This is a genomic window from Enterobacter sp. KB-280D8 (assembly GCF_041399405.1).
Lineage (GTDB): Bacteria > Pseudomonadota > Gammaproteobacteria > Enterobacterales > Enterobacteriaceae > Enterobacter > Enterobacter cloacae_N.
Genome location: NZ_JBGKEC010000004.1, coordinates 230,687 through 343,941 on the forward strand (window position 1 = coordinate 230,687; position 113,255 = coordinate 343,941).

Sequence of the window (113,255 nt, forward strand, 5' to 3'; positions counted from 1 at the left end):
TTGCCGCTATCAAACAGACGGGCGGCGGTATCCATGGCCAGCGGCATCTGGCTGGAGGTCGACTCCAGAAGCCAGTCGAGATCGATCAGGTTGCCGCCGCGCACGAAGCGCACCGGGTTAAAAAATTCTTTCGCCGTGGTGTAGCGCATGATTACTTTTCGCGCGTAGCCGGGCTGGTTACAGACATAGGCAGAGAGATTCTGCGCCCCGGCGGACGTACCGAAGTAGAGGTCAAACGGGTTGAACTGCGCGCGCATAAATTCATCCAGCACGCCGGCGGTGAAAATGCCGCGCTGTCCTCCCCCCTCACAAACCAGTGCGAGTTGACCCGCGCGAAACGGTTTTAACGTCAGCGGCGCAATATTGCCGAGCGTAACGGGAATTCGTTGCCCCACCTCTGCTTTCCTGTTTTGATTATTTTATCACTCCACAGTAACGCACCCGACCTGTAACGCAAATAAGAAAAAGCCAGTCGCAGGGACTGGCTTTATTTTGTTGAAGAAATATTGCGTTTGCTATGGACGTCGACGCCCCGTAAACAGGCTGACCAGGAACAGAATAATACCGACGACGAAGACAATTTTAGCTGCCCATGCCGCTGTACCTGCCAGACCACCAAAGCCCAATGCGGCGGCAATTAACGCGATAACCAGAAATATAATGCCCCAACGAAACATAAGCTTCTCCTTTACCATAGTTAATGTCGGCCGCTAAACGTGAGCGCTCAGGTCACTCACCGGCGTTTTTCCAGAGTCGTTCTTATTTCGCCCGCAGGATTTAGCCCGGCGGGCGAATGGTCCAGAATTACTTCGTTTTCAGATCGTTTTTAACGCTTTTCACACCATCAATGGCTTTCGCAATTGACTCGGCACGTTCACTTTGCGCCTGGGAATCAACCGTACCGGAAAGCTGAACCACACCATCTGTGGTTTCTACTTTCACCTTACGAGACGGCACGATGTCATCTGCTAAAAGTTTAGCTTTGATTTCGCTGGTGGTTGCCGCATCCCCGGCATAACCTTTCACCGACGCGTTTTTACCGTCGCGAACGTGCAGTTTATCGCTCACGGAGGCCACACCTTCGACACCCTTAGCGACTTTCACCGCCTCTTCTGCCTGCGCCTGGCTTTCCACGAAGCCACTCAGGGTGACCACTTTCTTGTCGGTCTTAACGGAAATATCGGTGCTCTTGATGGCTTCATCATCCACCAGCGCGGCTTTCACTTTTGCTGTGATAGAGCTGTCGTCCATGAAATTACCGACTTTATTCATAGAGCTATCGATTTTTTGCCCCGCAGTATCGGCCGTGGACTGTGCTTTATCCATGGTGCTGCTTTCCGCCAGGGCGGAACCGCTAACCAGAACGCTACCCAGTGTTACAGCCAGCAGAGTTTTAGAAATCTTCAGTCTTGTCATATTCATCGATTTATTCCTGTGTTTTACCCGCTATTCGGGCTACATACTTCCTTAGTAGTTTTATATATTGCGAATAAACACACGGGTGAAATGGAGAACCAATCGACATGCATTGAACAGTTAATTCATCCACACCCGGTGCTAAACACTGAGTTAAATATAGATCACTCTCACAATGCCGCTTTCAGAATTGAGTAAAAAACGCGCGAATAGCGTGAATTAGCGGTGAATTAAGAACATTCCGCAAGGGATTAATAAGACTGGAATAAAAGAAGAGCACGGCGATTGCCGTGCTCTGAGAAGGGATTAGTGTTCGCGCGTTTTGCGGAACTGTACGTCAGGATAACGTTCCTGCGTCAGGTTCAGGTTGACCATCGTTGGCGCGATATAGGTCAGGTTGTCGCCGCCATCCAGCGCCAGCTGAATTTCGTTCTTACGCTTAAATTCTTCGAATTTCTTCACGTCTGAACACTCAACCCAGCGCGCGGTCGCCACGTTGACCGATTCGTAAATCGCTTCCACGTTGTACTCGCTCTTCAGACGCGCAACCACCACGTCGAACTGCAGCACACCCACCGCGCCGACAATCAGATCGTTGTTGGCGATTGGACGGAACACCTGCACGGCGCCCTCTTCGGAGAGCTGAACCAGGCCTTTCAGCAGCTGCTTCTGCTTCAGCGGATCGCGCAGGCGAATACGACGGAACAGCTCTGGTGCGAAGTTCGGAATCCCGGTGAACTTCATCATTTCGCCCTGGGTGAAGGTATCGCCAATCTGGATCGTACCGTGGTTGTGCAGACCGATGATGTCGCCCGGATACGCTTCCTCAACGTGCGAGCGGTCACCCGCCATAAAGGTCAGCGCGTCGGAGATCACCACATCTTTGCCAATACGCACCTGGCGCAGCTTCATGCCCTTCTCATACTTACCGGACACCACGCGCATAAAGGCCACGCGGTCGCGGTGTTTCGGGTCCATGTTGGCCTGAATTTTGAAGACGAAACCGGTGAATTTCTCTTCTTTCGCTTCCACTTCGCGAGTGTCGGTTTTACGCGGCATTGGCTGCGGAGCCCACTCCACCAGACCGTCCAGCATGTGGTCTACTCCAAAGTTACCCAGTGCGGTACCGAAGAAGACCGGGGTAATTTCACCGCTCAGGAACAGCTCTTTGTCGAACTCGTGAGACGCACCCTTCACCAGCTCCAGCTCGTCACGCAACTGCGCGGCCAGCTCTTCGCCAACCGCGGCATCCAGATCCGGGTTGTCCAGACCCTTCACAATGCGCACTTCCTGAATGGTGTGGCCTTTACCGGTCTGGTACAGATAAGTTTCGTCTTTATAGAGGTGGTAAACGCCTTTGAACAGCTTACCGCAGCCAATTGGCCAGGTAATTGGCGCACAGGCGATCTTCAGCTCGTTTTCCACTTCATCCATCAGCTCCATCGGGTCACGGATGTCACGGTCGAGTTTGTTCATAAAGGTGAGGATCGGCGTATCGCGCAGGCGGGTAACTTCCATCAGCTTGCGGGTACGATCTTCTACACCCTTCGCGGCGTCGATCACCATCAGACAGCAGTCCACCGCCGTCAGGGTACGGTAGGTATCTTCGGAGAAGTCTTCGTGGCCCGGGGTGTCCAGCAGGTTTACCAGGCAGTCGTGATACGGGAACTGCATCACGGAGGTGGTAATCGAAATACCACGCTGCTTTTCCATCTCCATCCAGTCAGATTTTGCATGCTGGCTGGAGCCACGGCCTTTAACGGTACCCGCAGTCTGGATCGCCTGTCCGAACAGCAACACCTTTTCGGTGATGGTCGTTTTACCGGCATCCGGGTGCGAGATAATGGCAAAAGTACGGCGCTTGGCCACCTCTTGCAGATAAGGAGACAACGTCATAATTAAATCTTCTTTTATAAGCGCGGCAGCACGCCACGCATCATGGAATACAGAATTGCGGCTATTTTACCCATCAACGGGGGGCAGGCAATCATTGTTTACACAGGAGTTGCTCCAGTTCGGTCAATGACGTCACGGTCCAGGTTGGCTCGATGCCTTCAGGCTTCACGCGGCCATGCGCATTTAGCCAGACGGTCGACAAACCTGACTTCATACCGCCAAGAATATCAGACTCTGCGGTATCCCCCACCATCAGCACGCGATCGCGGTCGGGATTACCGGCCTGCGCCAGCGCATAATCGAAAATCCGCGGATCCGGTTTCGGCACCCCCACCTCTTCGGAGATCACCAGCGCGTCAAAATGATCGCGCAGGCCGGTGCGCTCCAGACGGATTTGCTGCAGCGCGGTGAAGCCGTTAGTGATGATTCCCAGTTTCACTTTGCCTTTCAACGCATTCAACAGAGAAACCGCGCCCGGCAGTGGCGCGCAAATATCCGCCATCGCATTGAGAAAAGCATCATTCAGCGAGCCCGGACTCACATTTAAGCGCTCCGCCCAGACGTCAAAACGCTGATGCTGAAGCTGTAACGCAGTGATGGCACCATTCTGGTAATCCACCCACAGCGGCTTGTTCACCGCCTGATAGTCCTGAAAATCTTCAGCGGTGAAGGTCACGCTATAGTCGAGAAACATCCGCTGTAGGCCGCCAAACGAGTCAAACGTAAACAGCGTTTCGTCGGCATCAAAGAAAATCCAGTCCCATTTCATCGTTACAACCTTATCTTCGTTATCCAATCGGCAGAGCCATTATGATGGCGTCTTCACGTCCCTCTGCGGTGGGGTAGTAGTTACGGCGGACTGTCGCCTCGTTAAAGCCTAAGCTTTCATAGAGCGCGATGGCGGCGACATTCGATGCGCGCACCTCCAGCCACAGGGTGAAAACGTCACGGGTTTCGAGCTCACGAATGAGATGCTCAAGCAGTTCTCTTCCCAGCCCACGGCGCTGAAACGCCGGGTCGACGGCGATGTTAAACAGCGTCGCTTCGTCAAGAACGACCTGCGTGATGGCAAACGCGGCCATGGTGCCGTCAACGTCCAGACGGTAGTTCAGATAGCGCTCGCCCTGATTGCTGGCAAACGTTTTCTCGCTCCACGGAAAGGTGTGGGCGCGTGTTTCAATCGCGAACGCTGCGGTCAGGTCAGGCGTCGTGAGGGAAGAAATCGTGTTCATATTCGCAGATTTGTTGCCATAGCGCGCTGCGCGCCTTTGGATTGGCTTTCAGCTCGTCCAGCACTGGCGAGCTGATTTTGCTCCCCTGAAGAGAGATGTCGCTAGTCTCTCCGATGCGCCAGCTGTTACAGCGGCTATCAGGAGGAAGCATGGCAACCCGTTCAGGCGTCAGCTGTAAGACCTGGTCGGGCGTCAGCTTCAGGCTGCGAAGGACATCACCGATCAGGGGTTCATTCAGGGCAGGCAGTTCTTCCGCTACCATCACCAGCCGAACGTGCGCAGGGATGGAGATGGCGATTTCGCCCTGCAACGCCGTCGGGCGACGCAAGGCCCACTGGGTAATGCCCAGCTGCTGCAACTGCCAGTCTCGTCGGGATGTCATAGGGATAACTCCTGTCTCTCAGGCGCGCAAATATAGCAAATGTGTCGAAAGTGCGCCATCTACCTACTATAATCCCCGCCTGAGTTTATTGAGGAACAATTCATGTCTGCATTTACCCCGGCAAGTGAAGTCTTGCTGCGTCACAGTGATGATTTCGAAGAAAGCCGTATTCTGTTTGCCGGAGATATGCAGGATGACCTGCCCGCGCGTTTCGACTGTGCTGAAAGCCGTGCCCACACCCAATACTACCACCACTGGCAGGTGTTGAGCCGCCAGATGGGCGAGCGCGCACGCTTCAGCCTGGTGGCGGAGCAGAGCGATATTGCCGACTGCGATACGCTGATCTACTACTGGCCGAAGAACAAGCCGGAAGCCCAGTTCCAGCTGATGAACCTGCTCTCCCTGCTGCCGGTTGGCTGTGATATTTTCGTGGTCGGTGAAAACCGCAGCGGCGTCCGTAGCGCCGAGCAGATGCTGGAAGCCTACGCGCCGCTGACCAAAGTCGACAGCGCGCGTCGCTGCGGTCTGTATCATGGCCGTCTGGAAAAGCAGACAACGTTCGATGCCAACACCTTCTGGGACGAATACCAGCTTGACGGCCTGACCATCAAAACCCTGCCGGGCGTCTTCAGCCGTGACGCGCTGGATACGGGCAGCAAGCTGCTGCTCTCCACCCTGACACCGCACACCAAAGGCAAAGTGCTGGACGTGGGCTGCGGCGCGGGCGTGCTTTCAACGGTGCTTGCCAGCCATTCACCAAAAGTGCGTTTAACCCTGTGTGACGTAAGCGCCCCGGCGGTTGAAGCCAGCCGCGCAACGCTTGCCGCAAACGGCATTGAAGGCGACGTGATTGCCAGCAACGTCTTCTCTGACGTGACCGGCCGCTTTGACATGATTATCTCTAACCCGCCGTTCCACGACGGCATGGAGACCAGCCTCGAAGCTGCGCAAACGCTGATCCGTGGCGCGACTCGCCACCTCAACAGCGGCGGCGAGTTGCGCATCGTGGCGAACGCCTTCCTGGCGTACCCGAAAGTGCTGGACGAAACCTTCGGCTTCCACGAAGTGATCGCCCAGACTGGCCGCTTTAAGGTCTACCGCACCGTGATGACGCGTCAGGCAAAGAAATAATTTGCCATACAATGCAGGCCGGATAAGCGCCAGCGCCATCCGGCAAGCAGGTGTATCAATTCCGTCCATTTTTGCAGCAATCAATAAAAGGCGCGCAATTTTCAGTTGACGTAAAGCTGAAAACATCTAGAATGCGCCTCCGTGGTTACGATACTTTTACAGTATCGATGGTATGCGAAGGTGGCGGAATTGGTAGACGCGCTAGCTTCAGGTGTTAGTGTCCTTACGGATGTGGGGGTTCGAGTCCCCCCCCTCGCACCATAAATCACGTTGATATTGCTCGCACTGGGCGAAGGTGGCGGAATTGGTAGACGCGCTAGCTTCAGGTGTTAGTGTCCTTACGGATGTGGGGGTTCGAGTCCCCCCCCTCGCACCAACGAGGCGATATCAAAAAAAGTAAGATGACTGTGCGAAGGTGGCGGAATTGGTAGACGCGCTAGCTTCAGGTGTTAGTGTCCTTAGGATGTGGGGGTTCGAGTCCCCCCCCTCGCACCAATTATCTTACATCCCTTCTGTAACTCCTCTTGTTTTCCCTGTTATTTCAAACTCATCAGTATTACCAGAATTCCACTGATCAATGCGACACACGATGGCAGTAAAACAAAGTGACGAAGTTGCTTATGCCATATCATGCCTGACGTAACCAGCAATCCTGACACAATGATGGCCTTCCAGATATTGATGGAGAGATCGGCAAACATCAACACGCCAAGGATTACGCCCGGCAACAATACTCCCCATGCACTTCCCAGCGCCCTGTTCAACATACATCGCCCTTTCATAACGATAATGATAAACAATATCATATGATAAAAATTATCATTTGTCGCGCAGTGAAGCAAAAAAGATCGGCCTTTACCCTTATGTAGAATGACAGAAATTTCCTAAGGTGATAAATTGCTCACCTGTTAACTACACATAAAGTTTTTCTTATAATTACGCTTTGAGTTTTTTGCATATTTTAGTGCGAAACCACACCTACTTATCTGTTTTAATTAAATTTTAATAAAAACGCACGACTATGACATCACAATCCTGGCGGTCTTTGGTTCAAAGAAAATATCAATTATCGTTACGTTTATTTTTATTTCTGAACGCAACTTCAGCCGTGTTCTCGGTAACAAACCCGCTCTATTCTGTACGCGTGTTTTCTGCCCCTCTGATTGCAATTTTCGCGATCAGTACTGGCCTGTTCGTCTGGCACTGGAAAAAGCGCGCGCGGAAGATAAATATTCCTGCCGTTTCAGCAATCTTTGGTATTTTGTGGGCCTGGCAAATTGATTCGAAATTTTCGCTAATTACCCATGACCAGGCTATGTATTTGATAATAGCCTTACTCACGGTGCTTTTTATCGGAACGCTGGCCTTCGCCAGTAATATCAAAGCATTTACGCTGCACTCGCTCCCCGCCTTTATTGTCTGCCTGTGGTTAAGCGACCAAGATATATGGCTAAGAATGTCCTATTCTTTCGCACTTCCTGTGGTGGCTATTGCTATTCATAACATTTTGCAAAGGCGCAACGATCGCTTCGCCCAGGAGCTGCTCTCTCGCCTGCTGGAAGAACGGGAAACGCTGACCGATCTCAGCATGATGGATCCTCTAACCGGGCTCTATAATCGTCGCGGCCTGCAGAGCCGTCTGGAGAACCTGCCAGCGGTAGAAAACGGCGAACACTTTGTCCTTCTGATGGATATCGACCACTTCAAAGCCTATAACGACCATTATGGCCATATGATGGGCGACCAGGCACTGAAACGCGTCTCTGCGGCCATCCGTGATGCCGTCCGTTCACGCGATATTGTGGCGCGTTTCGGTGGGGAAGAGTTCATGGTGCTGCTGACGAATATTTCCCTTGAACACGCCCGCCATACGGCAGAGCGGATCCGTCAGAAAGTCTATGATTTGAAAATCCCTCATCTTTTCAACGAAAGTGTCGCCACCAACGTCACCATCAGCATCGGTATTGCCATTTTCGAAAATGAAGACGTTGAAGGCGCGCTGGAGAGAGCAGACAGAGCGCTCTATGAAGCAAAGCATTTAGGTCGCAATAACATTCTGCTAAGTGAAGAGCTACAAACCGCTTAAGCGCGTAAGCGGTTAATCAGGACAAAAGTCTTGCCATTGGTATGAGCAATAGTTAGGATTGGCAATCATTATCATTTAGATTCCTATCTCAACTATGGCTACGCAAACCGCACACATCGTTGAACCACTCCTCTGGCGAGCGCCGCTCACCAGCCGGGATGCGTCGCTTGCGGATGCCATACGGGATAAGATTGCACAGACGCGCGCCCACCTTCTGGACTTTATCAGGCTTGATGAAGCGCCCCCGCATCACGCCATGACGCTCGCTCAGTGGCAGCAACCCTCTACGCTGCAGTCGCTACTTGCAACCTATTCCGACCATATCTATCGCAATCAGCCGACCCTAACGCGGGAAAATAAACCGCTGCTTTCCCTGTGGGCACAATGGTATATCGGGCTGATGGTTCCCCCGCTCATGCTGGCGGTGTTAACCCAAAAGAGCATGCTGGCGCTCTCCCCGGATCATTTTCACGTCGAGTTCCACGAAACTGGCCGAGCAGCCTGTTTCTGGATTGACCTGCACGAAGATCGCGGCGCAGAGCAGTTCTCTGCTCAGGAACGTCTGGAACAGCTTGTCATCCAGGCCCTGATCCCAGTGGTGGAGGCACTTGAAGCAACGGGCGAGATCAACGGGAAGCTTATCTGGAGTAATACCGGATATTTAATCCATTGGTATTTAACGGAAATGAAACCGCTGATCGGCGATGAGAAAGTGGAGGCCCTGCGTCAGTCCTGCTTCTTTGCAAAACAACTTTCCGATGGCCGCGATAACCCATTATTCCGTACCGTTGTGCTCCGTGACGGGCTTCTGGTGCGTCGTACCTGCTGCCAGCGCTATCGCCTGCCGGACGTCAAGCAGTGCGGGGATTGCACGCTGAAATAATCGGGTGCGGCCTGATGCCCTCACCCTCTCCCACGGGGCTGAGGGAACAAACACTAAAAACGGCAACCTGAAAGTTGCCGTTTTGCTTTTACCTAGGCCACCTGCTGGTTGTCCTCTTCCGCATTACGCTGCGCTTCTTCCGCTTCCTGCTCCAGCAGCTGTTTCTCGTACACTTTAAAGAACGGGAAGTAGATGATTGCCGATACGCAGGCCAGAACGACCACCAGAATAGCGGCACGGAAATCCCAGCCCAGCGCCCATGCTGCGCCTATCGGCGCCGGTGCCGTCCAGGGTACTACGGAAATAACACGGCCAATCAGATCAAACGTCATCGCCGCCCAGGCCAGCACGGCGTTAACCATCGGGGCCAGCAGGAACGGAATAAAGAACACCGGGTTCATCACGATCGGCGTACCGAAGATAACTGGTTCGTTGATGTTAAAGAAGCTGGGCACCACGCTCAATCGGCCGATAGAGCGTAAATGCGCTGAGCGACTGCGCAGATAGCAAATCACCAGCCCCATCGTCGCACCCGACCCCCCAATCACGATAAAGAACGTCCAGAAGGCTTCCATAAAAATATGTGGCAGGGGATGACCGGCGGCCAGAGCGGTCTGGTTAGCCCCGAGGTTAGTCAGCCAGAACATCTGTAGCATCCCGGAGACGATGGCCGCCCCGTGGATCCCGGCGAACCACAGCAGATGCCCAATCAACACCGCCAGCAGGATTGCGGGCAGTGAGTCCGCCGCGGAAACCAGGGGCTTGAAGATGGACATAATTGCCTGCGGAATCAGCATGTCAAACTGAGACTGAATCAACAGGCTTAGCGGATAAAGCGTTAACACCACCACCAGCACCGGGATCAGCAGGTCAAAGGAGTTTTTGATCATCGGCGGCACCTGGTCTGGCAGGCGAATACCGATGTTATGCGCTTTCAGGAAACGCATCATCTCAACGCAGTAAATCGCCACCAGAATGGCGGTAAAAATACCCGTTCCACCCAGGCTGTCAACGGGAAGCGTGCCTTTAGTTTTAGGGGCTGCAACCAGCAGAAACGCCATCAGAGACAGCATGGCGCACATGAACGGATCCAGCTGGTGCGTTTTGACATAATGTTTGCCAAGGTTATAGGCGATGGCCGCGCAGATATAAATGGACATAATGCCCATCGTCATATCAAACGGCGTCAGGATCTGGCCTTCAAACTGCTTTGCCATATCCAGCCAGGCGCGCGCAAAACCCCAGGTGGTATCAGGCGAAAACGGTGGGTAAGCAAACACTAATAAAAATGAACCTACAATCATGAACGGCATCGCGGAGATAAACCCATCACGGATAGCCATGACATGACGCTGGGACGAGATACGCCCGGCAATCGGGCTCACGTAATTTTCAACGAAACGGAATATCAGATTAAACGCAGCATGGTTGGCAGACATGGTTGATCTCCTGTCAGACGTTTATTACGGGCGCACTCGCGCCGCACGTTGTTCCATAAATCAGCTTCACAACCTTGCTGGCTTGCGTACCAGCGGTACTGCTCAGACGAAATGGTTTCATAATTGGCTCTTATTATTGGATACAGGGGACGTTACATACTCAGTATTAATCTACGCATCACGCTCTGCAACCGGTTACTGTAACCGGTTTCTGTGATTGTGAAGAGGATCCAGAAATCAGCCATCCTGGATATTTGTTACTTAAGAGATATTTACAGAGCATAAATTCTTATGACAGATTACGCAGGATATTTGTCAGGAGGAAACAATGAGTTTGCAGTCCGTACAGCAGTTTTTTGCCGACAACGCGCCGGAGATAGAGGTAATAGAACTTAGCCAGAGTACGGCTACCGTTGCGCTGGCTGCTGCCGCCCACCGTGTAGAGCCGGGACAAATTGCCAAAACCTTATCGTTGAAGGTTAAAAATGAGGTGATTCTGGTCGTGGCGAAGGGTGATGCGCGTCTGGATAACAAAAAACTGAAAGACACGTTTGGCGCGAAAGCACGCATGCTCAGCAGCGATGAAGTGGTTACCGTTACTGGTCATCCCGTTGGTGGCGTCTGCCCGTTCGGGCTGGAAAACCCGCTCGCGGTTTACTGCGATATCTCGTTAAAACAATACGCTGAAGTGCTCCCTGCCGCTGGCGCAATTCATAGTGCCGTGCGTATTTCTCCAGACAGAATGGCAGAGCTGACATCCGCAAAGTGGGTTGATGTGTGCATCTGAATGATGCGCCAGAGCGTATCTGGCGCGCAAAAGGCAGGTTACAAAAATGTCGGTTTGCTTAGCCCCGCAGTTCGCGGTTCTCTAACCGGGAGATGGGTAAGAATATCCGCTGCGTCAAGCAACCCTACGTCAGAGTTCACCCCCAGCTTCACCATCGCATTAAACTTATGCGCGCGAATAGTCTTGATATTGCGCTCAAGCTGCGCCGCGATTTCGGGGATGGAATACCCGCATGACATATAACGCAAAATCGCTCTTTCCGTTGGGCTTAACATCCGGTTCTGACTGCAGTACCAGTGGTTAAGCATATTGTCATTAATGCGCAGCGTTTCGCTCAACAACACCATGAATTCCTTCATCAGGTGTTCGAGGGTCACCGATTTACTGACCACACCGTGCAGACGTGAAGGCGAAAGATGGCTAATCAACCGCGCTTCCATCTCATCCGAGACCAGGATAATGCGTTGGATATGGCTATGCGTAAACGCAAGATCCCGCAGATGCGCAAGGCAGTTACGGCGCTCTTCTCGCGCATCGGAAAGCGAATAGATCAGCGAGAAAAAATTCACGTGATGCAGTGCTTTCTTAAAGCCATCAAAATCATTAAACAGGTGCAGTTGATATTGGCTGAGTTCAGACTGCGTAAAAAGATGCTGCAGCCCGACCGCACTCATCGCGCAATTTTCGATGATGGCGATATGTCTTGTTGAATCGGTTTTTTCCATTCCTCGAACTCTCCATAGGCTGACATTAAACTCAGCTCTCTCATTCCCTGTGTACTGTTGATCCAGGCGTACATGTCGGCATTACTCCGCAATGAGAGCCTTCGCATCGCACTGTTTTTCTGCGCACTGATCGTTTTATTGCTCTTTTTAAGCAATGTAGCGATTTGGTTAATCCCCCACCCTTTGCCTAACAGGCGAAGCACCTTACGTTCAGAGTGCGTGAGCGCAATAAAGTGTTCGTCATTATCCTCACTTTCCTGAGGTTCTGGGGTTAATAACGTCTGGCTTATCCGCTCCGCGCGTTCACTCCCTGCCCGGATAGCGTTAACAACACCTTCAATAGGTTCCATATCAGAAAGCAGCGTGCTTTCCGGCCGCATAAGCAACTCAACGGCAATAGGGTAAAACGGCCGGGAGACCAAAAAGATCCAGTGGATTTCCCGGTACTGGTTCAGTAAGCGGTAATACTCTTCGAGCGTACCCCGTGGGTTCCTGTATTCGCCTGAAACATCGGCGATAATCACGTCTGCGCGGCGCAACTGAAGCAGGGTTAACTCCTGTAGTGAGCGGCAGTAGGTCAATTCAAAATCGGGGAAATGACGCGCCATTACGTCCCCTAGCCCATTCTGCATTACGGGTATTCGGCTAATGACAACGCCATGCTTACCAGGCAGTGACAACATAGACCCTCCGTGTCCATTTTTCATTTGATGAGTAACCTTAAACGCATCAATGTATAAGTATTTTCGTCCCTGAGTGTAAAACGGATTAATACAAGCAGAAGATGAGATATGTTCTTGGTTTAAGAAACGCCTAAAACAGCGCTAATATCTCACAAAGCGCAAATAAATTTAATTACGTAGTCATTAAAATAACGACAATATAAAATTAGAATAACTAAATACAAATATCTTATATTTCCAAAATAATAATTCACCGCATTGATAAATTAATACAAAAAACCTTTCGTGGCGGGAGTCGCAACTGTTTGCATAAACCTTGATCTGATCCACAGCAAAGGTCACCGCACTTTGTGCTAAAAGTAGGCATTATGGGCCAATCGGCAACTATCCACTTTCTCTTCGGGACACGACATGCAGGCAGATCGGTCAACGCAGCGTGCTATCACGCGGCTCTGTATTCAGTGCGGTCTTTTTCTGCTCCAGCACGGCGCGGAAAGCGCGCTGGTCGAAGAGCTTTCAACCCGGCTGGGACTGGCGCTGGGAATGGACAGCGTTGAAAGCGCTATCTCATCCAACGCCATTGTGCTGACCACCATTAAAGACGGGCAGTGTCTGACGTCCACCCGTAAAAACCACGACCGCGGCATTAATATGCACGTTGTAACTGAGGTCCAGCACATCGTCATCCTGGCTGAGCATAAGCTTCTCGATCTCAAGGAGATTGAAAAACGGTTTAACCAAATCAAGCCATTACGTTATCCACGCTGGCTGGTCGTGCTCATGGTAGGGCTGTCGTGCGCCTGTTTTTGCAAGCTCAATAAAGGCGGCTGGGACGGCGCGATCGTCACCTTTTTCGCCAGCAGCATCGCCATGTACGTGCGCCAGATGCTGACGCACCGGCAGCTGCACCCACAAATTAATTTCTGCATCACCGCGTTTGTTGCCACCACGGTGTCTGGCCTGCTGCTGCGCCTGCCGCAGTTTGCCGCTACCCCAACGATTGCGATGGCCGCCAGCGTGCTTCTGCTGGTGCCGGGCTTCCCGCTGATTAACGCCGTCGCCGACATGTTTAAAGGGCACATCAATACCGGCCTGGCACGCTGGGCCATCGCCAGCCTGCTGACGCTGGCGACCTGCATCGGCGTGGTGATGGCGATGACGTTGTGGGGGCTACGCGGATGGGCGTGATAGATTTTCTGCTGGCGCTGGCACAGGACATGCTCCTGGCCGCCATTCCTGCCGTCGGCTTTGCGATGGTATTTAACGTTCCGCAACGCGCGCTGCCGTGGTGTGCCCTGCTGGGCGCAATCGGTCATGGCTCACGAATGGTGATGATGACGGCGGGCTTTAACATCGAATGGTCGACGTTTATCGCCTCTATGCTGGTCGGCAGCATCGGTATTCAGTGGTCGCGCTGGTATCTGGCGCATCCGAAAGTGTTCACCGTCGCCGCCGTTATTCCGATGTTCCCCGGCATATCTGCCTATACGGCGATGATTTCCGCGGTGAAAATCAGCCATTTTGGCTACACCGAGCCGCAGATGATTCTTCTCCTGAGCAACTTTCTTAAGGCGTCCTCCATCGTCGGCGCGCTCTCTATCGGGCTGTCGATACCCGGGCTATGGCTCTACCGCAAGCGCCCGCGCGTTTGATATTTGTGTTATTTCGCTGCCGTGGAGATAATCTTTCTGGTCCGTTTGGTAAAAATAAGGAAAGGATGTGGCTAACCCTGGCAGCGAACACCCCGAGCACAGTGAAGAATCGAGCCTGAAAGAGAAAATTTTTCAGAGCGCTATCGCGCTGTTTGCCGAATTTGGACTGAACGGTGCCCGCATGGAGCAGATCGCCGAGAAAGCGGGTACCACCAAACGCATGGTGGTTTACCATTTTAAAAACAAAGAAAATCTCTACCTGCTTGTCCTGGAATACGTTTACACCCAAATTCGCGCCAGTGAAAAAGCGCTCAGCCTGGCGGATATGCCCCCTGTCGAAGCGCTGGTCCACCTGGTTGAAGCCACTTTTGACTATCACGCCGACCACTCGGATTACATCCGCATAATCTGCATGGAAAACATGCAGCGCGGCCGCTTTATGCAGCAGTCAAACTATCTTCGCCAGGTCAACCGCAGCGCGCTCGACCTGCTGGAAGGCATCCTGCGCCGGGGCAAAGAAAAGCTCCTATTCAGCCAGACGGTTGACGCCCGCGATCTTCACCGTCTGATCAGCAGCTTCAGCTTTCACTACGTTGCCAACAGCTACACCTTCACCCTGCTGTTTGAAGAGGGTGCAGACGAACAGGCCCAGCGCCAGCACTACCGTAAAATGGCTGTTCAGGTGGCGCTGCGTTATACCTGCCCATAATATTGCTTGCAATTAAATCGCACACAATCTATATTCATTTCATGAACGCAAAAACGAACGACACGACCGCTGCACTCCTGCTGGATAACCAGCTCTGTTTTGCCCTCTATTCGGCAAATCTGGCGCTTAATAAGCTGTACCGGCAACTGCTGGCACCGCTGAACCTGACTTACCCGCAATATCTGGTGATGCTGGTGCTGTGGGAGCAGGATGACGTGACGGTGTCGGACATCGGTGAACGGTTGTTCCTTGACTCCGCAACGTTGACGCCGCTCCTGAAGCGTCTGGAAAGCGCAGGGCTCATCAACCGCCACCGCTCTCGTAAAGATGAACGTCAGGTCGCCGTCACGCTGACTGAAGCCGGACGTGAACTTCAGCAGCAGGCATTGGGTATCCCACATGCGGTGGGATGCGCCGCACAGTGTGATACCGACACCATGCTGGCGCTCAAGCAACAGCTGGAACTTTTGCGACAACAGATTCAACGCGCGTGAGGCTATACTTTACGCGTCTTAGTTTACCCATATATATCGCACGCTATTAAATAGCACATACAAAAGTAAGATGAGGAACCTGCCATGTCTTTAGAAAAAGTTGTTTATACCGCCAAAGCAAAAGCAACCGGGGGCCGTGACGGCCGCGCGACCTCTTCCGATGGCGTACTGGATGTCAAACTGGGCGTACCAAAAGAGATGGGCGGCATGGGGGGAGAAGTCACGAACCCTGAGCAGCTGTTTGCCGCGGGTTACTCTGCCTGCTTCCTGGGCGCGATGAAGTTTGTGGCGGCTCGCGACAAATTTACCCTGCCAAAAGATGCGTTTATTGAAGGCGAAGTGGGTATCGGCCCGCTGCCAACCGGTTTTGGTATCGAAGCAAAACTGAATATCCACGTAGAAGGTATGGATCCTGCTGAAGCTAAAAAACTGGTCGATGCGGCGCACATTGTTTGCCCTTACTCTAACGCGACCCGCGGCAATATTGACGTCACGCTGAATATCATCGCGTAATCGGTTCTGTTCCCTCTCCCGCCGGGAGAGGGCCAGGATGAGGGCACCAGCCTGCACTTCCCCCTCCTTTCCTTCCCCCTCTCTGTGCTACCATAAGCCCATATCACGCCCGTAGTAATCAGTTGAGTAAGCGTTATGTCCTCCAGAATTCTGACCACCAGCATTGCTGGCATTGATGCCTTTATGCGCGACCCACGCGGTGTGTTGACCCACGCCGAAGGCGGCACGGTTGCGGTTTTTGCCGACAACGCGCCGGCGTTTTACGCAATCACGCCGGAACGTCTGGCACAGCTTCTGGAGATCGAGGCGCAATTGTCACGCCCGGAGAGCGACGTCACGCTGGATAACCAGTTCTTTGATGAACCGGTTAATGCCCCACTGGCTGTTCCTATGGGTAAATTTGCCCTGTACGCGGGCTGGCAGCCTGACGCGGATTTTCAGCGGCAGGCTGCACTGTGGGGCATTGCGTTAACCCAACCCGCCACCGCGGAAGAGCTCGCCGCGTTTACCGCCTGGTGGCAGGCGGAAGGCAAAGTGTTCACCCACATCCAGTGGCAGCAAAAGCTCGCGCGTCATCTTCAAATAACCCGCGCCAGCAACAATGACCGGCCAAAGCGCGATATCAACGCGTTTTCAGAACCGGATAAACAGATCCCAAGCGGATTCCGAGGTGCGAAATGAAGAACGTCGGCGACCTGATGAAACGTCTGCAAAAAATGATGCCTGCCAACGTGAAGCCCGCTTTCACCACGGGTGAAGAGCTGCTGGCGTGGCAAAAGGAACAAGGTGAAATTCGTGCCGCCGCGCTCGCCCGCGAAAACCGGGCGATGAAAATGCAGCGCACCTTTAACCGCTCCGGTATTCGTCCCCTGCATCAGAACTGCTCGTTTGATAACTATAAAATTGAGACCACCGGGCAGATGAACGCGCTTGCCGCCGCACGTCAGTACGTGGATGAATTCGACGGCAATATCGCGAGCTTCATTTTTAGCGGCAAGCCCGGGACCGGAAAAAACCACCTCGCAGCCGCCATCTGCAACGAGCTGCTTCTGCGCGGTAAATCGGTCCTCATCATCACCGTGGCCGATATCATGTCCGCCATGAAAGACACCTTCAGCAACCGTGAAACCAGCGAAGAACAGCTGCTTAACGATCTAAGCAATGTGGATCTCCTGGTCATCGACGAGATAGGCGTTCAGACGGAATCCCGTTATGAAAAGGTCATCATTAACCAGATTGTCGATCGCCGCTCCTCCTCCAAACGCCCCACCGGTATGCTGACGAACCACAACATTGACGAGATGACCCGTTTACTGGGTGAACGCGTCATGGACCGCATGAAGCTGGGCAACAGTTTGTATGTCATCTTCGACTGGGACAGTTACCGCAGCCGCGTCACCGGCAAAGAGTATTAAGACAGTTCCAGGAATCACCAGCAGGGCGCAGGTATATACTGGAACCCCTTCCGGCCCAAAACGGACCTTTTTGAGAAAGCCATTATGAAAAAACAGATTCTTATCAGCACCTTTTTAGGCGCGCTGCTGGTTACCGGCGCAGCGCAAGCGGCTTCCTGGCAGGATTCCCTGTCAAGCGCAGCAAATGAGCTGACCAAAGAGGGCAGCAGCGCCCAGGGCGGGCTCTCGGCCTCTTCTCTCACCAGCCTGCTGAGCAACAGCTCCCAGAGCCTGAGCGCGGGCACGATGAACAACGCGGCGGGGATTCTGGAATATTGCGCGAAGCAGAAGCTGGCGTCCGTGACCGACGCGCAAAACGTGAAAAACCAGGTGCTGGGCAAACTGGGTCTCGATACGCAGGAACAGAAAGCAGATACCAGCTATATGGACGGCATTCAGGGCCTGCTTAACGCGCAAAACGGCCAGCAGCTTAACCTGAGCACCCTCGGCAACTCCTCTCTGGCAAAACAGGTGAAAACCAAAGCCTGCGATCTGGTGCTGAAACAAGGCGTTAATTTCATCTCCTGATCCGCCCCATTTTCTGCCACAACACGCCGCGTTTAATGCGATAGGCTTGCATCGCGGCGTTAAACGAGCGTTTTTCCTACCTGCCACCGTCTCAGCGTCCGTTTGTCAGGATGCGACCGCCTTCATAAAAACGATTTTATAAACCAAATCCTAACAACAGCACACTTTCGTGACACTAAAATTGCAGCTAAACGACATCGCCATTACATTGTCTTACCAAAAATAAACAGTTAGCCAGCGAAGCACCTGGTGTCATGAGGATATGCTGTTGTCAGAATTTATCTCTCTTATCCTTTTTCTGGCTTCCGTCGGCGTTTATGCCTGGAAAGCCGGCCGTAACACCTGGTGGTTTATCGCCACGCTGGTGGTGCTCGGCATTTTTATCATTTTAAACATTACCTTATACGCCAGCGATTACTTCACCGGCGACGGCATTAACGATGCTGTGCTCTACACCCTGACGAACAGCCTGACGGGCGCGGGGGTGGGTAAGTACATCCTTCCGGGGCTGGGACTGATCGTGGCGCTGGTGACGATTTTCGGCGCGCTCGCCTGGGTGCTGCGCCGCCGTCGCCATCTCCCTCACCATCATGGCTACAGCCTGCTGGCGCTGTTCCTGGCGCTGGCCTCCGTTGATGCCAGCCCGGCGTTTCATCAAATTACCGAGCTTGTGAAATCCCAGTCGCGTGACGGCGATCCGGACTTCGTGGCCTATTACAAAGAGCCGTCGAAAACGATCGCCAACCCGAAGCTCAACCTTGTCTACATCTACGGTGAAAGCCTGGAGCGTACCTACTTTGATAACGACGCGTTCCCTAACCTGACGCCGGACCTGGGCGCGCTGAAAAATGAAGGTCTCGACTTCAGCCACACCATGCAACTGCCCGGCACGGATTACACTATCGCCGGAATGGTGGCTTCCCAGTGCGGTATCCCGCTCTTCGCGCCTTTTGAAGGCAACGCCTCCGCTTCAATGTCGACGTTCTTCCCGCAGAATATTTGCCTGGGCGATATTCTGAAAAACTCCGGCTATGAAAACTACTTTATGCAGGGAGCAAACCTGCGCTTTGCCGGAAAAGATGTGTTTCTGAAATCCCACGGTTTTGACCACCTGTATGGCTCGGAAGAGTTAAAAACGACGGTTGCCGATCCGACCTACCGCAACGACTGGGGCTTCTATGACGATACGGTGCTGGACGAAACCTGGAAGAAATTTGAGGAACTGTCCCGCGCCGGGAAGCGTTTTTCTCTATTTGCGCTGACGGTGGATACCCACCATCCGGACGGGTTCGTCTCGCGCACCTGTAAGCGCAAAAGCTATGACGTGGACGGCAAAAACAATAAGTCTTTCAGCGCCGTGACCTGTAGCCAGGAGCACATCGCCGCGCTGGTCGAGAAAATCAAAACCTCGCCCTGGTTTAAAAACACCGTCATCGTCGTCTCGTCCGATCATCTGGCGATGAAAAACAGCGCGTGGGATCAGCTCAACAAGCAGGACCGCAGCAATCTGTTCTTCGTCCTGCGCGGCGACAAGCCGCAGCAGGAGACGATCGCCACCAAGCGCAACTCCATGGATAACGGCGCGACGGTGCTGGACATTCTGGGCGGCGACAACTTTATTGGCCTTGGGCGCAGCACGCTGTCCGGACAATCCCTGTCGGAGGTCTTCCTCAACATGAAGGAGAAAATTCTCGCCTGGAAGCCCGACATCATCCGCCTGTGGAACTTCCCGAAAGAGATGAAAGACTTCACCATCGATCGGGATAAAAACACCGTCGCCTTCTCCGGCAGCAATTTCCGTCTGCCGCTGCTGGTACGCGTGTCGGATAGCCGCGTTGAACCGCTGCCGGAAAGTGAGTACTCCGCGCCGCTGCGTTTCCAGCTGGCCGATTTCGCCCCTCGCGATAACTTCGTCTGGATCGACCGGTGTTACAAAATGGGCCAGCTCTGGTCACAGCCGCTGGCGCTTTCTACCGACTGGTGCGTCTCTCAGGGGCAGCTTGGCGGAGAACAAAACGTGCAGCATGTTGACAAAGCCCAGTGGAAAGGCAAAACCGCCTTTAAAGATACGGTGATTGATACGGCTCGCTATCAGCACAACATCGACATGCTTAAAATCGTCGACAACGACATTCGTTATAAAGCGGACAGCTTCATCTTTAACGTGGCCGGCGCGCCTGAAGAAGTGAAGCAGTTTAGCGGCATCTCCCGTCCGGAGTCCTGGGGGCGGTGGTCGAACGCGCAGCTGGGCAACGAGGTGAAAATTGAGTACACCCATCCGCTGCCGGAACAGTTCGACCTGGTGATCACAGCCAGAGCTTACGGGCCCAACGCGAATAAGCCCGTGCCGGTGCGCGTGGGCGATGAAGAGCAGACGCTGACGCTTGGTAACGACGTAAGCACTCACACGCTGCATTTCACCAATCCATCGCGCAGCAATACTTTAGTCATTGTGCCGCCAGATCCGCAGTCCACCAATGAAGGGAATATTCTCGGCCACTCACCGCGCCAGCTCGGGATTGGCATGGTCGAAATCAAAATTGTCAGCAAGCAAGGCTAACGCATGCCCCGCCCGGCATTCCGCCGGGCGGTTATGAAAATAAATAATTCTATATAAAGTTTATAAATCAGATAAAAACTCTTTATATAATCCAATTTTATTTATAAATATCCCGCAAAAATCCACCACCATAGAATGTACAGCTCCTGAAATCACTACGGAGCGGTACACACTTTTATCATGCTAACCGGCTATAAGTTCGAGTCCATCCGGGCATTGCGCAGTGAAAATGTCATTGCCTGGGAGGTATTGTCCACGGCAAAGCCCCACGTCAATCTTGAAGACTACTTTAGCTCAATGCCCTCTGCGCAGCGTAAAGAACACTTCTTTGCGCAGCTTCGCCATACCCTGTCTTGCGAAGAAGGCGACAAGTATTACCTCAATGCGACATCGGATTTGCTGCTGGAACCGGACTTCCTCGACAGGCTGAAAGAAGAAACCTCCTGCCCGGAGAGGCTGGCTATCGAAGTTACCGATCTCCATACGATGGTACAACTCGACGATATGCAAAGCCGGTCCCTGCGAACAGGTATCGCGATGCTCCATCAGTGGGGCGTTGAAGTGTGGGCCGACGACGTCTGCGAAGACATTCTTCCCGAGCTGCTTGCCAGCCAGATCCGCTTCTGCGGCGTCAAAATTGACAAACATACCTTCTGGATCGGACGTACCGAGCAGGCTAAGTTCCTGCACCTTACCCGCCAGTACAAGCGTGTCGCCAGTAAGGTACTGATAGAAGGCATCGAAACCGCGGGTGATTTCGCGCTGGCCCGCGCCAGCGTGGCCGACTACGGCCAGGGTTATCTGTGGGGCATGAAATGACGCCTTTCATCCCGAATGCCGGCTATCAGGTCATCGTTCTGAGCAGCAATGCGTTTTTGTGGCTCGGCCTCCATTCGATAGTATCGACGGCCGTGTCCCCCCGTCCTGAGGCGTACTGGATCAACAACGTTACTCCAGAAGCGCTTCTGCGTTTGCAGGAGCTGCTCAGCACGCACACCGGGCAGAGCTGGCTGTTATTTACGGATACGGCCAGGGTCAACGACATTAACGCCCTGCCAGGCAATGAGCGGATCAGAGTGGTCCCGGGAAATGTGTCCCTTGCCCAACTAAGCCACTGCTTTAGCGACATGACCTTCTCTTTAGAAAATACCGCCACGCTCACGTACCAGGAAATGCGGGTTTGCATGCTGCTTCAAAAAGGCTTCAGCCCGGTGCGTATCGCACAAATCCTTAATAAGTCACCGAAAACGATCTACACCCACAAGCGTAACGCGATGAACAAATTTTGCTGTCAGAACCTGGCAGAATTCCATCGAAAACTCTGCCTGCTGGACGCTCTGGCCACTTCTCTGTAATTGCACTGTTATTCACGTCAGGAAATAAGATCATGAAAATTATCTCCACTGCTGTATGTTGTTCCGCTCTCCTGCTTCCTGCCGCTGCGATCGCCGCAGACAGCACCGCAAGCGCGACGATGCACGTTTCACTTGAGGTGGTAAAATCCTGCACCCTCAAAGCCAACGACCTCAATTTCTCACGCCACGGGTCGGATGAATCAAGCGAAATTCAGGCCAAAACGCAGGTCGATATTGTGTGTACCAACGGTACGCCGTTCACGCTCTCTGCCACCAGCAACGATAGCAGCGAAAACGGCACCTTCTGGCTGAAGCCGGAAAACGGTGAAACGGGCGCACAGAAGATAGCGTGGAAACTTTTTGCCGATGAGAGCAAACAGACGCAAATCACCAGCACCGATGGGCTTACCGATACCGGCAACGGCATGGCGCAGGAAGAGACGCTGTATGGCGTTATTGACGCAGGGGCGCTGACGACCGCGCAGGCGGGCGCCTACAGCGATGATGTCACCTTAAATCTGGTGTATTGATCATGCGGCGCTGTCTTCCCTGCATCATTCTGTGGCTCCTGATGCTGACGCTGCTGTCTCGCTACGCGCTGGCCGCCACGCTTCAGGTGGCCCCCGTGACGCTCGATCTCCAGAGCGGTCAAAGAGCATCCGCGGTTTACCTCACGAACAGCGGCAAAGCGGCCATCCATGCTCAGATACGGGTTTACGAATGGACCCAGCAAAACGGCAAAGATGTGTTAACGGCCACCGACGAGGTGGTCAGTAGCCCGGCGATGACCTCTCTGGCCCCGGGCCAGCAGCAGCTGGTGCGCATCATCGTTATGGAGCCCGGCATCCGTGAACAGGAGCAAAGTTACCGCCTGGTCATTGATGAGCTGCCGGATGAAACGTCCCGTGCGGCCAACCCCAACGCGGTGCACTTTCTGCTGCGCTACTCGATTCCCGTCTTTATTGCCGGAAACCAGAATATGCCCGTCAGCCGAGATGCCCTGAGCTGCGAACAGGCGGAGCCCCCGGGAACGATCCGCTGCTATAACGCCGGGAACAGCCATATTCGCCTGAGCCACCTGCAGGCCCTGACGGCCAGCGGGCAGGTTGTGGGATCGGTGAAAGGGCTGGCGGGCTATGTGCTACCGGGACAGACCGCGCTTGTGACACTTAAGCAGGCTTCACACCACACGCTCAGCGCACTGCGCGCCTATCTCAATGATGAACACCATGCCAGCCAGATCCCCCTGCGCCCGCTCGCTACTCGCGCTCCTGCTTTGGCTACCGCTCACGCTGTCAGCCCGGGTTGAACCCGCCGCCGACACCGTACAATGGCTGGCCATCACGGTGAATCACGCTCCTCGAGGGGAGCTGTGGGCCTGCCGGGTCGTGGGTGAGGCGCTGTGGATTGACCGCGGCGACCTCAAAAAGCTGGGGCTTCGCGCCCCGGATGACCACAGCGAATGGGTTGAACTGACGTCCCTGCCTGGCCTGAAGGTCAGTCTCGACTTACACGCTCAGCAGGTCTCCCTTACCGCCGACGCAGAGGCGCTCGACGGCCAGCAGCACCTGACTATCGAGAGGCCGACCGCGCAGTATCGCTATCCCGAGGCGCAGCCCATCAGCGCGTTTACGCTCGGGTATGCCCTTTATGCCAGCGACTCCCAGGGGAACCGCCAGCTTAACGCGCAGACCTCGTTGACCGCATCCGGGGCGCTTCCCGGCACCTTCAGCAGCAGCTTTTCAAGCCATGCGGGGGAGGAAAACAGCGCTGGGCGGCCCAGCCACACGCGTCTTGAAACCCGCTGGCAGTGGGACAACGCAGACTCGCTGACCAGCCTGGCGCTGGGCGACAACATCACCACGGGCACCCGCTGGAGCCGGCAGGTACGTTTTGGCGGCCTGCACTGGGCGCGGAATTTTGAGCTTAATCCGCAGCTCAACACCGAACCGCGCAGCCGCTACAGCGACACTGCCGTCCTGCCTTCAACGGTCGATCTTTACATCGACGGGCTTAAGCAGAGCAGCGAGCACGTGACACCGGGGGATTTTCTGCTGGATACCCTGCCCTCCTTCACCGGAAGCGGACAGGCGCAGGTGGTCATTACCGACATCAACGGTCAGCGTCGCACCGTACAGCTCGATCTCTACGGCGCGCCGGGGATGCTGGCGGAAGGGCTCAGCAGCGGCTCGCTGGATATCGGCTGGATGCGGCAAAACTACGCCCTGCGATCGAATGACTATGCCCCCGATCCCGTGCTCGACGCGGGCTGGCGCTATGGGGTAAGTAACCGGCTGACGCTGGCGCTGCACACGGAACAGCAGAGCAAACTGCGCAATGTCGGGACAGGCGTCGACTGGCTGATCTCGCCCGACATCGGGATTGTTAGCCAACATGTTGCCCTGAGCGACAGCCCCTATGGCCAGGGAAAACAGTGGGGCCTTGGCTGGCAATGGAACGGCAGCGGGACGGGCTTCTCTGCCAGCACCGTCCGTACCGATGCCGACTTTGCCGATAACGCCCGCACGATCGGCGCCCTGCCGGTCAGACGCAGCGATAGCGTCTGGCTAAGCCACTCTGTTCCTCATTTTGGTACCGTAGGCGCAGGCTGGGTACAGCAAAACATTCAGGGCAACAAACAGCGCTACCTCAACGCCTCCTGGTCCGTCTCGCTGCCGGCCCATCTCTCCACCACGCTGAGCTATACCCGTTCGTTTACGGATGCGTCGAGTAACGTTCAGCTTATGCTCTCGGTCCCGTTAGGCCGTGCGGATACTCTCTCCGTTCAGACCAGCCGCGAGACGTCACGCATGGATTATCGCCACCAGCCGGACGATCGACTCGGCGGCTGGTCATGGCAGCTGGGACAAAGCGTTGGTGAGCGCCGGGATATCTATGCGGACGTGGGCTATCTGGGTCATGCAGGCGAGTGGCACGTCGGGCTGGAGCAAGGCGCCAGGCTGGGCAACCAGTACGCCTCAGCCGAAGGCAGCCTGACGCTGCTGGATGGCAGCCTTCATGCCCTGCGCTACAGCCAACAGGGTCTGGCGCTGGTCTCCACCCACGGCGTTGGACACGTGCCAGTAATGCTGGAAAACCGCCCTGCAGGCGAAACCGATGAAAACGGCTATCTGCTGCTGACCGACCTGCCGCAATACCACAGCAGCAAGGTCAGCATCAATCCGCTGGATCTCCCTGCCGATGTTATGGCCCCCGTCACCGACATGGATGCCAGACCGGGCAACGGCAGCGCGGTAAAGGTCGATTTTAATGTCCATCACGCCGTGACGGTTCAGGCCCGGCTGGTCGACAGCCGCCACAAGCCGCTCCCGCTGGGCAGCATCGTTTCAACGCCACGCGGCGCGACCATCGTCGGACGCGACGGTTTTATCTGGCTTGAAGATCCGCCCCTGCCGGGTGAACTGGTGGTGAAAACCGGCGAGGGGGAGTGTCGGGTCACGCTTCCGGCCCCGCGCACCGCGTCATCAATACAGAATATTGGAGAACAACTGTGTCATTAAAAACACCGTTATTGCTGCTGCTCGTGCTGTCCATGAAGGCGATGGCGGCAGCGTGCTGGATAACCTCACCCGCCGCCATCAACTTTGGCAGCGTCGTGGCGGGAAATGCCGCCTCGACCAACACCGAGGTTAAATTTAGCTGTCAGGCCGACAATAACGGCACGATGGAATATATCAACGTCTGCCTGAGCAGCATTGATGCTCCACCCTTTCAGATGCTCTCGAACGGGGACCAGGAGGGGAAACAGTACACCCTGCTCTTCCGCCTGCTTAACGGCATCGCGCGCTCTCAGGAGCTGGGCCCCGCCAGCGGCGGGGATCTCATTCAGCAGACCCTGACTGCACAAAGCAATACCAGCATCAGCGGTAGCTTTCCGCTTATCGCCACCCTCCCGCCGGGGCAAAACCAACTGCCGGCGTACCACTATTACAACTACAACATGAATCTGCGCATCGCCTGGCACAGCGCCACCCGTCAGGATGCGCTGCAAAATTGCTCGGACGGCTCCGCGGAGGGCGAGCAGGTGCAGGGCGGCACCAGCGCGCAGGCCGAAATCAGCCAGGGGTGCTACATAGAACGCGTCACCCCGCTTAACTTCGGCACGCTGAGCAGCACCGCCACGCTGCGCCCGACGCGTTCCACGGCAACACTCACCACGCGATGTCCGGCCGGCACGGCGTTTACCCTTGCCATGGGCAACGGCAACCATGCCAGCGGCAATCAGCGGCAGCTTTGCAACGACGAAGGCCAGTGCCTGCGCTATGCGCTCTGGCAGGATGCCGCTGCCACGCAACGCTGGGGCGATTCGCGCAGCGGGGATGCGCTGGTCGTCACCCATCCCGCAGGCGGCACCCAAAGCTTCACCGTTTACGGAGAAGTCCCGGCCCAGCCTCTGAGCGGTACGGGGGAATTTATTGACGACGTGATAATTACGCTGACTTATTAAACCACTCAAAAAACCGTCTGGATCAATGTTATCGGTAACAATGGCGTTAAAATAGCCAGCAGCTCTGCTTAGAAGATGTAAACACCTTCTCTTTTTTTTCATTATCTCTGTCTGTTTTACAACAACTTATGAAATACCTGCTTGCTGATGCCATCGTCTACAACGACGAGGACGGTTCTGTTTCTCTTATCAATGCGCCGGATGAGGATGCGCAGATCCTCACCTGCACGGCCAATACCATCCTGAAGCTGCTGGTCCAGCATCATGGCAACGTGATTGAACGGGACACCTTTCTCCATGAGGTCTGGGATCGGCGAGGGCTACAGGGATCGAACAACTCGTTAAACCAGTACATCAGTATTTTGCGCAAAATGCTGGCAAGCCTGCTTCCCGACGCGCTGTTTATCGTCACGGTCCCTAAGACGGGCTTTATGCTCAGCGCCGACGTCACGGTAACGCCCCAGGAGGAGGCGCCCCCGGCCGCCAAAATGGCGAAACCGGCATGGCGCGCTCGACCGGAACGACTGTTCTGCGGCGCGCTTACTCTGGCGATCGTGACGCTGTGCCTCTGGATAACGGCGATCAAACCAGTAAACCCGCAGAGGGAAATCCATCTGCTGACCCATATCGGCTCCTGTCCGGTCTACACCTTTACGCCGCTGGCGGATGTGTTTCACGAGAAGGCGATTGCCCTGGCGCAAACCCTTCAGCAGGACGGCCATCTCCCGTGTCTGAAAAATTCCATTTTCTATATGCACATCCAGAGAACGCTTTTTTACGGCCACGAAGGGCGGCTGGTGCTTTCCCAGTGTTCCCTCACGCGGGATAAAGCGAGCGCCTGCCGTACGCTTTACTATTACGAGTGGTGATATGCGACAGATAAAAATTTGGCTCATTCTGATCTTTAACCTGATGCTCATCGGCGCCGCGCTGGCGTGGTACTTCTACACGCCCCCGCTGGCGGTGGCCTGCGACGGTAACCTGACCTTCTCCGACAGACGCGACAATCACGATTTCACCTTTGATGGGGAAATCATCATGCGGTTCCACCCCGACAAAACCGGGTACATCACCCTAAACGGCAACGTCGAGAACGCCCCGCAAAATTGGGAAGTGTCGCGGCAGGAGATGTTTAAGTGGCGGCACGTGGAGGGGGAACTCTATGAAATCATCATTCAAAAAGTGGAGCGTTTTAGCCACGATGCGATGCCGCCCGGCGTATTTGAAAAATACGTGGCAGGCCTGACGCTGGGGAAAAAAAGGCTCCTGACGATAGAGCGCACGCCGCATGATGCGCTGGTGATTAGCAACTTTTACTCGCCGGTGCTGGTCTGCTCGAAATAATGTCGGAAGGTCAGGCTATACTTCCCGCCATGAACATTTACATTCGCCCCACCACCAGCGACGACGTTGCCGCCCTGCCCGCCCTTGAACGCGCGGCGGGCGAACGTTTTCGTGACGACCCGGATCTCGCCTGGCTTGCCGAGGGTGAGGTCATTTCCGCTGAACAGCACCTCGGCTATGCCGAACGGGGGCTAAGCTGGCTGGCGCTGGCGAACGAGCGTCCCGTGGGGTTTCTCCTTGCAGAGGCACACCCTTCGGCACTGTATATTGTGGAGCTCTCGGTCGATCTGGCCTGGCAGGGAAAAGGAATTGGCCGGCAGCTCATCGCCCGTGCGGCTGACCATGCCCGCAAAGTGGGGCTGACATCGCTGACGCTGACGACGTTCCGGGACGTTCCGTGGAATGCGCCCTTCTATGCAAAGCTGGGGTTTGAATACGTCACTGAACTCACGCCTGAACTGCGTGAAAAACGTGAAGAAGAAGCAGCGCACGGCTTAGCGTATAACTCCCGCTGCGCCATGCGTCTGCCGCTTTGATATCGCCCGGTGGCGCTTCGCTTACCGGGCCTACAACACCTTTCCGTAGGCCGGGCAGGGCGCAGCCGCCACCCGGCACAACGCGCAGGATTAGAACGTTTCCCAGTTATCGCCCGCGTCCGCCGTCGCGGCCTTACGCGATATCACCGGCGCGGCAACGCTTTTCGCGGCAGCAAACTCGCGCGCCTTCATCTGCTCCTGCTGAATGCGGAACACCGCCACGGCCTGCGTCAGGCGGCTCGCCTGCTCTTCCAGAGCCGCCGCTGCTGCGGCAGACTCTTCCACCAGCGAGGCGTTCTGCTGGGTCACGCGGTCCATCTCTGCTACCGCCAGACCCACCTGGTCGATACCGCGGCTCTGCTCGTCAGAGGCAGACGCAATCTCGCCCATGATGTCGGTCACGCGGGTCACCGCGTTCACGATCTCACCCATGGTTTCACCGGCGCTTTCTACCAGCGTTGAGCCCACTTCCACGCGGCCCACAGAGTCTTCAATCAGGCTCTTAATTTCACGAGCTGCCTGGGCGCTGCGCTGGGCCAGGTTACGCACTTCCCCTGCCACCACCGCAAAACCACGGCCCTGCTCGCCCGCACGCGCCGCTTCTACCGCCGCGTTCAGTGCCAGGATGTTGGTCTGGAAGGCAATGCCGTCGATCACGCTGATAATGTCGGCAATCTTCTGTGAACTACCGGCAATGTCTCGCATGGTTTGCACCACGTTGTCCACCACTTTACCGCCTTTCTGCGCGGTTTCAGACGCGCTCAGCGCCAGATGGCTCGCCTGACGGGCGTTCTCGGCGTTCTGCTTAACGGTTGCCGTCAGCTGCTCCATGCTGGCAGCGGTCTCTTCCAGGGAAGCGGCCTGCTGTTCAGTACGGGAAGAGAGATCGTTATTGCCCATCGCGATTTCGCTCGCGCCGCTGTAGATCGCATTCGCGCCGTTACGCACGTCGCCCACGGTACGCACCAGCTCACTCTGCATATGACGCAGCGAGTCAGCCAGTTCACCCATCTCGTTGGACCCTTCCACGTCAATGCGCTTCACCAGGTCGCCGCTGGCGATATGGCGAATATTGTCGATCAGACGCGTCAGCGGAGAGATCAGCGCCTGCTTGATACCCAGCCAGACAGCCACGATCACCACCAGCACGGCAACCAGCACGCTTATCAACACCCAGATCGCCTGGCTGAAGGAGCTGTTGCTGTCTTCAACCGCCATCTGGTACAGCTTGTCGTTCTGCTGCAGGTAGCTCACGTACTGCTTCTCAAAACCATCCTGGTAGCTCTGGGTCGGCTGGTCGAAGAAGGCGTTGATTTTACCTGCCCCCAGCAGCTGAATCAGCTCTGCCAGCGCACCGTGGTAGATATCGTAGTTACGCTTAATCTCCAGCGCAGCGGCGTCGCTTTGACGCGGGTCGCGCGGCAGGGCTTCATAGTCAGCCCAGTTTTTTTCCGCCTGTTTCAGCGAGGCAGACGCAATTTGCATCAGATCGTTAACGGTCGCGCCGCTGCCGATATTGCTCTGATCCATCATGTAGCGGATGCCCGCGCGGTTAAGGGTATTACGGGTTTGCAGCAGCGCAACCCAACTCCCGTTCAGGGTGGATTGTTGCTGACGAATGGTTTGCAGGACGGTGAAATTCTCTTTGTCATTCTTCAGAGCATTAAAGAAAAGACCACCGGATGTGAGTTGTAACAGGCCAAATATAGCTAAAACCAGCATTAAGCTGGTGACAATCTTGATACGGTTTAACATGTTTTCTCTTTCCTCAGACAGATACAGAATTTTCGGCCTGGAAAGGGAAAACTTTACGAAAATCATCCTGGAATTTGTGGTTTTTACTCTTCTTCCCGCGCTGCGTTATGGCGGTTTCCGAGTTCAATAAACTCTTCCAGCAGCGCCGTCAGCTGCTTCATCTTCTCCGGCGTGTATTCCGCCTCAATCTGCTGATACGCCTCTTCCACCTGCGCCTGGGCGTGCTCGTACAGCGCATTGCCCTCTTTGGTCAGCGACACGTACAGCTTGCGCTGGTCGTTCACCGGCTTCAGGCGCAGCACCAGGCCGTCGCGCTCCATGCGCGTCAGAATGCCGGTCAGGCTCGGGCGCAAAATGCAGGTGCGAAACGCCAGGTCGTGAAAATCCATCGACGGATGCTCAGCCAGCACGCGCACGATACGCCACTGCTGCTCGGTGAGGTTATGGCGCTTCACAATCGGTCGGAAGTAGGACATCGCCGCTTCCCGCGCCTGCAATAGCGCGATGGTTAATGAATCATGCATAGCCTCTCCCCTTCACATCATTAACAAGTAAACAATTCATAAAAGATGTTTTTATAAACAACACGTTTTCCGTCAAAAAGTCTAACAGAAACCAGTCAATTTATTTAACCATATGATTTTAATAGATATAAAAATCAATATGTAAATTTATTGTTATTCATGTCACAAATTCTTCACTTCTGATTGCGAAATGAACAGCAAAAGCATAAAACCAGATCATTAACATATTAATGAATATCATAACCCGGGCCGTCGGGGTAAGGAGTATGTGAATGAAAGGTACCGTTTTTGCCGTCGCGCTGAACCATTACAGCCAGCGTGAAGCCTGGCGTGAGGCATTTGAAAAAGCCCCCTACAACACGCCGCCGAAAACGCCGGTGTGGTTTATCAAACCGCATAACACCGTGATTCGCGCGGGCGAACCGATCCCCTTCCCACAGGGGGAAACGGTGCTGAGCGGCGCGACGGTGGCACTGGTGGTGGGTAAAACCGCCAGCAGGGTGCGCGTGGAGGAGGCCGCGGAATACATCGCGGGGTATGCGCTGGCCAACGAGGTGAGCCTGCCGGAGGAGAGCTTCTACCGCCCGGCCATCAAGGCCAAATGCCGGGACGGATTTTGCCCGCTCGGCGAACCTGTCGCCGTTGATAACGTCGACAACCTGACCATTATCACCGAGATCAACGGCCGCGAAGCGGACCACTGGAACACAGCCGATCTTCAGCGCAACGCCGCCGAGCTGCTGAGTGCCCTGAGCGAGTTCGCCACCCTTAATCCCGGCGATGCAATATTGCTCGGCACCCCGCAAAGCCGCGTTGAGATCCGCCCGGGGGATCGCGTGCGTATTCTGGCGGAAGGGTTTCCGCCGCTGGAAAACCCGGTGGTGGATGAGCGTAGCGTCGCTATTGCTCACAGCACGCCGCCGCAGGCCACGCTGTTTGCCCTCGGCCTGAACTATGCCGACCACGCCAGCGAGCTGGACTTCAAGCCCCCCACCGAGCCGCTGGTGTTTATCAAAGCGCCAAACACCTTTAATGGCGACGGCCAGACCTCGGTGCGCCCGAACAATATCGAATACATGCATTACGAAGCGGAGCTGGTGGTGGTCATCGGTAAAACCGCGCGTAAGGTCAGCGAAGCCGAGGCGATGGAGTATGTTGCGGGCTATACGGTCTGCAACGACTACGCCATCCGCGACTACCTGGAAAACTACTACCGCCCGAACTTGCGGGTCAAAAGCCGCGACGGGCTTACGCCCATTAGCCCGAACATCGTGCCGAAAGCGGCCATCCCCGACCCGCACAACCTTCGTCTTCGCACCTTCGTCAACGGCGAGCTGCGTCAGGAAGGGACCACCGCCGATCTCATTTTCAGCATCCCGTTCCTGATCGCGTACCTGAGCGATTTTATGACCCTGCAGCCGGGCGACATGATTGCCACCGGCACGCCAAAAGGGCTGTCCGATGTGGTGCCGGGGGATGAAGTGGTGGTGGAAGTGGAAGGCGTAGGCCGCCTGGTAAACCGGATTGTCAGCGAGGAAACTGCAAAATGAAAAAGATTAACCACTGGATCAACGGTAAAAACGTCGCCGGAAGCGAGTACTTCCACACCACCAACCCGGCCTCCGGCGAGGTATTAGCGGAAGTCGCCTCCGGCGGAGAAGCTGAAATTCACCAGGCCGTCGCCGCCGCCAAAGAGGCATTCCCGAAGTGGGCTAACCTGCCGATGAAGGAGCGCGCGCGCCTGATGCGTCGCCTGGGGGATCTGATCGACCAGAACGTGCCTGAGATCGCCGCGATGGAAACCGCCGACACCGGCCTGCCGATCCACCAGACAAAAAACGTGCTCATTCCGCGCGCCTCGCACAACTTCGAGTTCTTCGCCGAGGTGTGCCAGCAGATGAACGGCAAAACCTACCCGGTCGACGACAAGATGCTCAACTACACCCTGGTGCAGCCGGTGGGCGTCTGCGCGCTGGTGTCGCCGTGGAACGTGCCGTTTATGACCGCCACCTGGAAGGTTGCGCCGTGCCTGGCACTCGGAAACACCGCGGTGCTGAAGATGTCTGAACTCTCCCCGCTAACCGCCGACCGTCTGGGCGAGCTGGCGCTGGAGGCGGGCATTCCGGCGGGCGTGCTGAACGTAGTGCAGGGCTACGGCGCAACGGCAGGCGACGCGCTGGTGCGCCACCACGACGTGCGCGCCGTCTCCTTCACCGGCGGCACCGCCACCGGGCGTAACATCATGAAAAACGCCGGGCTGAAGAAATACTCCATGGAGCTGGGCGGCAAATCCCCGGTGCTGATTTTTGAAGATGCCGACATCGAGCGCGCGCTGGACGCCGCCCTGTTCACCATCTTCTCGATCAACGGCGAGCGCTGCACCGCGGGCTCGCGCATCTTCATTCAGCAGAGCATCTACCCGGAGTTCGTCAAGCGCTTTGCCGAGCGCGCCAACCGCCTGCGCGTTGGGGATCCAAACGATCCGAATACCCAGATTGGCGCGCTCATCAGCCAGCAGCACTGGGAGAAAGTCTCCGGCTACATCCGCCTCGGCATTGAAGAGGGTGCAACCCTGCTGGCGGGCGGCCCGGACAAACCGACCGATCTGCCCGCGCACCTGAAAGGCGGCAACTTCCTGCGCCCGACGGTGCTGGCGGACGTCGACAACCGCATGCGCGTGGCGCAGGAGGAAATCTTCGGGCCGGTGGCCTGCCTGCTGCCGTTTAAGGACGAAGCGGAGGGCCTGCGCCTGGCGAACGACGTGGAGTACGGCCTGGCGTCATACATCTGGACCCAGGACGTCAGCAAAGTGCTGCGCCTGGCGCGCAGCATCGAAGCGGGGATGGTTTTCGTCAACACCCAAAACGTGCGCGACCTGCGCCAGCCGTTTGGCGGCGTGAAGGCATCCGGCACCGGCCGCGAGGGCGGCGAGTACAGCTTCGAAGTGTTCGCCGAGATGAAGAACGTCTGCATCTCGATGGGCGACCACCCGATTCCAAAATGGGGGATCTGATCATGGGTAAACTGGCGTTAGCGGCAAAAATCACCCACGTGCCGTCGATGTACCTCTCCGAGCTGCCGGGCAAAAACCACGGCTGCCGACAGTCGGCCATCGACGGACATAAAGAAATCAGCAAGCGCTGCCGCGAGCTGGGCGTGGACACCATCATCGTGTTCGACACCCACTGGCTGGTGAACAGCGCGTACCACATTAACTGTGCGGACCATTTCTCGGGCGTCTACACCAGCAACGAGCTGCCGCACTTTATCCGCGACATGACCTACGACTACGACGGCAACCCGGCGCTCGGCCAGCTGATTGCCGACGAGGCGGTGAAGCTGGGCGTGCGCGCCAAAGCGCACAACATCCCGAGCCTCAAGCTGGAGTACGGCACGCTGGTGCCGATGCGCTACATGAACGCGGATAAGCACTTCAAAGTGGTCTCCATCTCGGCGTTCTGCACGGTTCACGACTTCGCCGACAGCCGCCGGCTGGGCGAGGCCATCGTCAGCGCCATCGAGAAATACGACGGCACCGTGGCGGTGCTCGCCAGCGGCTCGCTGTCACACCGCTTTATCGACGACCAGCGCGCGGAAGAGGGAATGAACAGCTACACCCGCGAGTTCGACCGCCAGATGGACGAGCGCGTGGTGAAGCTGTGGCGCGAAGGCCAGTTCAAAGAGTTTTGCAGCATGCTGCCGGAGTACGCCGACTACTGCTACGGCGAGGGCAACATGCACGACACGGTGATGCTGCTGGGGATGCTCGGCTGGGACAAATACGACGGCAGGGTGGAGTTCCTCACCGAGCTGTTCGCCAGCTCCGGCACCGGCCAGGTTAACGCCGTTTTCCCGCTGCCCGCGTAAGGAGCCACCATGCCGCACTTTATTGCCGAATGTACCGACAACATCCGCGAGCAGGCCGACCTGCCAGGGCTGTTCGCCAAAGTGAACGAGGCACTCGCCGCCACGGGCATCTTCCCCATCGGCGGTATCCGCAGTCGCGCCCACTGGCTGGATACCTGGCAGATGGCCGACGGCAAGCACGATTACGCCTTTGTGCATATGACGCTGAAAATCGGCGCCGGGCGCAGTCTGGAGAGCCGGGAAGCCGTGGGGGAGATGCTGTTTGCACTGATCAAAACGCATTTTGCAGATCTGATGGCGAGCCGCTATCTGGCGCTGTCGTTCGAGCTCGACGAGCTACACCCGACGCTGAATTTTAAGCAGAACAACGTGCACGCGTTGTTTAAGTAATACCGCACGGACTGTCCCCTCTCCCTTTGGGAGAGGGAGAAAACAAACGTATAACAGGATATCGCCATGCTCGACAAACATACCCATACCCTGATCGCCCATCGCCTGCATCAGGCGGAGCAGTCCCGGGAGCAGATCCGTGCGATCTCCCTTGAGTACCCGGAGATTACGATTGAAGACGCCTATGCCGTCCAGCGCGAATGGGTGAGCCTGAAAATCGCCGAAGGCCGCGTGCTGAAAGGCCACAAGATCGGCCTCACCTCCAAAGCGATGCAGGCCAGCTCGCAGATCAGCGAGCCGGATTACGGCGCGCTGCTGGACGACATGTTCTTCCACGACGGCAGCGACATCCCCGTCGATCGCTTCATCGTCCCGCGCATCGAAGTGGAGCTGGCCTTCGTACTGGCAAAACCGCTGCGCGGCCCGAACTGCACGATCTTCGACGTCTACAACGCCACGGACTACGTCATCCCCGCGCTGGAGCTGATCGATGCCCGCTGCCACAACGTCGACCCGGAAACCCAGCGCCCGCGCAAGGTGTTCGACACTATCTCCGATAACGCCGCCAACGCGGGGGTGATCCTCGGCGGCCGCCCGATTAAGCCCGACGAGCTGGATCTGCGCTGGATCTCCGCCCTGCTCTACCGCAACGGCGTGATCGAAGAGACCGGCGTTGCCGCAGGCGTGCTTAACCACCCGGCGAACGGCGTAGCGTGGCTGGCGAACAAGCTTGCGCCATACGACGTGCAGCTTGAGCCGGGACAAATCATCCTCGGCGGCTCGTTTACCCGCCCGGTGCCGGCCAGCAGAGGCGACACCTTCCACGTCGACTACGGCAATATGGGCTCCATCAGCTGCCGCTTTGTGTAAGGAGACAAACATGCAAAACGCATTCAAGGCGGCGCTGCAGGCGGGCCGCCCGCAAATCGGGTTATGGCTGGGGCTGACCAGCAGCTACAGCGCCGAGCTGCTGGCGGGGGCAGGCTTCGACTGGCTGCTGATCGACGGCGAGCACGCGCCGAACAGCGTGCAAACCGTCTTAACCCAGCTGCAGGCTATCGCGCCGTACGCCAGCCAGCCGGTAGTGCGCCCGTCGTGGAACGACCCGGTGCAGATCAAACAGCTGCTGGACGTGGGGGCGCAAACCCTGCTGGTGCCGATGGTGCAAAACGCCGACGAAGCGCGGCTGGCGGTACGTGCGACCCGCTACCCGCCCGCGGGCATTCGCGGCGTCGGCAGCGCCCTGGCAAGAGCGTCGCGCTGGAACCGCATCCCGGACTACCTGCAGCAGGCCAACGATGCCATGTGCGTGCTGGTGCAGATTGAAACCCGCGAGGCGCTGAAAAACCTGCCGCAGATCCTGGACGTGGAAGGGGTCGACGGTGTGTTTATCGGCCCGGCGGATCTGAGCGCCGACATGGGCTTTGCCGGCAACCCACAGCACCCGGAAGTGCAGGCCGCCATCGAGCAGGCGATCGCGCAGATCCGTGCGGCGGGCAAAGCCCCCGGCATTCTGATGGCGAACGAGCAGCTGGCGAAACGCTACCTTGAACTCGGCGCGCTGTTTGTCGCCGTCGGCGTCGACACCACCCTGCTCGCCCGCGGCGCCGAAGCGCTGGCGGCGCGCTTTATCGAACAACCGGTTACGTCAGTGAATAACAATAAATCCGTCTACTAAACGTAAGATCTGGAGCGCAGCATGACGACCTCTACCCTGCAAGATATGAAAGCTATAGAACATCGCGCGATCAACAAGCTGTTCCGTCGTTTGATCGTGTTTCTCTTTATCCTGTTTGTCTTTTCGTTCCTTGACCGCATCAACATCGGCTTTGCCGGGCTGACGATGGGTAAAGATCTGGGCCTTACGTCGACCATGTTTGGCCTGGCCGCGACGCTGTTTTACGTCACCTACGTGCTGTGCGGGATCCCGAGCAACATCATGCTGGCGAAAATCGGCGCGCGCCGCTGGATCGCCGGGATCATGGTGGTGTGGGGCATCGCCTCCACCTGCACCATGTTCGCCACCAGCCCCGAAACGCTCTACGTCCTGCGCATGCTGGTGGGCATCGCCGAAGCTGGCTTCCTGCCGGGGATCCTGGTCTATCTCACCTGGTGGTTCCCGGCCTATCACCGCGCCCGCGCCAACGCGCTGTTTATGATCGCCATGCCGGTGACCATGATGCTTGGCTCGATCCTCTCCGGCTACATTCTGGCGATGGACGGGCTATGGAACCTGAAGGGCTGGCAGTGGCTGTTCCTGCTGGAGGGGCTGCCGTCGGTGGTGCTCGGCGTGGTGACCTGGTTTTACCTCAACGACACGCCGGATCAGGCCACCTGGCTGGACGATGACGAAAAGCGGGCGCTGAAAGCGATGATCGCCCGCGAGCAGGAGGTCGCCATTGCCCAATCCGTCACGCCGCGATCGACGCTGCGCGAGGTGCTGACGCCTGCGGTGCTGCTCTACACGCTGGCCTACTTCTGCCTGACCAACACCCTGAGCGCCATTAACATCTGGACGCCACAGATCCTGCAAAGCTTCAACACGGGCAGCAGCAACATCGTCATCGGCCTGCTGGCGGCGATCCCGCAGTTTTGCACCATCCTCGGGATGATCTGGTGGAGCCGCCGCTCCGACAAGCTGAAAGAGCGAAAAAAGCACACCATCCTGCCGTACCTGTTCGCCGCGGCGGGATGGATGCTGGCCTCAGCCACCGATCACAGCCTGATCCAGCTGCTTGGCATCATTATGGCCTCAACCGGATCGTTTACCGCCATGGCGATATTCTGGACCACGCCGGACCAGGTTATTAGCCTGCAGTCCCGCGCGGTGGCGCTGGCGGTGATCAACGCCATCGGCAACGTCGGATCCGCCGTCAGCCCATTGCTGATTGGGATCCTGCGCGACGCGACCGGCAGCTTCAGCTCCGGGCTGTGGTTTGTGGCCGGGCTGCTGGTGGTCGGCGCGCTGGTGCTGACGCGCATTCCGATGACGCAGCGGGATCAACAGAGGAACGAGCATGTGCCAGAGCCCTATCGCCAACATTGATATCAGCAAGGAGTACGACGAAAGTCTGGGCACCGACGATGTGCACTACCAGTCGTTCGCCCGCATGGCGGCCTTTTTTGGCCGCGACATGCAGGCGCATCGTCATGATCAGTATTTTCAGATGCACTTTCTCGATACCGGGCAAATTGAGCTCCAGCTCGACGATCACCGCTACTCGGTGCAGGCCCCGCTGTTTGTCCTCACGCCGCCGTCGGTGCCGCACGCGTTTATCACCGAATCCGACAGCGACGGCCACGTGCTGACGGTACGCGAAGATCTGATCTGGCCGCTGCTGGAGGTGCTCTACCCCGGCACCCGGGAAGCCTTCGGCCTGCCGGGGATCTGCCTCTCGCTGGCCGACAGGCCGGACGAGCTGGCGGCGCTGAAGCATTACTGGCAGCTGATTGCCCGGGAATCCACGGAACAGCTGCCGGGGCGCGAGCACACGCTGGTCCTGCTGGCGCAGGCGGTCTTTACCCTGCTGCTGCGCAACGCAAAGCTCGACGACCACGCTTCGGGCGGTATGCGCGGCGAGCTGAAGCTGTTCCAGCGCTTTACCCAGCTGATTGATGCGCACTACCACCAGCACTGGACGGTGCCGGAATACGCTGGCGAGCTGCACCTCACCGAATCCCGCCTGACCGATATCTGCCGCCGCTTTGCCAACCGCCCGCCGAAGCGGCTGATCTTCGACCGCCAGCTGCGCGAAGCCAGACGGCTGCTGCTCTTCTCCGACAACGCGGTCAGCGAGATTGCCTGGCAGCTGGGGTTTAAGGATCCTGCCTATTTTGCCCGGTTTTTTAACCGATTAGTGGGGTGCTCACCGAGCGCGTATCGGGCGCAGAAAGTGCCGGTGTCGCCTGTTCCCCTCACCCCTGCCCTCTCCCAAAGGGAGAGGGAGTAACCGTCCCCTCTCCCTTTGGGAGAGGGTTAGGGTGAGGGAAATCACACTCTGCGATCTCTCGCGAAAAGTACCCGCCGTTGTCCCAATCGTCCCTTCACGTCTCGCCCCTCTCAGGCTTCAATTAAACAACAAAAACAAAACATAAATTTAACAACTCTATTCCGATACGAGGTCCCTATGAAGCCTGAAGATTTTCGCGCAGACGCCAAACGTCCGTTAACCGGCGAAGAGTATTTAAAAAGCCTGCAGGACGGCCGTGAGATTTACATCTACGGCGAACGCGTTAAAGACGTCACCACCCATCCGGCGTTTCGCAACGCGGCGGCCTCCATCGCGCAGATGTACGACGCCCTGCACAAGCCGGACATGCAGGACACGCTGTGCTGGGGGACCGACACCGGCAGCGGCGGCTATACCCACAAGTTCTTCCGCGTGGCGAAAAGCGCCGACGACCTGCGCCAGCAGCGCGACGCCATCGCCGAGTGGTCGCGCCTGAGCTACGGCTGGATGGGACGTACGCCGGACTACAAGGCCGCGTTCGGCTGCGCGCTCGGCGCCAACCCGGCCTTCTACGGCCAGTTCGAACAGAACGCCCGCAACTGGTACACCCGCATTCAGGAAACCGGCCTGTACTTCAACCACGCCATCGTTAACCCGCCGATCGACCGCCACAAGCCTGCGGACGAGGTGAAAGACGTCTACATCAAGCTGGAGAAAGAGACCGACGCCGGGATTATCGTCAGCGGTGCGAAAGTGGTGGCAACCAACTCGGCGCTGACCCACTACAACATGATCGGCTTCGGCTCCGCGCAGGTGATGGGTGAAAACCCGGACTTCGCACTGATGTTCGTCGCGCCGATGGACGCCGAAGGCGTGAAGCTGATCTCCCGCGCCTCTTACGAGATGGTGGCAGGCGCTACCGGCTCCCCGTACGACTACCCGCTCTCCAGCCGCTTCGATGAGAACGACGCGATCCTGGTGATGGATAACGTGCTGATCCCGTGGGAAAACGTGCTGATCTACCGCGATTTCGACCGCTGCCGTCGCTGGACAATGGAGGGCGGCTTTGCACGCATGTACCCGCTGCAGGCCTGCGTGCGCCTGGCGGTGAAGCTCGACTTCATCACTGCCCTGCTGAAGAAATCCCTGGAGTGCACCGGTACCCTGGAGTTCCGCGGCGTACAGGCGGATCTCGGCGAAGTGGTGGCCTGGCGCAATATGTTCTGGGCGCTGAGCGACTCCATGTGTTCCGAAGCCACCCCGTGGGTAAACGGCGCGTATCTGCCGGATCACGCCGCGCTGCAAACCTACCGCGTCATGGCCCCGATGGCCTACGCGAAGATCAAGAACATCATCGAGCGTAACGTGACGTCCGGGCTGATCTACCTGCCGTCCAGCGCCCGGGATCTGAACAACCCGCAGATCGACCAGTATCTGGCGAAATACGTGCGCGGCTCCAACGGTATGGACCACGTTGAACGCATCAAGATTTTAAAACTGATGTGGGACGCCATCGGCAGTGAGTTTGGCGGCCGCCACGAGCTGTACGAAATCAACTACTCCGGCAGCCAGGATGAGATCCGCCTGCAGTGCCTGCGTCAGGCGCAGAGCTCCGGGAATATGGACAAGATGATGGCAATGGTCGACCGCTGCATGTCCGAGTACGACCAGCACGGCTGGACCGTGCCGCACCTGCACAACAACAGCGATATCAACATGCTCGACAAGCTGCTGAAATAGCGCAGCGGGAGGTTACAATGCATTCAGATGAACAACGCCTGCGTTTTCGCGACGCAATGAGCAGCCTGTCGGCGGCGGTCAATGTGGTCACCACCGAGGGCGAGGCGGGCCGCTGCGGCATTACCGCCACCGCCGTCTGCTCGGTGACGGACACCCCACCGTCGGTGATGGTGTGCATCAACGCCAACAGCGCCATGAACCCGGTATTTCAGGGCAACGGCAGGCTGTGCGTTAACGTGCTGAACCACGAGCAGGAGATCATGGCCCGCCACTTCGCCGGAATGACCGCCATGACAATGGAGGAGCGCTTCGCCCTTTCCTGCTGGCAGAAAGGCCCGCTGGCGCAGCCGGTGCTGAAAGGCGCGCTGGCCAGCCTCGAAGGCGAGATTATTCAGGTGCAAACCATCGGCACGCATCTGGTTTATCTTGTCGAAGTGAAAAACATTATCCTGAGTGACGCGGGACACGGCCTGATCTACTTCAGGCGTCGTTTCCATCCGGTCATGATGGAGGCGGAAGCCGCCGTGTGATCCCCCCTCGCGCTGGCCTTTTTTCGGGCCAGCGCCGCTTTCTACAAAAATTCCTAAGGTTTCCGCTAAATCACGCCGTTATATATCCATAAGAGAAATTTTCTGTGCCTGAATACTGACATCTCCGGTCAGTGCTTTTTGCATTGTTCAGCGCATACCCAATATACAGGAAGACCTTATGGCTAAAACGACGCGGAGCCGCTCGGCTGAACGTCTGGTCGATATTCTCCTTGAGCTACATTTACATGGCGTGGTAAACCGCAGTGCGCTAATGGAGAAATTTAAAATTACCGAGCGTACCGTCTACCGGGATTTAAATGCGCTCTCGCCCATTGTTGAACATACCGGTAACGGGCTATATCGGCTGATCCACTCCGCCCAATCTCCCGGCGGGCAGGGATTACATCACGCTCTGGCTAACTTCCTGAATGCCGATAATTTTTTCCCTGAAAGAAATACGGACTTCTGGCAAAAACTGGAGGCGCGCGTCGACGAAAACCATATTCTCATCCTCGGTAATGACGCAGAGCACACGGTACAGCGTGATATCCGCCGCCATTTAGCAAAAATCGAGAAATCGATTAAGAACCATAATGTTTGTCAGATCGTTTATAAGGGTAAAACCCGTCTGATTAATCCCTATAAACTCATTAACAAAAAAAATATATGGTATTTACAAGCTACCGAAAATAGCCGGTTGAAATCCTTTTCATTAAGCCAGATTAGCTGGTTTGATATTCAAAAAAACGTTTTTACCTCTGATGAAAATGTGCGGGCATTGCTGGAAAAAAGCCTCGACCCGTGGGTTTCCGAAACTACTTTCACCGTGAAAATATTCATTAAGGATAATATTTCACATTACTTCCTGCGCCGCGATCTCCTGCCGGAACAAGAGCTGCTGGAGCAACAACGCGGCGGCGTCACGCTTCGCTGCCAGGCAGCACACGAAAACCAGATCCTGCCGCTGCTGTTCTACTGGCTGCCGAATATTCAGATCCTGGAGCCGAGCTGGCTGAAGGAGAAGCTCATCAAGACGCTGGAAAACTACCTGTCGATGGAGCGCAGCCCGGAAAACCACGTGATCTCAATCACATAATTTCCCCCGCCAGCGGCGAGCCTTAACCACTCGCCGCGTTCTTTGACCGCTCACCCGTCACTTTCAACCACTCACGCATTTACCGCCCTTTACGCGCGCGCGGATCTGGCACGATCGCTCCAGCATTATCAATACCTCCTCACAACGAACCCTGACCCTTTTTTCATTACATAAAAAACCAGGTCTTACTATGGATACTAAAAAACTACTTAAGCACGTGCCCTGGGCCTTACTCGGGATCCTCGGTGCTTTCTGTCTGGCGGTTGTCGCATTGCGCCGGGGCGAACACGTAAGCGCCCTGTGGATCGTGGTCGCGTCTGTCTCCGTCTATCTTGTGGCTTATCGCTACTACAGCTTGTACATCGCGCAGAAGGTCATGAAGCTCGACCCGACCCGCGCCACCCCGGCGGTCATTAACAACGACGGCCTGAACTACGTGCCAACCAACCGCTACGTGCTGTTTGGTCACCACTTTGCCGCCATTGCAGGCGCGGGCCCGCTGGTCGGCCCGGTGCTGGCCGCGCAGATGGGCTACCTGCCGGGTACGCTCTGGCTGCTGGCGGGCGTGGTGCTGGCGGGGGCGGTGCAGGACTTTATGGTGCTGTTTATCTCCTCACGCCGTAACGGCTCGTCGCTGGGCGAGATGATCAAAGAAGAGATGGGCCGCGTGCCGGGCACGATCGCTCTCTTCGGCTGCTTCCTGATTATGATCATCATCCTGGCGGTGCTGGCGCTGATCGTGGTGAAAGCACTGGCCGAAAGTCCGTGGGGCGTCTTCACCGTCTGCTCTACCGTACCGATTGCGCTGTTCATGGGCATCTACATGCGCTTCCTGCGCCCTGGCCGCGTGGGCGAAGTGTCGGTCATCGGTATCGTGCTGCTGGTCGCCTCCATCTACTTCGGCGGCGTGATTGCGCACGACCCGTACTGGGGCCCGGCGCTGACCTTCAAAGACACCACCATCACCTTCGCGCTGATCGGTTACGCGTTCGTTTCCGCCCTGCTGCCGGTGTGGCTGATTCTGGCTCCGCGCGACTACCTGGCGACCTTCCTGAAGATCGGCGTGATCGTAGGGCTGGCGATCGGGATTGTGATCATCAACCCTGAGCTGAAAATGCCGGCGGTGACCCAGTACATTGACGGCACCGGTCCGCTGTGGAAAGGCGCCCTGTTCCCGTTCCTGTTTATCACCATCGCCTGCGGTGCCGTGTCTGGCTTCCACGCGCTGATCTCCTCCGGCACCACGCCGAAGCTGATGGCCAACGAAACCGACGCGCGCTTCATCGGTTACGGCGCAATGCTGATGGAGTCCTTCGTGGCGATTATGGCGCTGGTCGCGGCGTCTATCATCGAGCCAGGTCTGTACTTCGCGATGAACACCCCGCCGGCGGGTCTGGGCATCACCATGCCAAACCTGCACGAGATGGGTGGCGAAAATACCGCGCTGATCATGGCGCAGCTGAAAGACGCCAGCGCACACGCGGCGGCAACCGTCAGCTCCTGGGGCTTCGTGATTTCGCCTGAGCAGATCATGCAGACCGCGAAAGACATCGGCGAGCCGTCAGTGCTGAACCGTGCAGGCGGTGCGCCGACGCTGGCAGTGGGTATCGCACACGTATTCCACAAAGTGCTGCCGTGGGCGGACATGGGTTTCTGGTACCACTTCGGTATTCTGTTTGAAGCGCTGTTCATCCTCACCGCGCTGGATGCAGGTACCCGTGCGGGCCGCTTCATGCTGCAGGATCTGCTCGGCAACTTCGTGCCGTTCCTGAAGAAAACCGACTCTCTGGTAGCGGGTGTTCTGGGTACTGCCGGCTGCGTAGGTCTGTGGGGTTATCTGCTGTATCAGGGCGTTGTTGACCCGCTCGGCGGCGTGAAGAGCCTGTGGCCGCTGTTCGGTATCTCTAACCAGATGCTGGCAGCCGTAGCCCTGGTGCTGGGCACCGTTGTCCTCGTGAAGATGAAACGCACCAAATACATCTGGGTGACCGTCGTTCCCGCGCTGTGGCTGCTGCTCTGCACCACCTGGGCGCTGGGCCTGAAGCTGTTCAGCACCAACCCACAGCTGGAAGGCTTCTTCTTCATGGCTAACCAGTACAAAGAGAAGATTGCCGCAGGCGGCGCGGATCTGACCGCCCAGCAGATTGCCAACATGAACCATATCGTGGTGAACAACTACACCAACGCGGGTCTGAGCATTCTGTTCCTGGTGGTGGTGTACAGCATTATCTTCTACGGCATCAAAACCTGGATGAAAGTGCGCAACACCGAAGGCCGTACGGATAAAGAAACCCCGTACGTGCCGGTACCGGAAGGCGGCGTGAAAACCTCTTCACATCATTAATAGGCCATCAAGCCCTGCGAATGCAGGGCTTGATTCTTATCAGGATTTGCGATGTTTGGTAACTTAGGACAAGCGAAAAAATACCTCGGTCAGGCGGCGAAAATGCTGATTGGCATTCCGGACTATGACAACTATGTTGAGCATATGAAGACCAATCATCCGGACAAGCCGTACATGACCTACACCGAATTCTTCCGCGAGCGTCAGGAAGCGCGCTACGGCGGAAGTGGAGAAGGCGGCGTCCGCTGCTGCTAAAGGAGAGACCATGACCCCGATTGCCGTTACCCTGCTGACCGGTTTCCTCGGCGCCGGTAAAACCACCCTGCTGCGCCACATCCTGAACGAGCAGCACGGCTTCAAAATCGCCGTCATCGAAAACGAATTTGGCGAAGTCTCGGTTGACGATCAGCTGATTGGCGATCGCGCCACTCAGATCAAAACCCTCACCAACGGCTGCATCTGCTGCACCCGCTCTAATGAATTAGAAGACGCCCTGCTGGACCTGCTCGACAGCCGCGATCGTGGCGACATCGACTTTGACCGTCTGGTGATCGAGTGCACCGGCATGGCCGACCCCGGCCCGATCATTCAGACCTTTTTCTCCCATGAGATTCTTTGCCAGCGCTACCTGCTGGACGGCGTGATTGCCCTGGTGGATGCGGTTCACGCCGACGAGCAGATGAACCAGTTCACCATCGCCCAGTCTCAGGTGGGCTACGCCGACCGCATCCTGCTGACCAAAACCGACGTGGCGGGACCCAGCGAAAAACTGCGCGAGCGGCTGACGCGCATTAATTCCCGCGCGCCGATTTACACGGTGACGCATGGCGACATCGATCTGTCTCAGCTGTTCAACACCAACGGCTTTATGCTGGAGGAGAACGTCACTGCGAAACCGCGCTTCCACTTTATGTCCGACAAGCAAAACGACGTGGCGTCGATTGTGGTGGAGCTGGACTACCCGGTGGACATCAGCGAGGTCTCCCGCGTGATGGAAAACCTGCTGCTGTCGTTTGCCGACAAGCTGCTGCGCTACAAAGGGATGCTGTGGATCGACGGTGAGCCGAACCGCCTGCTGTTCCAGGGCGTACAGCGCCTGTACAGCGCCGACTGGGATCGCCCGTGGGTCGATGAACCACCGCACAGCGTGATGGTGTTTATTGGCATACAGCTGCCGGAAGAAGAGATTCGGGCGGCGTTTGCGGGTCTGAAGAAATAACCGCACCAAACAATCCCCTCTCCCCTGCGGGGAGAGGGTTAGGGTGAGGGGTAACGCCTGGTATTATTTCAACGCCTCCGGCAGCGTCACAATCCACAGTTCGCTGTCCGATTCCGGCTTCTTCAGCGGCTTCACGCTGAGCGTGGTTTCCACCGGTTTATCATCCAGCGTCAGCTTGCCTTCCGCGTTCACTCGATAATCCTTGAGCTTTTTGCCCTCGACCGGGTGCTGCATCGCCACCTTCACGCCAAAGTCGTTATCGTTCGCCACCGCAAGCCGTTTGCTGTCGATCAGCGCCAGCCCTTCGGCCTTCTCCTGCTGCCAACCCAGCGCGCGCAGATCGACGACCTGCGTTTTTGCAGCAAGAGTAATGCCGCGCTGCACCAGGGTTTTCTCATCATCAAACTCCGGGTACTCGCCCGGCTTGTCGAAGGCGGTCAGGTCGCTCGCCTTGCTCAGATCCACCTTGTAGATAAGGTTACGCATCGCGTCGTTTTTATCCTCACCCTGCTCAATCAGCAGGATGTGCTGGTCATCCAGTGCCACGATGTCGCCGATTTTAGCATCGCTGTTTTTGCTGTAGGTCGCGCTGTCGATGGGGTAGCCGTACATCGCCGTTTTCCCGGTCGCCGGGTCGAAGCTGACCAGACGCGTAAACAATGCCTGCTTTTTGCTCTTACCGTCGATATCCAGCGTGCTTTGCACGGCGGCGATAATACGCCCGTCCGGCATCCGGGTCAGGCCTTCAAAGCCACGGTTCGGCTGGCGCCATTTGATAACGTTTGGCAGACCGCCCGCGATGGATTTTTCCCCTTCCGCGGCCTGCGGCCCGTGGATCGCCAGAATTTTCCCTTTACCGTCGACGTTAATCAGGAACGGGCCATACTCGTCGCACAGCCAGAAGCCGCCTTTGCCGTCCGGGGTGATGCCTTCCGTGTCCAGACCGCGGTTGTCACCCTTCAGAATTTTGAGGGTATCGCTGAACGCTACTTCATTGGTGGAGCCAATCACGCCGCTTTGCAGCGGCAGGCCGTTAATCTCGCCTTTATCATCATGCAGCGGGCGGGCATCCGTTGCCTCAGCTTTGCCGTTCTGAACGCGGATAGTCATCAGTAGCGGCGCGAAATCCGGAGTGACAAAAATTTTGGCTTCGTTTTTGCCCATTTTGGGCGCATCGGCGTTGGGACCGCGATCGGTCACGGTCGCGAAGGTAAGGGCATCGCCCTGCTTGCCCGTAAACAGCAGGCCAGAACCAATCCCCACCGGGAGTCCATTCGGAAACGCGTCGGCAAACGCGCCGTTGTATTTTACGTGTGAGCCGTCAGGGAAGCTGACGACATAGCGCTCCGCCGTGGGCTGCGCCGCCAGGCCAGAGAAAGAGAGCGCACAACCGATAAGCACAGGAATAATTTTTCTTTTCATATTGTTAGTATCCAGAAAGTGAAGCCCACAACGTAATGAACAAACGTGTCAGAAAAATGACATAGAACGAAAACGTGGCCGGGCATCTGAACGAATATTGACCACAAAGATGTAAAAAATTGTTTTTTTATATGATTTTAGAAATGGAATTGGAAATTATTAGAATCCCAATTAATTCATCTCAAATTACTATCCCCGGCTTGTTCAGATTTCGTTTAGTCACAAAATTAAACTGTTCCTCAACGCCTGAAATTTGTGCGTTGACACACCAACAACCCAACCTTGGCGTTACAAATAAAGATAAAAAAATTAACAATACCAGCATTAAAAGTCGATTTGCATCACATTTGCAGTCATAAACATCGCTTGTTAAGGTGCCCCCAGATTAATTTGATGATGAGGCACGAAACATGAAAAAAATGAATATCCTTCTTCTTTCTGCTCTGGCTGCCGTATCAGGTTCCGCACTGGCAATGGGCGGCAGCATTGAACAGGGTAAAAACTTTACCAACCTCAATCTGGAAATGGGGAAATCCTCATCCGGTGTTTATCTCGAAAGTAACTGGCTGAAAAACACCGACGACGGTACCCAGACTGGCGGCGTGGGCGCAGGGTACAACCTGGAAGTGGGCCCGGTGATGCTGAACGCGGGCGCAAAAGCCATCTACATCGGCCCGAAAAAAGGCGATAACGGCGTTGCTTTCCCGATTGGCGGCGGCGTAAACGTTGCGCTGACCGACAGCATCCACGTGTACGGTGAAGGCTATGCGGCACCAGAAGGCCTGAACAACAGCGTGAAAAATTACGTGGAAGCCAACGGCGGCGTAAGCTGGACCCCAATCAAACCGGTTACGCTGAAAGTGGGCTACCGCCACGTGAGCGTTGACGGCAAAGATGGTCGTCCAAACCACACCCTGATTGACGGCGCATATGTCGGCGGTGGAGTCAGCTTCTGATGAAACACCGCATCACCGCGCTTTGCGTTTTGAGCCTCACGCTGATGCTCACCGGGTGCGTCCAGTACAAATGGGTAAAACCGGGCGTGAGCGATACTGAGATGAATAAAAAGCTCACGGAATGCGAAGCACAGGCCCTGATCGATCTGCCCCCGGATAACGTAGTGACCGGTTCGAGCTCGGAAAAAACGGACAAAAAGAACAAGAAAAAGGATATTTCCACGAGCTACACGGTAGAAGACGCGAATGAATATCGCCGGGATACGTTAGTCGACAGCTGCATGTTTAAAAGCGGCTGGGACAAGATCGAAGTGCAATAATCCCTTTAAAAAAAACCTGCCGTCTGGCAGGTTTTTTATTACCTCTTACTTACGCACCACCACCAGCTTCTGGTTCACAAACTCTTTGATACCCAGATCCGACAGCTCGCGCCCGTAGCCGGAGCGCTTCACGCCGCCGAACGGCAGCTCTGGCGCGGTATCGGTGAGCCAGTTGATATACACCATCCCGGTCTCGATCCGCGACGCCATTTTCTTCGCGCGCTCGATATCCTGGCTGAACACCGCCCCGCCCAGGCCGTAGTGGGAGTCGTTCGCCAGCGCGACCGCCTCGTCGTCGTTTTTCACCACGTACATCTGCGCCACCGGGCCGAAGAACTCTTCAAAGTACGCCGGGTTGTCGCGGGAGATATTCGTCAGGATCGTCGGTTCGAAGAAGCTCCCGTCGCGCTGCACCGGCTTGCCACCATAGTGCAGTGTGGCACCGTTTTTCACCGCCTCGTTAACCTGTCTGGTGAGCGTTTCCAGCGCATCTTTAGACGACAGCGGCCCCAGCGTGGTGCTCTCGTCCAGCGGATCGCCAATTTTCACCTGCTTAAACGCTTCGGTGAATTTGCTCAGGAAGGCATCCGCAATCTTCTCATGCAGGATAAAGCGCTTCGCCGCGGTGCAGACCTGCCCGGCGTTGTTGAGTCGCGCATTCACGCCAATTTTGACGGCCTTCTCCAGGTCTGCATCATCCAGCACGACGAAGACGTCGTTACCGCCCAGTTCCAGCGTAGATTTTTTGATGTGCTTCGCCGCCTGCGCGGCCACCACGCTGCCGGCCTTTTCAGAGCCGGTCAGCGCTGCGCCCTGTACGCGATCGTCGGCAATGATGTTCGCCACCTGCTCGGACGAGATAAACAGGTTGGTCCACGCCCCTTCCGGCGCCCCCGCCTCGCGCACCAGGTGCGCAAACGTCTCGGCGCAGTGCGGCACGATGCTGGCATGCTTGGCGATGACGGGGTTCCCCGCCGCCAGGTTCGGCGCCAGAACGCGCATCAGCTGGTAATAAGGGAAGTTCCACGGCTCAACGGCCATCAGCACGCCGATGGGGTGATGCTCCACCCACGCTTCCCCGAGTTCAGAGTCATACTTCACCGGGGCCAGGAACTGCTTCGCGTTGTCGGCGTAGTAGCGGGCGATCTGCGCGCACAGCTTCACCTCGCCGCGGCTCTGTTCGATGAGCTTACCCATCTCCTGGCTGGCGATTTTCGCCAGATCCTCCACGCGCTCGTCGATCAGGTCGGCGAGCTTATGCAGCACCGGCAGGCGCTGGTTGATGTCGCCTTTCGCCCACTCGGAATGATAAAGCGCATCGGCCGCCCTGAGCGCCGCTTCGATATCCGCGTCGGTATGTGAGGGGTATTCTTTGATGAGCTGGTTAGTGGCAGGATTTACTGTCTGATAAGCCATGTCGAATCTCCTTGTTTTACCGCTTAGGGTATTAAGGGTAGTCAACATGACTGGCGATGGACGTAAAGTTGGGTATATCCGGAAGGTTCTTAATGAAGCGCTGCCAGACGGTTCGCTGACGTGGTATAAAAAACCTCCAGAAGGAGTTTCCATGACCGATACCCGACACGTTCGCCAGACTTTTCACCGCACCCAGGGCCTTGAGCTGCGCAGCACCTGGCAGAGCACGCAGGCGTACAAACGCCATAGTCACCCTCAGCTCTCCATCGGCGCGATTGTGGAAGGCCAGACCTGCTGCGTGTGTCATGACAGAGAGTACATCCTTCATCCCGGGGACCTCATTGTGATCCCGGCCTCTGCGCCGCACAGCTGCAACCCCGTCGCCGGGCAGCCGCGCAGCTACCATATGCTCTATATCGACACCGAGCTTCCGCTGGCGCTACAGGTGATTCGCGACCCTACGCTCTTTAGGCACTACCTTGATATTGTTGAGACGATGTCGCCTGCATCCCTGGACACGCTGCTTTCTGCCCTTCCCCGCTGCGCGTATAACGCAGACGCGCTTCGCTCAACCAGCCAGCAGGTTCAGCAGGCATTTCTTTGCGATCTCACCTGCCCGCCCTCTCTCGAAGAGCTTGCACAACGCTTCTCGCTGCGCAAGGAGACGCTGATCCGCACCTTCCGGCAGGACACCGGCCTGACGCCGGGCAGCTTTCTCAACGTCTCCCGCGTGGAGTTCGCCAAAGCGCGGCTGCGCGCCGGGGACGACATCGCCGACGTCGGCTACCAGAGCGGCTTTGCCGACCAGAGCCATTTTCATAAGACCTTCGTCAGCTATACCGCCGCCACGCCGCGCCAGTACGCCACGGGCCGATCAATATCAGACAATAAATAGGTTCTGCAGCACCGTACTCTTACCTCAGATTGTTAACTGAGGTCGCTATGGAACTGTTCTTCCCTTCCGCTTTTCTCGCCCTGGCGCTGGCGCATTTTGTTGCGCTGTTGAGCCCGGGCCCGGATTTTTTCCTGCTTGTGGGCTACGCGGCGCGCTATCGGCTGCGTGGCAGCGCCGGGCTGTGCGTCGGCATCGCCGCGGGTAACGCGCTCTATATTGTTCTGGTGATTATCGGCTGGAGCGCGCTGCGCCAGTTTACGTGGCTGTTTACGCTGATCGAGCTTTGCGGGGCGCTGTATCTGCTGTGGATCGGCTCGCATCTGGTGCGCAGCCGACCACAGGCGCTGGCGCTGAATGAAACCCACCAGCGCTGCCCTTCGCTGCGCAAGCAGATCCTGCTGGGGCTCGGTTCGGCGCTGCTTAATCCGAAGAACGCGCTTTTCTATCTGGCGCTAATGACGGCGCTGCTGGGGCCGGACGTCACGCTGCTTCAGCAGGCGACCTGCGGCGTCTGGATGGTGATGGTGGTGCTGGTGTGGGATCTGGCGCTGGTATCGCTGATGGGGCTATCGGCGGTTCAACAGAAACTCAGCCGTTCGCTGTGGTGGATTGAGCGCACGGCGGGGGTGGTGTTGATGGGGTTTGGCGGGTGGGTGTTGTGGCGGCTGGCTATGGAGTAGTGTTTTGCCCGCATAGAAAACCTATAAAGCCATTATTACCTTACAAAATAAGTGACTTAGTTATTAGTATTTCTTCCCTGACGTGGCAAGCTAAAGCCACAGCAATCGTTAAGGGAACAACGTGAAAAATTACAAAGTCATCACGCCACTTTTTCCAACCTATGCGCAGGTTCAGGCAATGATGAAAGCCGTCTCCGGTTACTCAGTGAATTCTGTACGTAACATGATCAGTGCGATTCAGGAACAAACCGGCACGCCGCAAAACCCGGTCGACTGGTCCGAACCTGATATGTGGATCAACGAACGCCTGCAAGGCGAAGACGCTGAGATCGCATTGCGGATCTGGAACCAGGATAACCACATTCTCAATCCCCGACATAGCTACGGTAGCTATTTGTTTCTTAACTCTTCTGTCTTCGAACTGATGGAAACGACCCCGAAAGATACCTGGGTACCCACCCAGCGCGGGCAACAATTCCTGAATAATGACGATGCCACGTTACACGCGCTCGACGATAAAGAAGGGTTACTGCAACTTCTTGAACTGTTGGCTGGACGTGAAATGTCCCGTCGTGCTGACTTACTCCCTGAATGGCAGGCTTTCTTACACCAGCATTCAAAATTCGCTTCTACCAGCTCCATCAAAAGCACGCTCTACTCGCGACTCTATAACCTGATCGACCGCGATATGGTCGCCCGGGAAGGGATGAGTTACTACATCACCGATAAAGGCCGCGCATGGTTAGCAAATGCCCTACCGGCCCGAAAAGCCGACCCACGAAAAGAACTTCTGGACGCGGTGAAGCGCTATAACCACCAGCAAAAAGAGCAGCTTCGCGAACAAATCAGCACCATGAATCCCTACAAGTTCGAGCATTTGATTGGTCAACTTCTGGAGGCGATGGGTTATGAACAGGTGGAAGTGACTAAAGCGTCGGGCGATAAGGGAGTCGATGTCGTCGGCAGAGTACAGGTGGGCATTACCACCATCACGGAAGTGGTACAGGTTAAGCGTATGCAGAGCAATATCACCCGTCCTGTTATCGACCAGTTACGAGGTGCGTTGCCTTATCACAGCGCGATCCGGGGCACACTGATTACCACGGGGCGTTTTGCCGGGAACTGTGAAAAAGCTGCTCTGCATCCCGGTGCGGCTCCTATTACCTTGATAGATGGTGACCGGCTGCTAGAACTGCTTATTGAAAATAATGTCGGCATTAGACGCAGCAACGCGGTCGAGCTGCTGGATGTGGATTTACAGCTTTTTGATGAGCTGGAAGAGGGATTAAAAGGCGAAATTTAACGTCATCGCGCTCTGTCTCCGGGAAACCTTCCGTCTCCCGGAGACACTTAATCAGGCCCCTAACCGATAATCCCAGTCATCCGAATGAATAACGTTGCCGTCTCGGTAATGCCAGGTAATCTTTTCATAACGAAGCAAAACAAGCTCAAGATGGCCCTGTTTTTCATGGTAAGTCTCTTTCACGTCATGCATCAGTGAAAAAACCGTGACGACCTTCACCGCTTCCAGCGTTATCGTGAAATAGATTTCTTCCTGGCCTGCATCATTGATCCTGTACAGGTCTACAGTCGCTTTCCTGAGCGTACCGCCCGTGCTGAGTGCTTTATAAAGAAAAACGCTGGAGGCATCAATTTCCTTTTCAATGAGAAAAGGGCGATGCTGGCGTTTGCTCAATGCTCTGCCATTATGCAGATCAGAGTTATAGCTTACATTATGATAGAGCCCTAAAACCTCAATCTGGTTTTCACGGTCTTTAATTCTCACACTCCCTTTTATGATCTTACCCGAATCGTCAGTTAATGACATATATCCCGGAATGGCCATTTAATTATCCTTATCGAATGGAACAGAGTGTTCAACGGTGGCGATCATAACCGCGAGACATCTTTTACCCGCCGGACTTTTAACCTTAAACATCTCCCTGATTGAATCGACATAAAGCTTATTACTCTCTGCTTCCGTCTCAGGGAAATTGGCAAAAGCACAAATTTGTTCAATAGTGAGCAACGGTTTTTCGTCATTTAAGATTGCTAAAACACCCGAAGGGTTATGCGGGATAGCATTTGAAAGCGCCGCCTTTAGATCTTCAGCCGTACTGGCGTCTACACCGGGTTCAAGGGCACTCGCTACGGCTAACCATGCCTGAGTTCCTTTACTTATCTCTGGAATGACATGATTCCACCATTCCGACTCACCGCTATCATTAGCATACAATGCTGCTACAACACGCCTTACACCTTTATCGTTTATCATCTGAATAATCTGCGCCGGAGTGTGGTTTTTGGCAAAGAGAGCCATCGGAGCACATAAGAAGAGTAGCGCAATCATATATTTCATTATCGCACCACCAGTATTGTGTCACCTGAATCATAAATCATATGACGCTTGTCCTGGCCGTTCATAATGATGCAACCTGCTGATGCCGAGCCTGGCGGTTGACCTTTTTTATCCCCATGAATCTGAAAATGATCTCGCCCAAACGTATTGGTGCCCGCTATAGGTTCAAGAATAAGTGCTTCTGCGCTTTTATGATTGTTCCACCCTGCGATAAAATAAATACCCCGTGGAATAGGGCCTTTGTTCCTTTGCCGCTCACACTCGGGTTTATCTTTCGATTCACCCGCACCGCTGTAGCACTTTGCGATAAACTCGCCATTATGACTCAATACTCCCGTTGACACTTTATATTCCCATGTCATAAATCACTTCCTTTCCATGTAAAGCCCTCATCTTATTAAAAATAAGAAAATCAAAATAACAATGTCCATCACAAAATATTCAACCAGGACTTAAATAAGCACAGAAAATTTAGAAAAGACAATGATGGATGAATTCAAACCATATATTTTTTCGATAACAAATATTCGTTCACGCACGAAGTTTTTGCACGGTCCTTAAGCCCTCTTTGCATTTTTGGTTCACTTCCCTCTATCCTTAACCCATGGAAAAAATCGCTGAACTCAAACGCGCCAAGCTTCTTGCGCTGTCGCTGCTGCTGGTTGCCGCCGCGGCGTTTATCACCACCCTGTTCCTGCCGCAGACCTTCTGGGTGCGCGGCGTGAAGGCCATTGCCGAGGCGGCGATGGTCGGCGCGCTGGCGGACTGGTTTGCCGTCGTCGCGCTGTTCCGCCGGGTGCCCATTCCGTTTATTTCGCGTCATACGGCAATTATTCCGCGCAATAAAGACCGGATCGGCGACAATCTCGGCCAGTTCGTGCAGGAGAAGTTTCTCGATACCCAGTCGCTGGTTGCTTTGATCCGCCGCTATGAACCCGCGCAAATGATTGGCGCCTGGTTCAGCAAGCCCGACAACGCCCAGCGCGTCGGGCTGCATCTGATGCAGGTGATGAGCGGTTTTCTCGAACTGACCGATGACGGACGCATTCAGCGCCTGCTTAAACGGGCGGTGCATAAGGCCATCGACAAGGTGGATTTCACCGAGACCAGCGCCGTGATGCTGGAGAGCATGACCAAAAACAACCGCCACCAGGTGCTGCTGGACGCCATCATCAACCGCCTGATTACCCTGATTCAGCGGGAAAGCACGCGAGAGTTTATCTCTGACCAGATCGTCCACTGGCTGAAGACCGAACACCCGCGCAAGGCGATGGTGCTGCCCACCGAGTGGCTGGGCGATCAAAGCGCGGAGATGGTGTCAAAGGCGGTGAATACCCTGCTGGACGATATTAGCCACGATCGCACGCACCAGATCCGTCAGGCGTTTGACCGCGCCACGCTGAAGCTTATCGACAATCTGAAAAACGACCCGGAGATGGCGGCCAAAGCCGACAACATCAAGCACTACCTGAAAAACGACGAGGCGTTTAACCGCTATCTGGGGGAGATGTGGGCCGACCTGCGCCAGTGGCTGAAGGCGGATATGCAGAGCGAGGACTCCCGCGTGAAGCAACGCATCGCCAACGCCGGGCTGTGGTTTGGCGAAACGCTGTCTAACGACGCCAGCCTGCGGGCGTCGCTGAACGAGCATCTGGAGCAGGCCGCGCACCGCCTTGCGCCGGATTTCGCCGCGTTTCTGACCCGCCACATCAGCGACACGGTCAAAAGCTGGGACGCCAAAGACATGTCCCGCCAGATTGAGCTTAACATCGGCAAAGACCTGCAGTTTATTCGCGTCAACGGCACGCTGGTGGGCGGGACGATTGGCCTGATCCTGTTTTTACTCTCGCAGTTGCCTGCCGTGCTGGGGCATTAATCTACTTTGGGCGGCGCGATGACGTAGCGCGTTGCCTCGAAGCGGTTGAGGATCAGGTGCACCAGGAAGACCATCGTCAGCGTCGCCACCAGCGAAAATGTCACGGAGGTGATGCGGTAGAGATCGCTGAACACCAGATCGCTGTCCGGGTGCATGTTCTGCCCGAACATAATGCCGATAGTGGTGATGCTGGAAAAACCCACGCCCGCGCCCACTTTCTCCATCACGTGCAGACGCGCGCCAAACGCCAGCCCGAGGCCAATCAGCGGCATCATCAGCAGCATATGGCTGCTGTGATCGTAGAGGATAAGCTGCACCACCAGAATATAGAGGCAGCCCAGCACCACCCCGGCCACGCGCCAGATGGAGCTCATCACCGCGCCGCGATAGTGCATCGGGAACAGGATCAGAATCCCTGCCATCAGCGCAGAGAGCGAATCGCTTAAGTCGCTAATCTGAAACACCACGAAAATCATCGTCGCGACGCTGCCGGAGAGCAGCGACTCGTGGCGCACGCGGGCGTCGTCTTTCTCAATCAGCGGCGGCGGCTTGCGGGGCTCAACGTCTGGCAGCAGGTAGTTCATCAGCGCGCTCAGGCACACCGCCATCACGCTCGCTTCGATGTTGGAAAACAGCAGCGTGTGCCAGTTGGTGGTGGGGTAGCTCATAAAGTTGAGCATTACGCTCTGGCACACCACGCCCATCGAGCCAAACAGGAACAGCGGCCCTTTGCTCATAAAGCGAAAACGCATCACGTACAGGGCAAACACCACCAGCGTCATGATAACCGGCCATTGCGACAGATAGCCGATGATAATCACCATTTCGATGCAGTTTAGCGATGCGCTGAAGATAAACTGCTTCGCCACGTGGCGGTTAAACACCGGCACCAGCGACAGCAGCATGATCGGGTAGACCACGAAAAACACGCCATAGCTGGTGTTGTAGAAGCTCGATATGCTCAGGGCAATCATCCCGGCAAAGACGATGCGCAGGGTCTGGCGAAAGTCGTTTGCCGTATAGACGATGTTGCCGTGCGGGGTAAACACCCGCGCCAGCGTATTAATAGACATAGTGCAACAGGCTCACCAGGTGGATCTGCATCCCTGAGAAGAAGCGCGCAAACGGCCCTTCGCTGTTATAGAGCTGCACGGTTGCCCGCGCGCCGGTTGGCAGCGGCTTCGGCAGCGAATCATCCAGCGTGACGTGAATGCGCATGCGCTGGGCGTCTCGTACCCAGCGGTTAGAGGTCTCCGGCTGGGAGAGCTGGCCGTTAACCGCCTCCTGGCCTGCGAGGATCCCCGCGTCACTGCTGGCCACGTGGGCGCGGAACACCTGCCCCGGGAAGGCGTCAAACACCACGGCGGCATCGGTGCCCTGATGGGTATGGCGCAGGCTCTTCTCGCGGAAATCGGCCACGATATCGGTCTGGTTGTTTACCAGCGCCAGCGCGGCGGAGCCGGATGAGGCGTAAAAACCAGGGCTTAACTGCAGGTTACTGACCGTGCCGTCCGCCTGGGCGTAGACCTTTGTCCAGCCGAGGTTCAGCTCTGCTTCATCCAGCGCGTTGCGGTATTTTTGCAGCGTCACGTTGCGGTGCTCTTCGCGCTCGCCGCGCTGGATGCGCAGGTTCCGGATGTTGGCCTGAATGGAGCTGACGGACTGCTCGCTGCTCTGCCAGGCGGTGCGAACTTTATCCAGATCTGCCTGCGAAACGTTCTGTAACGTGCTCAGTTTCTGGTAGCGGTCAAAGGTCACTTTGTCGTTCCGCGCCGTCAGCACCGCGGTTTTCAGGCTGGCCTGCGCGGCGGCGATCTGCGCGTCCAGCTGTTCGTTGGACAGGCGTGCCTGCTCCAGCGCGATTTGCGCCGCTTCCACTTTATTGCGAAACGGCGTGTCGTCGAGCTCAAACAGCAGATCGCCTTTCTTCACCTGGCTGTTGTTGTGGACATGTACCGCCGCCACGTAGCCGGAGACGCGCGGAGAAACCGGCGTCACTACGCGCATCACGGTGGAGTCCGGCGTCAGCGGGATCCAGATATCCGCGACGACAAAATAGATAAACATCAGCAGGAAAGAGGCAATACTCACCCTTACCCAGCGGGCAAACTTTTGTTCAGGGGTCATTATTTTTCGGTCTTGTTGTCTTCTTCGCGGATTGTCCGCAAATTGCAGGCGATTTGATTCAACGTAGCGCTGAAAATCTCGATATGTTCCGGCGCGATGTGTTGCGATACGCGCGCCTGATAGGTCTCAATCACCTGAGTGAGCCTTTTTAATATGGCTTTTCCCTCAGGCGTCAGCGTCAGAAGCCGGATGCGCTTGTCATAAGGCGATGTGGTGCGCAGCAGGTAACCCTGTTTTTCCAGCTGTGTCAGGGTGCGCATCAGCGGCGGCAGTTCAATACCCTGCACCTCCGCCAGCTCACTCATTGAAACGTTATCCCCGAGCTGATGAAGCTGCATCATCACCGTCCAGCTCGACTGGGTTAACCCGGTATCGAGAATGGCGTCATCGATCACCGCACGCCACTGGCGCACGATCATCGCCATCCGCATGCCCATCGGCCTGCGGCTAAACAGTTCTTCTTCACTCATGGGGAAACCTCTCGTCACACGCAGGCAAGATAATAGTTATCAGGGTAAGTATCAAGAAACGAGAGGTAAAAGCGCAGGAATTGCGAAAAGGATGTTCCCGCTCTCCCTGTGGGCTGAGGGCTCCCCACAAAAGAATGCCAGCACGGACGCCCCCCTCTCCCTTGAGGGAGAGGGCTGGGGTGAGGGGGAACATACGGCTCTGGTGGTCATTCCGTTCACCTTATGTTCCTTGCTACTCTTTGATTCCTGTATCGGTGAACGTGCCAGGGCGGCTCAATCGCCGCCGCCCTGGCGACCCGGGCTCCCGGCGGTAAATCGCCGCTTCGCGGTGCCCTCGGCTTATTCCTTTCGGCTTATCGGGGACGGGCGGAGGCAACGTCCATGTAAAGCCCGCCCTCTCGGCGCATCCCTGCGCCTCGCCCCGGCCTGCAGGAAACGCCTCAGCGATTTACAGCCGGACCAGGGCGTCGCTGAAAGCCATTCATTTTCCTGAAGCAACATCCATCGCTTCAGGTAGAGAAATTACTGGGGATTCCTCAGCCCGCAGAGGAATTTAGCGGCTAAAATACTTCCTGACGGCAACCTTCCCCGTCGCCGTCACCACTACCTCCCTGTACCCCGGCACCCGCTGTATCCACCCTTTGCTTTCCAGATGAATAAGCAGCGCCGCACCCGCCTCGCCGCCAAGGTGAAACCGCCGCTCGCTCCAGTCCAGACAGGCGCAGCAGGCCTTGCGACGGGATTGAGAATTTATCGGAATCCCAAGCTTCATAAACTGCTCCCGGCCATGCAGTGTGAGCGCTGAACCGTCTGACTCCAGCCAGCCTTCTGCCTGCATGAAATCATAGATTTGCACCGCGACCGTTCCGGCAAGATGGTCGTAGCAGGTTCGCGCTTCCCGCATGGCCTTCGGCGCGGTGGTTTCCGGCGGCGCAATGCGGCTCCAGGAGAGCCCCATCATCTGTTCGACCAACTCCGCCACGTCGTGCCCCGCCAGACGATAGTAGCGGTGCCGCCCCTGAGACAGGCAGGTAATCAACTTTCCCTCCACCAGCCGGGCGAGATGCCCGCTGGCGGTCGACGGGGCGACGTCTGCCGCGGTGCTCAGTTCGGTGGCGGTCCATGCTCGCCCGTCCATCAGCGCGCACAGCATCTTCACCCGCGACGGATCGGCCATTGCCGCCGCCACCGCCGCGATGGCCTGTTCCAGCGCCACGCTGTTATCAGTCGGTAAGCTTGTCTTTAACATGTGCCGCCCAGGGTTCGGTGATCTCTGCGGCCAGCTTATCATCATCCGTCAGCAGAATAAGGTGATTTGCATGGTCGCTGTACTGGGTAAGAACAGACACACCGCGTGCCGCCAGCGCCGCCGCAATTTCACCCAGCTCGCCGGGCCGCTCCTGTTTGAGTTTTCTGATAACCGGCCTGCACACCGCCTGCACGATAAACCCGGCCTCCATCAGCACGCGGCGGGCTTTTTCCCCGTCCTCCACCAGGAAATGGGCATCGGTACCGAATACGCCGCCGCCCTCAAGCCCCACGCCGTTGCGCCCCAACAGCTCTCCAAAGCGCGCCAGCTCGCCGGGCCTGTCGCTGAAAATCACGTGAACGTCATACATCCGCGTGCCCTCCGGTTTCGGAACTGTATTCCCGCACCAGCTGCGCCACCCGAATACGGTAGAAAGTAAAAATCGACTCCCGCCCTTCGGCCTGCGCCGCCTGATGGAAAACGTTCTGCTTCCAGCGGCGGACGGCCTCTTCATCCCGCCACCAGGAAAGGGACAGGATTTTGCCGTCGGTCGTCAGGCTCTGGAACCGTTCGATATCAATAAAGCCGTCGATGTCGGCCAGCAAAGGCTTAAGCTCTGCGGCAAGCTGCAGGTAGCGCGCCTGATGGGCAGGCGCGGCTTTGGCTTCGAAAATGACTGCGATCATGAGGGTCTCTCCGCTGTGATGTTGAGGAGAGAATGCGGGATGGAAAAGCACAATGCTTCGGTAAAGAGCGAAGTTTTAGCCCAGAACCGACCTCGGCTCCATAAACGCCCTAATCCCCCACTCGCCCATCTCGCGCCCCACGCCGGAGTACTTAAACCCGCCGAACGGCGCTTTCGGTTCATGGGCAAGGGTGTTCACCAGCACGCGACCGGAGACAATCTGCTGCGCTACGCGGCGCGCGCGCTCCGCATCGCCGCCCAGCACCATCGCGCTCAGGCCGTAGTCCGTGTCGTTGGCAATCGCAACAGCCTCCGCCTCGTCACGATAGGGGATGACGCACAGCACCGGGCCAAAAATCTCGTCACGGGCAATCGTCATCCGGTTGTTCACGTTGGTAAACAGCGTCGGGCGCACAAACCAGCCGTCTCGCGTCCCGTCCGGTCTCCCTTCACCACCCGCCAGCAGATGCGCCCCCTCTTCGATGCCTTTACGGATATAGCCCTGCACCCGCAGCCACTGCTTTTCGCTGACCATAGGGCCGACGTCCGTCGCGCTGTCGCGCGGGTCGCCGGATTTCACCGCCGCCACGGCCTGCGCCAGCGCGGTTTCAATCTCCGCCTTACGCGCCTGCGGCACCAGAATGCGCGTTCCGGCCACGCACGCCTGCCCGCTGTTCATAAACCCGGCCTGAATCACCAGCGGGATCGCCTGCGCCAGATCCACATCATCCAGCAGGATGGTCGGCGATTTACCGCCTAACTCCAGCGTTACGCGCTTAAAGCTCTCCGCCGCATTGCGCAGGATCGCTTTGCCGGTATTCGTGGAGCCGGTAAACGAGATTTTTGCCACGTCCGGATGGCGGCTGATGGTCTCACCTACCGTCTCGCCGCGTCCGGTGACGATGTTAAACACGCCCGGCGGCAGTGCGGCGTCGCGCAGCGCTTCGGTGACAATCTGCGTTTGCAGGGCGCTCATTTCGCTCGGCTTGATGACCGCCGTGCAGCCCGCCGCCAGCGCGGCCGCCAGCTTGCCGCAGATAAACCCGGCGTCGCTGTTCCAGGGTGTGATAAGCCCGGCCACCCCAAGCGGCGTCATCTGCACCGTTGCCGCGCCTGCGGAGGTGACGAACTCAAACGCCTCCAGCGCCTCGATGGCCTGAGCAATCACCTCCGCCGGATAGCTGGCCATCCACGCCGAGCGCGAGGCGGGCGCGCCGTACTCTTCAACGATCGCGTCGAGCAGATCGTCGTGGCGAGCGGCCACGGCGGCGTGCATGCGCTTCAGCACCGCGATGCGTTCCTGCTTTGTGGTCTTCGACCACGCCGGAAACGCCGCTTTCGCCGCCGCAACGGCGCGCTCTGCGTCAACCTCATCCGCCAGACGTACCTGCCCTATAACCTGCGCCGTCGCCGGGTTGTACAAATCAAACCACTCGGTGCCGTGCGGGGTAACAAATTCGCCGTTAATAAAGATCTGTTCGATGGTGTGCATATAAACCTCCTCAGGCTGTGTGAGCACAGTCTGGCACGGCTTCTCCGTTGCGATAATCCACGCTATGCTGCAAGGGTTGTTTCGATTTTCAGGATAATCTATGCATCGTTCAGGTCTGACAGAGCTGGAAGTGGTCATGGCGGTGGTGCGGCGCGGCAGCTTTCGCGGCGTGGCGCAGGAGCTGGGCATGTCCGCCACGGCGGTAAGCAACGCCATCGCCGGGCTGGAGAGCCGCCTTGATACCCGCCTCTTTAACCGCACCACCCGCAGCGTGGCGCTCACCGACGCCGGACAGCGATACGTGGCGCGTATCGGCCCGGCCCTGCAGGAGATCCGTCTCGCCGGCGAGGAGATCCACAGCGACACCGGGGAACCCGCCGGCACGCTGCGTCTGAACGTGCCGAACCATATCGGCACCCTGTTTCTGGACCAACTGCTGATCGACTTTATGATCCGCTATCCGAAGATGCGCGTGGAAACGGTGAGCGAAGCGAGGATGATCGACATCGTCGCGGAAGGCTATGACGCGGGGATCCGCCTCGAAGAGTCCGTGCCGCAGGATATGATCGCCGTGCCGCTGACCGGGGAGATCCGCCAGCTGGTCACCGCCACGCCGGACTATTTTGCCCGTCACGGCATTCCGCAGACGCCGGACGATCTGCTTTCACATCAGGGGATCGGCATGCGCATGGCCCACGGCGGGATCTACCGCTGGGAGCTGGCGCGTCGGGGGGAAACGTACGCCCTTGCCGTACCGCCGCGCTTTGCGACATCCGATCTTTTTGCCTCGATCCGCGCCGTAAAGGCGGGATTAGGGGTAGGATTTTTGCCGGAACTGTATATCCGGGAAGAACTTGAGAATGGAGAGCTGGTGAGCGTTTTAAACGACTGGGCGCAGCCCTTTGCCGGGCTGCGCCTCTATTACCCCGGCCATCGCCACGTCCCGCCGGGATTACGGGCGCTGGTGGCGATGATCCGCGAGCGCGGAACTATTCCAGGTTAGCCTTATTCAGCCCGTAAGCCGCGTCCAGCGAGCCCGGCGCCATGCGGGAGGTGATCCCCAGACGGTTCCAGGCGTTGATCGCCACGATGGCGAAGTTCAGCTCTGAAATCTCCACGTCCGAGAAGTGCTCCGCCACGCTGCGGTACAGCGCGTCGCTCACGCCGTGAACGCCAATCTGGGTCAGCGCTTCGGTGAAGGCCAGCGCGGCTTTCTCCCGGGCGCTGAACAGCGGGGACTCGCGCCAGGCCGCCAGATGGTACAGGCGCAGCTCGCGCTCGCCGGCAATTTTGGCCTCTTTCGAGTGCATATCCAGGCAGAAGGTACAGCCGTTCAGCTGCGATACGCGAATGTCGATCAGATGCTTCAGCGCCGGGTCGATGGAGGTTTTTGCCACCTCCATGCTCAGGGCAGACAGCGCGTTGGCGAGGGCAGGTGTAACTTTATGGTGGTTAACGCGAGTGCTCATTGTCTTTCCTCTTTTTGTGCGGCATGTGTCATGCGATGAGGCAAATCTACGCCGTTCATGACATAGTAAAAAGATACAAAAAGCGTGAAATGAGGTAGGACATGAAGCCGGGCTATCACGAGATTTATACCCGCTATCGCGACAACATCACGCGCGGGGTGCTGAAGCCGGGCGATAAGGTGCCTGCCATCCGCGTGCTGGCGGAAGAGTTGAAGGTGGCGCGTAAAACCGTCGAAACGGCGTATGCCATTCTGACGGGTGAAGGGTATCTGGTGAGCCAGGGCGCGCGCGGCACGCGGGTTAACCCCGATTTACTGCTGCCAGATAAGCCTGCACCTGCGGAACAGCCCACCGGAGCGCTTCCGGCATCGCTCATCAGCCAGCGAGAGCGGGCGGGGTTTCTGCGCCCCGGCATCCCCGCCCTCGACAGCTTCCCGTATAAAAAATGGCTGCTGCTGGCGGGCCAGGCGACGCGCGCCATGCGTCAGGAAGAGATGCTCAACCCGCCGGTGCTGGGCTGGTATCCGCTGCGCCAGGCCATCGCCAGCTATCTCAACATTTCACGTGGGCTGTCCTGCAGCGCCGAACAGGTGCTGATCACCAGCGGCTACAGCGGCAGCCTGCGGCTGATCCTCGACACCCTCGCCAGCCGTAGCGACAAGGTGGTGTTTGAGGATCCGGGCTATTTTATGGGCCAGCAACTGCTCAAGCGGATCGTGCCGCGCCTGCACACGGTGCCGGTCGATCGTTCGGGTATCGATACCGAGTACCTGCTCCGTCACCATCGCGACGCGCGTTTTGCCATCGTCACCCCGTCGCACCAGAGCCCGCTGGCGGTGACGCTCTCGCTGCCGCGCAAGCAGCAGTTGCTCGACTGGGCCAGCCAGAACGAAGCGTGGATTATCGAAGATGATTATGACGGAGAGTTTCACTACACCCGCAAGGTGCTGCCGTCGCTGAAAAGCCTCGACCGGCATGACCGGGTGATTTTTATGGGCACCTTCAGTAAAACCATCATGCCGTCGCTGCGCATGGGCTACGTGGTGATGCCCGCCAGCACCGTCGGGGCTTTTACCGACTGCGCGGACATTACCACAAGCGGCCAGCCGGTGCTGACGCAAAAGATCCTCACCGCGTTTCTCAACGAAGGGCATTTTTTCCGTCATTTGAAAAAGATGCGCGCGCTGTATCAGACCCGCCGCGACTGGATGATTGCCGCCCTGCGCGAGGTGTATGGCGATCTGTTTTTCACCGAGCAAAACGACGGCGGAATGCATGTTGTGGCGTTCCTGACCAAAGGAAGCTGTGACCGGGAAGTGGCGCGCTGCTGGCAGGAACAGCAGCTGCAGGTGAACGCGCTTTCGGAGTGGTATCGCGGGTCGGGCAAACGCTACGGGCTGGTGATGGGCTATAACAACGTGCGGTCGTATCAGGAGGCGCTGGATTTGCTGGAAAGGCCGAAGCGGCAGACGCTTGCGCTGTTGAGCTGAACGTCGCCGGGTGGCGGCTACGCCTTACCCGGCCTGCGGTTTAAATATCATTGCGGGATAACCCAACGTCCTTGAGCTGCTCGTCGCTCATCTGGCTCAGGATGCGGCGGGTGCGGTTGATGCGATACCAGCTGCAGATCGTTTTGCCGATCCAGACAAACACAATAAACGGACGTTTTGAACGGTTTTCGTAGAATTCCATGATGCTCTCCTCGCTGTGCCAGTAGGGTTATCATCCTGGAAATCGGCCCGTGCAATACAGACTCAAAAACAACTTTTTTTTAACATACAGATCCGCTAAAACAGTATCTGCATGCCAATTTTTACGGCAATCTGTACTGGTTTTATAATCTGTATGGTGAAAACAAAGGATACAGCATGACGCGCTATCAACATCTGGCCAACCTTCTGGCAGAACGCATTGAACAAGGGCTGTACCGCAGCGGCGAACGTCTGCCGTCGGTGCGCGCGCTGAGCCAGGAGCACGGCGTGAGCATCAGCACCATACAGCAGGCCTACCAGATCCTCGAAAACCTCCAGCTCATCACACCCCAGCCGCGCTCCGGCTATTTTGTCTCGCAGCGCAAGGCCCAGCCGCCTGTCCCGGCCATGACCCGCCCGGTTCAGCGCCCGGTGGACGTCACCCAGTGGGACGAGGTGATGATGCTGCTGGACGCCCGCGCCGACAAAGAGATGATCTCCTTCGGCGGCGGCTCGCCGGACGTGAATCAGCCGAGCCTGAAGCCCCTGTGGCGCGAGATGAGCCGCATCGCGCAGCATAACCCGAGCGAGATGCTGAGCTATGACGTGCTCGACGGGCGCCTGGAGCTGCGCGAGCAGATCGCCCGCCTGATGCTGGACAGCGGCTCTACCGTGGCGGCGAACGAGATTGTCATCACCAACGGCTGCCACGGCGCGCTGTCGATCGCCCTGCTCTCGGTATGTAAACCGGGGGACATCGTGGCGGTAGAATCGCCGTCTTTCCACGGCACCATGCAGATGCTGCGCGGGTTTGACATCAAGGCGATTGAAATTCCTACCGATCCCGAGACCGGGATCAGCATCGAGGCGCTCGAGCTGGCGCTGGAGCAGTGGCCGATCAAGGCGGTGATCCTGGTGCCCAACTGCAATAACCCGCTCGGCTTTATCATGCCCGAAGCGCGGAAAAAGCAGGTGTTAGCCCTCGCCCAGCGGCACGATATCGTGATTGTGGAGGATGACATTTACGGCGAGCTGGCGGCGGAGTACCCGCGCCCTCGCACTATTCATTCGATGGATATCGACGGCCGCGTGATCCTCTGCAGCTCGTTTACCAAAACCGTGGCGCCGGGCCTGCGCGTCGGCTGGATTGTGCCGGGGCGCTATTACGACCGGGTGATGCACATGAAATACGCCGCGGGCGGGTTTAACGTGCCGGGCACCCAGATGGCGGTGGCGGCGTTTATTCGCGACGGGCATTACCATCGCCACGTGCGCCGTATGCGCCAGATTTATCAGCAGAATATGGAAACCTACACCTGCTGGGTGCGGCAGTATTTTCCGGCAGAGATTTGCGTCACGCGCCCGCAGGGTAGCTTCCTGCTGTGGATTGAGCTGCCGGAGAAGGTCGACATGGTGTGCGTCAGCAAGCAGCTGTGTCGGCTGAAGATCCAGGCCGCGGCCGGGTCGCTGTTTTCCGCCTCCGGGAAGTACCGCAACTGTCTGCGGATCAACGTGGCGCTGCCGCCGACGGAGAAAAATCGCGAGGCATTGAAGAAGATGGGCGAGGCGATTGTGATTGCGATGGAGGAGGGCTAGTGCGGCCTGGTGCCCTCACCCCGGCCCTCTCCCACAGGGAGAGGGATCCCCACAAAATAATGCCAGCACGGACGACCCCCTCTCCCTTGAGGGAGAGGGCTGGGGTGAGGGGGAACATACAGCTTTGGTGGTCATTCCGTTCACTTTATGTTCCTTGCTACTCTGTAACGACATGACCGGTGAACGTGCCAGGGTGGCTCAGTCGCCACCACCCTGGCGACCCGGGCTCCCGGCGGTAAATCGCCGCTTCGCGGTGCCCTCGGCTTATTCCTTCCGGCTTATCGGGTACGGGCGGAGGTAACATCCCTGTAAAGCCCGCCCTCTCGGCGCATCCCTGCGCCTCGCCCCGGCCGGAAGGCAAACGCCTCAGCGATTTACAGCCGGACCAGGGCGTCGCTGTAAGTCTTCAATCTTTCTGAAACAACGTTATTGCTTCTGTTTAATCATTACTGGGGATTCCTCAGCCCACAGGGAGAGGGAGAAAACCGTGCCGTACTACTCGTCGAAGTACCAGTACCCCTGGTTAATCAGCCCGGTGAGCTCTTCGACAAACGCCGGGTTATTCAGCGCATCGCCCAGCTCGGCCTGCCCGAGTTCGGTGTAACGGCACAGCGCATCCGCCGCCTTCGCGTCCACCGTATCCAGCTGCTCGCTGTTGATGAAGAAGCTGCCGTTGACGTTCAGCACGCGCAGGCCGCTCAGGCGAGACAGCGTTTCGCCGCCCTGCAGCGCGTCCAGCACCTCTTCCGGCGCGTACGGCGGCTCGGCGGCAGCAATGTCCAGCTCGTGGCGCGGCGTGGAGACAAAGCTGCCGAACCATTTTGTGAAATCATCCGGCTTGCCGATCATGTCGATCATCATCTGACGAATGCGATCGAGCTCGTACTGCTCCACGCGGCCCGGATGTTCGCGACAGGTCAGATCCGGATCGCTGTAGTGCTCGCCGCCCAGATCGTTTTCCAGTGCGTAATCGGCGAAGCTGCTGATCAGATCGCGACCGTTCGGCCCGCGGAAGCCAACGGAGTAGTTGAGCGCCGTCTCATGGGTAAAGCCGTCGTGCGGGAATCCAGGCGGGATGTAGAGGATATCGCCCGGGGCCAGATCTTCGTCAATAATCGGCTCAAACGGATCGACATGCAGCAGCGCCGGATGCGGGCAGAACTGACGCATCGGCAGCTTGTCGCCCACGCGCCAGCGGCGGCTGCCCATCCCCTGAATGATAAACACGTCGTACTGATCGATATGCGGACCCACGCCGCCGCCCGGCACGGAGAAGGAGATCATCAGATCGTCCAGACGCCAGTCCGGCAGGACGCGGAACGGACGCACCAGCTCCGCCGCGGGCATATGCCAGTGGTTCACCGCCTGCGCCAGCAGCGACCAGCCGGTTTCGCCCAGATCGTCAAAGTGCTCAAACGGACCATTGCTGGCCTGCCACTTGCCGTTGAAATGGCTCACCAGGCGACTATCGACTTCCGGCTCCATCGCCAGGCCAGCCAGCTCGTCCGGGGTAATCGGGTCGACAAAATTTGGGAAGGCATTTTTCAGCACTACGGGTTGTTTTTGCCAGTATTTCTCAAGAAATTCCGGCCAGTTCAGGTTCAGTTGATACGCCATGGGTAGCACCAGTGAGAGGGGAAACAGGCGCGATTATAGGCAAGAAGGCAGAGGGGGAACTTGTCATGGGTCAAACGAGGGCGTGTAGGTCGGGTATCACCCGACCTACACGCCGCGAAAACTTAATCCAGGTTCAGCTCGTCATAATGGGTAATCAGTTTACCCACGATGCCGTAGTCCAGCGCTTCTGCCGGAGACATCCAGAAGTTGCGGTCGGTGTCTTTTTTCACTTTTTCCAGCGGCTGGCCGGTGGCGTCGGCGATCAGCTTGTTCACGCGATCCAGCATGCGGATGATCTCGCGCGCTTCGATCTCAATATCCGTTGCCTGACCGCGCACGCCGCCCAGCGGCTGATGGATCATAAAGCGGGTATTCGGCAGCGAGTAGCGGTGCTCTTTTTTCGCCGCAAGGAAGATGGTGATCCCGGCGCTCGCCACCCAGCCGGTGCCTATGACATGCACTTCCGGGCGAATGAATTTGATGAAGTCGTGGATGGTATCGCCCGCTTCCACGTGGCCGCCCTGGCTGTTGATGTACAGCTTGATTGGATCGTTGCTGACACTTTGCAGCAGGATCATCTGGGTGATCACTTTCTGCGCCAGCTCCTGGTTGATCTCACCGGAGATAACAATCGAACGGGACTCCAGCAGTTTTTGCTGCAGAGCGCCCGCGCCGCTTGACCCTTCCGCTTTATCCTTGTCGCTTTCTTTCAGTGTGTAGTGCATTGTTACGTCCTCAGCATTTAGCGCTCAAAACCAGAGTGTAGCCTGTTTTACCCGTGAAAGTCCTCAGGCGCACACAATGCGAACACCCTGCGCCGCCAGCGCGTCAAAAACGCCCTGCTCCATCCCCTCTTCCACCACCAGCACGTCAATGTCGCGGCACTTCGCTACCACAAAGCGCGCGACGCCAGGAAGCTTGTCTGCGGTCAGGGCCACAATGGTCTGGGTGCTCCGGGCAATCACGGCTTTTTTAAACTCGCAGTCGGCAAAATCAAACCCCGTAAGCCCCGCCTCAGGATCCATCGCACAACCGCCGATAAAGGCCTGATCGAAGATAATGTCCTGAATCTGGCTCGCCGCCGTGGCGCCAACCGTTCCGCCGGACGCTCGCTGGACCTGCCCGCCGGTGACAATCACCTCGCACAGAGGATGAAGCAGCAGCTCTGCAGCAATCGCCGGAGAATTGGTCACCACCGTGACGTTAAGATCCGCCGGAAGGGCTTTTGCCAGCGCCAGGTTTGTTGTCCCTGCGTCGATAAAAATGCACCCACCTGTCTGAACCAGCGTTGCTGCTTTCTGCGCGATTGTGTGCTTTTCTGCACTTATTTTCTGCTCACGGCTGAAAAAACTGCCCGCATCCGGAAGCTGAAGCACCGCGCCGCCGTAGACCTTTTTACAATAGCCCTCTTTGCTAAGTTCATGTAAATCACGGCGAATAGTGTGCTCGGACACGTTCATCTGGCTCGCCAGCTCGGTACAGACCACCCTTCCGCTCTCCTGAAGGATCTGTCGGATCCGCTCTTGTCGCTGTTCAGGAAAAGCTGCACAATCGAGCATTTAAAGTCCTTTGAAAAGTCTAATCGAGTATCAATGCGCATAATGTTGCATAACCGCGCAACACAAACAACGAGGGTAACTATGAATATTGCACATGTCGCACTCTGGACCCGCAGCCTGAACGCACAGGTTCAGTTCTGGGAAACGGTTTTTAATGGCCGCAGCAACGAACGCTACGTCAGTAAAAATCGCCCCGGTTTCGAATCACACTTTATTACCCTGGATGACGGGCCGACCATCGAGCTGATGACGCTGCCGGACCTGCCGGACGCCCCCGCGCACCCGGAGTTTATCGGCTGGGCGCATATCGCCATCAACGTCGGCAGCAAAGCGCAGGTGGACCGCATGGCAGCGCAGGCGCAGGCAAACGGCACGCTGCTCAGCGCCCCGCGCATGACCGGAGACGGCTTTTATGAAGCGGTGATCGCGGACCCGGACGGCAACCGCATTGAGCTTGTCGGTGCATAAAAACAGCGTTTCGCTCCTTCACCGCCCCTGCCCCGGCTCGCTATACTTCATATGGTTATCATATTGTTAAATGATAATGATAGTTAATGTGTTAAGATGAAAGGCAGCATAAACAGTCCCTTACGTACCCACCGGGACGGTTTGCATCCTCGACATTTAAATCAGCACCGGGGCGGTGAATGGAACACATTGTGTATGTGGTTGATGACGATGACGCAGTCAGGCAGTCCGTAATCGGGCTGCTGGAATCAGCGGGCCTGAACGCCGTCGGCTTTTCATCGGCAGAAGCGTTTCTTCAGCATCGCTTTGAGGATCTGCCGTCGTGCGTGATCCTCGACATGCAAATGCCCGCCATCTCGGGCTTTGAGGTGGCTGACGCGCTCAAGGACAGCGGGCGCGAGATCCCGATTATTTTTCTCACCGGCCACGGCACTATTCCGATGTCGGTGCGCGCCATTAAAGGCGGCGCGTACGAATTTCTCACCAAGCCCGTCGAATCCACTGCGCTTATCGACGCCATTGAATCCGCGCTTCAGCTGGCGGAACACAACGCCGCGCGCAATAAAGAGCACTACGCCCTGAAGCAGCGCCATCTGTCCCTCACGCCGCGCGAGCACGAGGTGCTTGAGCTTGCCATCACCGGCAAGCTCAACAAGCAGATTGCCGCCGAGCTGGGCGTCAGCGAGATCACGGTGAAGGTGCACCGCCGCCGCGTGATGGAAAAAATGCAGGTACGCTCCGTGGCGGAACTGGTCAGGGCCGTTGAGCGCCTGACCAAAAGCCAGCCCGCGGAGTAACGTTTACCCTTCCTGCGCCGCCAGCGGCAGCGCAAAGGTAAACACCGTGCCGTGCGGCTCCCGGCGGCGCGCGCTCAGCTTCCCGCAGTGGCGCTCGATGATGCTGGCGCTGATGGTCAGCCCCATCCCCATCCCTTGCGGCTTGGTGGAGTAGAACGAGTCAAAAATCTGCTCCAGCCGCTCGGGCTCAATGCCGCTGCCGGTGTCAGCGATCTCGACGATCACTTTTCCGTCCGCGTTGCCGGTGCTGAGGGTAATGGTGCTGGCGCGATCCTTCACCTCGGCCATCGCCTCCACCGCGTTCATCACCAGATTCAGCAGCACCTGCTGGATCTGCACGCTGTCGCCGGTGATAAAGCTGTCCTGCGCCTTTAACAGATAATCAACGCTAATGTGTCGCTGCTCCAGCTCGCTGCGGGAGAGCGTGAGGATATGGCGGATCAGGTAGTGCATGTCGATGCGCGAGAAGGTGGGATCCTGCTTGCGCGTCAGGGACTGGATGCTGCGAATGATCTCCCCCGCCCGCGCGCCTTCCGCGGCGATCTCCTCCAGCCCTTCACGTACTTTATCCAGCCGGGCGGGCTCGCGGCTGAGCCAGCGCAGGCTCGCCCCGGCGTTCGAGACGATGGACATCAGCGGCTGGTTGATCTCGTGGGCGATGGAGGAGGTCAGCTGTCCGACGGTGGTGGCCCGGGAAACGCGCGCCAGATCCGCCTGCGCGACCCGCATGGCATCCTCCGCGGCGCGCTGGCTGGTGATATCGGTGATGATGCCGTAGTACTCGTTCACCTCGCTGCCCACGCCCACCGGATCGCCAATGCCGAGGATGTAGCGCGTAGAGCCGTCGGGACGCTTAACGCGAAACTCCGCGCGCATGGAGAGCCCATCGCGCACGCTCTGGGTGACGATGGCGCTGATGCGGGCGTAATCGTCCTCGTGAACGAAGGTCAAAAACTCCGCCATGGAGATCATCTTTTGCTGCTCGGGCAGGCCGAGAATGCGGGCGTACTCTTCCGAGACAAACATCAGATCCTGCTCCAGCTCCCAACGCCAGCTGCCGGTGTGGCTGATCTGCTCGCCCAGCATCAGCGAGGTCTGGCTGGCGCGCAGCTCTTTCTCCACCCGGCGGCGCTGGATGTTCTCCGCAAGCAGCTCGGCATAGAGCCGCGCCGTCTCCAGGGAGACCGCGGCCTGCGCGCCCAAGAGGCTCACCACGCGCGAGTGCTCGGCGGTAAAGACCTCCGGCATCAGGCGGTTTTCCAGGTAGAGCACGCCCACCAGCCGCGCCTGTTTGAACATCGGAACGCACATGACCGCTGCCCCCGAGGTCACCAGATAGGGATCCTGGCTGAAGGGATGAAACTCCTCCGGCTTACCGGTGCGGATCTCCTGCCCGGTGCGGATCACCGCTGCCAGCACCGACAGCGGCATGTCGGTCGCCGTCGGCACATCTTTCAGGATCCGCACCCGCACGCCGTCGGTGCTGGTCCAGGCGCTGGCCTCGATCTCCGGGATCAGGTTATCGCTCACGCGCAGCAGCAGACCGCGCTGCGCCCCGGCGCGTTCGAGCAGGATCGTCATCAGGTTTTCAATCAGGCGCTCAAGATTGATCTCTTCCGACAGCGCGCGGGAAGCTTTGATCACACTCTGCAGATCGCGGATCGTTTCATTCTGGGCGAACGCCACCGTGTCGTAGGCGCTGGCCTGCCCGGAGGCCAGCAGGTGCGGGAAATCCTGCTCCAGCTGGCGCACCTTAGCCTGCGCGCCCGCGCGGCCCCAGGCGGCAATCGAGCCGCGGAAGTGGGCGTCCGACGCGGTCGGGTAGCCGCAGGCCAGCGCGAAGCGGCCCGCCAGCTCGTGGGCCAGGGCGTTGATCGGGTTAAACCCGCCCTCGCGGGAGAGCCGGACCGCCTTCTCATACTGCTCAAGCGCAATGCTGTTCATCCCGTCCAGACGGACGATTTCGGCGTAGATCAGCGCCTCTTTATCCGCGAACGTGCCGGGATTAACGCGCGCCCAGAGGGCGATTTTGTCGTAGTGAGCGTGGATGCTGCGGCGGTGATTCGCCGAAAACGTCTCCGGCGTCAGCTGACGGGAGAGCGCCAGCGCGCTGTAGAGATGGTAATCCAGCAGATGAATGTGCCCCGGCGCAGACCACGCGTACCAGCCCGCCATCTCGAGATCCGCCTGCGCGTCGGCATACTCGCCGCAGGTAAAGTGTGCCATGCCGCGGTAGAGCCAGTACCAGAACAGCATGGTCGAGGTCTGCTCCGGGGCCTGCTCCGGCGACGCGGGAAGCAGCGTCTCGGGCAGCGCCTGCGACGCGGTCCAGGTGCCGATGACCGGCGTGCGCAAAAACTCCACGAAGGTGCGCTGGAGCATCAAGATGGTCTCAACGTCCTGGAAGTGGGTTTTACGCACAAACGCCAGGCCGCGATCGATGCTGGTCAACACCCCGTCCAGGTGATCGCCCCGCGAGAGGAAGTTAATGACCTGATGGCAGGCCGCAAAGCAGGCTACCGTCATATCCCCGTGGGTCACTGCGGCGGTGAAGCAGGCCTTTGCGCACTCGATGGTAAACGATAAAGGCTGGGTCCAGACGCTGAGCTGGTCGAGGGGCAGCAGGGTTTTGGCTTCGAACGCGTCGTAGCCGTGGCGGTTCACCATCTCGCGGGCCAGGGTGCCGTACTGGAACCCGAGGCGATACTCGGCGTAGCGGTGGCCAATCAGCACGCCAAACCAGGCCATCGCCGTGGTGGAGGCGCCGGTGATGCCGTGGTCGAGCGTCAGGTGCATCATGCGGCAGAGCAGCAAAAAGTGCAGACGCGGGCAGATGAAGCCGGCGCAAATGCTGGCGCTGTAGAGCAGGTTCATCACCGCTTCGGTTTCCGGGTTATCCATCCGCGAGAGCTGGGCAAAAAGATTTTGCGGCGCGTCGCCCGTGCGGTTGCAAAAGAGCGCCCAGGCCTCGTCACAGTCGGCATCTTCCGGATAACGGCCAATCTGAATACCAAAAATCCCCAGCCAGCAGAGCGCCGCCTCCAGCGCCAGACGGCTGTCCGACTGGCGAGTGTAGACTTCCACCAGCAGGTTGGCCGCCAGCGCCTTTTCGGTCAGCCCGCCGGGGCAGCCGAGAATGGCGTCACACAGCTCGCGGGTCCGCTCCAGATGGCCCAGCGCAAACTCGCAGCCCGCCTCTTCGATATCGAGCATGAAGTCTGACACCGCCCCGGCGTTGCCCAGCGCTCTGGCGGTCTGGATATAGCCGAGCGCCGAAAGATAATCCCCCGTGCGCTTCGCCCGCCGCGCGGCCAGCAGGCTCAGCTCGCGGAACATCTGCCGCTGCGGCGCGGGCTGAATGCTGTCCAGCGCGGCCGTGACATGGTGAACGGCGCGGAACAGCAGTTCGTTCCCCGCCGCCTGACGCGCGGCGTCGGCCAGCAGGCTGGCTGTGGTCAGGTGAAGATGGCTTTTCTCATGCTGATCCAGCAGCGCAAAGGCGGCCTCCTGCACCCTGTCATGGGTGAAGGCGTACTCTTTTTCCGTCAGCACGATGAGCTGGGCCATCACCGCCGGGTGCAGCGCATAGCGCATTTCCGCCATCGACATGCCGACCACGCGGCATATCATCTCCATCTCGCCCGTGCCGCCGAGGCAGGCGAGGCTGCCCAGCAGACGGCGCGTCTCGTCGGGCAGCTCTTCAAGCTGCTCCAGCACCAGAGTCACGACGTTCTCGGTGTAGTGTCGGGCGCGGATCGCCTGCAGATCGTAGTGCCACTTATCCTGATATTTGTTGTGCACCACCAGCCCGTCATCCACGATGCGGCGGAAAAACTCGTGCACAAAGAGCGGGTTGCCCCCGGTTTTTTCATGGATCAGCGTGGCGAGGTCGGTCGTCGCCGCGCTGCGGGTGCGAAATATCGTCGCCAGCCAGCGCGCCACCGCCTTCACGGACAGCGCCTGCGGGACAATTTCAGTCGCGTTTTGCGCTGCCTCCGGCAGGCTCGCCAGCTGCTGTTGCAGTGTCGGTTCGGACAACGAACCGATATCGCGGTGGGCGACTACCAGCAGCAGCGGGATAGCGCCGCAGGTCACCAGCAGATGTTTCAGCGTATGCAGGCTGGCGGCGTCGCTCCACTGAAGATCGTCAAGCACCAGCACCAGCGGGCAGCCCTGAGTGGCAAAGGTTTTGACCAGGGCCAGCACCATATGGCTGAAGCGCGCCCGGGCATCAATGGAAAACGTATCCGCCGAGAAGCGCGGCTTGGTCTCCAGCAGCAGCCCCAGCTCGGGCACCAGGCTGACGGCCAGCGCTTCGTACCCCTCAAGGGCGCGGGAGAGGCGGATTTTCCACTTCGCCACCTCGTCTGCGGGCAGCCCCAGCAGGTGCAGCGTCAGGGTGCGGAACGCGGAGCTTAATACGCCGTAGGGCAGGGAGGGCGAAAACTGATCGACTTTCCCCACCGCCAGCAGCACCTTACGCTGCTGCAGCGTTTTGAGCGCCGTCGCGATGATCGACGATTTGCCGATCCCCGACGGCCCGCCGATCGTTACCAGCTCCGGCACCAGGCTCTGCCCCACCCGCTCAAACGCGGCAATGACGTCATTCGCCTGCGGATGCGTCGCGAACAGCGAGTCCGCCAGATGGATCGCCGGGGTGCGGTCCTGCTGGCCGGGGGTAAAGGCGACGATCTCGCCCTCGCAGGTCAGCGTCGCCTGGCAGCGGCGGAGGTCGGCAATCAGCCCGTCGACCGTCTGGTAGCGGTTATCGGGGTGCTTTTCCAGTAGCTTCAGGATAATGGTGGACAGCATTCCCGGCACGTCCGGGCGAATCACGTCCGGGGCCAGCGGCTCCGAGGCAATATGGCAGTGCGCCCAGTTGGTCTGATCGTCCTCCCCCAACTCAAACGGCAGGCGTCCGGTCAGGAGTTCATACAGCACCATGCCGAGGCTGTAGAGATCGCTGCGGCCGTCAACGGGGCGCCGGGTGCGGGTGGTGTGCTCCGGCGACATGTAGGCGGGCGTACCGCCTGAAACGGCAAGCCGGGTCTGGGAAAAGGCGCCGGAGAGGCTGCAGGAGAGGCCAAAGCTGCCCAGACGGCAGGCGCCATCGTGATGAACAAATATCGAGCCGGGCTTGATATCGCCGTGGATCAGGTTTTGCAGGTGCATCTGGCGCAGGGGAGCGCAGATCTGGATCGCCAGTTCGATAAAGCGCGAGATCCCCGAGATCGCCCTGCCCGCGCGCCGCGCCAGCAGTTCAAACGAAAACGGCGCATACACCAGCGCGAAACGCCCCCGGTACTGGGTGGATGCGACGGCGCGGATGGCCCAGCTGTCCTGCAGCACGTCGCGCAGGGCAAACTCGTTTTTGAGCAGCCGTGTCGCCCGCTCCTCTTCTTCGTCGCTCACCGCGGTGGCAATGATGAACGAGCCGCCGGAATGGGGATGGCGCGCGTTCATCCAGGAGATACCGCCCTCCTGCGCCAGCACGGTAAAAATCACATCCTCTTTAAGGACAAAAACCCGCCCCTGGTGAAGATTCCCCTGGGCGGGCCAGAATGCAGGCTGCTCGTGTTCGTTCATCCGCGATCCTTATCGTCGGCGGGCCAGCTCCCGCTGTATATGATCCAGCAGAATATCGATGTTAATGGGTTTACGCAAAAATGCAGCGGCGCCCAGGCTGAGAGCGTACCGCTGCATATTTTCATCAGCATGACCGGAGATAAAGATCACCGGCGGCGGGGGAACGGCCAGCAGCCGTAGCTTTTCAAACAGCTCCAGGCCGCTCATGCCCCGCAGCTTGATATCGGCGATCACCACCGCCGCGCCGGACAGGGCGAGCGGATGGCTCAGAAATACCTCTGCCGAATCAAACGTGTCGGCGGCATAGCCTTCCGACTCCAGGAGATTACTCAGCCCGCTGCGGACGGAACGTTCGTCATCAATGATGGCAATGCGCCACGGCAGCGTCATGCTGTCTTTCCTCAAACAAATCATTAAACGTCGCGATCGTCCTTCGCGGGCGCAGGAGGCGCCGTGCCGCTGATTTTCGGTACGCATTCGTGACGAAACCAGGCGAGGGTAAGCGGTTCGCGACTCAGTAAACGCCGTCCCACCGGGATGAGCTGTTCGCCCACCAGCATGCCAAACAGGCCAAGCAGGGCGACAACCGGCGGCGCCGGGGAATGGACGTCGAGCAGAGCGTAAATTACCCCAGCACCCACGCCGCACACCAGAGAAATTATCCATGCTTTCATGAGGTCGCTCCCGTCTGCGATTTGGCCTGCGGAACCGTCACCTGAAGCGGCGGCGCGCCGTCGCGGGATAACAGATGGCGCGTCGCCTGTTCACCCGCCAGCATCCCCAGCAGGCCAATCAGCGCCAGCGCGGGCGGCGCGGGGGAGCGCACCTTCAGCACGGCATACATCAGGCCAATCAACACGCCTGCCGCAAGGGATATCAGCCCAGTACTCATTGTGAACTCCAGAGAAAGAGGCAGCGGCGAGCCGGATGAGGGACCAGCCCGCCAGCGGAACTTAGCGAGCCGGAACAGGCGCTAAGGTGCGGTGCTCGCTCTTCTGGCGAGACGGCGCTTTGTGCACCATGGTGTAAGCGTAATCCACGCCCATGCCGTACGCGCCGGAGTGCTCGCGTACGATATCCATCACCGCGGTGTAGGTCTCTTTACGCGCCCAGTCGCGCTGCCACTCCAGCATCACCTGCTGCCAGGTCACCGGGATCACGCCCGCCTGGATCATGCGCTGCATCGCGAAGTCGTGGGCTTCTTTGGAGGTGCCGCCGGACGCGTCCGCCACCATATAAATTTCGTAGTCGCCTTCCAGCATCGCGCACAGGGCAAAGCTGTTGTTGCACACTTCGGTCCACAGGCCGGCAACCACCACCTTCTTCTTGCCGTTGGCCTTCAGCGCGTCACGTACCTTCTGGTCGTCCCAGGAGTTCATGGAGGTACGCTCCAGGATGTCCTGGCCCGGGAAGACGTCCAGCAGCTCCGGATAGGTGTTACCGGAGAAGCTTTCGGTCTCAACGGTGGTGATGATGGTCGGGATGTTGAACACTTTGGCCGCTTTCGCCAGCGCCACGGTGTTGTTTTTCAGCACCTGGCGGTCAATAGACTGCACGCCAAACGCCATCTGTGGCTGGTGATCGATAAAGATGATCTGACAGTTCGCAGGGGTTAACACTTCGAGCTTTGAAGAGGTCATAGCATTTTCCAGTGGTTAAGGGTAGAAATCGCCGTGAGTGCCACGACGATAAAGTCACCCTCATCCTGCGGTTTTCCGTCGCCGCGCGTAATTATCTCTTCGTATAGTTAACCTTAGGTATAGTTATACTTTGGTATACCTATCCTATTGTATAACTGGATCTTTGCCGAAACCGGTTCCCATAATCCTGACCATTCCCCCTCTCAGTCAGGAGCAGTTATGGTTACCCTCGGTAAAGCCGATCTCATTCTGGTTAACGGCCAGTTTCACACCGTCGATCGCGAAAATCCTGTCGCGGAAGCCGTTGCCGTGCGCGACGGAAAATTTCTGGAAGTGGGTACCGTCGCCGAGGTGATGCAGCACCACTGCGACGCCACCTTAGTGGTCGACTTAAAAGGCCACACCGCCATCCCCGGCCTGAACGACTCGCACCTGCACCTCATTCGCGGCGGGCTGAACTACAACCTTGAGCTGCGCTGGGAAGGCGTGCCGTCCCTGGCCGACGCCCTGCGGATGCTGAAAGAGCAGGCTCTGCGCACGCCGTCACCCCAGTGGGTGCGCGTGGTGGGCGGCTGGACCGAGTTCCAGTTTGCCGAGCGCCGCATGCCGACCCTGGACGAAATTAACGACGCCGCGCCGGATACCCCGGTCTTCATCCTGCACCTGTACGACCGCGCCCTGCTCAACCGCGCCGCGCTGAAGGTGGTCGGCTACACCAAAGACACGCCCAACCCGCCGGGCGGCGAGATCCAGCGCGACGCCAACGGCAATCCGACCGGGATGCTGATTGCCCGTCCGAACGCCATGATCCTCTACGCCACGCTGGCCAAAGGGCCGAAGCTGCCGCTGGAGCAGCAGGTCAACTCCACCCGTCAGTTCATGCGTGAGCTGAACCGCCTGGGGCTGACCAGCGCCATCGACGCGGGCGGCGGCTTCCAGAACTACCCGGAAGATTATGAGGTGATTGCCGAGCTGCACGAGAAAAAGCAGATGACCATCCGCATCGCCTACAACCTGTTTACCCAGCGTCCGGGCCACGAGCTGGAAGACTTTGAAAAATGGACCGACATGCTCACGCCCGGCCAGGGCAGCGACTTCTTCCGCCACAACGGCGCGGGCGAGATGCTGGTCTTCTCCGCCGCCGATTTTGAAGATTTCCTCGAACCGCGCCCGGACCTGGCGCCGGGCATGGAGGACGAGCTGGAGCGCGTGGTGCGCCATCTGGTGGAGCACCGCTGGCCGTTCCGCCTGCACGCCACCTACAACGAATCCATCAGCCGCATGCTGGACGTGTTCGAGAAGGTGAACCGCGACATTCCGTTCAACGGCCTGCACTGGTTCTTCGACCATGCGGAAACCGTTACCCAGGCCAACATCGACCGCATCAAAGCGCTGGGCGGCGGCATTGCCGTGCAGCACCGCATGGCCTTCCAGGGCGAGTACTTTGCCGAGCGTTACGGCATCGAAGCCACCCGCCACACGCCGCCGGTGGCGAAAATGCTGGAGACCGGCGTGCCGGTGGGCTTAGGAACGGACGCTACCCGCGTGGCGAGCTACAACCCGTGGACCGCGCTCTACTGGCTGGTCTCCGGGCGCACCGTCGGCGGGATGCAGATGTACGATCACAGCGCCCGTCTGGATCGCGACACCGCCCTGATGCTCTGGACCCAGGGCAGCGCGTGGTTCTCCAGCGAGCAAAATCAGAAAGGGCAGATCAAAGTCGGCCAGCTCGCCGACCTGGCAGTACTGAGCAAAGACTACTTCCGCGTGCCGGAAGAGGAGATCAAGGGCATCGAATCCGTCCTGACGGTGGTCAACGGCGATATCGTCTACGCCGCAGGCAGCTTTGGCCCGCTCGCGCCGCCGGCCATTCCGGTTCTGCCCGAGTGGTCCCCGGTGGTGAAGGTGCCGGGCCACTACCGCAGCGCGCCGCCGCAGGCCGCACGCGTTGGCATGAACCCAATTCACCACTGCAGCGGCCCGTGCGGGGTTCACAGCCACCAGCATGATTTCGCCCGCACGTCAGAGATGCCGGTGTCCGACGATAACGCTTTCTGGGGGGCGCTGGGCTGCAGCTGCTTTGCATTCTGATGAAAAACACTACTATGCCGCCCCGGGTCGACCTGGGGCTGTTCTTCCTGCGCCTGACCGGCAGCCTGCTGCTGCTCTACGTGCACGGCCTGCCAAAGGTGCTGCACTTCAGCGAAGAGCTGACGCGCATTGAAGATCCGTTTGGCTTCGGGCCTTACGCCAGCCTGATCCCGGCGATTGTCGCCGAGGTGATTTGCCCGCTGTTTATCATTGCGGGCGTGTACACCCGGCTGGCGTGCCTGCCGATTATCGCCGTGCTGCTGGTGGCGATGCTGGCGGTCCACCCGAACTGGTCGATTGCCGAAGGGCAGTTTGGCTGGCTGCTGCTGATTATCTTCACCACTCTCGCCCTCACCGGGCCGGGCCAGTGGCGGCTGCTGCGTAAGGCAACGGAGAGGTTCGCATGACCCAGGTTAACGACGTTCGCGACGCACACGTCGAGACGACGCCCGCGCAGGCGGTTTCGCCGTGGCAGCCGCTGAGCCAGCCGGTGTTCCGCATGCTGTGGATCGCCACGGTGGTCTCTAACGTCGGCTCATGGATGAGCGACGTCGGCATCAACTGGAGCATGCTGAGCCTGAGCGCCGACCCGCTGGATATCGCGCTGGTACAGGCGGCCAGCAGCCTGCCGATGTTCCTCTTCGCCCTGCCGTCCGGGGTGATGGCGGACATCGTCGACCGACGTAAATACCTGCTCTTCTCCCAGCTGTGGGTGTTCATCGCCGCCGCCGTACTGACGGTGCTCTCCTTCACCGGACACGTTACCCCTACCGTTCTGCTGGTGGCGACGTTTCTGCTGAGCGTGGGCGCGGCGATGAGCTCGCCGCCGTTCCAGGCCGTGGTGCCCGATCTGGTGAGCAAGCCGGAGCTGGGTGCCGCCGTGGCGCTGAACTCGCTCGGGGTGAACATCAGCCGGGCGATTGGCCCCGCGCTGGGCGGTTTTCTGCTGTCGCTCGCCGGGCCGTGGATGGTGTTTGCCCTGAACGCGCTGTCCGTGGTCGGCGTGGCGTGGGTGCTGTGGCGCTGGCGTCCGGCGCCATCCGTGCAGCGCCTGCCGCCGGAGCACTTCTTCTCCGCGGTGCGCTCCGGCATTCGCTACGTGCACGCCGCCCCGGTGCTGCGCAACGTGCTGGTGCGCACCGTGGCCTTCTTCGTTTTCGGCAGTGCGGGCTGGGCGCTGCTGCCGCTGGTGGCGCGCCGCGAGCTGGGCTTAGGCCCGGCGGGCTACGGCGTGATGCTGGCGTGCATTGGCCTGGGGGCGATTGCCGGGGCGATCCTGCTGCCGCGCCTGCGCCAGCGGCTGAACGCCGACCGCCTGATGGTGGCCGCCAGCCTGACCTTTGCCCTCACCATGCTGGCGCTGGCGTTTGTGCGCCACGTCTGGCTGCTGAACCTGTTTGAGTTCTTCACCGGCTTCGCGTGGATTGCGGTGCTCTCCACCCTCAACCTCGGCGCGCAGCGCAGCGCCGCCCGCTGGGTGAAGGCCCGCGCGCTGGCGGTCTACCTGACGGTATTCTTCGGCTCGATGACCGCGGGCAGCGCCATCTGGGGGCAAATCGCCTCGCAGTTCGGCACCCCAACCTCGCTGGTGGTCGCCACGCTGGGGATGGTGCTGGCAAGCGCAACGGTGTTCCGCTGGAAGCTGGAGAAAGATCCTGATTTAAACCTCGACCTGAGCGGCCAGCCGCTGGACGGCGTGGAGATTGAGCTGCCCAACGAGCGTGGCCCGGTGCTGGTATCGCACGAGTACATCATCGACCCGCACAACGCGAAGGCCTTCCTGGAGGCGGTACACGAGCTGCGCCGGGTGCGCCGCCGCGCCGGGGCGATGAGCTGGGCGGTGTATGAGGATATTGAGCGCCCCGGTCTGTTTATCGAGACCTTCCTGATGGGCTCCTGGATTGAGCATCTGCGCCAGCAGGAGCGCCACACCATGAATGACCTCCTGCTGCAGAGCCGCGTTCTGGCTTTTCATCAGGGCACAACATCACCGGCAATTCGCTATCTGGTCGCGCCGGTTTAAACATAACAATCACCTGTAGAGGAAGACACTATGGCAACGTTTAAGGCAAAAGACGGCACGCAGATTTACTACAAAGACTGCGGCGCGGGTAAACCGGTTCTGTTCAGCCACGGCTGGCCGCTGGATGGCGACATGTGGGACAGCCAACTGAACTACCTGGCCGAGCGCGGCTTCCGCGCCATCGCCTTTGACCGTCGCGGCTTTGGCCGCTCGGATCAGCCGTGGAACGGCTACGACTACGACACCTTTGCGTCCGACATCAACGATCTGATTACCACCCTGGACCTTCAGGACGTCACGCTGGTGGGCTTCTCCATGGGCGGCGGCGACGTGACCCGTTACATCAACAACTACGGCAGCGCACGCGTCGCCGGTCTGGCGCTGCTGGGCGCGGTCACGCCAATCTTCGGCAAATCGGATACCTTCCCGCAGGGTGTGGATCAGAGCGTATTCGACGGCATTCGCGACGGGCTGCGTAAAGATCGCGCCCAGTTCATCAGCGACTTCGCGACGCCGTTCTACGGCACCAACGCCGGGCAGACCGTCTCCGCCGGTGCCCTGACCCAGACGCTGAACATCGCCCTGCTGGCGTCGCTGAAGGGCACCATCGACTGCGTGACCGCGTTCGGCGAAACCGACTTCCGCCCGGATATGGCGAAAATCGACGTACCGACGCTGGTGATTCACGGCAGCAACGACCAGATCGTGCCGTTTGAAAGCACCGGCAAGCTGGCGGCAGAGATGATCAAAAACGCCACGCTGAAGGTGTACGACAACGCGCCGCACGGTTTCGCGCTGACCCACCAGGATCAGCTCAACGAAGATCTGCTGGCGTTTGTGAAGTCGCTGTAATTTTTTCCAGGCCGGGTAAGGCGCAGCCGCCACCCGGCGCTTTCGCAGACGCGTTCCGCTCCGCCAGCAGCCGACAAATCTCCGCATGCTTCTCCTCGGTGAAGGTAAAGCGCGACATAAAGCCCATGCGGATCAGCGAACCAATCGCCGGCAGCAGGCAAATCCCGAAGAACAGCCCCGACAGCACACCTTCGCTCTGGATTTGCGCCTGCGGCACGTAGCCAATCATCGTCAGAAACACACCAATAAGCCCGCCGCCCACAGCCACCGACATCTTGCCGGTAAAGGTCTGCCCGGAGAAGGTGATCGCCGCGCAGCGCTTGTGGGTGTGGTACTCCGCGTACTCGATGGTGTCGGCAATCATCGACGAGGTGAGGATGTTGGTCATCATCACGAACAGCGTGCTCAGGCCGAGCAGAATAAACAGCATCGTCACCTGCTGATAGCCGACAAACCACATCACCACGCGCACCGCCACGTCCAGCCCGCAGAGGATCATAAACAGCTTCCGCTTCTGCATCCGGCGCGTCAGCATCGGGGCGACCAGGCACAGCACCGCCGCCACGATCCCCATCACGCCAATCGCCATCTGCAGGCTGCCGTCGCCCAGGTTGTTGATAAAGAAGTAGATATACAGCCCGCCCGCCACGTTGTGGAACACGCAGAAAAAGAACGACAGCAGGACGATAAACAGCGGCTTGTTCTGGCGCAGGTTGTGGAAGGTGTCGCGGATGGTCACCTTTTCCGGGCTCGGCGGCACGCGCTCTTTGATCTGCATAAAGCCGTTGAGCATCAGCGGCAGGCCCACCAGCATCATCACCAGCGCCGCCATAAAGTAGCCTTTATCGTTGCTGTACTGGGCGAAGAACGCCGCCAGCTTCGGGAAGAAGATGTTGGCGCAGGCAATCCCCGCGTTCACCCCGAGCATCGCCGCCGTCACCGCGCGGGTACGCTGGGCGGAGTCGTTGGTCATCACCGACGACATCGACCAGAACGGGATATCGGAGATGGCATACAGCGTCCCCCACAGAATATACGTCACCCCGGCGTAGAGGATTTTAGTGGTCATGTCCGCTTCGATTTTATAGAACGACAGCAGCGTGACGCCGGTAATCAACAGCGGCGCAATCAGCAAAAAGTGGCGAAACTTGCCGAACCGGCTGTTAATGGTGTCCATAATGCTGGCAAACAGCGGATCGTGAACCGCGTCCCACGCGCGGGCAATCAGGAAGATTGTGCTAGCCGCCAGCGCCGAGATCCCCAGCACGTCGGTGTAAAAATAGTTAATAAACGAACCCACTAAACCAAAGCTAAAACACTGACCTAAACCATAACCAAAATAAGACCACAGCTCGCGAGACGGTATTTTCATTGTCGTTGCCATTGTTATATGCCTGCCTGGTTGCCCGGCGGTCGGCCGCCGGGTCGATATTATTAGCCTTGTGCCTGCGGGGCGATCTTGCGCAGCTGCTGCATCAGGGCGATTTCACGGCGCGAGAACGGAATGCCGTTCTCCTCGAACACGTCGTGGAACCAGAGGCGGCAGTAGTCCGTGGACTCCTTCATCACCACCGGCCACGGCAGCCACGTCTGGGTTTTGCCGCGTACCAGCCCCCACTGGTACGGCGCGACCTTCGCCGCGTACATCAGCGGAAGCTGCTCTTCCATCGTGCTGCCCACGTGGCGCGCCAGCCATTCGGTGCAGAACAGCGGGCGACCAAGCTGTTGCAGCTGCTGAATAATCGCCGTCATGCGCCCCGTGTGGGTGTAGGCGTGGAAGCTCACCACGTCCGAGAGCGCCAGCGCGGTCTGGTCCAGCGGATGCCGGAAGAACGTCTCGCCCTCCTCTTCCGGCGGCAGACGCCAGGCGCAGACGGTAAGCGGCTGGGTCGGGTCCTCCTCACGCACCCACCGGAACGCCAGCTTCATCAGCTCATGGGCGCAGGTCTCCAGCTTCGCGTCGTACTGCACCTCCTGCGTGCCGGTCGCGAAAATGCCGCGGTTGCCCGGCTCGTTATAGAGATCCCACAGCAGGACGCGCTTATCGTCGCGGAACTGGCGAACAACGTCGCGGATATAGTACTCAATCTGCGGCCAGCAGTCCGGATCGCACACCTTATCGCGACCGGGGCTCGCCGCCGCCTGGCTGTTGTGCTTGCCCGGCACCGGTGGCTTTTGCGGGCCGAGGTACGGCTCGTCGCCGGAGAAGCCGCAGTCGTCCATCAGGGTCAGCATGGTGCTGAACCCGTGACCGTCGGCAATCGTCAAAAACCGGTCGATGCGCGCCATCAGTCCGTCGCGGTCGTGCTCCCAGACGATAAACGGCAGGTTGATGCGCAAGGTGTTATAGCCCGCGTCCGCCGCCCAGCCCAGCTCGCGCTCGATGGTGCTGGCATCGAAGGTCTCTTCCTGCCAGATATCGGTCCAGTTCACCGCCGTCGACGGCAGATAGTTGAACCCGCACAGCCAGCCTTTTTGCTCGTACCACGCCTGTGCCTGCTCCCTGCTCCACTGCTCTTTCATTACGCGTCCTCTTACTGATAATATTTAGCTAATAAATATTAGTTGCGGGATAAATGCGCAAATCACGGCGCACCGAAAAGCGACGGCTCTCACAAAGTTCACGCTTCGATGAATGAGAAACGTGATCGACGGCGCTAAAGCGTGCGGTTAGGGTATGATGCGAAATCGCGAAAGGGAGAGGACGGATGAAGCGAAAAACGAAAGTGACGATGAACGATATTGCGCGGGCGGCGGGCGTGTCGCAGGCGACGGTATCGCTGGTGCTTAACCAGTCCCGCAACATCAAGCTCAGCGACGACACCCGCCAGCGGGTGATTAACGTGGCTACCGAGCTCGGCTACGACCGCCTCCCCGCCGTTCACGCTCCGCGCAACCAGGAAGAGATCGCCCTGCTGGTGAGCTCCATGCAGAGTTTCGACCCGTTTATCGACGCCATCAGCCAGGCGCGGGAAGCGGCGTGGCGCAACGAGACACTGCTCACCGTCTACGACTACGGCGACGACATCGAGCTGGCGCTGAACATAATCCGCCAGCTGGAGAAGCGTAACTGCATCGGGATTATTCTCGCGTCTCCGGTCACCACGCTGGTGGACATGACGGCGTTCCAGGAGTGCACCCGCATCCCGCTGGTGCTGCTCAACCAGCGCGACCCCGGCTCGCCGCTGCTGCCGTCGTTTATCCCGGACGACTACGCCAACGCTTTTCAGGTGACTAAACACCTCATCGCCTGCGGGGCCACGCGCATCGCCCACATCACCGGGGAGAGCTGGATGGAGGCCTCGCGCCAGCGTCTGGCGGGCTACCAGGCGGCATTACAGCAGGCCGGACTGGCGTGCGACGACAGCCTGGTGCGCCAAACCAACTGGCAGTTCAGCGAGTCCTTTACCGCCACGACTTCTCTGCTGGAGCTGAACGAGCGCCCGGACGCCATCTTCTGCGCCAGCGACTGGCTGGCGATTGGCTGCTATCAGGCGCTGGCGGTGAACGGCGTGCGCATCCCGCAGGACATGCTGCTGGCGGGCTACGACGACCAGAAGATCTCCGAGCAGCTCACCCCGCCGCTGACCAGTATCCAGCTGCCCTACAGCGAGCTGGGACGGCTGGCGGTGGAGTACCTGTGCAATCAGGAAGATGCCGCCACGCACGTGACGCTGGCGGGCAGGCTGAAGGTGCGCGCCTCAAGCCTCGTCTGAGGTAAACACCATGCCCGCGTAGGGCTTCTCGCGACACGCCGCCAGCCGCGCGGCGAGGCTGCCCACGTGCAGCTCCAGCTTGTGCCCGTCCGGGTCGAGAAAATAGTACGACGCCCCCTCGCTTTTGTTCTGCTTCCAGACGGTGACGCCCGCCTGCTTAAGCCTTTGCGAGAACGGTTCAAAATCCTCTTCCGCGACGGTAAACGCGTAGTGGGTGTAGTCGCTCTCCTGCGGCGGCACATACTGGCGCGCCTCGTCGTACGACAGGCAGACCCACAGATCGCCGCAGGTGAGATAGGCCCCGGTATTCCAGCGGGCGTGCAGGGTCAGCCCCAGCAGCTCGTGCCAGAAGGTGACGCTTTTTTGCAGGTCGCTGACCGCGAGGGTCAGATGATTGAGAGATTGCAGCATGACGTGCCCTTTTGTTTTTCGCGCCGGACGTGATACGGTAAAGAGATGAACATAAACCACGCCGTGCTCACCGTAAACCGCTGGTGGCTGCCTTCTTAAAGGCGGCACGGAGTAGTTTTTCCCATTTTCAGATAGCCGCCGAAAGGCGGCTTTCACATTTCTAAGACCCCTTTCGGCAACTGCACATTAAGGAGTCTTTATGAACATGCAAACCATCCTCACCGGCGATCGCCCAACCGGCCCGCTGCACCTCGGCCACTTCGTCGGATCGCTGCGCCAGCGCGTGGCGCTCCAGCAGACGCACAGCCAGTTTGTGCTGATTGCCGACCTTCAGGGGCTGACCGACAACGGTAGCAACCCGCAAAAAATTCGCGACAACATTCCCGAAGTGCTGGCCGACTACCTCGCCGCGGGCATCGACCCGAACCTGACCACCGTCTGCCTGCAGTCCGCCCTGCCCGCCCTCGCCGAGCTGACGATGCTGTATATGAACATCGTCACCGTCGCCCGCGTGGAGCGTAACCCGACGGTGAAAAACGAGATTGCGCAGAAAGGCTTTGCCCGCTCGCTGCCGGTCGGGTTTATGGCCTACCCCATCAGCCAGGCAGCGGACATCACCGCGTTCAAGGCCGAGTGCGTGCCCGTCGGAGACGACCAGCTTCCGATGATTGAGCAGACCAACGAGATCGTCCACAAGATGAACAGCCTGCTGCCCGCTCCGGTGCTGCGCCACTGCAAGGCGATGCTGAGCGATACCAGCCGCCTGCCCGGCATCGACGGCAGCGCCAAGATGTCGAAATCGCTGGGCAACACGCTGCACCTTTCGGCCAGCGAAGAGACCATTCACCGTGCGGTCAGCGCCATGTACACCGACCCGAACCACCTGAAGGTGAGCGACCCGGGGCAGATTGAGGGGAACGTGGTGTTTACCTACCTCGACGCGTTTCATCCGGACAAGGAGAAAGTGGCGGCGATGAAGGCGCACTATCAGGCGGGCGGGCTGGGTGACCGGGTTTGTAAGAACGAGCTGGAGGCGTGCCTGCAGGAGCTGATTGCGCCGATGCGGGAGCGGAGGGCGATGTATATGCAGGATAAGGGCGAGCTGATGGCGATGCTGAAGCGCGGGACCGAACGGGCGCAAGGGGTGACGCAGGCGACGTTAAGGGAGGTGAAGGTTGGGCTGGGGGTGCCAGTGTTTAGTTAAAGTAGGTTTAGCGGTGAAGTGCGGGGGATTGGCATGAAGCCGCTAACTTGATTATTGCGTAAATAAGCGAGGCGCAAAAAATTCTTAAATGCATTATTAGCCATTTTCGTTTGTCATTCTGTTAAGAGCGATATATTCATAGACTCTTTATTTTTTAACCGTCTCGGTAAATGCTATGGGCAAGTTTATTATTTACATGCTGAATATATTATTCTGTGGTTATGTACTGGCTACATGCCTCATTTTTTTGGTTGGTTTTGATAACTGGGAGGACCGTACAATCGCAATAACAATCATATTAGGAAGTGCACACCTTATTGCGACATTACTTAATCGGGCACTGCCTCATAAGTTACATATTTTAGGGGGGATAGCTGAACTGATAGAAGGTCCGCTATTAGTTATTGGCGCAATTGTGTGTCTGGATGTGTTTGAACCCTGGCCTATGAAGATTATTGGAATGTTCGCGTGGGTTATTTTTATGATGTTTCGGCCATCATTTACGAAAAGGAATAAAGAATGATATTCCCTGCCCGCACAAACGAAACGCTGGCGGGCAAGTTCAACATAGAATCAAGCAGCGGAACCCGATGTTGGACGTTCGTTCCACGCGTCGTGCGCTAACAAGTTACCGTCCTTGTACAAATGGGTAATCTTCTCATAATTAAACGCCACTTCCTCCATATGCCCCGTCCCCGGACAGCCTCGGGTGTCGTACATTACTGGACTCACAGAAATGACCTTAACGTTCTCGAGCGTGATTCGGTAATACTCCTCCTGCCCGGAATAGTTAATATGGTAAAACCTGAATTCAGCCGTTTTAAGGGTCTGACCCGTTGCTGCCGCTTTGAACAGATAGGGCGAGGAGCTATCCAATTCCTTGGTAAACTGAAACGGCGAATGTTGGCGAGTGCCAGTGACCTTTCCCGTTGCCGAGTCGGTTGGCAGGCTGAGGTTATGTTGTAATCCTCTTAGCTCAATACTTCCCTCCCTTTGTGCAACGTCACAAGAACCACAAATCATTGTGCCGCCGTCATTGGTAAAAAAGAGATGTACAGGTACGGCCATTCTATTGCTCCTTGCGTTTTAGTCGTATAACCATTTGCCCGCTTTTGCGGATTCGATAAGCATTCCAATAGTGAAATCTGGAACCATCACCACCGGGAATTTTTTGAATGGATTCCATGAAAAAGGCTCATCAGGGTAGTAGGTGTTTATGTTAAAATTCCCTCTATCAACATCAAATTCTTTAAAAAATTCTTCCATTAAATCTTCTGCTTCAGTGACATCAAGCTGCATGTCAGTATCCAAATCAGTTTTTGCATTCAGTAATTTCTGCTTCGCTTCGTTATTCATCAGATAAACGCCGTTATAGCGTCTGGCTAAGGCGTAGATGCGCTGCTCAATATCCTCTACCATAGTTTGTCGCTGCCCCGTGCGATTCGATTATAATCACGCTGAGGTAGTCTTAAATCTATCGACTGGGCTATTGACAAGCATATGTGGAACGATAAGAAGAAAACATTGGGAAGCGATTTGAAATCACCCTGAGTTAGTTATAAAAAAATAAGCAAATACAATTCCCTACTGCAACTTGAAGGACTGAGATGGTACTTATGGCCCCGATCTGGGCGATACCAGCACCTGAATCAGGATGGTGGCGTCTCATAGGTGTTATGGGAGAGCTGTCAGACTTCTATCACCGATATATGACTGGTGAACTTCAATTCCCCGAGAACTTCGGAAAAACTTGGATAAAGCATGACGAAGATGCTCTTTATGACACGATTGATTATGGCTGCACTGTCCGGCAGATAGCTGTTGAACTGAAGCGATACCCGGTGAGCGCCATTAACAAGCTGGCGAAGTACCTTGACGATGACAGTATCCATAATTGCATTACACAAGAATTATACGATGTCCCTGTCTTGGAGCTAACTCGATTGGCGTAGATGTATGCCCCCCCCTAGGTAGTAATTCCTAGTCATTCACCCCTGACCTGGATGGCTTCTATCTGCTTGACAACGGGTGATAATGTTGATCGTATGATGACAACCTTGTACTATTTCGACACTGAAACATTATCCTCATCAGAGTACGGATAACGCAAATGAGTGAGCAAATAATGACCGTCAAGGATGTCGCGTCGTACCTCAAGCTCAACGAGCGAACTGTTTACCGTATGGCAATGTCAGTGAAAATACCTGCCTTCAAAGTGGGCACATCCTGGCGTTTCAAGCGTGAAGACATCGAAAAGTGGATAGAAGAACAAAAGAATGACAGACAATAATAGGGAATTTTTGGGTGTTACTGGATAACAAAACCAGCGGCCACGTTGGTAACGAACTGAAAAAATATACCTTTTCTGGTTCCAGGCTCTCTGTTCTGTCCAGCCTGTTTACCTTATACGGTTTTGCCTCGCTGAAGCACGAGTTGAAGCAGCTGGAGTCTGCAAGGATTATTTTCAGCGAATGGGATTCGCTCAATCTGCAGAACCTAGTTGGTTCTGATTCGGACGTTCTCCTGCTGAATCAGCTGCAACAAAAACGCATCGCCAGTGAGTTCTCGCAATGGCTGGCAAACAAGGCTGAAGTGAAAGCCAGTGTGCGGCCTCAGCCGGGTCAGAATATTATTCATCTTGGGGCTACCGAGCAAAGTTTTGCCATCAGCGGCAGTGCCACGCTCAGTCCAACTGGGCTCGGTGACGTGCGCTCCGACTCCCTGCACATGAACATGGGCTTGTCTGACCCTGAGAGCACCCGGCAGCTTTTGACGTGGTTTGATAATGTCTGGGCTGACTCACAGAATTTTCGTGATATTAAGAATAATCTGATTGCCAAACTGGATGCAATCGCAGTCGATCAACCGGCCAGTTTTATCTATTTCCTCACGCTATTTCATTTGATCAAAGACTTCCTCGAAGACATCGACGAAGACAACATCATCCGCAGTAAAACTGGCTTTAAAGATACCCTAGTCTGGAACAAACTCTACAAATTCCAGAAAGACGGAGTGCTGGGTGCAATAGACAAGCTCGAAAAGCACAACGGCTGCATCATTGCCGACAGCGTGGGTTTGGGTAAAACCTTTGAAGCCTTGGCTGTGATCAAATACTACGAACTGCGTAACGATCGGGTGCTTGTTCTATGCCCGAAAAAGCTTCGTGACAACTGGACCATGTACACGGTCAACGATAAGCGCAATCTGCTCGCAACTGACCGCTTTAATTACGATGTACTGAACCATACCGATCTGACCCGACCGAAAGGCTACTCGGGCGAAATCAATCTGGAGACACTGAACTGGGCCAATTACGACCTGGTGGTCATCGACGAATCCCATAACTTCCGTAACACACCGAGCAAGGCGGAAGGTAAAAGCCGCTATGAACGCCTGATGAACGACATTATCCGCTCAGGCGTGAAAACCAAAGTGCTGATGTTGTCGGCAACGCCGGTCAACAATCGCATGAACGATCTGAAAAATCAGGTCGCCTTCATTACTGAAGGTCGGGATGATGCCTTTGCCGAACAGGGTATCAAAAATATTGAAAACACCCTGCGGCTTGCCCAGAAGCAATTTAATCAGTGGGTCAGTGAGCCGGTCGAAAAGCGTACCACGGCGTCTTTACTCGACATCATGAGCTTTGACTACTTCAAACTTCTCGATATCGTGACCATTGCCCGTTCCCGCAAACACATCGAAAAGTACTATGGCACCGAAGATATCGGCCGCTTCCCAACTCGCTTGCCACCAAAAAACATCTATGCCAACATCGACGCCTCAAGCGAGTTTCCGCCGTTAAAAGACGTCAATAAAACCATCCGGCGGCTATCCCTGGCGGGTTATTCGCCGTTGAAATTCGTGCGCGAAACCAAAAAAGCCGAATACGCCCGTCGTTATGATAAAGCCGTGGGAGGTGGTAAAGGTGTATTCAAACAAGTAGACCGTGAAGAAAGCCTGATTCACCTCATGCGCGTCAACTTGCTCAAGCGAATGGAAAGCTCAATTCACTCGTTCACGCTGACGGCCACCAAGCTTGCTCAGCAGGTTGACCGACTGCTGGCCAAAATTGATGCCCACGAATCAGAAGATCTGACGGAGCTGAATATCGAGGATATCCACGACTTTGAACTGGAGTCCACCGAACTGGAAAGTTACATGGTGGGCAACAAGACCAAAGTGTTGCTGCAGGATATGGATCTGATTCGCTTCCGGCAGGAACTGGAGGCCGACCGCGAGTTTCTGACTTACATTGCTGATACTGCACAACGAGTGAGTGCTGCTCGTGATGCAAAGCTGGCTCAGCTTAAACAAACTATTGCCAGCAAGGTGGCTAACCCGCTAAATCCCGGCAATAAAAAGGTGATCGTGTTTACCGCGTTCGCCGATACCGCCCAATACCTGTATGCCCATCTGGCGCAATGGGCACATTCCGAACTGGGCATTCATACTGCATTGGTAACGGGCGGCGGTACCAATAAAACTACCATGGCGGGCTTAGGCTCTGACCTCAACAATATTCTTACCGCCTTCTCGCCGGTATCCAAAGAGCGCAGCAAAGTAGACCCAACTGCCACGACCGAACTGGATTTACTGATAGCCACCGACTGCATCAGTGAGGGTCAGAATCTGCAGGATTGCGATACGCTCATCAACTACGACATTCACTGGAATCCGGTACGTATCATTCAGCGTTTTGGCCGTATCGACCGTCTTGGCAGTAAAAACATGCAAATCCAGCTCATCAACTTCTGGCCCAACATGGAGCTGGATGAATACATCAATCTGGAAGCGCGTGTCTCGGGGCGTATGGTGTTGCTGGATATATCTGCAACTGGCGAAGAGAACGTCATCGATGAAAACGCCAATGACATGAATGACCTTGAATACCGGCGCAGACAACTACAGCAACTCAAAGACGCAGTAGTCGATCTGGAGGACATGAGCGGTGGTGTATCCATTACTGACCTTACCCTCAATGACTTCCGCATGGATCTGTCAGGCTACATGAACGACAAGGCCCGTCTCGCAACGCTTGAGCATACACCGCTAGGGCTGTATGCCGCCGTCAGCATTGACGAAGATATGGTCGCCGATGGCATCAAACCCGGCGTCATCTTCTGCCTGAAGAATATCCGCAGCGGTAAAGAAGCGGTTCAGGTAGATGATAATTACCCGCTGGCACCTTACTTCCTGATCTACGTGACCGCTGATGCCGAAGGCAGCACTGTGGTTGAGCTGAACTTCACCCAAAGTAAAAAGATACTCGATCTGCTCAAGCGTGAAGCCTTTAAGCACAAAGCGCCCGATCAACCCGCCATCACCGAAGTTAACCGCATGACACGCCACGGGCGTGATATGAGCCACTTTCAGCACCTATTAGCTGTCGCCGTAGATAGCATTGCCGGGAAGAGCGAAGAAAAAGGCATTGAAAGCCTGTTTGCCAAAGGCGGTACCGTACTTACCGCCACCTCCAGTCAGGGCATTGAAGACTTTATGGTGGTGTCCTACCTGATATTGACAGCCGCTACTCAGGGAACAGAAGGTCAAGGAGAGCGTGATGTCTGATATGGGGTTAGGCTTGCCACAATTCGAAGCCTTTCTGGAAGGCTTGAACGTGCCCAATAGCTGTGTGCTCAATAAACCCCTGTTCAAAAAGATGTTTCAGGAGCACGCCGACCTAGACGCTAAAGACAAAAAGGCTCTGAAGGACGATGTTGATAAAATCCGCTGGCTCTACACCCTAAAGCCCAGCACCATCAATATCGCGCCTTTTAGTGACGACCTGCGCGACTATGGTGAGCTGGCCTTTCTGCACGTGGAATTAAGCAATACCAAAAGCGCAGAACGAATTGGTCAGCTGATCAACAGGGCGATACCTTACCCATTAGTAATTTTCTTTGTGCACGCTGAAAACAAAGGCACAGAGGTCACTGGCGATTCGGATTCAAACGTACGCGAAAAACAACACGACAAAGAACAACACGACAAAGAACAACTGGCTATCTGCCTGGCGGACAAGCGCATAAACAGAGCGGATCAAGCAAAGTGGGTCATTGAAGAGTTACAGCTATCACCTTGGCTAGGGTTGGGCTGCAAGATTCAAAGTGAACAAGCGTTTTTTAACAGCCTGAACTTTACCAGCTTGCCGCACAGTAATTTCTGGCAGTTCTACCAAGCCTTTATGTGCCGTGTACAAGCGCTTCAGTGTGCTGAAGTCAGTGGGCGCTTTTGTTTGATGGATGGTTTAGTGAATGGCGAAGCTGCAGAGCAGCAGCGGCAACAATTGCAACATTACCGTCAAATCGAGCAGGACATTAAAAAACTACGCGCCCAGATAAAACAGGCCGAGTTCAGCCAGCAGGTTGTGTTGAATACCCAGATTAAACAGCAGGAACAGCGGCTCAGGCAGACCGCTGAAAGCCTGTAAACGAATTGAAATAGTAGAAGCTGAAATAAGCCGAAAGCAAAAGAATCAAAAGGAAATACAGTGAAAAACGTTATCCCAGAAGTGGACTCAAAAAGCATGGACATAGTTGCTGACAATATCAGCAAACTCAAAGAACTATTTCCGGAGATATTTACCGAAGGTAAAGTGGATTTTGATGCTTTAAAAGAAGTGCTGGGTGGCTACATTGATGGCCGCGAAGAGCGTTACAGCTTTACCTGGAATGGCAAAAGCAAAGCCCGCATGCTGGCACAAACCCCAAGTACCGGTACCTTACGCCCCTGCAAAGAAGAGTCTGTCGATTGGGATACCACTCAGAACTTGTTTATCGAAGGCGACAACCTTGAAGTGCTGAAGCTGCTGCAAAAGAGCTATCACAAAAAAGTAAAAATGATCTATATCGATCCACCGTATAACACCGGTAAGGATTTTGTTTATAAAGATAACTTTAAAGACAATATCAAAAATTACAAAGAGATTACCGGACAGGTGGATGGTGAAGGCCGCAATCTTTCTAACAATCCAGAAACCAATGGCCGTTATCACACTGACTGGTTAAATATGATTTACCCAAGGCTGAAATTGGCTCGCAATCTATTAAAAGATGATGGAATAATATTTATCAGTATTGATGATGGAGAAGTCTCCAACTTAAGAAAAATCTGTGATGAGATCTTCGGTGAGGAAAATTTCATTGCAAATTTTTTGTGGGAAAAACGTATAACTAGAGAAAATAGAAAGATTGTATCTAACAGGCATGATCATGTTTTGTGTTACTGTAGGAATGCATCTTTATCAGAGCGAGTTATAGGTTTATTACCTATGGATGACGAAGCAATAAGTAGATATAAAAATCCTGATAATGACCCAAGAGGGGTATGGACATCTGTTCCTGCAATTGCGCAAGCAGGTCATGGAACGAAAAATCAATTCTATACACTTACAACGCCATCCGGAAGAGAAGTTGATCCACCATCAGGCTCATGTTGGCGTTATACATATCAAAAAATGCAAGAAGCCATTAGTGATAATCGGATTTGGTTTGGATCTGATGGTGATGGAGTTCCTCGCATAAAGAAATTCCTCAATGAGGGGCAGCAAGGGCTTACCATTGAATCAATGTGGTGGGCAAAAAATGTTGGTAATAATGATTCCGCAAAAAGAGAGCTTACTAAGTTATTTGATGGAAAAGCTGTTTTTGATACACCTAAACCTTCGAGTTTAATTAATCAAATGCTTCAAGTATCTACTGACGAAAGATCAATAGTTTTAGACTTCTTTTCAGGTACAGCTCCTACAGCACAGGCCGTAATGCAATTAAATGTTAAAGATAGAGGGCAAAGAAAATTCGTAATGATCCAGCTGCCCGAATTGACATCAGACGATTCTGAGGCTTTCAAGGCTGGCTATAAAACCATCGCTGAAATTGGTAAAGAACGTATCCGCCGTGCTGCCGCCAAAATCAAAGAAGAAAACCCAGATTATAAGGGTGATCTTGGCTTCAAAGTCTTCAAACTCGACTCTACCAATATCAAGCCCTGGGAGATGGACTTTGATCTCACGGAGCAGGATCTGGAAGATCAAATCTCCAATATCAAGCAGGGTCGTAAAGAAGAGGATGTGCTTTACGAGGTGCTGCTGAAGTACGGTCTGGATCTGACCTTGCCGATTACCGAACATAGCGTGGCGGGTCATAAAGTCTTTGATATCGGCATGGGTGCGCTGATGATCTGTCTGTCGGACGATATTACCCTCGACGTAGTGGAAGGCATTGCCAAGCTCAAAGGCGAACTGAATCCAGAAATTATGCGCGTAGTCTTCAAAGACGCCGGTTTTGCCGACGACGTGGTAAAAACCAACGCGGTACAGATTCTCAAGCAGGCCGGTATCGAAGACGTAAGGAGCCTGTAAGATGAGTATGAAGATTCAGTTCGATGCCAATCTGGATTATCAACGTCAGGCGATTGAGTCGGTAACGGGCGTATTTGCTGGTCAGGAAGTCTGCCAGACCAATTTCACGGTGGCACCTTTGCAATCCTGGGAGGAAGGCTCGCTGTTTTATGGTACTCAGGAAGATAGCTTGGGTATTGGTAACCGCCTACGCCTGCTGGATGAAGACATCCATGCCAATATCCGCACAATACAGCTGAAAAATGGCCTAGCTCCTTCAGAGACTTTTGACTCCAAAGACGGTATTCACTTAACGGTGGAGATGGAAACAGGTACAGGTAAAACTTACGTTTACTTGCGTACAGTGTTCGAAATGAACCGGCTCTATGGCTTTACCAAGTTTATTATTGTGGTGCCGTCCATCGCCATTAAAGAAGGTGTGCAGAAGTCACTGGAGATTACGGCGACTCATTTTAAAGAGCTGTACGAAAACGTTGCCTTTGACTATTTCACTTACGATTCCAGTAAGCTATCGGATGTGCGTAACTTTGCGACCAGCCCTGATATTCAGATTATGGTGATCAATATCGATGCATTCCGGAAAAGCTTTACCGACCCGGAGCAAGAGAACAAAGCCAACATCATTCACCGCGCACACGACCGCATGACCGGTGCCAAGCCGATTGAATTTATCCAGCAAACCAACCCGATTGTGATTGTCGATGAACCTCAAAGCGTTGACACCACCGATAAGAGTAAAGAAGCCATCGCCTCGCTTAACCCCATGTGTACACTGCGTTATTCGGCGACCCATGTGGAAAAGCACCATATGCTCTACAAGCTGGACTCTGTCGATGCCTACGAGCAAAAACTGGTTAAGCAGATTGAAGTGGCAGGCATTGAGGTTAAGGACGGCCACAATAAGGCCTATATCAAGCTGGTCAGTGTGAACAATAAAAAAAGCCCGATCAGTGCCAAAATCGAAATTGATGCTCGCCTGAAGAATGGCAGCATTAAGCGCAAGGAAGTCACGGTGACCAGCGGAGCGGATTTGCTGGATGCCAGGTACAGCGGTGGCCGCGATGTATATGACGGCTACATTATTGATGACATCTACTGCGAACAGGGCAATGAATACATCAACTTTACCAGTAAGCCCGATATTCTGAAACTGGGTCAGGCCTTGGGAGAAGTTGATCCGGATGAATTTAAACGCCTGCAGATCCGCAAAACCATTGAAGAGCATCTCGATAAAGAAATGCGCCTGCGCCCACAGGGCATTAAGGTGCTGAGCCTGTTTTTTATCGATAAGGTCGCCAACTACCGCGCCTACGACGAAGACGGTAACCCGCAAAAGGGTAAGTTCGCCCTGATATTTGAAGAAGAATACGATCGCGCCATTCGCAAACCCAAGTACAGCCAGCTATTTGAAGGTGCCGATCTGGATACAGCTGCACAAGGCGTGCATAACGGTTATTTTGCGATCGATAAGAAAAAAGATTCGTCAGGCAAGGAAATGCTTAAAGAATCTAAAATTGGAAAAGATGGCAAGGCGGCAAACAGCGAATCTGATGGCAGCGCTTATAACACCATTATGAAAGACAAGGAATGGTTGCTGAGTTTTGACTGCAAACTTAAATTTATTTTTTCACATTCGGCCCTCAAAGAAGGCTGGGACAACCCTAATGTGTTCCAGATCTGCACCCTGAACGAAACCAGCTCAGTGATCAAAAAACGCCAGGAGATCGGCCGGGGCTTGCGTATCTGTGTAAATCAGAATGGTGAGCGGGTACACGGCTTTGCGGTGAATACTCTCACCGTGATGGCCAATGAATCCTACGAGCAATTTGCAGAGCAATTGCAGAAGGAAATTGAAAACGAAGAAGGTATCAAGTTTGGTGTGGTTGAAAAGCACCTGTTTGCCAATATCGTAGTGCCGGTTGATGACCACAACCATGAATACTTGGGTAGCGAGGCGTCGAAGCAATTGTGGGAACACTTGCAGAGCGAAGGCCACATTGACGGCAAGGGTAAAGTGCAGGATAGCCTTAAGGCGTCATTGAAGAACGGTACTCTGGAGTTGCCTGAGGCATTCCAGCCCCATACAGCACAGATTGTGTCGGTGCTGAAAAAGGTATCCGGTAACCTGAACATCAAGAACCGTGATGACAAAGCCAAGGTTTCGCTGAACAAAGCGGTGTATCTGAGTCCCGAGTTTCAGGCGCTGTGGGATCGTATTAAATACAAAACTACGTTCCGCGTGAACTTTGATACCAGGGCATTGATCGAGAAGTGCGCCGAAGAGATCAAAATAAACCTTCAGGTGGGTAAGGCTCGCTTCACTTACCGCAAGGCGAAGACTGAAATTGATCGGGGTGGCGTGCACACAGAGAAGACCGTTGAAGCAACCAGCGTGTACGAATCCCGCTCGTACGATTTACCCGATTTGATCACTTACTTACAGAACGAAACCAACCTGACGCGCCGCACCATTGTTTCCATTATCAACAAAAGTGGTCGCCTGGAGTCGTTCAAGAACAACCCACAGAAGTTTATCGAACAGGCAGGTAACATAATCAAAAGCCAAATGCGTCTGTTTATCGTCGATGGAATCAAGTACCACAAAATTGGTGATGATCAGTTCTATGCTCAGGAATTATTCCAACAAAACGAATTGTTTGGCTACCTGAAAGACAACATGGTTAAAGCTGAGAAGTCCGTTTTTGACTATGTAGTTTACGACTCCGATATTGAGCTGGAATTTGCCTCGGCCTTCGAGCGAAATGAGGATATCAAACTTTACGCCAAACTACCCGGTTGGTTCAAAATCGATACGCCATTAGGCGGCTATAACCCCGACTGGGCGGTTCTAATCGAAAAGGATGGCAAGGAAAAACTCTACTTCGTTGTCGAAACCAAAAGCACGCTCTTCTCCGTGGAAAGACGTCCGGAGGAAAATGCCAAAATCAAATGTGGTTATGCACACTTTGAAGCATTGGGTGATGAGGTGAAGTTTACGGTATCTAATTCGATGGATGAGTTCTCAAGCAGGTATGCGTGAGCAGTGTTAATTCACAATTTTTTTTGAAATGAACGATTTGAAAAGGACGTCAAAATGAGACTTTGTAGTGGTCAACTAAAACTGGCCACTGCTTTAGAGTTTTTCCAGTATCGGTTTTCCGATTCGTTTGGGGGTAACCCACCGTATAGTCATGCAGCCTTAGCGAGCTGTAATATGCGACGATATAGTCTGTGATCGCATGAGCAGCTTCGCTAAAGTTTATATAACCTGTCACTGGCACCCACTCGTTTTCAGACTTCTGAAGAAGCGTTCCATCGGGCTGTTGTCCCAACAGTTTCCACGTCGGCTCGTACTCTGCCTGATCCGGCAACCCCACAGTAACCTCCGGAACTGACTGATTGTATAGTGACTACCCTGGACGCTGCGGAACATCACTCCGGCTGGTTTACAGCGAGTTTCCCACGCCATATCCAGCGCTTTGATGGTCAGTCTGCTGTCCGGTGAGAAAGACATTGCCCAGCCAACTGGTTTTCTTGCGAATAGGTCGAGAACAACAGCAAGGTTCGCCCAGCGTTTACCTGTCCAGATATAGGTCACGTCGCCGCACCACACCTGATTTAACTCTGTTACGGCGAACTGTCGCTCAAGATGATTCGGGATAGCAACGTGCTCATTCCCCCCACGTTTATAACCCTACCGATAGCGTGAAAGGAAGTGCAGCAGCAATAATGGCTTATGTGGCGCACGCTGTTCGCCTTTGCGCCAAATGGTGATATTTGATATCGCTTGCTTTAGGGTTTTGTCAGAGGTCTTTACGTTGAAGAATCCATGGGTACATATTTGCGATGATGCTCGCAACTTTATGTACATTCAAGGCATTATTGCAGACGTCCTTTTTGTCTGGCGACTCTGTACCTGGCAGATGGAATTCTGATAACAACGGTAAAAAATACAGCGACCAACCAGTCCTAAACGGGCTGGTTGGTCATTTTTATTTAAACATCAACCGAGAAATAAAGGCATTCAACTCACTCGCCATTACCCCGGTTGATCTTCGCATAGTCAAACGGCGTAATCCCTTTCCCTCGATTGGCATCCAGAAAATCCGCCCACCACTGCAACATCAGCTTGCGCTCATCCAGATGTTCCGCTTTATGGATATATGCAGCCCGCACCGAATTGCGTTCCATATGGCTCATCTGCCTTTCCACCGCATCCTTCGACCATAGTCCTGACTCAATTAGCGAGCTACAGGCCATTGTGCGGAAGCCGTGACCGCAAACCTCAACTTTAGTGTCATAGCCCATCACCCGGAGCGCACTGTTTACGGTGTTTTCACTCATTGGCTTACGCGGATCATGATCGCCAATAAAGATCAGCTCATGTTCGCCACAGAACTGCTTTATCTGCTTCAGGATCGCCAGCGCCTGCTTTGAAAGCGGCACCAGATGCGGTGTACGCATCTTTGAACCTCGCTGAGAATGTTTCACATCAGGAATGGGCTCTCGCTCAGGTGGGATGGTCCACATTGAAGTTTCAAAATCGATTTCTGACCAGCGAGCAAAACGCAGCTCACTGGATCGAATAAAGATAAGCAGTGTGAGTTCCGTTGCCCAGCGGGTTAGCGGCCTGCCGGTATAGCCGTCTATTTTCTCGAGTAACTCAGGTATGCGCTTTAATTCCAGCGCCGGGCGATGTTGTCGATTACTGGAAGCAACCGCCCCAGCCATCTCTTGTGCCGGGTTATAATCAATTAACCCACTTTGCACCGCATACCGCATGATGGCCGTAGTGCGCTGTTGAAGACGGGCAGCAACCTCAAGACGTCCAGACATCTCTACGGCTTTAATGGGGGCTAATAAATCGCGCGTTTTTAACTCAGTGATATTACGTTCACCAAGCGCTGCAAAGAGATTATCTTCCAGACTTTTTAGCACACGATGGGCGTGATCTTCAGACCACTTTTTATTGGTGCCATGCCACTCGATCGCTACCTCTTTAAAGGTTCGTGCTTTACTCTGTTCAACCTTATCATTTTTCTTTTTGTCTCCCGGATCGACGCCATTCGCTAGTAGCTTACGCGCTTCGTCACGACGTGCTCTGGCATCCGCCAGTTTGATTTCAGGGTAAACCCCAAGTGCCAACATCCTTTGCTTGCCGTCATAACGGTACTGCAAACGCCAGTACTTAGAACCATTTGGATGGATAAGCAGGTGCATACCGCTACCATCGGTCAGCTTATATTGCTTATCCGTTGGCTTGGCTGTTCTGACTTTGATATCTGTTAGAGCCATGCTTATCCCCTCCCTGTTGGTACAAGCATTATCGAACCGGAAATACCATCATCTATACCAACATCTGTTGGTAGATGTACGTTGATGTTGGTTGACCTTGAGAGAGTTAATATAGCGGGAAAGGTAGATAACTACTGGATTTTAGACATAAAAAAAGACCTCAGTTGAGGTCCATTTACATGCTTTTGGTGCCGAAGGCCGGACTCGAACCGGCACGTATTTCTACGGTTGATTTTGAATCAACTGCGTCTACCGATTTCGCCACTTCGGCACTGAAGGGGATGCGGAAACGTTGTGGATTATACCTGTCGCGCGCCGCCATGCAAGCGACGACGCGCTAAACCCGCGCTAAGTGCCCAAAAAACCAGCGTCCTTCGTCACTCCAGCTCAGACACCGCCAGTCGAATCACCCCCGCCGCCTTCTGCTCCGGCAGCGCCAACACCTTCGCCCACATCTCCTGCACCATATCGCAGGAGAGCTTCTCTTTGCCCGCCGCCTTCTCCGGCATCTGCAGCAGCTGGATGTCCTCGCCGTACTTATCGGCAAGCGCCTTCATAATCGGTCGCACGTCCTCGACAGCGGCCTCGCGTTCGGCCTGCGTCACGGTGTGGCGATTTTTGCCGTAGGCCGCACGCATCATGTCAGCGTCGGCCTGCATGCGCCGCGCCATCAGGTCTTTATCCAGCATGCGCATCGGGTTCACGCCGCCCTTCACCATCGGGTAGAGGAAGCGGAAACAGGCGTCGTCGCTCACCTTCTGGATGGCGGCGGTCTGCTCCATGTTGATGGTCATGTAGTTCACCACGTTGGCGTCCGGGGCGTTTTGCAGGCGCGACATCTGCAGATGCAGGATCTGCGGCTGAATGGTGTCGATAATCTGCTGCTCCGGCTCGCCCGCTTTTTGCAGGGCGGCCATCTGGTCGAGAATGCGCTGATGCAGCACAGGCTCCTGCTCCTTAATCACCTGCCAGGCGGGCATCGCGTTAAGGGCGTTATCCATCTGCTGTTCAGGAGCGCGCTGCCTGTCGAAGAACACCCAGAACGCCACGGCGGCGACCGCGACAACAACAATGACCGTACTGATCCACGTTTTTTTCATCTCGCATCCTTATCCTTGCGTTATGCCGGTTTACACCGGCACGCCGCTGTGGAAGCGAAACTCGTTGTCCGGTGTCGAGATAAGTGTGGCTTCAATTTCGCCAAAAAGCTTTATGCGCGGTGAGATATCGTCGTCGCTCACCTGCTGAGCCAGCGTCAGGTAGTCCTGATAGTGGCGCGCTTCCGAGCGCAGCAGCGAGAGATAGAACTTTTGTAAGTCGTCGTCGAGGTACGGGGCCAGCGCGGCGAAGCGTTCGCAGGAGCGGGCTTCGATGTAGGCGCCGCAAATGAGCTTGTCGATCAGCGTCAGCGGTTCGTGGGTGCGCACTTCCTTCAGCATCCCTTTGGCGTAGCGGCTGGCGGTGATTTTGACGTACGGAATGTCGCGGGCCAGCATCGCCTCCCGCACCTGCCAGAAATGGTGCAGCTCCTCTTTAATCAGCAGCACCATGCTGTCGATAAGCGCCTGGCCCCACGGGTCGTCGGTTTTGGGCATCACGCTTTTGCCAATCTGCCTGTGCAGGGCGATGAAGTCCGGCTCCGGGCCGTCGCGGAAGGTGAACTGTTCGTAGGGTTTGAGCCAGTCGAGCAGCGCGTCGGCACCGCTTTCGTCGGCGACGTATTTGCGCACCAGCAGCAGCGCGGTCTGGGCGGCCTTGAGCTCGCACACCATGTGGTCGGTAAGCAGCAGCGGCAGGTTCGCCGGGTCGCGGGCTTTATCAATCCATGCTTGCGGGGTCGGGCACTGGAGGAAGTTGAGTACGGGGGCGAGTATCTGCGGGTAATCCATGGTTCTGCCTTGAAAAAGCGGTGGCGCGCGCCACCGCCTGAAACGCTTAGTGACGCACGCCGTCGTCGTCTTCGTCGACGTAATCTTCGTCGTCACCTTCTTCGCCGTCTTCACCGTTCGGATCTTCGAAGTAGGTTCCCCAGCCGTCGTACTCCACGTCAAACTTCTCGGCCAGGTTCATCAGCTGTTCTACCTGCGCGTCGATAAGCTCCGCCTTCAGCGCGCCTTCGCTCAGGATGTCGCAGCAGATGACGGTGTCGCCCTCTTCCACTTCCAGCTCTTCCGGCTCGGTCACTTCGTAACCCAGCTTGAAGGCTTCCACGGCCATTTTTTCCAGCGCGTCGAAATCATCCGCAGAGAAATGGTGCTCGATGGTGTACAGCGCGTCCGGATCGCTACCGTCTTCCAGCAGCTCTTCAATAATCAGACGCGTCTCTTCGCGTTGCTCTTCCAGGTGTTCCGGGTTTGCCATGGCTCAATCCTCTTTAAAGTGCGGCAGATACTTCTATTTTCACACACGGACGGGTTTGCCTCCACCTTTGTTGGAAAGATTTGTGAAACGGGGTTGCAAATGAATAATTACACATATAAAGTGAATTTTAATTCAATAAGTGGCGTTCGCCATGTGAGGATAAAATGTCCGATTTATACAAAAAACACTTTCTGAAACTGCTCGACTTTACCCCTGCACAGTTCACTTCTCTGCTGACCCTTGCCGCACAGCTCAAGGCCGATAAAAAAAATGGCAAGGAAGTACAGAAACTTACCGGTAAAAACATCGCGCTCATCTTCGAAAAAGACTCGACCCGTACACGTTGCTCTTTCGAAGTTGCCGCATTTGACCAGGGCGCACGCGTCACGTATTTAGGGCCGAGCGGCAGCCAGATTGGGCATAAAGAGTCAATTAAAGACACCGCGCGCGTGCTCGGGCGGATGTACGACGGCATTCAGTATCGCGGCCACGGCCAGGAAGTGGTCGAGACGCTGGCGCAGTACGCGGGCGTGCCGGTGTGGAACGGGCTGACCAACGAGTTCCACCCGACCCAGCTGCTGGCGGACCTGCTGACTATGCAGGAGCACCTGCCGGGCAAGGCGTTTAACGAGATGACGCTGGTCTACGCGGGCGACGCGCGCAACAACATGGGCAACTCGATGCTGGAAGCGGCGGCGCTGACCGGGCTGGATCTGCGTCTGGTGGCCCCGAAAGCCTGCTGGCCGGAAGAGAGCCTGGTGGCGGAGTGCAGCGCGCTGGCGGAGAAGCACGGCGGGAAGATCACCCTGACCGAAGACGTGGCGGCGGGCGTGAAGGGCGCGGACTTTATCTATACCGACGTGTGGGTGTCGATGGGCGAAGCCAAAGAGAAGTGGGCGGAGCGGATCGCGCTGCTGCGCGGGTATCAGGTGAACGCGCAGATGATGGCGCTGACCGGCAACCCGGACGTGAAGTTCCTGCACTGTCTGCCGGCGTTCCATGACGACCAGACCACGCTCGGCAAGCAGATGGCGAAAGAGTTCGATCTGCACGGCGGAATGGAAGTGACGGACGAGGTGTTTGAGTCGGCGGCGAGCATCGTGTTCGACCAGGCGGAAAACCGGATGCATACGATTAAGGCGGTGATGGTGGCGACGCTTGGGGAGTGATTGGGTCCTCTGCGCGTTGGTGCCCTCACCCCGGCCCTCTCCCACAGGGAGAGGGAGAACATCGGCTCCATTTCATTGATTTTTCACCCCGAAAAAGGTACGTTTTCGCCTTAATTCCAGCGTGGACATGCCAGCATTATGCCGATTATTCAGTCTGTTGAACGTGCGTTGCAGATCCTCGACCTGTTCAACGAGCAGGCCACCGAGCTTAAGATCACCGACATCAGCAAACTGATGGGGCTGAGCAAGAGTACCCTCCACTCGCTGCTGAAAACCCTGCAGCTTCACGGCTATATCGATCAGAACCCGGAGAACGGCAAGTATCGCCTCGGCATGAAGCTGGTCGAGCGCGGCCATTTTGTCGTGGGGTCCATCGATATTCGCCAGAAGGCGAAAGGCTGGCTGACGGAGCTGTCCCAACGTACCGGGCAGACCACCCATCTGGGGATCCTGGACGGGCGTGAAGGGGTCTATATCGAGAAGATTGAAGGCAAGCTGGCCGCCATCGCCTATTCGCGCATCGGCCGCCGTCTGCCGGTTCACGCCACCGCCATTGGCAAGGTGTTGATTGCCTGGCTGGGCGAGGCCGAGCTGAACGCCCTGCTGGAGGGCTATCAGTACACTACCTTTACGCCCGCTACCCTCGCGTCTCGCGAAGCCTTAATGAGCGCCCTGACGCAGACCCGCGAGCAGGGCTACGCCCTTGACCGCGAAGAGAACGAGCAGGGCGTGCGCTGCGTGGCGGTGCCGGTGTGGAACCACGAGTCCCGCGTCATCGCCGCCCTGAGCCTGTCGACGCTGACCTCCCGCGTGGACGACGCCGAGCTGGCCCGCTTCCGCGAGCAGCTTCAGCAGGCCGGGCTCGCGCTGTCACGCGCGCTGGGCTACCCGGCCTGAGCCGTCAGGCCGGCTCGTAGGTGAAGTAGTCGAAGTCTGCGTGACAACCGTCGCCGCTGATGTCCTCGCAGTGCAGCCCCACAAACGCGCCGGTGAAGAAGCCGCGCCCGCCGATGTAGTCGTCCGACAGCTTCCACGCCTCATACGTGACCGGCACGGCGTGCCACGTCTCGCCGTCGAAAGAGTAGCTGTAGCGGTAGACCAGCCTGTCCACGTCCACCCGCAGCCAGACGCTCTCCGCATGTTCCGGCACCGGAATGGGCTGCTCGTGCAGCGGCCACGACGGCACGTTGTGGTCGAGCTGAATAACCTTGATGGTTCTGCCCTGCCCCTCCTCGTAGTCCACAAAGCAGTAGCTCCAGTTTTTGCTGTTGTAGTAGCAGGTCAGCCCCGCGCTCTGCTGGAAGTGGACCGGCGAGAACTGCATCCGCGTTTCTGAACGGAAGGCGAAGTGCTGCCAGCGGCGCGCCACGGTCGACTGGGTAAAGGTCGAGTTGAGCGAGTCGTTGCCGTAGAGCCGTAAGTAGCCCGGGCGCGCGGTGAGCGAGCCGAGGGTGTCGTCGAACGGAATGCGCAGGGTCTGCAGCTCAGGGTCAAGCGTGTTGCCGTCGAAATCGTCCCGCCAGGTGGCCTGAACGGCTGCTGGCTGCTCGGCCATCTGCGGGCCGGGCACGGTCAGCTGCGCGTGCTTGCCGCCTTCCACGTACGGCCAGCCGTCGCGCCACTCAATGCGGGCGATGCCGGTCTCGCGCCCCAGCGGACAGTAGCCGCGTCCGCCGGAGGCCAGCAGCGGTACGCCGGGAAGGCGCAGCGGGCGGCTGGTGAGGTAGGCCATGTACCACTCCCCGGTGTGGGTCTGCAGCAGCGAGCCGTGGCCGCTTTTTTGCAGCGGGTTCTCCGGCAGGTGCCAGCTGGTCATCATCGTTACGTCCGGGTGCAGCTCGTATGGCCCGTCGATATTTTTGGAACGCAGCACCACGACGGCGTGCTCGTAGCTGGTGCCGCCCTCGGCGACCATCAGGTAGTACCATCCTGCGTGGCGATACAGGTGCGCGCCTTCGGTGTAGCAGAGCGGCGTGCCGGTAAACAGGGTTTTGCGCTCGGGCGAGAGGGTGCCGGTCTGCGGGTCAAACGCCTGCAACACGATGGTGTTGTGCGGGTTGCTGTGGTGACGCGGCCCCCACGGGCGGTAGATATAGTATTTGCGGCCATCGTCGTCGTGGAACAGGGACGGGTCAAACCCGCCATTGCCCATCGGGATCGGCTCGCTCCACGGTCCCTCAATCGAGGGCGCAGTGACAAGGAAGTTGCGGCCGTTTTTCCACGGCGAGTCGACAATCTTTACGTCGGTGTAGAGCAGCCAGAATTTGCCGTCGGCGTAGCTCAGGCACGGCGCCCAGATGCCGCCGGAGTCCGGGTTGCCCTTCATGTCCAGCATCGACACGCGGTCCAGCGGGGTGCTGACCAGCGACCAGTTTTTCAGGTCGCGGGAGTGGTAGATGCGCACGCCCGGGAACCACTCGAAGGTGGAGGTGGCGATGTAGTAGTCCTCGCCCTGGCGGCACAAGGACGGGTCCGGGTTGAAGCCGGTCAGGATTGGGTTAGTGATTTCCATATTGCCTCCGGTTAATGGGATGCGGCTGTCGCGGCGTCGGGAACGGCCTCGCCCTGCGCCGCGCGGTGCTTGATCAGCTGCTGGCTGATGGCCTCCACGCGGGCGTCGGTGAGCTTGTAGAACGACAGCATGATGAACATGCCCGCGTAGAGCACCACCGGCACCACGCAGAACAGAATTTTGATGGTGGTCAGCACCTCAACCGGCTGCACGCTGCTGCTGGCGGAATAGTTCACGTACGCCAGGATCCAGCCCACCACCGCCCCGCCAATCGCCAGGCCAATCTTCAGGCTGAACAGGTAGGTGGAGAACACCAGCCCGTCGAGGCGGCGACCGCTGCGGCTCTCCTCGTAATCCACCACGTCAGAGGCCATCAGCCACTGCAGCGGCGTGGTGGTGTTAAAGACGAACAGGAAAAGGATGTTGAGGGCAAAAATCAGCGCGATGTGCTCAGCCGGGGTGACGAAAATCAGCAGGCTGATCAGCGAGTAGGCGACGATGATCCACTTGAAGGCGGTGACGCGGTCGAAGCGGCCCAGCAGGCGGGAGGAGCAGAGCGAGCCGAACATGGTGGCGAGGCTGCCGTAGAGTAAGAACTGGGTCGCCATCTCGGGGTGATCCATCACGTATTTCACGAAGTAGAGCGTCGCCCCGCCGCGCACCACGTTGGAGCAGGTCGCCATCATCTTGAACGCGCACATGATGCGCCATTGTCCGTTGCCCAGCAGCAGCTTAAGGTCTTTCGCCACCGACGAGCCCGGCTGCACCTCAAAGGTGTAGCGCTCTTTGGTCGTGAAGAAGCAGACGTAGAGCAGCACCACGCCAACCAGCCCCAGCACGCACATGGCGCCGAAATAGCCCACCTGCTCATCCCCCTTGCCGATGATGCTCACCAGCGGCAGCGCGATGCCGCTGATGGCGAGCGAGCCCGCCGCCGCCAGGAAGAAGCGCCAGGACTGCAGGGCGTGACGCTCTTTCGGGTCGGCGGTGATGACGCCCGGCATAGCGCAGTACGGCACGTTAACGAAGGTGTAGACCAGGGTCAGGAGAATGTAGGTCACGCAGGCGTAGATGATCTTGCCCTGCGCGGAGAAGTCCGGCGTGTAGAAGGTCAGCACGCAGACGATGCCGAACGGGATGGCCCCCCACAGCAGGAACGGGCGGAACTGGCCGTGCCGCGTGCGGGTGCGGTCTACCAGCAGCCCCATCAACGGGTCGGTGACGGCGTCGAGCACGCGGGAGACCAAAAACAGCGTGCCCATTATGCCCGCCGACAGGCCGAAGACGTCGGTGTAGAAATAGGCCAGCAGGAACATCGTGGCCTGCCAGACGAAGCCGCAGGCGGTGTCACCCAGCCCGTAGCCAATTTTGTCTTTCATGGTTAATTGCGTCATCAGAATTACACCCTTATGTAGTGTGCTGAATTACAACATCGTGTTAATGGAGTGTAATGAGCTGTTCAATTAACCAGCAATGGTCATATCTTATTTCCGAATTACGTTATTTTGCTTTTGTGACGCCAACGATATATCTCAACTTATTGTTTATATTATTAAATAACAGAAATTAAAAAACCGTCCGCGGAATATTTTCCGCAGACGGGTTTATCTCTGAAAATAATTAAATGCCGAGCGCTTTTTTACCGGCGTTAATTACCTCAATGATTTTATCGGTGTCATAAATACAGCCTTTCCAGGTGCCGCCGCTCACCGACTGCAGTGCCGCCCACAGCCGGGTATCGTCCGGCAAAAAGTCGTGGGCGTGCAGGTCCGGGTGCGTCTGCCGCCTCGCCAGCTCGCGTGCGCCCTCCTCCGGCGTCAACGGGTTGTCCGCGGTGCCGATGAAGTTCACGCTGCCCGTGAGGGTCAGGCGGTCGACGGCAATCTCGATGATATCGTTATCGCGCAGCTTGCCAATCGGCCCGCCCGCCAGCGCCTCCGGCGACACGTGGCCGAAGCAGGCGCCCGTCGACACGCCCGAGAAGCGCGCATCGGTGATTAACGACACCGTCTTGCCCCATGAGATATGCTTCAGCGCGGAGGTAAGCTGGTAGGTCTCTTCCATGCCGGTGCCGGACGGTCCGCCGCCGATCACCACCATGATATCGCCCTGCGCAATCTCTTCCCGCTTGATGGCCTTGATCGCCTGCGCTTCCGAGAAAAACACCCGCGCCCGGCCGGTGTGGCGGTATACGCCATCTTCACCCACCACCGACGGGTCGATCGCCGTGGCCTTGATCACCGAGCCTTCCGGCGCGATGTTGCCCGTCGGGAAGCAGACCGTCGAGGTCAGCCCTTTCGCTTTTGCCTTCTCCGGCGGCAGGATCACATCATCCGGATCCACGCCGTCCTGCTCGCGCAGGCACTGGCGGAAGCGCTCACGGCGCTCGGACGCCTGCCACCAGTCGAGGTTCTCGCCCACCGTCTGGCCGGTCACGGTCATGGCGTCCAGATGCAGCAGGCCGAGTTCGCGCAGGTGGAGCATCACCTCCGGCACGCCGCCCGCGAGGAACGCGCGCACGGTCGGGTGATAGTCCGGGCCGTTGGGTAGCACGCTGACCAGGCGCGGCACCCTGCGGTTGACGCGCGTCCAGTGTTCAACGTCCGGGATCGTGCAGCCCGCCGCGTGGGCGATGGCCGGAATGTGCAGCAGTAAATTGGTGGAGCCGCCGAACGCCGCGTGGATCACCATGGCGTTTTCGATGGCTTTATCGGTGAGGATATCGCGCGTGGTGATGCCGCGGTTATCCAGCTCGCTGACCGCGCGCGCCGCCTGGCGGGCGATCTCCAGCCACACCGCCTGCCCGGACGGCGCCAGCGCGGAGTGCGGCAGCGCCAGGCCCAGCGCCTCCGCGACCACCTGCGAGGTGCCCGCCGTGCCGAGGAACTGGCACCCGCCACCCGGCGACGCGCAGGCGCGGCAGCCCAGCTCGGCGGCTTCCTGCAATGACAATTCATGGTTAGCGAAGCGCGCGCCGATGGTCTGCACCTTACCCGCGTCTTCCCCCACGGTCGGCGGCAGCGTCGCCCCGCCCGGCACCAGAATGGTCGGCAGGTCGTGCATCGAGGCCAGCGCAATCATGGTGGCGGGCAGCCCTTTATCGCAGGTTGCCACGCCGATCACCGCCCGCCGCGTGGGCAGGGAGCGGATCAGGCGGCGAAACACGATCGCCGCGTCGTTGCGGTACGGCAGGGAGTCGAACATGCCGTGCGTACCCTGCGAGCGCCCGTCGCACGGATCGCTGACGAAGGCCGCGAACGGGATCCCGCCGCTGCGGGTAATCTCCTTCGCCGCCGCCTGCATCTGCATGCCGATCTCCCAGTGGCCGGTGTGGTAGCCCAGCGCGATTGGGCGCCCGTCTCCGGCGCGGATGCCGCCCTGGGTGCCGATGATCAGCACCTCTTTCCCGGTCAGCCTGTTGGCGTCCCAGCCCATCCCGGCGTTCTGGGTCATGCCGAACAGGTTGCCGCTGGGGGATTCCATCAGCATCTGCGGAGTCAGCGGCAGCGCGCCCTGCGGCCCCGCCGCGTGGGTGATCACCGCATAAAACGCGTCGTCCTGTGGGGTGAAAATTTTCTCAATGGTCATCGTTATCGTCCGGCTCAGCAGAGCTTGAGCTGTTGCAGCAGGGTTTTCAGCTGCGCCTTGCGCGGCTCGTCCAGCGGCGATGCGGGCGGCAGCACATGCGTGGAGATCGGGCGGCCGCAGAGCACAATCGCCTCTTTAATCACGTTCACAAACGGCGTATCCAGCTGATACATCTGCGGTATTTGCAGTAAGGTCTGATGATACTCAGCCGCTTTCGCCACGTCCCCGTCGCGCCACGCTTTCAGAAGATTCACCGACACCTGCGGTGCAAAGTTGCCGCTGGCCGAGATCGCCCCGTTGCCGCCGAGCAGCAGGGTATTAAAGAGGTGATCGTCATAGCCGCAGAGCACGGTGAAGTGCGGATGGGCACCTTTGACGGTATGGATCATGCTGCGCAGGTGGGCGACGGAGTCGATGGTGTCTTTGATGCCGATAATATTGCTGCGCGAGTCGGCGAGTGTTTTCACCAGCGCCGGGGTCAGATCCTGCCCGGTCAGCGCCGGGAAGTTATAGAGCATCACCGGCAGCGTGACGCTGTCCGCCACCTGCTCGAAATAGCGGATCAGGTTCGCTTCCGACACCTTCCAGTAGTAGGGGTTAATCACCACGATGCCGTCCGCGCCCGCCTGCTGCGCGTGCTGGCTGAGCTCAATGGTTTCCCGGGCATTGGTGCCGCCGGTGCCGATCAGAACCGGCACACGACGATCGACATGATCGATAGCAAAGCGGGCAATGGTTTTACGCTCTTCGGCACCGAGCTGGGAGAACTCGCCGCCGCTGCCCAGGAAGAACAGGCCGTCAACGCCTGCTTTGATCAGACCGTCGATCAGCGCGGCGGTGCCCGGCTTATCGAGCTGACCGTCGGCGGTAAAAATGGTGGAGACAGGGGGAATGATTCCCGTGAACAACGCGGACTGCGGCATGAGATCTCCTTGCTGAATCATTTTGTTCTACATTATAGAACAGCGTTCATTAATTTAACGATCATACTATGACGCAGAAAAAGGAGAGGTAAATGGGAAGGGAGGAGGGAGTGCGGGAAATTTAAGCTGGATCACATATTGCCCCTCACCCCGGCCCTCTCCCCAAAGGGGCGAGGGGGAAAAGATGGCTCGGTGCAGTCCCCTCTCCCCTGTGGGGAGAGGGTTAGGGTGAGGGGTAAGGGTTACTCTACCAGCATCTTCACCACAACTTTCCTGACCTTAGCAGGCGCCCCAACCGCGCACAGCGGCTTATGCACTTCACCCGGCCATAACACCACAAAATCCCCTTCGCTCAGCACCACGGTTTTCTCCTGCTCGCCTTCTGGCAGGAACGCGATGTCTTTGTCCGCCAGCCAGTCGGTGTCCGGCACGCCGTGCGGCAGGGTGCTAAACGTCATCCCTTCCTGACCCTTCATCACGATCTGGATATCCAGGTAGCGCGCGTGGTACTCGGCGCGGCGCTCGGCGAACGGCTGGGTCATGTCTTCCGAGACCAGATAAAACAGGCTGTTGCCGTTGATGTCGTGTTTCCCGAGCGGCGTGGCGTCAGTGACGTGGGCTTTAACGTGCTCAATGGCCTGGCGCAGATCGTCAGGCAGCCAGGACTGCAAATGGTGGATGTTGCCGATA

General features: G+C 56.9%; 111 protein-coding genes, 4 tRNA genes and 1 pseudogene (2 of these 116 running past the window's edge). 65 read left to right on the forward strand and 51 right to left on the reverse strand.

Annotated elements, in window-relative coordinates:
- From AB8818_RS14020 to AB8818_RS14050, 7 genes are all read right to left on the reverse strand, one after another.
- Positions 1-395, reverse strand: partial view of a patatin family protein gene (locus AB8818_RS14020; RefSeq protein ID WP_116342385.1) — the 5' end (the start) only. It extends 658 nt beyond the left edge of the window; only the first 395 of its 1,053 coding nucleotides appear in the window; the start codon lies at positions 393-395; its stop codon lies beyond the left edge, outside the window.
- A gap of 120 nt (positions 396-515) precedes the next feature.
- Positions 516-677 (reverse strand): DUF1328 domain-containing protein, encoded by a 162-nt coding sequence (locus AB8818_RS14025; RefSeq protein ID WP_003856556.1) that lies wholly within the window; start codon positions 675-677, stop codon positions 516-518.
- A gap of 127 nt (positions 678-804) precedes the next feature.
- Positions 805-1,422 (reverse strand): molecular chaperone OsmY, encoded by a 618-nt coding sequence (gene osmY, locus AB8818_RS14030; RefSeq protein WP_192981929.1) that lies wholly within the window; start codon positions 1,420-1,422, stop codon positions 805-807.
- A 300-nt stretch (positions 1,423-1,722) separates the two neighbouring features.
- Positions 1,723-3,312 carry a peptide chain release factor 3 gene (prfC, locus tag AB8818_RS14035; RefSeq protein ID WP_028015433.1) on the reverse strand — a complete coding sequence of 530 codons (1,590 nt, stop codon included), beginning with the start codon at positions 3,310-3,312 and terminating at the stop codon, positions 1,723-1,725.
- Positions 3,313-3,403: 91 nt separating this feature from the next.
- The gene (yjjG, locus tag AB8818_RS14040; RefSeq protein WP_116342383.1) at positions 3,404-4,081 is read right to left on the reverse strand and encodes a pyrimidine 5'-nucleotidase; all 678 of its coding nucleotides are present in this window, start codon (positions 4,079-4,081) and stop codon (positions 3,404-3,406) included.
- 19 nt (positions 4,082-4,100) lie between these two features.
- Positions 4,101-4,544: a ribosomal protein S18-alanine N-acetyltransferase gene (gene rimI / locus AB8818_RS14045; RefSeq protein WP_116342381.1), complete on the reverse strand. Its 444-nt coding sequence runs from the start codon at positions 4,542-4,544 to the stop codon at positions 4,101-4,103.
- Positions 4,513-4,926, reverse strand: coding sequence for a DNA polymerase III subunit psi (locus AB8818_RS14050; RefSeq protein ID WP_116342379.1), 414 nt, complete (start codon positions 4,924-4,926; stop codon positions 4,513-4,515). Before AB8818_RS14050 ends, rimI begins: the two co-directional genes overlap by 32 nt.
- Before the next feature lie 102 nt (positions 4,927-5,028).
- On the opposite strand from AB8818_RS14050, the gene rsmC reads away from it, so the two are divergent.
- The 4 genes from rsmC (at position 5,029) to AB8818_RS14070 (ending at position 6,552) form a co-directional block, all read left to right on the forward strand.
- Positions 5,029-6,057 carry a 16S rRNA (guanine(1207)-N(2))-methyltransferase RsmC gene (gene rsmC / locus AB8818_RS14055; protein ID WP_047363626.1) on the forward strand — a complete coding sequence of 343 codons (1,029 nt, stop codon included), beginning with the start codon at positions 5,029-5,031 and terminating at the stop codon, positions 6,055-6,057.
- A gap of 174 nt (positions 6,058-6,231) precedes the next feature.
- Positions 6,232-6,318: transfer RNA gene (locus AB8818_RS14060), tRNA-Leu, on the forward strand.
- Positions 6,319-6,346: 28 nt separating this feature from the next.
- Positions 6,347-6,433, forward strand: a tRNA-Leu gene (locus AB8818_RS14065).
- A gap of 33 nt (positions 6,434-6,466) precedes the next feature.
- Positions 6,467-6,552: transfer RNA gene (locus AB8818_RS14070), tRNA-Leu, on the forward strand.
- A 41-nt stretch (positions 6,553-6,593) separates the two neighbouring features.
- On the opposite strand, the gene AB8818_RS14075 is transcribed toward AB8818_RS14070, so the two are convergent.
- Positions 6,594-6,824, reverse strand: coding sequence for a DUF1435 domain-containing protein (locus tag AB8818_RS14075; protein WP_116342625.1), 231 nt, complete (start codon positions 6,822-6,824; stop codon positions 6,594-6,596).
- 254 nt (positions 6,825-7,078) lie between these two features.
- Here AB8818_RS14075 and AB8818_RS14080 point away from each other — a divergent pair, with 254 nt between their 5' ends.
- Entirely contained in the window at positions 7,079-8,143 is a 1,065-nt protein-coding gene (locus AB8818_RS14080; protein ID WP_061099315.1) for a GGDEF domain-containing protein, read from the forward strand.
- Between the two features lie 94 nt (positions 8,144-8,237).
- Positions 8,238-9,026: a siderophore-iron reductase FhuF gene (gene fhuF / locus AB8818_RS14085; protein ID WP_192981927.1), complete on the forward strand. Its 789-nt coding sequence runs from the start codon at positions 8,238-8,240 to the stop codon at positions 9,024-9,026.
- 92 nt (positions 9,027-9,118) lie between these two features.
- On the opposite strand, the gene AB8818_RS14090 is transcribed toward fhuF, so the two are convergent.
- Positions 9,119-10,465 carry a PTS sugar transporter subunit IIC gene (locus AB8818_RS14090; RefSeq protein WP_116342375.1) on the reverse strand — a complete coding sequence of 449 codons (1,347 nt, stop codon included), beginning with the start codon at positions 10,463-10,465 and terminating at the stop codon, positions 9,119-9,121.
- A gap of 328 nt (positions 10,466-10,793) precedes the next feature.
- Here AB8818_RS14090 and AB8818_RS14095 point away from each other — a divergent pair, with 328 nt between their 5' ends.
- Positions 10,794-11,252 carry a YbaK/EbsC family protein gene (locus AB8818_RS14095; protein WP_023331967.1) on the forward strand — a complete coding sequence of 153 codons (459 nt, stop codon included), beginning with the start codon at positions 10,794-10,796 and terminating at the stop codon, positions 11,250-11,252.
- Between the two features lie 38 nt (positions 11,253-11,290).
- On the opposite strand, the gene bglJ is transcribed toward AB8818_RS14095, so the two are convergent.
- The gene (bglJ, locus tag AB8818_RS14100) at positions 11,291-11,926 is read right to left on the reverse strand and encodes a DNA-binding transcriptional activator BglJ (protein WP_116342372.1); all 636 of its coding nucleotides are present in this window, start codon (positions 11,924-11,926) and stop codon (positions 11,291-11,293) included.
- Positions 11,923-12,660: a LuxR C-terminal-related transcriptional regulator gene (locus AB8818_RS14105; protein ID WP_192981924.1), complete on the reverse strand. Its 738-nt coding sequence runs from the start codon at positions 12,658-12,660 to the stop codon at positions 11,923-11,925. The genes bglJ and AB8818_RS14105 overlap by 4 nt, the downstream gene beginning before the upstream one ends.
- Positions 12,661-13,071: 411 nt before the next feature.
- Here AB8818_RS14105 and AB8818_RS14110 point away from each other — a divergent pair, with 411 nt between their 5' ends.
- The 18 genes from AB8818_RS14110 to AB8818_RS14195 all read left to right on the forward strand — a co-directional run bounded on the left by AB8818_RS14110 (position 13,072) and on the right by AB8818_RS14195 (position 28,273).
- Positions 13,072-13,848: a threonine/serine exporter ThrE family protein gene (locus AB8818_RS14110; RefSeq protein WP_116342367.1), complete on the forward strand. Its 777-nt coding sequence runs from the start codon at positions 13,072-13,074 to the stop codon at positions 13,846-13,848.
- A complete protein-coding gene (locus AB8818_RS14115; RefSeq protein WP_024908279.1) occupies positions 13,839-14,312 on the forward strand; it encodes a threonine/serine exporter in 474 nt (157 codons plus the stop codon). Before AB8818_RS14110 ends, AB8818_RS14115 begins: the two co-directional genes overlap by 10 nt.
- Before the next feature lie 67 nt (positions 14,313-14,379).
- Positions 14,380-15,021 (forward strand): TetR family transcriptional regulator, encoded by a 642-nt coding sequence (locus AB8818_RS14120; RefSeq protein ID WP_163331033.1) that lies wholly within the window; start codon positions 14,380-14,382, stop codon positions 15,019-15,021.
- Between the two features lie 41 nt (positions 15,022-15,062).
- Positions 15,063-15,515, forward strand: a complete 453-nt coding sequence (locus AB8818_RS14125) for a MarR family winged helix-turn-helix transcriptional regulator (RefSeq protein WP_028015419.1) — start codon at positions 15,063-15,065, stop codon at positions 15,513-15,515.
- A gap of 84 nt (positions 15,516-15,599) precedes the next feature.
- Positions 15,600-16,028: an organic hydroperoxide resistance protein gene (locus AB8818_RS14130; RefSeq protein ID WP_023310299.1), complete on the forward strand. Its 429-nt coding sequence runs from the start codon at positions 15,600-15,602 to the stop codon at positions 16,026-16,028.
- A gap of 135 nt (positions 16,029-16,163) precedes the next feature.
- Positions 16,164-16,709 (forward strand): primosomal protein DnaT, encoded by a 546-nt coding sequence (gene dnaT / locus AB8818_RS14135; RefSeq protein ID WP_163331032.1) that lies wholly within the window; start codon positions 16,164-16,166, stop codon positions 16,707-16,709.
- On the forward strand, positions 16,706-17,443 hold the full coding sequence (dnaC, locus tag AB8818_RS14140; protein WP_045327555.1) for a DNA replication protein DnaC: 738 nt from the start codon (positions 16,706-16,708) through the stop codon (positions 17,441-17,443). Before dnaT ends, dnaC begins: the two co-directional genes overlap by 4 nt.
- 84 nt (positions 17,444-17,527) lie before the next feature.
- Positions 17,528-18,010 (forward strand): DUF2501 domain-containing protein, encoded by a 483-nt coding sequence (locus AB8818_RS14145; protein ID WP_116342359.1) that lies wholly within the window; start codon positions 17,528-17,530, stop codon positions 18,008-18,010.
- Positions 18,011-18,278: 268 nt separating this feature from the next.
- A complete protein-coding gene (gene opgB, locus AB8818_RS14150; RefSeq protein WP_166710042.1) occupies positions 18,279-20,570 on the forward strand; it encodes a phosphatidylglycerol--membrane-oligosaccharide glycerophosphotransferase in 2,292 nt (763 codons plus the stop codon).
- Between the two features lie 180 nt (positions 20,571-20,750).
- Positions 20,751-21,389 (forward strand): EAL domain-containing protein, encoded by a 639-nt coding sequence (locus AB8818_RS14155; protein ID WP_116342357.1) that lies wholly within the window; start codon positions 20,751-20,753, stop codon positions 21,387-21,389.
- Complete coding sequence (locus tag AB8818_RS14160; protein WP_192981921.1) at positions 21,386-21,925, forward strand: helix-turn-helix transcriptional regulator; 540 nt, start codon at positions 21,386-21,388, stop codon at positions 21,923-21,925. The genes AB8818_RS14155 and AB8818_RS14160 overlap by 4 nt, the downstream gene beginning before the upstream one ends.
- Positions 21,926-21,957: 32 nt before the next feature.
- Positions 21,958-22,455 (forward strand): spore coat protein U domain-containing protein, encoded by a 498-nt coding sequence (locus AB8818_RS14165; RefSeq protein WP_116342353.1) that lies wholly within the window; start codon positions 21,958-21,960, stop codon positions 22,453-22,455.
- Between the two features lie 2 nt (positions 22,456-22,457).
- A complete protein-coding gene (locus AB8818_RS14170) occupies positions 22,458-23,234 on the forward strand; it encodes a molecular chaperone (RefSeq protein ID WP_116342351.1) in 777 nt (258 codons plus the stop codon).
- A complete protein-coding gene (locus AB8818_RS14175) occupies positions 23,155-25,446 on the forward strand; it encodes a fimbria/pilus outer membrane usher protein (protein ID WP_226857525.1) in 2,292 nt (763 codons plus the stop codon). Before AB8818_RS14170 ends, AB8818_RS14175 begins: the two co-directional genes overlap by 80 nt.
- The gene (locus AB8818_RS14180; protein WP_192981919.1) at positions 25,437-26,393 is read left to right on the forward strand and encodes a spore coat U domain-containing protein; all 957 of its coding nucleotides are present in this window, start codon (positions 25,437-25,439) and stop codon (positions 26,391-26,393) included. Before AB8818_RS14175 ends, AB8818_RS14180 begins: the two co-directional genes overlap by 10 nt.
- A gap of 128 nt (positions 26,394-26,521) precedes the next feature.
- Complete coding sequence (locus AB8818_RS14185; RefSeq protein ID WP_116342345.1) at positions 26,522-27,262, forward strand: winged helix-turn-helix domain-containing protein; 741 nt, start codon at positions 26,522-26,524, stop codon at positions 27,260-27,262.
- 1 nt (position 27,263) lies between these two features.
- The gene (locus AB8818_RS14190) at positions 27,264-27,737 is read left to right on the forward strand and encodes a hypothetical protein (protein WP_116342343.1); all 474 of its coding nucleotides are present in this window, start codon (positions 27,264-27,266) and stop codon (positions 27,735-27,737) included.
- Positions 27,738-27,766: 29 nt separating this feature from the next.
- Positions 27,767-28,273 carry a GNAT family N-acetyltransferase gene (locus AB8818_RS14195; RefSeq protein ID WP_163331028.1) on the forward strand — a complete coding sequence of 169 codons (507 nt, stop codon included), beginning with the start codon at positions 27,767-27,769 and terminating at the stop codon, positions 28,271-28,273.
- 90 nt (positions 28,274-28,363) lie between these two features.
- Here the strand turns inward: AB8818_RS14195 and tsr are convergent, their stop codons facing one another.
- Both tsr and hpaR read right to left on the reverse strand, forming a co-directional pair.
- Complete coding sequence (tsr, locus tag AB8818_RS14200) at positions 28,364-30,028, reverse strand: methyl-accepting chemotaxis protein (protein WP_116342621.1); 1,665 nt, start codon at positions 30,026-30,028, stop codon at positions 28,364-28,366.
- A gap of 83 nt (positions 30,029-30,111) precedes the next feature.
- Entirely contained in the window at positions 30,112-30,552 is a 441-nt protein-coding gene (hpaR, locus tag AB8818_RS14205; protein ID WP_023334396.1) for a homoprotocatechuate degradation operon regulator HpaR, read from the reverse strand.
- A gap of 272 nt (positions 30,553-30,824) precedes the next feature.
- Here hpaR and hpaG point away from each other — a divergent pair, with 272 nt between their 5' ends.
- The 14 genes from hpaG (at position 30,825) to yjiA (ending at position 45,688) form a co-directional block, all read left to right on the forward strand.
- Positions 30,825-32,102: a 4-hydroxyphenylacetate degradation bifunctional isomerase/decarboxylase gene (gene hpaG / locus AB8818_RS14210; protein ID WP_192981917.1), complete on the forward strand. Its 1,278-nt coding sequence runs from the start codon at positions 30,825-30,827 to the stop codon at positions 32,100-32,102.
- A complete protein-coding gene (gene hpaE, locus AB8818_RS14215) occupies positions 32,099-33,565 on the forward strand; it encodes a 5-carboxymethyl-2-hydroxymuconate semialdehyde dehydrogenase (RefSeq protein WP_133550717.1) in 1,467 nt (488 codons plus the stop codon). The genes hpaG and hpaE overlap by 4 nt, the downstream gene beginning before the upstream one ends.
- Before the next feature lie 2 nt (positions 33,566-33,567).
- Positions 33,568-34,419: a 3,4-dihydroxyphenylacetate 2,3-dioxygenase gene (hpaD, locus tag AB8818_RS14220; protein WP_116342619.1), complete on the forward strand. Its 852-nt coding sequence runs from the start codon at positions 33,568-33,570 to the stop codon at positions 34,417-34,419.
- A gap of 9 nt (positions 34,420-34,428) precedes the next feature.
- A complete protein-coding gene (locus AB8818_RS14225; RefSeq protein ID WP_192981915.1) occupies positions 34,429-34,809 on the forward strand; it encodes a 5-carboxymethyl-2-hydroxymuconate Delta-isomerase in 381 nt (126 codons plus the stop codon).
- 66 nt (positions 34,810-34,875) lie between these two features.
- Positions 34,876-35,679, forward strand: coding sequence for a 2-oxo-hept-4-ene-1,7-dioate hydratase (hpaH, locus tag AB8818_RS14230; protein WP_023305397.1), 804 nt, complete (start codon positions 34,876-34,878; stop codon positions 35,677-35,679).
- Between the two features lie 10 nt (positions 35,680-35,689).
- Positions 35,690-36,487 carry a 4-hydroxy-2-oxoheptanedioate aldolase gene (gene hpaI / locus AB8818_RS14235; protein ID WP_192981913.1) on the forward strand — a complete coding sequence of 266 codons (798 nt, stop codon included), beginning with the start codon at positions 35,690-35,692 and terminating at the stop codon, positions 36,485-36,487.
- 21 nt (positions 36,488-36,508) lie between these two features.
- Positions 36,509-37,855, forward strand: a complete 1,347-nt coding sequence (gene hpaX, locus AB8818_RS14240; RefSeq protein WP_192981911.1) for a 4-hydroxyphenylacetate permease — start codon at positions 36,509-36,511, stop codon at positions 37,853-37,855.
- Positions 37,827-38,759, forward strand: a complete 933-nt coding sequence (gene hpaA, locus AB8818_RS14245) for a 4-hydroxyphenylacetate catabolism regulatory protein HpaA (protein ID WP_192981909.1) — start codon at positions 37,827-37,829, stop codon at positions 38,757-38,759. The genes hpaX and hpaA overlap by 29 nt, the downstream gene beginning before the upstream one ends.
- 177 nt (positions 38,760-38,936) lie before the next feature.
- The gene (gene hpaB / locus AB8818_RS14250; RefSeq protein ID WP_028015397.1) at positions 38,937-40,499 is read left to right on the forward strand and encodes a 4-hydroxyphenylacetate 3-monooxygenase, oxygenase component; all 1,563 of its coding nucleotides are present in this window, start codon (positions 38,937-38,939) and stop codon (positions 40,497-40,499) included.
- A 17-nt stretch (positions 40,500-40,516) separates the two neighbouring features.
- Entirely contained in the window at positions 40,517-41,029 is a 513-nt protein-coding gene (locus tag AB8818_RS14255) for a 4-hydroxyphenylacetate 3-monooxygenase reductase subunit (RefSeq protein ID WP_116342327.1), read from the forward strand.
- Between the two features lie 178 nt (positions 41,030-41,207).
- A complete protein-coding gene (locus AB8818_RS14260) occupies positions 41,208-42,125 on the forward strand; it encodes a YafY family protein (RefSeq protein WP_116342325.1) in 918 nt (305 codons plus the stop codon).
- Positions 42,126-42,315: 190 nt separating this feature from the next.
- Complete coding sequence (locus AB8818_RS14265; RefSeq protein WP_163331018.1) at positions 42,316-44,469, forward strand: carbon starvation CstA family protein; 2,154 nt, start codon at positions 42,316-42,318, stop codon at positions 44,467-44,469.
- 51 nt (positions 44,470-44,520) lie between these two features.
- Positions 44,521-44,724: a YbdD/YjiX family protein gene (locus AB8818_RS14270; RefSeq protein WP_116342321.1), complete on the forward strand. Its 204-nt coding sequence runs from the start codon at positions 44,521-44,523 to the stop codon at positions 44,722-44,724.
- Positions 44,725-44,734: 10 nt separating this feature from the next.
- Positions 44,735-45,688: a GTPase gene (gene yjiA, locus AB8818_RS14275; RefSeq protein ID WP_192981906.1), complete on the forward strand. Its 954-nt coding sequence runs from the start codon at positions 44,735-44,737 to the stop codon at positions 45,686-45,688.
- Positions 45,689-45,751: 63 nt separating this feature from the next.
- Here the strand turns inward: yjiA and AB8818_RS14280 are convergent, their stop codons facing one another.
- Positions 45,752-47,110: an esterase-like activity of phytase family protein gene (locus AB8818_RS14280; RefSeq protein ID WP_371199911.1), complete on the reverse strand. Its 1,359-nt coding sequence runs from the start codon at positions 47,108-47,110 to the stop codon at positions 45,752-45,754.
- A gap of 410 nt (positions 47,111-47,520) precedes the next feature.
- On the opposite strand from AB8818_RS14280, the gene AB8818_RS14285 reads away from it, so the two are divergent.
- Positions 47,521-48,066, forward strand: a complete 546-nt coding sequence (locus AB8818_RS14285) for a YfaZ family outer membrane protein (protein WP_116342315.1) — start codon at positions 47,521-47,523, stop codon at positions 48,064-48,066.
- A complete protein-coding gene (locus AB8818_RS14290) occupies positions 48,066-48,386 on the forward strand; it encodes a hypothetical protein (protein WP_116342313.1) in 321 nt (106 codons plus the stop codon). The genes AB8818_RS14285 and AB8818_RS14290 overlap by 1 nt, the downstream gene beginning before the upstream one ends.
- Positions 48,387-48,431: 45 nt before the next feature.
- Here AB8818_RS14290 and AB8818_RS14295 read toward each other — a convergent pair whose 3' ends face one another.
- A complete protein-coding gene (locus AB8818_RS14295) occupies positions 48,432-49,802 on the reverse strand; it encodes an NAD-dependent succinate-semialdehyde dehydrogenase (protein ID WP_116342311.1) in 1,371 nt (456 codons plus the stop codon).
- A 151-nt stretch (positions 49,803-49,953) separates the two neighbouring features.
- Here AB8818_RS14295 and AB8818_RS14300 point away from each other — a divergent pair, with 151 nt between their 5' ends.
- From AB8818_RS14300 to AB8818_RS14310, 3 genes are all read left to right on the forward strand, one after another.
- A complete protein-coding gene (locus AB8818_RS14300) occupies positions 49,954-50,697 on the forward strand; it encodes an AraC family transcriptional regulator (protein WP_116342309.1) in 744 nt (247 codons plus the stop codon).
- Between the two features lie 47 nt (positions 50,698-50,744).
- Positions 50,745-51,377 carry a LysE family translocator gene (locus tag AB8818_RS14305; protein WP_192981902.1) on the forward strand — a complete coding sequence of 211 codons (633 nt, stop codon included), beginning with the start codon at positions 50,745-50,747 and terminating at the stop codon, positions 51,375-51,377.
- 121 nt (positions 51,378-51,498) lie between these two features.
- Positions 51,499-52,680 carry a restriction endonuclease gene (locus AB8818_RS14310; RefSeq protein WP_192981900.1) on the forward strand — a complete coding sequence of 394 codons (1,182 nt, stop codon included), beginning with the start codon at positions 51,499-51,501 and terminating at the stop codon, positions 52,678-52,680.
- A gap of 51 nt (positions 52,681-52,731) precedes the next feature.
- Here AB8818_RS14310 and tssD read toward each other — a convergent pair whose 3' ends face one another.
- Genes tssD through AB8818_RS14325 form a run of 3 tightly spaced genes read right to left on the reverse strand, consistent with a single transcriptional unit; the run spans position 52,732 to position 54,098 of the window.
- The gene (gene tssD, locus AB8818_RS14315) at positions 52,732-53,223 is read right to left on the reverse strand and encodes a type VI secretion system tube protein TssD (RefSeq protein WP_192981898.1); all 492 of its coding nucleotides are present in this window, start codon (positions 53,221-53,223) and stop codon (positions 52,732-52,734) included.
- Positions 53,224-53,736: a hypothetical protein gene (locus AB8818_RS14320; RefSeq protein ID WP_192981896.1), complete on the reverse strand. Its 513-nt coding sequence runs from the start codon at positions 53,734-53,736 to the stop codon at positions 53,224-53,226.
- Positions 53,736-54,098: a tlde1 domain-containing protein gene (locus AB8818_RS14325; protein WP_192981894.1), complete on the reverse strand. Its 363-nt coding sequence runs from the start codon at positions 54,096-54,098 to the stop codon at positions 53,736-53,738. Before AB8818_RS14325 ends, AB8818_RS14320 begins: the two co-directional genes overlap by 1 nt.
- Positions 54,099-54,340: 242 nt before the next feature.
- Between AB8818_RS14325 and AB8818_RS14330 the strand changes: the two genes are divergently transcribed.
- Positions 54,341-55,612: a DUF445 domain-containing protein gene (locus AB8818_RS14330; protein WP_166710011.1), complete on the forward strand. Its 1,272-nt coding sequence runs from the start codon at positions 54,341-54,343 to the stop codon at positions 55,610-55,612.
- Here AB8818_RS14330 and AB8818_RS14335 read toward each other — a convergent pair.
- The 7 genes from AB8818_RS14335 to AB8818_RS14365 form a co-directional block, all read right to left on the reverse strand.
- A complete protein-coding gene (locus tag AB8818_RS14335; protein ID WP_116342301.1) occupies positions 55,609-56,685 on the reverse strand; it encodes a DUF2955 domain-containing protein in 1,077 nt (358 codons plus the stop codon). The genes AB8818_RS14330 and AB8818_RS14335 overlap by 4 nt on opposite strands.
- Positions 56,675-57,742 carry an HlyD family secretion protein gene (locus AB8818_RS14340; RefSeq protein ID WP_116342299.1) on the reverse strand — a complete coding sequence of 356 codons (1,068 nt, stop codon included), beginning with the start codon at positions 57,740-57,742 and terminating at the stop codon, positions 56,675-56,677. The genes AB8818_RS14335 and AB8818_RS14340 overlap by 11 nt, the downstream gene beginning before the upstream one ends.
- A complete protein-coding gene (locus tag AB8818_RS14345; RefSeq protein ID WP_116342297.1) occupies positions 57,739-58,209 on the reverse strand; it encodes a MarR family winged helix-turn-helix transcriptional regulator in 471 nt (156 codons plus the stop codon). The genes AB8818_RS14340 and AB8818_RS14345 overlap by 4 nt, the downstream gene beginning before the upstream one ends.
- Before the next feature lie 553 nt (positions 58,210-58,762).
- The gene (locus AB8818_RS14350; protein WP_163330747.1) at positions 58,763-59,458 is read right to left on the reverse strand and encodes a helix-turn-helix transcriptional regulator; all 696 of its coding nucleotides are present in this window, start codon (positions 59,456-59,458) and stop codon (positions 58,763-58,765) included.
- Positions 59,433-59,828, reverse strand: a complete 396-nt coding sequence (locus AB8818_RS14355; RefSeq protein WP_163330746.1) for an amino acid-binding protein — start codon at positions 59,826-59,828, stop codon at positions 59,433-59,435. Before AB8818_RS14355 ends, AB8818_RS14350 begins: the two co-directional genes overlap by 26 nt.
- Positions 59,821-60,144: an antibiotic biosynthesis monooxygenase gene (locus AB8818_RS14360; protein ID WP_163330745.1), complete on the reverse strand. Its 324-nt coding sequence runs from the start codon at positions 60,142-60,144 to the stop codon at positions 59,821-59,823. Before AB8818_RS14360 ends, AB8818_RS14355 begins: the two co-directional genes overlap by 8 nt.
- A 75-nt stretch (positions 60,145-60,219) precedes the next feature.
- Positions 60,220-61,635, reverse strand: coding sequence for an aldehyde dehydrogenase family protein (locus tag AB8818_RS14365; protein WP_192981891.1), 1,416 nt, complete (start codon positions 61,633-61,635; stop codon positions 60,220-60,222).
- Between the two features lie 100 nt (positions 61,636-61,735).
- Between AB8818_RS14365 and AB8818_RS14370 the strand changes: the two genes are divergently transcribed.
- Entirely contained in the window at positions 61,736-62,638 is a 903-nt protein-coding gene (locus tag AB8818_RS14370) for a LysR family transcriptional regulator (protein WP_192981888.1), read from the forward strand.
- Here AB8818_RS14370 and AB8818_RS14375 read toward each other — a convergent pair.
- Positions 62,625-63,104 carry a carboxymuconolactone decarboxylase family protein gene (locus tag AB8818_RS14375; protein ID WP_014882392.1) on the reverse strand — a complete coding sequence of 160 codons (480 nt, stop codon included), beginning with the start codon at positions 63,102-63,104 and terminating at the stop codon, positions 62,625-62,627. The two genes, AB8818_RS14370 and AB8818_RS14375, sit on opposite strands and share 14 nt — an antisense overlap.
- Positions 63,105-63,205: 101 nt before the next feature.
- Here AB8818_RS14375 and AB8818_RS14380 point away from each other — a divergent pair, with 101 nt between their 5' ends.
- Positions 63,206-64,594, forward strand: a complete 1,389-nt coding sequence (locus AB8818_RS14380; RefSeq protein ID WP_163330743.1) for a PLP-dependent aminotransferase family protein — start codon at positions 63,206-63,208, stop codon at positions 64,592-64,594.
- 40 nt (positions 64,595-64,634) lie between these two features.
- On the opposite strand, the gene AB8818_RS14385 is transcribed toward AB8818_RS14380, so the two are convergent.
- A complete protein-coding gene (locus tag AB8818_RS14385; RefSeq protein ID WP_116342282.1) occupies positions 64,635-64,796 on the reverse strand; it encodes a DUF1127 domain-containing protein in 162 nt (53 codons plus the stop codon).
- A 176-nt stretch (positions 64,797-64,972) separates the two neighbouring features.
- On the opposite strand from AB8818_RS14385, the gene AB8818_RS14390 reads away from it, so the two are divergent.
- Entirely contained in the window at positions 64,973-66,391 is a 1,419-nt protein-coding gene (locus AB8818_RS14390) for a PLP-dependent aminotransferase family protein (protein WP_116342280.1), read from the forward strand.
- A gap of 495 nt (positions 66,392-66,886) precedes the next feature.
- On the opposite strand, the gene AB8818_RS14395 is transcribed toward AB8818_RS14390, so the two are convergent.
- From AB8818_RS14395 to AB8818_RS14405, 3 genes are all read right to left on the reverse strand, one after another.
- On the reverse strand, positions 66,887-68,008 hold the full coding sequence (locus AB8818_RS14395; protein WP_192981885.1) for a cupin domain-containing protein: 1,122 nt from the start codon (positions 68,006-68,008) through the stop codon (positions 66,887-66,889).
- Positions 68,009-68,130: 122 nt separating this feature from the next.
- Complete coding sequence (locus tag AB8818_RS14400; protein ID WP_047363979.1) at positions 68,131-68,733, reverse strand: ATP-dependent Clp protease proteolytic subunit; 603 nt, start codon at positions 68,731-68,733, stop codon at positions 68,131-68,133.
- Between the two features lie 63 nt (positions 68,734-68,796).
- The gene (locus AB8818_RS14405; RefSeq protein WP_192981882.1) at positions 68,797-69,567 is read right to left on the reverse strand and encodes a DeoR/GlpR family DNA-binding transcription regulator; all 771 of its coding nucleotides are present in this window, start codon (positions 69,565-69,567) and stop codon (positions 68,797-68,799) included.
- Between the two features lie 81 nt (positions 69,568-69,648).
- Here AB8818_RS14405 and AB8818_RS14410 point away from each other — a divergent pair, with 81 nt between their 5' ends.
- Positions 69,649-70,035, forward strand: coding sequence for a VOC family protein (locus tag AB8818_RS14410; protein WP_192981879.1), 387 nt, complete (start codon positions 69,649-69,651; stop codon positions 70,033-70,035).
- Positions 70,036-70,214: 179 nt separating this feature from the next.
- A complete protein-coding gene (locus AB8818_RS14415; protein WP_192981876.1) occupies positions 70,215-70,832 on the forward strand; it encodes a response regulator transcription factor in 618 nt (205 codons plus the stop codon).
- Positions 70,833-70,835: 3 nt separating this feature from the next.
- Here AB8818_RS14415 and AB8818_RS14420 read toward each other — a convergent pair whose 3' ends face one another.
- From AB8818_RS14420 to AB8818_RS14440, 5 genes are all read right to left on the reverse strand, one after another.
- Positions 70,836-76,418, reverse strand: coding sequence for an ATP-binding sensor histidine kinase (locus AB8818_RS14420; protein WP_192981873.1), 5,583 nt, complete (start codon positions 76,416-76,418; stop codon positions 70,836-70,838).
- A gap of 9 nt (positions 76,419-76,427) precedes the next feature.
- Positions 76,428-76,808, reverse strand: coding sequence for a response regulator transcription factor (locus AB8818_RS14425; protein ID WP_192981870.1), 381 nt, complete (start codon positions 76,806-76,808; stop codon positions 76,428-76,430).
- Between the two features lie 23 nt (positions 76,809-76,831).
- Positions 76,832-77,092, reverse strand: coding sequence for a XapX domain-containing protein (locus AB8818_RS14430; RefSeq protein WP_116343926.1), 261 nt, complete (start codon positions 77,090-77,092; stop codon positions 76,832-76,834).
- Positions 77,089-77,310, reverse strand: coding sequence for a DUF1427 family protein (locus tag AB8818_RS14435; protein WP_192981867.1), 222 nt, complete (start codon positions 77,308-77,310; stop codon positions 77,089-77,091). Before AB8818_RS14435 ends, AB8818_RS14430 begins: the two co-directional genes overlap by 4 nt.
- Before the next feature lie 61 nt (positions 77,311-77,371).
- The gene (locus AB8818_RS14440) at positions 77,372-78,058 is read right to left on the reverse strand and encodes a hydrolase (RefSeq protein ID WP_023331928.1); all 687 of its coding nucleotides are present in this window, start codon (positions 78,056-78,058) and stop codon (positions 77,372-77,374) included.
- A gap of 219 nt (positions 78,059-78,277) precedes the next feature.
- Here AB8818_RS14440 and AB8818_RS14445 point away from each other — a divergent pair, with 219 nt between their 5' ends.
- The 4 genes from AB8818_RS14445 to AB8818_RS14460 are packed head-to-tail and all read left to right on the forward strand — an operon-like array spanning position 78,278 to position 83,024.
- Complete coding sequence (locus tag AB8818_RS14445) at positions 78,278-80,149, forward strand: amidohydrolase (RefSeq protein ID WP_302219253.1); 1,872 nt, start codon at positions 78,278-78,280, stop codon at positions 80,147-80,149.
- Positions 80,149-80,556: a DoxX family protein gene (locus AB8818_RS14450; protein WP_192981861.1), complete on the forward strand. Its 408-nt coding sequence runs from the start codon at positions 80,149-80,151 to the stop codon at positions 80,554-80,556. The genes AB8818_RS14445 and AB8818_RS14450 overlap by 1 nt, the downstream gene beginning before the upstream one ends.
- Positions 80,553-82,172: an MFS transporter gene (locus AB8818_RS14455; protein ID WP_192981859.1), complete on the forward strand. Its 1,620-nt coding sequence runs from the start codon at positions 80,553-80,555 to the stop codon at positions 82,170-82,172. The genes AB8818_RS14450 and AB8818_RS14455 overlap by 4 nt, the downstream gene beginning before the upstream one ends.
- 30 nt (positions 82,173-82,202) lie before the next feature.
- Positions 82,203-83,024 carry an alpha/beta fold hydrolase gene (locus AB8818_RS14460; RefSeq protein ID WP_023326627.1) on the forward strand — a complete coding sequence of 274 codons (822 nt, stop codon included), beginning with the start codon at positions 82,203-82,205 and terminating at the stop codon, positions 83,022-83,024.
- Here AB8818_RS14460 and AB8818_RS14465 read toward each other — a convergent pair.
- Positions 82,987-84,408, reverse strand: a complete 1,422-nt coding sequence (locus AB8818_RS14465) for an MFS transporter (RefSeq protein ID WP_116343931.1) — start codon at positions 84,406-84,408, stop codon at positions 82,987-82,989. The genes AB8818_RS14460 and AB8818_RS14465 overlap by 38 nt on opposite strands.
- A 50-nt stretch (positions 84,409-84,458) precedes the next feature.
- Positions 84,459-85,547, reverse strand: a complete 1,089-nt coding sequence (locus AB8818_RS14470) for a cellulase family glycosylhydrolase (protein WP_192981856.1) — start codon at positions 85,545-85,547, stop codon at positions 84,459-84,461.
- A gap of 185 nt (positions 85,548-85,732) precedes the next feature.
- Here AB8818_RS14470 and AB8818_RS14475 point away from each other — a divergent pair, with 185 nt between their 5' ends.
- Positions 85,733-86,740, forward strand: coding sequence for a LacI family DNA-binding transcriptional regulator (locus AB8818_RS14475; RefSeq protein ID WP_192981853.1), 1,008 nt, complete (start codon positions 85,733-85,735; stop codon positions 86,738-86,740).
- On the opposite strand, the gene fosA is transcribed toward AB8818_RS14475, so the two are convergent.
- Complete coding sequence (fosA, locus tag AB8818_RS14480) at positions 86,726-87,151, reverse strand: FosA/FosA2 family fosfomycin resistance glutathione transferase (protein WP_192981850.1); 426 nt, start codon at positions 87,149-87,151, stop codon at positions 86,726-86,728. The genes AB8818_RS14475 and fosA overlap by 15 nt on opposite strands.
- Positions 87,152-87,350: 199 nt before the next feature.
- Here fosA and trpS point away from each other — a divergent pair, with 199 nt between their 5' ends.
- Complete coding sequence (gene trpS / locus AB8818_RS14485; protein WP_192981847.1) at positions 87,351-88,355, forward strand: tryptophan--tRNA ligase; 1,005 nt, start codon at positions 87,351-87,353, stop codon at positions 88,353-88,355.
- 573 nt (positions 88,356-88,928) lie between these two features.
- On the opposite strand, the gene AB8818_RS14490 is transcribed toward trpS, so the two are convergent.
- Both AB8818_RS14490 and AB8818_RS14495 read right to left on the reverse strand, forming a co-directional pair.
- Positions 88,929-89,423 (reverse strand): type VI secretion system tube protein Hcp, encoded by a 495-nt coding sequence (locus AB8818_RS14490; RefSeq protein ID WP_192981845.1) that lies wholly within the window; start codon positions 89,421-89,423, stop codon positions 88,929-88,931.
- Between the two features lie 18 nt (positions 89,424-89,441).
- Positions 89,442-89,774, reverse strand: coding sequence for a DUF1493 family protein (locus tag AB8818_RS14495; protein ID WP_032625306.1), 333 nt, complete (start codon positions 89,772-89,774; stop codon positions 89,442-89,444).
- A 197-nt stretch (positions 89,775-89,971) separates the two neighbouring features.
- Between AB8818_RS14495 and AB8818_RS14500 the strand changes: the two genes are divergently transcribed.
- From AB8818_RS14500 to AB8818_RS14525, 6 genes are all read left to right on the forward strand, one after another.
- Complete coding sequence (locus AB8818_RS14500; RefSeq protein ID WP_226857524.1) at positions 89,972-90,307, forward strand: hypothetical protein; 336 nt, start codon at positions 89,972-89,974, stop codon at positions 90,305-90,307.
- A 158-nt stretch (positions 90,308-90,465) separates the two neighbouring features.
- The gene (locus AB8818_RS14505; RefSeq protein WP_001596455.1) at positions 90,466-90,645 is read left to right on the forward strand and encodes a helix-turn-helix domain-containing protein; all 180 of its coding nucleotides are present in this window, start codon (positions 90,466-90,468) and stop codon (positions 90,643-90,645) included.
- Positions 90,646-90,659: 14 nt separating this feature from the next.
- Complete coding sequence (locus tag AB8818_RS14510; protein ID WP_371199912.1) at positions 90,660-93,926, forward strand: helicase-related protein; 3,267 nt, start codon at positions 90,660-90,662, stop codon at positions 93,924-93,926.
- Entirely contained in the window at positions 93,919-94,788 is an 870-nt protein-coding gene (locus tag AB8818_RS14515; RefSeq protein WP_192981840.1) for a DUF4391 domain-containing protein, read from the forward strand. The genes AB8818_RS14510 and AB8818_RS14515 overlap by 8 nt, the downstream gene beginning before the upstream one ends.
- 60 nt (positions 94,789-94,848) lie before the next feature.
- On the forward strand, positions 94,849-96,717 hold the full coding sequence (locus AB8818_RS14520; RefSeq protein WP_316387666.1) for a site-specific DNA-methyltransferase: 1,869 nt from the start codon (positions 94,849-94,851) through the stop codon (positions 96,715-96,717).
- Position 96,718: 1 nt separating this feature from the next.
- Positions 96,719-99,757 carry a type III restriction-modification system endonuclease gene (locus AB8818_RS14525; RefSeq protein WP_226857523.1) on the forward strand — a complete coding sequence of 1,013 codons (3,039 nt, stop codon included), beginning with the start codon at positions 96,719-96,721 and terminating at the stop codon, positions 99,755-99,757.
- 71 nt (positions 99,758-99,828) lie between these two features.
- Here AB8818_RS14525 and AB8818_RS14530 read toward each other — a convergent pair.
- The 6 genes and pseudogenes from AB8818_RS14530 to rraB form a co-directional block, all read right to left on the reverse strand.
- Positions 99,829-100,408, reverse strand: a pseudogene (locus AB8818_RS14530) (IS3 family transposase); the annotation flags it as partial.
- A 338-nt stretch (positions 100,409-100,746) separates the two neighbouring features.
- Positions 100,747-102,012: an integrase arm-type DNA-binding domain-containing protein gene (locus AB8818_RS14535; RefSeq protein ID WP_192981837.1), complete on the reverse strand. Its 1,266-nt coding sequence runs from the start codon at positions 102,010-102,012 to the stop codon at positions 100,747-100,749.
- A gap of 186 nt (positions 102,013-102,198) precedes the next feature.
- Positions 102,199-102,283: transfer RNA gene (locus AB8818_RS14540), tRNA-Leu, on the reverse strand.
- Positions 102,284-102,389: 106 nt separating this feature from the next.
- Positions 102,390-103,112 (reverse strand): topoisomerase II, encoded by a 723-nt coding sequence (locus tag AB8818_RS14545; protein ID WP_192981835.1) that lies wholly within the window; start codon positions 103,110-103,112, stop codon positions 102,390-102,392.
- Positions 103,113-103,142: 30 nt separating this feature from the next.
- On the reverse strand, positions 103,143-103,901 hold the full coding sequence (miaE, locus tag AB8818_RS14550; RefSeq protein WP_192981833.1) for a tRNA isopentenyl-2-thiomethyl-A-37 hydroxylase MiaE: 759 nt from the start codon (positions 103,899-103,901) through the stop codon (positions 103,143-103,145).
- Positions 103,902-103,947: 46 nt separating this feature from the next.
- Positions 103,948-104,373, reverse strand: a complete 426-nt coding sequence (rraB, locus tag AB8818_RS14555; protein WP_006810300.1) for a ribonuclease E inhibitor RraB — start codon at positions 104,371-104,373, stop codon at positions 103,948-103,950.
- A 99-nt stretch (positions 104,374-104,472) separates the two neighbouring features.
- On the opposite strand from rraB, the gene argL reads away from it, so the two are divergent.
- The 3 genes from argL (at position 104,473) to xynR (ending at position 106,439) form a co-directional block, all read left to right on the forward strand.
- Positions 104,473-104,568, forward strand: a complete 96-nt coding sequence (gene argL, locus AB8818_RS14560) for a putative translational regulatory protein ArgL (RefSeq protein WP_213375672.1) — start codon at positions 104,473-104,475, stop codon at positions 104,566-104,568.
- A complete protein-coding gene (gene argF, locus AB8818_RS14565) occupies positions 104,538-105,542 on the forward strand; it encodes an ornithine carbamoyltransferase (protein ID WP_010427327.1) in 1,005 nt (334 codons plus the stop codon). Before argL ends, argF begins: the two co-directional genes overlap by 31 nt.
- A 138-nt stretch (positions 105,543-105,680) precedes the next feature.
- The gene (xynR, locus tag AB8818_RS14570) at positions 105,681-106,439 is read left to right on the forward strand and encodes a DNA-binding transcriptional repressor XynR (RefSeq protein WP_163330719.1); all 759 of its coding nucleotides are present in this window, start codon (positions 105,681-105,683) and stop codon (positions 106,437-106,439) included.
- Between the two features lie 4 nt (positions 106,440-106,443).
- On the opposite strand, the gene AB8818_RS14575 is transcribed toward xynR, so the two are convergent.
- The 5 genes from AB8818_RS14575 to AB8818_RS14595 all read right to left on the reverse strand — a co-directional run.
- Positions 106,444-108,054: a glycoside hydrolase family 43 protein gene (locus tag AB8818_RS14575; protein WP_163330718.1), complete on the reverse strand. Its 1,611-nt coding sequence runs from the start codon at positions 108,052-108,054 to the stop codon at positions 106,444-106,446.
- Between the two features lie 11 nt (positions 108,055-108,065).
- Positions 108,066-109,448 carry an MFS transporter gene (locus AB8818_RS14580; RefSeq protein WP_192981829.1) on the reverse strand — a complete coding sequence of 461 codons (1,383 nt, stop codon included), beginning with the start codon at positions 109,446-109,448 and terminating at the stop codon, positions 108,066-108,068.
- A gap of 226 nt (positions 109,449-109,674) precedes the next feature.
- Complete coding sequence (gene yagF / locus AB8818_RS14585; RefSeq protein ID WP_192981828.1) at positions 109,675-111,642, reverse strand: xylonate dehydratase YagF; 1,968 nt, start codon at positions 111,640-111,642, stop codon at positions 109,675-109,677.
- A gap of 14 nt (positions 111,643-111,656) precedes the next feature.
- A complete protein-coding gene (gene yagE / locus AB8818_RS14590) occupies positions 111,657-112,565 on the reverse strand; it encodes a 2-keto-3-deoxygluconate aldolase (RefSeq protein ID WP_192981822.1) in 909 nt (302 codons plus the stop codon).
- Positions 112,566-112,807: 242 nt separating this feature from the next.
- Positions 112,808-113,255, reverse strand: the 3' portion of a protein-coding gene (locus tag AB8818_RS14595; protein ID WP_192981820.1) for a YhcH/YjgK/YiaL family protein. Its footprint extends 5 nt past the window's final position; only the last 448 of its 453 coding nucleotides appear in the window; its start codon lies off the right edge, out of view — the gene reads right to left on this strand; it ends in the stop codon at positions 112,808-112,810.

Coding starts and splice junctions, on each gene's coding strand:
- AB8818_RS14025 (WP_003856556.1), bottom strand. CDS start 677: ATGTTTCGTTGGGGCATTATATTTCTGGTTATCGCGTTAATTGCCGCC.
- osmY (WP_192981929.1), bottom strand. CDS start 1,422: ATGAATATGACAAGACTGAAGATTTCTAAAACTCTGCTGGCTGTAACA.
- prfC (WP_028015433.1), bottom strand. CDS start 3,312: ATGACGTTGTCTCCTTATCTGCAAGAGGTGGCCAAGCGCCGTACTTTT.
- yjjG (WP_116342383.1), bottom strand. CDS start 4,081: ATGAAATGGGACTGGATTTTCTTTGATGCCGACGAAACGCTGTTTACG.
- rimI (WP_116342381.1), bottom strand. CDS start 4,544: ATGAACACGATTTCTTCCCTCACGACGCCTGACCTGACCGCAGCGTTC.
- AB8818_RS14050 (WP_116342379.1), bottom strand. CDS start 4,926: ATGACATCCCGACGAGACTGGCAGTTGCAGCAGCTGGGCATTACCCAG.
- rsmC (WP_047363626.1), top strand. CDS start 5,029: ATGTCTGCATTTACCCCGGCAAGTGAAGTCTTGCTGCGTCACAGTGAT.
- AB8818_RS14075 (WP_116342625.1), bottom strand. CDS start 6,824: ATGTTGAACAGGGCGCTGGGAAGTGCATGGGGAGTATTGTTGCCGGGC.
- AB8818_RS14080 (WP_061099315.1), top strand. CDS start 7,079: ATGACATCACAATCCTGGCGGTCTTTGGTTCAAAGAAAATATCAATTA.
- fhuF (WP_192981927.1), top strand. CDS start 8,238: ATGGCTACGCAAACCGCACACATCGTTGAACCACTCCTCTGGCGAGCG.
- AB8818_RS14090 (WP_116342375.1), bottom strand. CDS start 10,465: ATGTCTGCCAACCATGCTGCGTTTAATCTGATATTCCGTTTCGTTGAA.
- AB8818_RS14095 (WP_023331967.1), top strand. CDS start 10,794: ATGAGTTTGCAGTCCGTACAGCAGTTTTTTGCCGACAACGCGCCGGAG.
- bglJ (WP_116342372.1), bottom strand. CDS start 11,926: ATGAGTGCGGTCGGGCTGCAGCATCTTTTTACGCAGTCTGAACTCAGC.
- AB8818_RS14105 (WP_192981924.1), bottom strand. CDS start 12,660: ATGTTGTCACTGCCTGGTAAGCATGGCGTTGTCATTAGCCGAATACCC.
- AB8818_RS14110 (WP_116342367.1), top strand. CDS start 13,072: ATGCAGGCAGATCGGTCAACGCAGCGTGCTATCACGCGGCTCTGTATT.
- AB8818_RS14115 (WP_024908279.1), top strand. CDS start 13,839: ATGGGCGTGATAGATTTTCTGCTGGCGCTGGCACAGGACATGCTCCTG.
- AB8818_RS14125 (WP_028015419.1), top strand. CDS start 15,063: ATGAACGCAAAAACGAACGACACGACCGCTGCACTCCTGCTGGATAAC.
- AB8818_RS14130 (WP_023310299.1), top strand. CDS start 15,600: ATGTCTTTAGAAAAAGTTGTTTATACCGCCAAAGCAAAAGCAACCGGG.
- dnaT (WP_163331032.1), top strand. CDS start 16,164: ATGTCCTCCAGAATTCTGACCACCAGCATTGCTGGCATTGATGCCTTT.
- dnaC (WP_045327555.1), top strand. CDS start 16,706: ATGAAGAACGTCGGCGACCTGATGAAACGTCTGCAAAAAATGATGCCT.
- AB8818_RS14145 (WP_116342359.1), top strand. CDS start 17,528: ATGAAAAAACAGATTCTTATCAGCACCTTTTTAGGCGCGCTGCTGGTT.
- AB8818_RS14155 (WP_116342357.1), top strand. CDS start 20,751: ATGCTAACCGGCTATAAGTTCGAGTCCATCCGGGCATTGCGCAGTGAA.
- AB8818_RS14160 (WP_192981921.1), top strand. CDS start 21,386: ATGACGCCTTTCATCCCGAATGCCGGCTATCAGGTCATCGTTCTGAGC.
- AB8818_RS14165 (WP_116342353.1), top strand. CDS start 21,958: ATGAAAATTATCTCCACTGCTGTATGTTGTTCCGCTCTCCTGCTTCCT.
- AB8818_RS14170 (WP_116342351.1), top strand. CDS start 22,458: ATGCGGCGCTGTCTTCCCTGCATCATTCTGTGGCTCCTGATGCTGACG.
- AB8818_RS14175 (WP_226857525.1), top strand. CDS start 23,155: ATGCCAGCCAGATCCCCCTGCGCCCGCTCGCTACTCGCGCTCCTGCTT.
- AB8818_RS14185 (WP_116342345.1), top strand. CDS start 26,522: ATGAAATACCTGCTTGCTGATGCCATCGTCTACAACGACGAGGACGGT.
- AB8818_RS14190 (WP_116342343.1), top strand. CDS start 27,264: ATGCGACAGATAAAAATTTGGCTCATTCTGATCTTTAACCTGATGCTC.
- AB8818_RS14195 (WP_163331028.1), top strand. CDS start 27,767: ATGAACATTTACATTCGCCCCACCACCAGCGACGACGTTGCCGCCCTG.
- tsr (WP_116342621.1), bottom strand. CDS start 30,028: ATGTTAAACCGTATCAAGATTGTCACCAGCTTAATGCTGGTTTTAGCT.
- hpaR (WP_023334396.1), bottom strand. CDS start 30,552: ATGCATGATTCATTAACCATCGCGCTATTGCAGGCGCGGGAAGCGGCG.
- hpaG (WP_192981917.1), top strand. CDS start 30,825: ATGAAAGGTACCGTTTTTGCCGTCGCGCTGAACCATTACAGCCAGCGT.
- hpaE (WP_133550717.1), top strand. CDS start 32,099: ATGAAAAAGATTAACCACTGGATCAACGGTAAAAACGTCGCCGGAAGC.
- hpaD (WP_116342619.1), top strand. CDS start 33,568: ATGGGTAAACTGGCGTTAGCGGCAAAAATCACCCACGTGCCGTCGATG.
- AB8818_RS14225 (WP_192981915.1), top strand. CDS start 34,429: ATGCCGCACTTTATTGCCGAATGTACCGACAACATCCGCGAGCAGGCC.
- hpaH (WP_023305397.1), top strand. CDS start 34,876: ATGCTCGACAAACATACCCATACCCTGATCGCCCATCGCCTGCATCAG.
- hpaI (WP_192981913.1), top strand. CDS start 35,690: ATGCAAAACGCATTCAAGGCGGCGCTGCAGGCGGGCCGCCCGCAAATC.
- hpaX (WP_192981911.1), top strand. CDS start 36,509: ATGACGACCTCTACCCTGCAAGATATGAAAGCTATAGAACATCGCGCG.
- hpaA (WP_192981909.1), top strand. CDS start 37,827: ATGTGCCAGAGCCCTATCGCCAACATTGATATCAGCAAGGAGTACGAC.
- hpaB (WP_028015397.1), top strand. CDS start 38,937: ATGAAGCCTGAAGATTTTCGCGCAGACGCCAAACGTCCGTTAACCGGC.
- AB8818_RS14255 (WP_116342327.1), top strand. CDS start 40,517: ATGCATTCAGATGAACAACGCCTGCGTTTTCGCGACGCAATGAGCAGC.
- AB8818_RS14260 (WP_116342325.1), top strand. CDS start 41,208: ATGGCTAAAACGACGCGGAGCCGCTCGGCTGAACGTCTGGTCGATATT.
- AB8818_RS14265 (WP_163331018.1), top strand. CDS start 42,316: ATGGATACTAAAAAACTACTTAAGCACGTGCCCTGGGCCTTACTCGGG.
- AB8818_RS14270 (WP_116342321.1), top strand. CDS start 44,521: ATGTTTGGTAACTTAGGACAAGCGAAAAAATACCTCGGTCAGGCGGCG.
- yjiA (WP_192981906.1), top strand. CDS start 44,735: ATGACCCCGATTGCCGTTACCCTGCTGACCGGTTTCCTCGGCGCCGGT.
- AB8818_RS14280 (WP_371199911.1), bottom strand. CDS start 47,110: ATGAAAAGAAAAATTATTCCTGTGCTTATCGGTTGTGCGCTCTCTTTC.
- AB8818_RS14285 (WP_116342315.1), top strand. CDS start 47,521: ATGAAAAAAATGAATATCCTTCTTCTTTCTGCTCTGGCTGCCGTATCA.
- AB8818_RS14290 (WP_116342313.1), top strand. CDS start 48,066: ATGAAACACCGCATCACCGCGCTTTGCGTTTTGAGCCTCACGCTGATG.
- AB8818_RS14295 (WP_116342311.1), bottom strand. CDS start 49,802: ATGGCTTATCAGACAGTAAATCCTGCCACTAACCAGCTCATCAAAGAA.
- AB8818_RS14300 (WP_116342309.1), top strand. CDS start 49,954: ATGACCGATACCCGACACGTTCGCCAGACTTTTCACCGCACCCAGGGC.
- AB8818_RS14305 (WP_192981902.1), top strand. CDS start 50,745: ATGGAACTGTTCTTCCCTTCCGCTTTTCTCGCCCTGGCGCTGGCGCAT.
- tssD (WP_192981898.1), bottom strand. CDS start 53,223: ATGGCCATTCCGGGATATATGTCATTAACTGACGATTCGGGTAAGATC.
- AB8818_RS14320 (WP_192981896.1), bottom strand. CDS start 53,736: ATGAAATATATGATTGCGCTACTCTTCTTATGTGCTCCGATGGCTCTC.
- AB8818_RS14325 (WP_192981894.1), bottom strand. CDS start 54,098: ATGACATGGGAATATAAAGTGTCAACGGGAGTATTGAGTCATAATGGC.
- AB8818_RS14330 (WP_166710011.1), top strand. CDS start 54,341: ATGGAAAAAATCGCTGAACTCAAACGCGCCAAGCTTCTTGCGCTGTCG.
- AB8818_RS14335 (WP_116342301.1), bottom strand. CDS start 56,685: ATGTCTATTAATACGCTGGCGCGGGTGTTTACCCCGCACGGCAACATC.
- AB8818_RS14345 (WP_116342297.1), bottom strand. CDS start 58,209: ATGAGTGAAGAAGAACTGTTTAGCCGCAGGCCGATGGGCATGCGGATG.
- AB8818_RS14350 (WP_163330747.1), bottom strand. CDS start 59,458: ATGTTAAAGACAAGCTTACCGACTGATAACAGCGTGGCGCTGGAACAG.
- AB8818_RS14355 (WP_163330746.1), bottom strand. CDS start 59,828: ATGTATGACGTTCACGTGATTTTCAGCGACAGGCCCGGCGAGCTGGCG.
- AB8818_RS14360 (WP_163330745.1), bottom strand. CDS start 60,144: ATGATCGCAGTCATTTTCGAAGCCAAAGCCGCGCCTGCCCATCAGGCG.
- AB8818_RS14365 (WP_192981891.1), bottom strand. CDS start 61,635: ATGCACACCATCGAACAGATCTTTATTAACGGCGAATTTGTTACCCCG.
- AB8818_RS14370 (WP_192981888.1), top strand. CDS start 61,736: ATGCATCGTTCAGGTCTGACAGAGCTGGAAGTGGTCATGGCGGTGGTG.
- AB8818_RS14375 (WP_014882392.1), bottom strand. CDS start 63,104: ATGAGCACTCGCGTTAACCACCATAAAGTTACACCTGCCCTCGCCAAC.
- AB8818_RS14380 (WP_163330743.1), top strand. CDS start 63,206: ATGAAGCCGGGCTATCACGAGATTTATACCCGCTATCGCGACAACATC.
- AB8818_RS14385 (WP_116342282.1), bottom strand. CDS start 64,796: ATGGAATTCTACGAAAACCGTTCAAAACGTCCGTTTATTGTGTTTGTC.
- AB8818_RS14390 (WP_116342280.1), top strand. CDS start 64,973: ATGACGCGCTATCAACATCTGGCCAACCTTCTGGCAGAACGCATTGAA.
- AB8818_RS14395 (WP_192981885.1), bottom strand. CDS start 68,008: ATGGCGTATCAACTGAACCTGAACTGGCCGGAATTTCTTGAGAAATAC.
- AB8818_RS14400 (WP_047363979.1), bottom strand. CDS start 68,733: ATGCACTACACACTGAAAGAAAGCGACAAGGATAAAGCGGAAGGGTCA.
- AB8818_RS14405 (WP_192981882.1), bottom strand. CDS start 69,567: ATGCTCGATTGTGCAGCTTTTCCTGAACAGCGACAAGAGCGGATCCGA.
- AB8818_RS14410 (WP_192981879.1), top strand. CDS start 69,649: ATGAATATTGCACATGTCGCACTCTGGACCCGCAGCCTGAACGCACAG.
- AB8818_RS14415 (WP_192981876.1), top strand. CDS start 70,215: ATGGAACACATTGTGTATGTGGTTGATGACGATGACGCAGTCAGGCAG.
- AB8818_RS14420 (WP_192981873.1), bottom strand. CDS start 76,418: ATGAACGAACACGAGCAGCCTGCATTCTGGCCCGCCCAGGGGAATCTT.
- AB8818_RS14425 (WP_192981870.1), bottom strand. CDS start 76,808: ATGACGCTGCCGTGGCGCATTGCCATCATTGATGACGAACGTTCCGTC.
- AB8818_RS14430 (WP_116343926.1), bottom strand. CDS start 77,092: ATGAAAGCATGGATAATTTCTCTGGTGTGCGGCGTGGGTGCTGGGGTA.
- AB8818_RS14435 (WP_192981867.1), bottom strand. CDS start 77,310: ATGAGTACTGGGCTGATATCCCTTGCGGCAGGCGTGTTGATTGGCCTG.
- AB8818_RS14440 (WP_023331928.1), bottom strand. CDS start 78,058: ATGACCTCTTCAAAGCTCGAAGTGTTAACCCCTGCGAACTGTCAGATC.
- AB8818_RS14445 (WP_302219253.1), top strand. CDS start 78,278: ATGGTTACCCTCGGTAAAGCCGATCTCATTCTGGTTAACGGCCAGTTT.
- AB8818_RS14450 (WP_192981861.1), top strand. CDS start 80,149: ATGAAAAACACTACTATGCCGCCCCGGGTCGACCTGGGGCTGTTCTTC.
- AB8818_RS14455 (WP_192981859.1), top strand. CDS start 80,553: ATGACCCAGGTTAACGACGTTCGCGACGCACACGTCGAGACGACGCCC.
- AB8818_RS14460 (WP_023326627.1), top strand. CDS start 82,203: ATGGCAACGTTTAAGGCAAAAGACGGCACGCAGATTTACTACAAAGAC.
- AB8818_RS14465 (WP_116343931.1), bottom strand. CDS start 84,408: ATGGCAACGACAATGAAAATACCGTCTCGCGAGCTGTGGTCTTATTTT.
- AB8818_RS14470 (WP_192981856.1), bottom strand. CDS start 85,547: ATGAAAGAGCAGTGGAGCAGGGAGCAGGCACAGGCGTGGTACGAGCAA.
- AB8818_RS14475 (WP_192981853.1), top strand. CDS start 85,733: ATGAAGCGAAAAACGAAAGTGACGATGAACGATATTGCGCGGGCGGCG.
- fosA (WP_192981850.1), bottom strand. CDS start 87,151: ATGCTGCAATCTCTCAATCATCTGACCCTCGCGGTCAGCGACCTGCAA.
- trpS (WP_192981847.1), top strand. CDS start 87,351: ATGAACATGCAAACCATCCTCACCGGCGATCGCCCAACCGGCCCGCTG.
- AB8818_RS14490 (WP_192981845.1), bottom strand. CDS start 89,423: ATGGCCGTACCTGTACATCTCTTTTTTACCAATGACGGCGGCACAATG.
- AB8818_RS14495 (WP_032625306.1), bottom strand. CDS start 89,774: ATGGTAGAGGATATTGAGCAGCGCATCTACGCCTTAGCCAGACGCTAT.
- AB8818_RS14500 (WP_226857524.1), top strand. CDS start 89,972: ATGGCCCCGATCTGGGCGATACCAGCACCTGAATCAGGATGGTGGCGT.
- AB8818_RS14505 (WP_001596455.1), top strand. CDS start 90,466: ATGAGTGAGCAAATAATGACCGTCAAGGATGTCGCGTCGTACCTCAAG.
- AB8818_RS14515 (WP_192981840.1), top strand. CDS start 93,919: ATGTCTGATATGGGGTTAGGCTTGCCACAATTCGAAGCCTTTCTGGAA.
- AB8818_RS14525 (WP_226857523.1), top strand. CDS start 96,719: ATGAGTATGAAGATTCAGTTCGATGCCAATCTGGATTATCAACGTCAG.
- AB8818_RS14535 (WP_192981837.1), bottom strand. CDS start 102,012: ATGGCTCTAACAGATATCAAAGTCAGAACAGCCAAGCCAACGGATAAG.
- AB8818_RS14545 (WP_192981835.1), bottom strand. CDS start 103,112: ATGAAAAAAACGTGGATCAGTACGGTCATTGTTGTTGTCGCGGTCGCC.
- miaE (WP_192981833.1), bottom strand. CDS start 103,901: ATGGATTACCCGCAGATACTCGCCCCCGTACTCAACTTCCTCCAGTGC.
- rraB (WP_006810300.1), bottom strand. CDS start 104,373: ATGGCAAACCCGGAACACCTGGAAGAGCAACGCGAAGAGACGCGTCTG.
- argL (WP_213375672.1), top strand. CDS start 104,473: ATGAATAATTACACATATAAAGTGAATTTTAATTCAATAAGTGGCGTT.
- argF (WP_010427327.1), top strand. CDS start 104,538: ATGTCCGATTTATACAAAAAACACTTTCTGAAACTGCTCGACTTTACC.
- xynR (WP_163330719.1), top strand. CDS start 105,681: ATGCCGATTATTCAGTCTGTTGAACGTGCGTTGCAGATCCTCGACCTG.
- AB8818_RS14575 (WP_163330718.1), bottom strand. CDS start 108,054: ATGGAAATCACTAACCCAATCCTGACCGGCTTCAACCCGGACCCGTCC.
- AB8818_RS14580 (WP_192981829.1), bottom strand. CDS start 109,448: ATGACGCAATTAACCATGAAAGACAAAATTGGCTACGGGCTGGGTGAC.
- yagF (WP_192981828.1), bottom strand. CDS start 111,642: ATGACCATTGAGAAAATTTTCACCCCACAGGACGACGCGTTTTATGCG.
- yagE (WP_192981822.1), bottom strand. CDS start 112,565: ATGCCGCAGTCCGCGTTGTTCACGGGAATCATTCCCCCTGTCTCCACC.